The sequence below is a fragment of the Streptomyces sp. NPDC005302 genome, from assembly GCF_040607345.1.
GTDB lineage: Bacteria > Actinomycetota > Actinomycetes > Streptomycetales > Streptomycetaceae > Streptomyces.
In genome coordinates, this window is sequence record NZ_JBEXGN010000007.1 from 1 (window position 1) to 115,343 (window position 115,343).

Consider the following 115,343-nt stretch of genomic DNA (forward strand, 5'->3'; position numbering starts at 1 on the left):
CTTTGTACTTACCCTCTCGGGCTTTCCTCCGGGCGCTTCCCTTCGGTCTTGCGTTTCCGACTCTATCAGACCGTTTCCGTATCCGATTTCCTCGGCGCTTTCCAGGTTTTCGCTTTCGCGTTTCCCTTTCCGGCGAGTCCGACTCTATCAGCGATTTCCTGTCTCTCTGACCACCGTCCCGCAAGCATGCGGAACGGGACCCCGAGATAGGATCTGACAAGTTGGGTGCTGCCAGGCAACGACGCTTGGTGACGCCGCTCAGCCTCAAGCAGGGGTACGACAGTACACGGGGGCCGGGAGCGGGCGCAAATCGTTTCGCCTGTGCCCTACGGCCGCCAACCGGGACCTCTCGTGCGGAACCGGCACTTCATATGACATACCCTGCTGAAACAGTGCGCCGTCCGGGACAGGCAGTGACGGCCCATATACATCTCCACCCCTGGGAGGCTTCCCATGACCACCGTGACGTCCCCTCTTGCAGGACGCGCCATCGGACTCGCAGCAGTACCGGACCCCGTGTTCTCCGGGGCGATGGTCGGCCCCGGCACGGCGATCGACCCCGTGCGTGAGCCCTCGGAGGCTGTCGCCCCCGTGGACGGGGTCATCGTCTCTCTCCACCCGCACGCCTTCGTCGTCGTCGACGGCGAGGGCCACGGAGTCCTTACCCACCTGGGCATCGACACCGTGCAGCTCAATGGCGAGGGCTTCGAGCTGCTCGTCAACAAAGGGGACACCGTGACGCGCGGCCAGTCCGTCGTCCGCTGGAACCCGGCCGCCGTAGAGGCTGCCGGAAAGTCCCCGGTGTGCCCGGTCGTGGCTCTCGAGGCCACGGCGGATTCCCTCTCCGACGTCCGCGAGGACGGCGATGTGAAGTCCGGCGACGAGCTCTTCGGCTGGCAGTGACATCAGCGCTGTCCTGGACGGCACGTTCGACAACCATCGCGGCGGCGGGACCCGCCGCACTATTGGAGACGGGTGAGATGGAGACAACGCTGCGAGGCGTCGGCGTGAGCCACGGTGTGGCGATCGGCGAGGTTCGGCACATGGGAACGGCGGTTCTCGAACCGCCGGCCAAGCAGATCCCTGCGGAGGACGCGGAGCGCGAACAGGGGCGTGCCCGCAAGGCCGTGGAGGCTGTGGCAGCCGACCTGATTGCCCGCGGCAATCTGGCGGGGGGCGAAGCCCAGGCAGTACTCGAGGCCCAGGCCATGATGGCCCAGGACCCCGAGCTGATGGCCGATGTGGAACGGCGCATCGCCGTCGGCAGCACGGCCGAGCGAGCGGTCTACGACGCGTTCGCCGCCTACCGGGCGCTGCTCGCGGGAGCCGGCGAGTACCTCGCCGGACGCGTGGCGGACCTCGATGACGTACGGAACCGCATCGTCGCGCGCCTGCTCGGCGTGCCGATGCCGGGTGTCCCGGACAGCGACGAGCCCTATGTCCTCATCGCGCGTGACCTCGCGCCCGCCGACACGGCGCTGCTGGACCCGACTCTCGTCCTCGGATTCGTCACCGAGGAGGGCGGGCCGACCAGTCACAGCGCGATCCTCGCTCGGGCGCTGGGTGTGCCGGCCGTCGTCGCTCTTCCCGGGGCCGGTGAGCTCGCCGAAGGCACCGTGGTGGCCGTCGACGGCAGCACCGGCGAGATCTTCGTGGAGCCGACCGCCGAGAAGAAGGCGCAACTGGAGTCCTCGGCGGCCGAGCGCAAGGCGGCGCTGTCCGCTTCGACCGGTCCGGGTGCCACCTCGGACGGGCACAAGGTGCCGCTGCTGGCCAACATCGGCGGCCCCGCGGACCTGCCGGCGGCGCTGGAGGCCGGCGCCGAGGGCGTGGGTCTGTTCCGCACCGAGTTCCTCTTCCTCGACGACAGCACGAACGCGCCGTCCGAGGAGAAGCAGGTCGAGGCGTACCGGCAGGTCCTCGAGGCCTTCCCGGAGGGCCGGGTCGTGGTGCGCGTGCTCGACGCCGGTGCGGACAAGCCGCTGGAGTTCCTGACCCCGGCCGACGAGCCGAACCCCGCCCTTGGTGTGCGGGGTCTTCGTTCGCTGCTGGACCACCCCGATGTGCTGCGTACGCAGCTCACCGCCCTCGCGAAGGCTGCGGAGGGGCTTCCGGTCTATCTCGAGGTGATGGCCCCCATGGTCGCGGACCGTACGGACGCCAAGGCGTTCGCGGAAGCGTGCCGGGCGGCCGGACTCCGGGCGAAGTTCGGCGCGATGGTGGAGATTCCGTCCGCCGCGCTGCGGGCTCGCTCGGTCCTGCAGGAGGTTGAGTTCCTGTCGCTCGGCACCAATGACCTCGCGCAGTACACGTTCGCCGCCGACCGGCAGGTGGGCGCCGTGTCCCGTCTGCAGGATCCCTGGCAGCCGGCACTGCTCGACCTGGTCGCGCTGTCCGCGGACGCGGCGAAGGCCGAGGGCAAGAGCTGTGGTGTCTGCGGTGAGGCGGCGTCGGATCCGCTGCTCGCCTGTGTGCTGACCGGTCTGGGGGTCACCTCCTTGTCGATGGGGGCCGCGTCGATCCCCTACGTGCGGTCGACGCTGGCGAAGTACACGCTGGCCCAGTGCGAGCGCGCGGCCGCGGCCGCGCGTGCCGCGGACACGGCGGAAGAGGCGCGCAGCGCCGCGCAGGCGGTGCTGTCCGGCGAGTAGCCGCGGCGCCGCGGCCGACCGGACGGTATTCGGTCGGCGGAAGAAGCGGGATGAGGGGCGCTCCATCGGCGGATGGGGCGCCCCTTCCCCGTTCAGTGCGTGTGGTGCGTCCCCTTTCCGGTGTCGCCGAGGTCGGGGGGTGTGCCGTAGTCGACGCCCGATTCCGGGGAGACCAGGTCGCCGGACTCGATGTCGGTGCAGTAGGCGTCGAAGACTTCGGAGGCGGTGAGGGGTTCGAGGTTCTCGCCGCGCAGGCGCCATCCGTAGACGAGGTCGGTGGTGTCGGGGGTGGTGGTGCGCATGACGAGTCCGCCTGCGCTCCGGGTGGCGATACCGAGGGCGAGCACGGTGGTGAATTCGAGGGCTTCGGATTCGTCGAGGCGAATCGCGTCGTCGGTGCGCTGGTCCACGCGGAGGACCGCGACGAGTGTGTCGGGTGTGGTCGAGACGCTGCAGACCAGATGGAGGCCGCCGGGGCCGGCGGTGTCGACGACGCGGGTGAGCAGGTGGGCGGCGCGGATGAAGGAGGCGCGGCCGATGTCCTCGCCGCAGGTCGCGCAGGTGCCGATGCGGGTGAGGAGTGTGGTCGCGTACTCCCAGGTGGCCTGGCGGACGGCTTCGTCGACGAGTTCCGGGACGAGTTCGGCCAGGGGCCGTCCGTCGTACGGGACGGTGGGGCCGGTCGCGGCCAGGTGCGCGGTGAAGCGGGTACGGCTGGCCGGGGTGTCGGGTTCCAGCCCGCTCTCCGCGCAGTACTCGGCGTACTCCAATGGGTCGAAGAGCGCCACCGTGGTGTGGCTGCCCTGTGCCGCGAGGCTCCGCAGCAGGGATTCCACCTGTTGGAGATAGGAGGTGTGGTCGTCGAAGGCGAAGCTGCGATAGCTCCGCATCGTGCGGAAGTCCTCTTCGTCGGTCAGCAGGCCGATGGTGCCCGCGATCTCGCGGCGCAGGACTCGTCGCAGGGTCTGGTGCCGGATGTCTGCCATTTCTCCCCCAGTGCACAGTCGATCAATGCTCACTCAAAGTAATCGGCGGCACTGACAACGCGGGCTGGGAGAGTTGCTCGCGCACGATCCCGGTTCTGGAAACTGCAGTTCAGAGGGCCTTCGTCCGCAAGAGCGTCCACTCGGGCCGAACCCTGGCGAAGGGTGCGGTGACGGCCCGTGGTCCGAGGTGGAGGCCGACGCGGCGTGGTCGGCCCCGGGCTTCGGCGCAGTGCTCGACGAAGTCCGGGGCCGCCTGCGGGGGCTGATCAGCCGCGTGCGCGGGCCAGTTCCTCGTAGAAGCGCAGGAGTTCGACGTTGTCCACGGAGCCGAGGTTGACCGCCTTTTCCATGGAGGCGCCCTGGAGCAGACGTTTGACCGGTACCTCGATGCGCTTGCCGGTCAGGGTGTGGGGTACGCCGGGTACCTCGATGACCTCGTCGGGGACGTGGCGCGGAGAGAGCTGTTCGCGGATGGTCCGCTTGATGCGGTCCAGGAGTGCCTCGTCGAGGACGGCTCCCGGGGCGAGGTGGACGAACAGGGGCATCCAGTAGCCGCCGTCGGGCTGTTCGACGCCGATGACGAGAGATTCCCTGATCTCGGGGAGCCGCTCGACGGCTTCGTAGATGTCGGCCGAACCCATGCGGACGCCCTGTCGGTTCAGCGTGGAGTCGGAGCGGCCGTGGATGACGACCGAGCCCCGTGATGTGACGGTGATCCAGTCGCCGTGTCGCCACACTCCGGGATACGTGTCGAAGTAGCTGTCGTGGTAGCGGCTGCCGTCGGGATCGTTCCAGAAGCGGATCGGCATCGAGGGCATCGGGTTGGTGACGACGAGTTCGCCGACCTCGTCGATGAGGGGCTTCCCGCTGGGGTCCCAGGACTGCAGGTCGGTGCCGAGGCCCGGGGCCTGGAGTTCGCCGATGTACACGGGGAGCGTGGGGACGGCTCCCGCGAAGCAGGAACAGACGTCGGTGCCGCCGCTGACGGAGGCGATCCAGAGATAGTCGCGAACCTCGTCGTGCAGCCAGCGGAACCCGTCGGGCGGCAGGGGCGAGCCGGTGGTGGCGACGCACCGCACGCGTGTGAGGTCGAAGTCGCGGGAAGGGTGGACGCCGGCCTTGCGGCACGCCATGACGTAGGCGGCGGACGTGCCGTAGAGGGTCGCTCCGGTGCGTTCCGCGATACGCCACTGGGCGCCCGTGTCGGGGTACCCGGGGCTGCCGTCGTACAGGACGATCGTGGTCCCCGTGAGCAGGCCCGAGACGAGGAAGTTCCACATCATCCAGCCGGTGGACGTGTACCAGAAGAAGCGGTCGTCGGGGCCGAGGTCGCAGTGCAGGCCGAGCTGTTTGAGGTGCTCGACGAGGATGCCGCCCTGGGACTGGACGATGGCCTTGGGCAGGCCGGTCGTGCCGGAGGAGTAGAGCACCCACAGGGGGTGGTCGAAGGGGACCTCTTCGAAGACGGGCTCCACGTCGGCGGAGGTGAGGGAGGACCAGTCCAGGGCGCCCTCGGGAGCGTCGGTGCCCAGCAGGGGGACGTGGACGACGGCGCGCAGCGTGGGCAACTCCCGGCGCAGCTCGGCGACCACGTCGCGGCGGTCGTGTTCCTTGCCGCCGTAGCGGTAGCCGTCGACGGTGAACAGGACGACGGGCTCGATCTGCTGGAACCGGTCGAGGACGCTGCGGGCCCCGAAGTCGGGCGCGCAGGACGTCCAGACGCCACCCACCGCGGCCGTGGCGAGGAGGGCGACGACCGCCTGGGGGATGTTCGGCAGGTAGCCGCTGACGCGGTCTCCCGGTCGTACGCCCAGGGCCCGTAGTTCAGCGGCCAGCGAGCCGACCTGTCGGCGCAGGTCGGACCATGTCACGGGGACGGCCTCGTGCGTCTCGTCCACATACAGGAGGGCTGGTTCGTCCGCACGGGTCTCGGCGGCGCGCAGTGCGTGCTCCGCGTAGTTGACGGTCGCTCCGGGGAACCATTGCGCACCGGGCATGGACCGGTCGCCGAGCACGCGCGTGCAGGGCGTCGGGAACCGTACGTCGAACCATTCCGTGACGGCTTTCCAGAAGGTGTCCAGCTCGTCCACCGACCAGCGGTGGAGGGCCGCGTAGCCGCCGCCTGACGGGGCGCCGTGCTCCTCGGCCGCCCAGGCCTGGAACTTCGTGACCTGTGCCTGGGCCACGACCTCGTCGGTGGGCTGCCAGAGTGGTGAGGGGTTCGCGGTGGTCATGGGGCGGCTCCCGGACTGTGCGCTTCGTGGGCGTCGGTCGCGCACGGCAGGGGTGTGCGCGTCACGCGGCTGACACGGACGATGCCATGTGATCGACTTCTGCACCAGGGCGCGCCACAGATGGTCGGCGACGTGAAGATGTGGCGTCGCCACGGGTGAACGGCAGTTGAACGACTCACTCGCATGGCGCCGGTAGTGGCAGGGTGAGCAGCATGGACGGTCGTGACCTGGTGCGTTCGGTGAAAGCGGTCGGCTCGGGGGGCGCCACCCAGGGGTTGCGCACGGTGCGGGCCGCGTGGCGCAGGAGGCGTGCCGACGCCACCGGTCTGCCGCAGCGGGGCGCGGAGCGGGCCCGGGTGCCCGGGCCGGTACTCGGTGTGGAGCCGGGGCCCGGCGGCGGAGTGGTCCGTTTCACCCGGTCCGAGCTGCGGATCACCGTCGCGGTGAGCGGTGCCGTGTTCTGGGGCTGGGACGGGGCCGCCCCCGAGCCGTCGTACGCGCTCGCGGGCCCCTGTCCCGAGCCTGACCCGCGGGCTGTCCTGGAGCCCGACAAGGACGGGGGGTGGCGGGTCGTCGCCGAGCGCGTCACGGTCGTCGTCTCGCGGCACGGTGCGGTCGAGGTGCGTACTCCTGGCGGGGTGATCCTGCGGCGCGACCTGCCACCTCGCTGGTGGGAACCTGTCGACGGTGGCGCGGCCCGTTGGATGCAACGCTCCGAAGTGGCGGCCGACGCCCGGTTCTTCGGCCTGGGCGGGCGGGCCGGCGGACCGCGGCTGCGCGACGGCAGGTACCGGCTGTGGAACACGGACCCCGGGCGGGCCTTCGGGCCGGGTGACGATCCGCTGTACATCACCATGCCCGTGCAGATGGTCGTCGCGGACGCGGCCACGCACCTGGTGTTCCATGACACCACCTGGGACGGAACGGTGTCCCTGCGCGAGGGCGAGGAGGGCGCCGGCTCCGGGCACGACCGGGCCGGTACGTGCGAGCTGCGGATGGACGGCGGTCCGTTGCGCTGCTGGGTGATGGTGGGCTCCCCCGCGCGTGTGCTGACCGCCTGGGCTTCACTGACCGGGGCCGCCGCGCTGCCGCCGGCGTGGGCGCTGGGGCACCATCACGCGCGGTGGGGTTTCGGCAGCGAGCAGGAGGTACGCCGGATCGTCACGGGATACCAGGAGCGCGGTCTGCCGCTGGACGCCGTCCACCTGGACATCGACCACTACGACGCGCACCGGGTGTTCACCGTCGACCGCGAGCGGTTCCCGAAGCTTCCCGTGCTGGCCGAGGAACTGCGCCGGGACGGGATCCGGCTGGTGTCGATCATCGACGCGGCGGTGAAGGCCGAGGCGGGCGACGCCGTGTTCGACAGTGGTGTCGTGGAGGACGCCTTCGTCCGCGATGCGGCGGGGCACCTCGTGCAAGGGGTCGTGTGGCCCGGCGAGTCCGTCTATCCGGACTTCACGCGCGCGGGCACGCGTGCGTGGTGGGGCGGGCTCTACGAGGAGAGGCTGGAACAGGGGTTCGCCGGCTTCTGGCACGACATGAACGAGCCGACCTCGTTCACGGCCTTCGGGGAGTCGACGCTGCCGCGTTCGGCGCGGCACTCCCTCGAAGGGAGGGGCGGTGACCACCGTGAGGCGCACAACGTGTACGCGCTGGGCATGGCCCGGGCGGGCTACGAGGGGGTTCGTGAACTCGTCCCCCAGGAGAGGCCGTTCCTGTTCTCGCGCTCAGGCTGGGCCGGCATGCAGCGCTACGGAGGGACCTGGTCCGGGGACGTGGCCACCGGCTGGCCGGGGCTGCGGGCGTCGCTGTCCCTGGTGATGGGGCTCGGCTTGTGCGGGGTGCCCTACTCGGGGCCCGACGTGGGCGGATTCGACGGCAGCCCGTCGGCGGAGCTCTACCTGCGGTGGTTCCAGCTCGGCGCCTACCTCCCGCTGTTCCGCACGCACGCGAGTCTGCGCGCGGGGCGCAGGGAGCCCTGGGAGTTCGGTGACGAGGTGCTGGAGCACGCGCGCGTGGCGCTCGTCGAGCGGCATCGCCTGCTCCCGTACTTCGTGACGCTGGCGCACCTGGCACGCCGCACGGGAGCGCCGTACGTCCGACCGCTCTGGTGGGACGCGCCGGAGGACCGGGCTCTGCGCGACTGCGAGGACGCCTTCCTGCTCGGCGACTGCCTCCTGGTGGCCCCGGTCCTGGACCCTGGGGCGGACCGGCGGGCGGTGCAGCTGCCGCGTGGGCGCTGGTACGACACGGTGACCGGGGAGGCGTACGAGGGGCCTGGGCAGGTATTGATCGACGCTCCCCTGTCACGGATTCCGGTGCTGGCGCGAGCCGGCTCCGTCGTGCCCGTGCGGGGTGCCGACGGTGGCCTGGAGCTGGAGGCGTGGGCTCCCGCACGCGGGCGTGGCGGCAGCGGGCTCCTCGTGCCGGACGGGGGAGACGGGTGGGAGGAGCCGGAGATCGAGCGCTTCGTGACCCGCTGGGACGGAGGCGAGGTGGTGGTGCGCGCGGCCGACGGCACGGGGGGTGGCGGCGAGCCCTCGTATCCGGTGCGGATACGAGGGCTCGGGGCGGGCTGACCGTCAGATGTACCGTCCCTCGAACCAGGCCCGGGCCGCCAAGGTGTGCAGGGGGAAGGCCAGTTCGGTCGGTCGGCGCAGCAGGTGCCAGCCCTCGGTCTCGTCCGTGGCGGCGGACGGCGGCAGTTCGGCGGCGGGGCGTTCGGGGAGGAGCCCGAAGAGCAGTAGATGGCCTGCCGGTGAGCTCATGGCGTCGGCGAGCCGGACGTCTCTGGCCGCGGCGTCGATGCCCGTCTCCTCCTTGAGTTCGCGCACGACGGCGTGCCGCCAGTCCTCTCGGTGGTCGATGAACCCTCCGGGCAGGGCGATGCCGCCGCGCGCGGGAGTGATGGTCCGGGTGATGACGACCAGTGCGGCGCCCTTGTCGTCGTAGGCGGGTTGCAGCGCAACGGCGACGGGCAGCGGATTGCGGTAGGCCACCGTGCCGCAGGAGGGGCAGGTGCGGGGCCAGTCGGAGACGCCGTCTCCGTAGGGGGCACCACAGCTCGAACAGTGCGAGCCGGGCGCGAAATCGGCGGGCGGGTGCGGGGTCTCGGACACGACGCGGACTGTAGCGGATCACCGAACACACGTCTGCGGAGTGGTCCGGGTAGGGGCGGCCGGATCCACCCCCGTGGGCCCCGGCCGCCCCCACAGGTACTCCGACGCCCGAGGCGCCCCCATGGTTCACCCGGCGCCCTGCCCAATTCCCGCCGCCCGTGCCACACTTCTGACGTTCCGTCAGATTCGATGTCGGGGAGGAACTTTGACGCGCACACGCACACCCGTGGTCGCCGGGTGGTTCACCGGCGAGGGGAGCGACTTCCGCCTCCTGGGCACACGCTGCTCGGCGTGCACCTCGGTGTTCTTCCCCCGCGAGGACGCTTTCTGCCGCAACCCGGGCTGCCCGGGCGGCGAGCTCGCCGAGGTGCCCCTGTCTCCCCGTGGCCGCGTCTGGTCGTACACCGACAGCCGATACCGGCCCCCGTCACCCTATGTGACCGACCCGGAACTCCCGTGGACCCCCTACGCGTTGATCGCTGTGGAGCTGGAATCCGAGCGCCTCGTGGTCCTCGGTCAGGCGGCTCCCTGGATCAGCGTCGCCGACCTGACGGTGGGCATGGAGGTGGAGGTCGTTCCCGGCGTTCTGAACGAGGACGCGGAGACGACCTGGACGACGTGGCACTGGCGGCCGACGGGGGCGACGCTGTGAGGAACTCGGGGCGATCGGGGGTGGCGGCGTGACGGACGAGGTGGCGGTGCTGGGCGTCGGAATGCACCCGTGGGGCAAATGGGGCCGCGGGTTCGTCGAGTACGGGGTCGCGGCGGCGCGGGCGGCGTTGGCGGACGCGGCGATCGACTGGCGTGACGTCGGCTCGATCGTGGGTGCCGACACCGTCCGCGGCGGCTATCCGGGGTATGTGGCGGGCGCGACGTTCGCGAAGGCTCTGGGATGGCAGGGAGCCCGTGTGGCGAGCGTGTACGCGGCGTGCGCGTCCGGCGCCCAGGCTCTCGGCACGGCACGGGCCCAGATCCTCGCGGGTCTGGCGGACGTGGTGCTGGTGGTGGGTGCGGACGCTGCGCCCAAGGGGTTCTTCCGCCCCGCGGGCGGGGACCGGCCCGATGATCCGGACTGGCTGCGGTTCCGTGCCCTCGGAGCGACCAACCCGACGTACTTCGGGCTGTACGCGAGGCGCCGGATGTTCCTGCACGGCGACACGCTGGACGACTTCGCCCAGGTCAAGGTGAAGAACGCGGCTGTGGGGGCTCTGAACCCCAACGCGCGCTACCGCAAACGCGTCACCGCCGAGGAGGTAGCCGGGTCCGCCGTGGTGGCCGATCCGCTGCGGCTCCTCGACATCTGCGCGACCTCGGACGGCGGTGCGGCCGTGGTGCTGTCCAGCATGGAGTTCGCACGCCTGCACGGCGCGTCGACGCCGGTGCGTATCCGCGCGGTGTCCACCGTCACGCCCCGCTATCCCAACACCGTCCTGGATCTGCCGGACATCGCCACGGACTCCGCCGCCGCCGTGGAGCCCCCGGCCGACACCTTCCGCGCGTCGATCGCGCGCGCGGCCTACGAGGAAGCGGGCATCGGCCCCGAGGATCTCTCCCTCGCCGAGGTCTACGACCTGTCGACCGCCCTGGAGTTGCAGTGGTACGAGGACCTCGGGCTCTGCGCCGAGGGCGAGGGAGCCAAGCTGCTGAGGGAAGGCGCCACGGCACTCGGCGGACGCATACCCGTGAACGTGAGCGGCGGCCTCGCCTCCTTCGGTGAGGCCGTTCCGGCTCAGGCCATCGCTCAGGTGTGTGAACTGACATGGCAGTTGCGCGGCAGCGCGGGTGACCGGCAGGTCGCCGGGGCGCGGGTCGGGATCACCGCGAACCAGGGGCTGTTCGGCCACGGCTCGTCGGTGGTGGCGATCCGATAGGCCCGGCACTCGTGTACGGGACTCGCCGGCAAGAGCCCGGACCGCGGCGCCCTGACGCCTGCCGACGGGTGTTCGGGGCGCCTCGCGTACGCACTGTGACGAGCCCGGAATCCTGCGTGAACACCTCATGAATCGCCCACCGGCGAGCGCCGGCGGCGCCATCATGCTGCTGTGCCCTCCTGGACGGACACTGTCCGCTTCGCCTTCCAGCCGGTCGTCAACCTGACGACCGGAGGGGTAGCGGCGCTGGAGATCCTCGCCCGCCCGGAGTCCGGCGACATCCTGGCGCAGGCCCGTCGCGATCCCGAACTCGACGGACGGCTGGCCGCGTTGGCGATCCGGGCCGCGGCGCGCAGAGAGACTCTGCTCCCCCTGCACGTCAACGTGTTCGCCGGGACCCTGGCGGATCTCGGACGGCTCTCGGCGCTGCTGCACGAGGTGCGCACGGCCGGACGACTCCCCTGGGAGGTCACGGTCGACGTCGGCCCGCCGTACACGCACGTGCCGCAGCGCGCTCTGTTGGACGCGGTGGCCGCGGTGCGCGCCGAGGGCTTCCGTATCTGCGCGGACGGTGTCGGCGACGGTGACGTACCGCTGCGGCTGCTGACGGACCTGGCGCCGGAACTGATGAAGCTCGACGTGTCCCTGCTGTCGCGGCCCGCCGCGGTGCGCGCGATGCGGACCCTCTGCGAGCAACTGGGCGCCCTCCTGTCCGTCGAGGGCGTGGAGACGGAACTCCAGTGCGCCGCCGCGGTGTCGGCGGGCGCGCAGCTCGCGCAGGGCGAGCTGTTCGCACCGCCCTCCCGGCTACCGTCGGCGGACGTATACGTTCCGGAGCTTTCCCAGGGTGCCGGCGCGGCACCACGGACCGGGCCGTCCGTACAGCAGTTCGTCCGGCCGGCCGCGCTGCTCCCCGCCACCGCATCCGCGAGTCAGGTACGGGCGCTGCTCACCGGGTCGCCCGAGGTGTCCGGGGTACTGCTGGTGGACCCGTCCGGGATTCCGCTCCGGTCGGTGCACCGGTCACGGTTCCTTCTGTCGATGTCCGGGCGCTACGGGCACGCGCTGTACGCCGACCGGCCGGCCGCTCGGCTCGGTGATCCCCCGCGTACGGTCGGCGTGGACGCCACGGCCTGGGAGGTGCTCGACGTCGTCGCGGACGGAGACCGGGACCGTACGTCCGACGATGTCGCGGTCGTCGACCGGTACGGGCGGTGCGTGGGTGTCGTACGCCTCGCGGACCTCGTACGCGCGCTGTCCGAGAGCCGGGTCGAGGAGGCGGCGGGGCTCAACCCGCTGACCAGGCTGCCCGGTTCGGACGCGATCACCGGTGAGGTGGACCGTCGGATAGCGGCCGGCCGGATGTTCGCGCTGAGCTGGCTGGACATCGATCACTTCAAGCAGGTCAACGACGGTGCCGGCTTCGCGGCGGGCGACGAGCTGATCCGGGCGGTGGGGCGGGCGCTGCAGGTCGTGGCGTCCGAGGCCACACGCGTCGGACACATCGGTGGCGACGACTTCCTGGTCCTCACCGATCCGGACAGGCTCGACCCACTGGCGAACTCGGTGCTCGACACACCCTGGTCGGCCGGCGGCCGTGTCGTCACCCTGTCGCTGGCGACAGTGCTGTGCGTCCCCGGCAGCGTGAGCGACCACCGGCAGGCCGCCGCCTGTCTGGCGCCCCTCAAGGAGGCCGCGAAGGCGCTGAGCGGGGCGAGCTGGGTCGTGGGGCGGGCCGGGCGCCCGGGCCATCAGGTCCGCCGTGGCACGGGAGCGACGCCGAGGGAACCGTACGGGCAGACCCTGACCGGCTGACCGGCTGACCGGCTGACCGGCTGACCGGCTGACCGGCTGACCGGCTGACCGGCTGACCGATGGTCCACGCGCGCGTGGCCGTGTCATATCGTTGGTCGATCCACGGGCGCGCGAACTCGGCTGTGTTCGGCGCGCAGGTCGGTGGACGGAGCGTGGACAAGGCGCCGTTCGACGGCAGGGGGGCAGCACCGTCTTGGCGATTGCTTCGCCGCCGGTCCGACGCCACGTCCCCTTTGCGCCCGGGGAACCGGTGCCGTCCACGACCTTGACGCCCCCTGGGCACCGGTGAACACTTCCGGGTGTGAGTCGGCATCGCCGCATTCGAGCGTCTTCGGGAACCGCCTCGCTCGAGTCTCCGACCTGTACCCAGGGCCGTCCCCCACGGGCGATTCCGCCACGACGGCACGCTCGTCACGGACGCCGGGCGGGGCTCGGGACCTCCCTGCCTTCGGCTGAAGTAGCCATGGGAAACGCACCCTGATCGGTGGCCCGGAGCGGTTCGCCCCGGGCGAGGGCCTAGGAGCCGCCATGACCAACGGGGACATCTTTGTCGGCGAGTTGATCGGCACCGCCATTCTGATTCTGTTCGGCGCGGGTGTGTGCGCCGCTGTCACCCTCAACAAGTCCAAGGCCCAGGGGGCGGGCTGGATCGTCATCGCCTTCGGATGGGGCTTCGGCGTCCTCGCCGGGGCGTACACCGCAGCACCGCTGTCCGGCGGCCAGATCAACCCTGCGGTCACGATCGGATTCGCGATCGAGGGTTCCACGAAGTGGGAGGACGTGCCCTTCTACATCCTCGGGCAGTTCGCCGGAGCGATCATCGGGGCGATCCTGTGCTGGCTTCTCTACCTCGGACAGTTCAACCTGAACGCCGAGGAGGACACGGCCATCGAGACGCTGGGGATCTTCTCGACGCGCCCCGAGATCAACAACCCGGTGCAGAACCTGATCACCGAGATCATCGGCACCGCCGCGCTGATGCTGCCCATCCTCGCGCTGGCCGGCGGAGGCAAGCACGTCGCGGGCATCGGTGACGCGGGTCTGCCCGTCCTGCTCATCTCGTTCCTCGTCGTGGGTATCGGCCTCTCGCTCGGCGGGCCCACCGGATACGCCATCAACCCGGCCCGCGACCTGGGGCCGCGCCTCACGCACGCTCTGCTGCCGATACCCAACAAGGGCACATCGGAGTGGAGTTACTCCTGGATTCCGGTCGTGGGCCCGATAGCGGGTGCCGCCATCGGTGCCGTGATCTACAACGCGGCCTTCTGACCCGCACGCAGCTCCTGACGAAGCACACGTAAGGGGACGCCATGACGGACAACGCCGAGAAATACGTCGCCGCGATCGACCAGGGCACCACGTCGAGCCGCTGCATCATCTTCGACCGGGGCGGCGCGATCGTCGCCGTCGACCAGCGCGAACACCGCCAGATCTTCCCGAAGCCGGGCTGGGTGGAGCACGACGCCACCGAGATCTGGTCCAAGGTCCAGGCGGTGGTGGCGGGCGCGATCGCCAAGGCGGGTCTGCGCGCCGACCAGTTGAGCGCTCTCGGGATCACCAACCAGCGCGAGACGACCGTCCTGTGGGACCGCGCCACCGGAAAGCCCGTCCACAACGCGATCGTCTGGCAGGACACGCGTACGTCGGCGCTCTGCACGGAACTGGGCGGCACGGACGGCCAGGACCGCTTCCGCGAGCAGACCGGGCTGCCGCTGGCCAGCTACTTCTCCGGCCCCAAGGCGGCCTGGCTGCTGGACAACGTCCCGGGCCTGCGCACGCGGGCCGAGCGCGGAGAGATCGCCTTCGGCACGATCGACTCGTGGCTCATCTGGAACCTGACGGGTGGCACGGACGGCGGGCAGCACGTCACCGACGTGACCAACGCGGGCCGGACCATGCTGATGAACCTGGAGACCCTCCAGTGGGATCCGTCGATCCTCTCCGCGATGAACATCCCCGAAGCGGTGCTTCCGGAGATCAGGTCCTCCGCCGAGGTGTACGGGACCGCCGTGGGCCAGCTCTCCGGTGTCCCCGTGGCGTCGGCACTCGGCGACCAGCAGGCCGCGATCTTCGGTCAGGCCTGCTATGACGTCGGTACCGCCAAGAACACCTACGGCACGGGCAGCTTCCTGCTGCTCAACACCGGCAACCGGCCCGTTCCCTCGAAGAACGGGCTGCTGACGACCATGGGGTACAAGATCGGGTCCGAGGCACCGGTCTACTGCCTGGAAGGGTCGATCGCGATCACGGGCGCACTGGTCCAGTGGTTCCGCGATCAGCTCGGCATCATCCGCAACGCTGACGAGATCGAGACTTTGGCGGCGAGTGTCGAGGACAACGGCGGCGCGTACATCGTGCCGGCCTTCTCGGGCCTGTTCGCGCCCTACTGGCGCTCGGACGCGCGGGGTGTGGTCACCGGGCTCACGCGGTACGTCACGAAGGCCCACCTCGCGCGCGCGGTTCTGGAGGCCACCAGCTGGCAGACGCGCGAGGTCGTGGACGCCATGTACCAGGACTCCGGTGTGCAGATCACCACCCTGAAGGTGGACGGAGGCATGACGAAGAACAATCTGCTGATGCAGCATCAGGCCGATGTTCTCGGGGTGCCGGTGATCCGCCCGCGGGTCTCCGAGACGACCTGTCTGGGAGCCGCGTACGCGGCCGGCCTCGCCACCGGTGTGTGGGGCGACCTCGACGAGCTGAAGTCGCACTGGCGGAAGGACGTCGAGTGGACCCCCTCCATGGAGGCGTCGGTGCGTGACCGGGAGTACCAGAACTGGCGCAAGGCGGTGGAGAAGAGCTTCGGCTGGCACGACGACGCGATCGACTGAGCACGACGTATCCGGCTCCGGAGGTCGGGCGCGAAACAGGGCTCCACGCGTGCGTGCCGCTCGGTGAGCCACGCGCGCGTGCACGACTGCGGCCCGTACCCCTGTCGGCGGGGGTACGGGCCGCATCTGTGCGGAGTGACGTCGCCGTGCGTGTGTCAGGTGGTCAGGGCCTCGCGGCGGTCGGCGGCGCGGGCCATCGCGTGCTGGACGACGCGGATGAGGACCTCCTTGACGGTCTCCCGGTCCCTCGCGTCGCACAGGACGACGGGGACGCCGGGGTCGAGGTCGAGGGCCTGCCGGACGGCGTCAGTGGGGTAACGGGCCGCTTCGTCGAAGCAGTTGACCCCCACCACGAAGGGTATGGAGCGCCGCTCGAAGTAGTCGACGGCGGCGAAGCAGTCCTCCAGACGGCGGGTGTCCGCCAGGACGACGGCTCCCAGGGCCCCGGTGGCGAGTTCGTCCCAGAGGAACCAGAAGCGGTCCTGGCCCGGGGTTCCGAACAGATAGAGGACCAGGTCCTCGCGGAGGGTGATGCGGCCGAAGTCCATGGCCACGGTCGTGGTGTTCTTGCCCTCCACGCCCCTGATGTCGTCGACGGGCCGGCCCGCCTCGGTGAGGAGTTCCTCCGTGCGCAACGGCTTGATCTCGCTGACCGCGCCGACGAGGGTCGTCTTGCCGACGCCGAAGCCGCCGGCCACCAGGATCTTGAGCGTGACGGGCTCGACCGGGGGCTTGCCGCGCTCAGTGCGCCCGAAGATCATCGTTCTCTTCTCCTGCTTGGTGGTGGTCGTGCGGCGGTGGCCCGTAGCCTCCGCCGCCGGGGGTTTCGATGACGAGCACGTCGTCCGGGCCGACGTGCGCCGATCCGCTTCCGCCGAGGTCGGTGACGGTGCCGTCGGCGTGCTCCACCCGGTTGGTGCCGAGGGCGCCCGGCTCCCCGCCGGCCATGCCGTAGGGCGGAACCCTGCGGTGCTGGGAGAGCGTCGAGACGGTCATCGCCTCGCGGAAGCGGATGCGGCGAACGGCGCCGTCGCCGCCCTGCCACTGTCCGGCTCCGCCGCTGCCGCGCCTGAGGGCGAACTCGTCGAGCCGGACGGGAAGCCGCCACTCCAGGACCTCGGGGTCGGTGAGCCGTGAGTTGGTCATGTGGGTCTGCACGGCGGGGGCTCCGGGGAAGCCGTTCCCCGCGCCCGATCCGGAGGCCACGGTCTCGTAGTACTGGTGCCGCTCGTTGCCGAAGGTGACGTTGTTCATCGTGCCGGATCCCTCGGCCTGCACGCCCAGGGCCGCGTACAGGGCGCCGGTGATCGCCTGGGACGTCTCGACGTTGCCGGCGACGACGGCGGCCGGCGGCTCGGGGGCGAGCATCGAGCCGGAAGGCACCACGATGCGCAGCGGGCGCAGGCATCCTTCGTTGAGCGGGATGTCGTCGTCAACCAGGGTCCGGAAGACGTACAGGACGGCCGCGTTGACCACGGCGGAGGGCGCGTTGAAGTTGGTGTTTAGCTGTGCGGAGGTTCCGGTGAAATCGACGGTGGCGGCCCGCTCCTCGCGGTCCACGGAGACGCGGACGTGGATGACCGCTCCGGAGTCGGTCTCGTAGGCGAACTCGCCGTCCTGGAGGGTGTCGATGACGCGGCGTACCGCTTCCTCGGCGTTGTCCTGGACGTGTTTCATGTACGCCTGCACGACGTCCAGTCCGAAGTCCTCGATCATGCGGCCGACCTCGTCGACGCCCTTACGGTTGGCGGCGATCTGGGCCCGCAGGTCGGCGAGGTTCGTGCCCGGGTTGCGCGAGGGGTGCGGCGGAGCGGTGAGCCGGGCCAGGGTCTCGGCCTCCCGGAAGCGGCCGTTCTCGGCGAGGAGCCAGTTGTCGAAGAGGATCCCCTCCTCGTCGATGGTGCGGCTGTCCGCGGGCATGGAGCCGGGGGCGATGCCCCCGATCTCGGCGTGGTGGCCGCGCGAGGCGACGTAGAAGAGGATGCGGTCACCCTGCGTGTCGAACACCGGGGTGATCACGGTGACGTCGGGGAGATGGGTGCCGCCGTGGTACGGGTCGTTCACGGCGTAGGTGTCGCCGGGGCGCATGCTGTCGCCGCGCCGCCGGACGACCTCCTGCACGCTCGTCCCCATCGAGCCCAGGTGGACGGGGATGTGGGGGGCGTTGGCGACCAGGTTGCCGTCGGGGTCGAAGAGGGCGCAGGAGAAGTCCAGGCGCTCCTTGATGTTGACGGACTGGGCGGTCGACTCCAGCCGGGCGCCCATCTGCTCCGCGATGGACATGAAGAGGTTGTTGAAGACCTCGAGGAGGACGGGGTCCGCTTCCGTGCCCACGTCGGAACTCTCCGTGACCGCCGCGCGTTCCATGATCAGATGCCCGTCGTCGGTCGTCACGGCCCGCCAGCCGTCGTCGACGACGGTTGTCGCGCCGGCTTCGGTGATGATCGCGGGTCCGGTCACGCCCTCGCCGGGCGGAAGGTGCTCGCGGCGGTGCAGCGGCACGTCACGCCAGGCACCGTCCGCGTGAAGGCTGACGGTGCCCGGTCCGGCCGAGCCGGACGCGAGCGCGCCCTCGTGGAGAGCGAGGGCGGAGAGATCGGGAGCTTCGGTGAGACCGGTGGCTTCCACGGAGAGGGCTTCGACGACGACCGGACGGTCGAGGGTGAAGGAATAGGTGGCGCGATGACGTTCCTCGAAGGCGCGGGTCATGGTGTCGGGCTCGGTGAGCTCGACGGTCAGTGCCGTATCGGTGCCGTCGTAGCGGAGCTGCGCCCTGCGGGTGATCCGGATGCGGTCCTCGGGGATGTCCTCGTCGAGGAGCTCGGTGCGGGCGGCGCTCTCCAGATCGTCGGCCGTCTTGAGGACTCCGGGCATGGAGGCCGCTTCCAGGGGTGCCTCGACGGACTGTTCCCGCATGGCGGTCGTGTCGGCGAGTCCGATGCCGAGTGCGGAGAGGACGCCGGCCATCGGCGGGACGAGGACGGTGCGGATGCCGAGGGAGTCGGCCACCCGGCACGCGTGCTGGCCACCGGCGCCGCCGAAGGTGGTCAGTGTGTAGCGGGTGACGTCGTGGCCCTTCTGTACGGAGATCCGCTTGACGGCGTTGGCGATGTTGGCGACGGCGATCTGCAGGAAGCCCTCGGCCACCTGCTCCGGGGTGCGTTCGTCTCCGGTCGCCTCGCGGATCTCCCGTGCGAGCGTGGTGAAGCGGTCGCGGACGACGGCGTCGTCCAGGGGCTGGTCCCCCTCGGGGCCGAACACGCCGGGGAAATGGCCGGGTTGGATGCGGCCGAGTGCGACGTTGGCGTCGGTGACGGTCAGCGGGCCGCCGTTCCGGTAGCAGGCGGGTCCCGGGTCGGCGCCCGCCGAGTCCGGACCCACGCGGTAGCGGGAGCCGTCGAAGTGGAGCACGGAGCCCCCGCCGGCCGCCACCGTATGGATGTCGAGCATGGGGGCGCGCAGCCGGACCCCGGCGATCAGGGTGGTGAAGACCCGCTCGTACTCACCGGCGAAGTGGGAGACGTCCGTGGAGGTGCCGCCCATGTCGAATCCGATCACACGGTCGAAACCGGCGAGCTGCGACATCCGTGCCATGCCGACGATTCCGCCGGCGGGCCCGGACAGGATGGCGTCCTTGCCGCGGAACTGGCGGGCCTCGGTGAGGCCGCCGTTGGACTGCATGAACATCAGCCGCACGTCGCGCAGTTCGTCGGCGACCTGCTGGACGTAGCGACGCAGCACGGGCGAGAGGTAGGCGTCGACGACCGCCGTGTCACCGCGCGGCACCAGCTTCATCAGGGGGCTGACCTCGCTGGAGAGCGAGATCTGCGGGAAGCCGATCGTGGCCGCCAGCGCTCCCACGGCCTCTTCGTGGGCCGGGTGCAGATGGCTGTGCATGCAGACGACGGCGACGGCGCGGATCCCGTCGTCGTAGGCCTCTTGGAGTGGACCGGCGAGTGCGTCCAGGTCGGGGGTGCGCAGGACGGTGCCGTCGGCGGCGATCCGCTCGTCGACCTCGACCACGCGCTCGTGGAGGAGTTCGGGAAGCTCGATGGCCCGCGCGAAGATGCGGGGGCGATTCTGGCAGGCGATGCGCAGGGCGTCGCGGAATCCCTTGGTCGTGACGAGGAGCGTGCGCTCGCCCTTGCGTTCGAGCAGGGCGTTGGTGGCGACGGTGGTGCCCATGCGGACGGCGTCGACCGAGGCGCCCGCTCCCTCCGCGTCACCGTCGGCGCCGAGGAATTCGCGGACTCCCGCCACGGCGGCGTCGGCGTACCGGGCGGGATGGTCCGACAGGAGTTTGTGCGTGAGCAGTCGACCGTCGGGGCGCCGCGCGACGATGTCGGTGAAGGTGCCTCCACGGTCGACCCAGAACTGCCAACCTGTCACGTCTGTTCCCCGCTTCCGCCCAGCTCAGAGCGCCCGGAGGCCGCTGATCACGTCGCGCAGAATACTCTCGTCGGGCAGCTCGGCAGGGGGTACGGGACGTGTCACATGCACCATTTCGTCGGCGACGAGGTCCCCGATGAGCACCCTCACCACGCCGATCGGCAGATCGAGCTCGGCGGCCAGTTCGGCGACGGACTGGGGCGCGTCGCGGCAGAGTTCGACGATGTCCACGTGTTCCGGGGACAGCGAGTGGTCCGCCTCGGGGTCGTCGGCGTGCTGTTCCGTGACCACCACGGCGATCAGGTCGAGGCGGTGCTGGCCCGCACTGGTGGTGCGGCCGCGTGTCATGGCGTACGGACGGACCACCGGTCCGGCGTCGTCGTCGAACCAGTGGCGTGCGTCCTGGCCGTTTCCCTGACCGTCTCCGCTCATGTCATCCCACTACCCACCGGCGGACAGATCGGTGCGCGGAGCGGCGGCCAGATGTGCGCCGACCCGCTTGACGAGAAGCGTCATCTCGTACGCGACCTGGCCCACGTCCGAGTCGGCGTCGGCGAGGACGGCGAGGCAACTTCCGTCACCCGCGGCCGTGACGAAGAGGAACGCCTCGTCGAGTTCCACCACAGTCTGCCGGACGCTGCCCGCCTCGAAGTGCCGGCCGACGCCCTTGGCGAGGCTGTGGAAGCCGGACGCGACGGCGGCGAGATGTTCGCTGTCCTCCCGGGTGAGGTCCTTGGAGGCCCCGGTGGGAAGGCCGTCGCCGGACAGCACGATCGCCTTGCGGATGCTGGCGACGCGGTCGACGAGTTCGTCGAGCAGCCAGTTCAGATCACCGGTCCGGCTGCCCGTATCGGTGGGTCCTGCGGCCTTCGGTGCGGTCATCGACCGTCCCCCTTTGTCGTTCGTCGTGCTGAGCCGTCCTGGGCCTGGTCGCCCACGGCGTTCTCCTCGCGGCCGCGCTGCCAGCCGCGCTGGAGCGAGGCCATCCTGCTGCGTACTTCGTCGGCGTCCCGCTCGGCGGGGTCCGGGCCCGCGCCGTCCCGGGTCGCGTCCCGTTCGGCGAGGCGCGCCGGTCCGTCCTTCAACTGCGGTGCCAGGCTGGCCTGTCGAACCCGTCGGGGCAGCGGGGTCGTGCTCGTACCCGACTCCTGCGTGTCCCTGTCGGAGCGCGGGACGGTGTCGTCCGGGCCTGTCGGCGCGGCGGCGCCGCGGGTGCGCTGGGGCAGTGCCGGGGCGTCGCGGAAAGCGGCCGCATCGCGTCCGGCGGACTCACGCGGGTCGGGGGCCGTGCGCAGAGCGGGGGCGCCGGGGCGGTCGTCGCCTCGCCGGGTCGGCCCCGAGGAACGCTCACCGCGCCGCTGGGGCAGCGGCTTGGCGCCCTCGAACTGCGCCGGACGGCGCTCCGGACGATCCGTGCTCTCCACGGTTCCCTGGCCGGAAGGGGTGCCGCGACCTCGTACGGGCTCCAGGTTCTGCGCCGACTCGACGTCGTCGGACACGTCGTCCCGCGCCTCGTCTCGTCGCGATCGCGTCGGGGAGACGGGACGGCCGTGGGAGCTGACGAGCTTGGGCGTCCGCCGCCGTGGCAGGGGGACCGGTCCGGCGCCCGGGCGGTCGGCGTCCTCGGACCGTGCGGGCTCGTCGCTGCCTTCCCTCGCCTGCTGGTGGGGCTCCGCGGGGAGTCCGGCCAGGGACGTGCGCGAGCGGAAGAGGCCGCCGCGTTCGCTGTCGTCGTCGCCGAGCGCGCCCGGGAACCCGGTGATCGCGTCGAGTTCGACGGGCGCCTCCAACTCGACGGGACCGTCCAGGATCGAGGCGGGCAGCCCCGGCAGGCGCACCGACGTCTGGGTGAGTGCCGCGGTGCGGCTCTCCTCGGTCCCACCCTCCTTGGTCGGCAGAGTGCGGTCGAGCCGGAAGCCGATGCCATTGGTGTCCGGAACGTCGTCGGTGAGCAGGGCGTCCGCGATGAAGACGACCGCGGTGGTCCCGCCGTACGGGGACGGCTGGAGCGAGACACGGACGTTCTGCCGCTGGGCGAGTCGGCTCACCACGAAGAGTCCGAGCCGGTCGGTGTCGGAGAGCTCGAACTCGGGGGTTTCCGCGAGACGGAGGTTCGCGTCGAGCAGCGCCTCGGCGGCCATGCCGAGGCCGCGGTCGTGGATCTCCAGGGTGAAGCCGTTGGCGACGCGCTCGCCGACGACGTGGACGGCCGTGTGCGGGGGCGAGAACACCGTGGCGTTCTCCAGCAGCTCGGCGACGAGATGGGTGAGGTCCGCGACAGCGGGTCCCGTGACGGCGACGCGCGGCAGACGGCGCACCTCGATGCGCTCGTAGTCCTCCACCTCGGCGACGGCCGCACGGACGATGTCCATGAGCTGGACCGGCTTGCGCCACTGCCGGGACGGCGCGGCGCCGGACAGGATGACCAGGCCCTCGGCGTGCCGGCGCATGCGGGTGGTCAGGTGGTCGAGCCGGAACAGGTCGGCCAGTTCGTCGGTGTCCTCGGTCCTGCGCTCCATCGTGTCGAGCAGGGTGAGCTGCTTGTGGAGGAGTACCTGGCTGCGGCGCGCGAGGTTGACGAAGACCTCGGAGACGCCCTCGCGCAGTTCGGACTGTTTGACGGCCGCTTCGACGGCGGCGCGCTGAAGGGTGTTGAGGGCCTGGCCGACGTCACCGATCTCGTTGCGGTCGTACTCGAGCCGGGGCACCTCGGTCTCGACGTCGACCTTTTCGCCTGCGGAGAGACGGCGCATGACGCTGGGCAGCCGGACACCGGACGCCTCATGGGCCTCCAGGCGCAGCCGTCGCAGGTCGCGGATGAGGCTGCGGCCGATGCGTACGGACATCACCAGGGAGACGAGCAGGGCGATGAGGCCGATCACGCCGGCGATGACCGCCTTGAGGATGACGGCCATGGCCACGGGCCTGACGCGGTCCTGGTAGCGGTCGCCGGCCTGGTCGTCAAGGGTGCCCAGGTCGTCGAGCACGTGGCCGGCGGCGTTGTCCCAGCTCTTGGCGGTGACGCCGCGCGGTGAGCCCACAGGGGAGGTGACGACGGCCTGTTCCGCAACGCGCAGGGGTGCCGTGTCGGCGTTCTTCCAGTAGCGCTCGTAGCGTTCGCGCTCCGAGGAGGGAAGGAGCGGCAGGCTGATGTCGTAGAGGAGGGTGCGCTGGGCGATGAGGTCGGAGATGTCGCGCAACTCGTCGCGGGTGGTGCGGCCGGCGACCAGCGCGGAGCCGAGGAGCGCGTCCTCGCGGGAGAGCAGTTCGCGTGCACGGGCCACATTGACCAGGGCACGGCCCTCCTTGTCCACCTCCACGTCGTCCACCACGTGAAGGTTGGCCATCAGGACGTAGCAGGGGTCGATCAGCCGGTTGTACAGGTCGAGGGCCTGGGACCGGTTGACGGTGCCCTCCTCGACGCTGCGGCGCAGCGAGGCGATCCCGTCGACGGCGTCGAGGATGGACGAGAGGCGCTCGGTGGTGCCCTCGTTCATCTCCTCGCGCACGTCCTTGTCGCGGGAGTTCTTGCGGACCTCGGCCACGCTCCGGTCCGTGGCGGCGCGGCTCCGCTTGAGCGCGGCGAGGCCGTCGGAGGCCCGCGGGTCGGCGAGGTAGACGAGGGTCTGGCGGCGTTCCTGCTGGAGGACCCTGGCGGTGTCCTCGGTCGGGTATCCGATCTTCTCCACGATGTCGGACACGCTGAACAGCCGACTTGCCTCGCGCCCCGTGAGCACGGTGGCGAAGGCCCAGATCGCGGTCAAGGACACCAGAGGCACGAGGAGCAGCGCCACGATCTTCCGGCGGATGGACTTCCCGCGAAAGCGCATGGCCTCCCCCAGCTCGACCCCTCCGGTTCGGGGGGTACACCTGTGCGTCAACAAACGGCGTGAGCCTACTACTGACACACAGGTAACTCGAAGACCTGTCTGCACCCACTCCGGCCCCGACGGGGAACAAGACATGGGGAGTTGTCCGTTCATTGGGGGAGATTGCCTCCCCGAATCCGGCTCGTGGGGCCGGATCTCATCGAAGGAATAAACTTGGTCAGTTGGCCGGAATTCTTCGCACGTCGGGAATCTTCGACGCAGGTCGTTCGTCTTTCTGTACGGGAGTTGAGGGCGGAATCGGCCACAGGCGCCGCATGACGCACTCAGGCGGCGTAAAAGAGCGCAAGCCGGGCAGCCACTGGGGAGCGGGTGTTGCAAGACACTCGTGCGAGATGGCTGCTGGGCGGTGGGGAGTGACGAGTTGATGGGCACGGCGGAGCGGAGCGGGACACTCGAGGCACGGGTTGCGACGCGCGAGGCGGCGCAACCGGCCCCGCAGGCACCGGATCGCGACACACCGGCAGTCGGGCGCGATCAGCGGGACCGGCCGCGAGCGGCGACGGACGAGCGTGACCGGGCGGAAGCCCGGCAGTCGGCTCGGGACAGGCACGGCCGGTCCGACGAGAAGGGCGCCGTCACGGACGCGTACGCAAACGAAGAGGACGAGGCGCGGGCGTACTACCGGCCGCTGTGGATCGAGGAACCCGCGCGCAAGCGGCGGTTGCCCGATCCGGTGCGTACGTCGGCGGTGCGGGCGGTGGTCATCATCTCGGTGACGCTGACTCAGGCGGTCGTGGCCTTCCTGTGCACGGTGACGGGGTCGTGGCTGGCCTTCCCGATGGTCCTGAGCAGCGTGGCCAGCACGGTCGTGGCCACCTGGGCGGCCCTGGACGTCTGGGTGACCCGGCAGGTGTGGAACCAGCGGCACGGCGTGGTGTCGGAACCGAGCAGCACCGCGCGGGCGCTGCGGCGCGAGCGTCGCAAGGCCCGGCGTCACGCCCGGGCCTCGGCGCGGGTGCAGGAGCGGATACGCAGGCGGGGCGGGGCCGGCCAGCTGTCGCACTCGTAGAGGGCGGCAGGCCGGCTCTCACAGGGAGGCCGGCTCCACCGGCCCGGCGGTGCGGGCCAGTTCACGACGGACGCGCGTGAAGGGGCGGGGCCGGTCCACGGAGAGCACTGCCGTCGTGCGGTTTTCTCGCTCGTACAGGGCGAGCAAGCCGCCCGCAGCGGGTGCGCCGTCGTCGAGGTCGCCCTCGACGATCCGGACCGTGTCCGCCGGATGACGGCGTCCGGCGAACTGGATGCGCGCCCCGTACTGGTCGGACCAGAAGTAGGGCAGCGGCCGTGCCTTCTCGATCGTGCGGCCGGCGAGCAAGTTGGCCACGGCGACACGGGGTTGCTCGGTGGCGGAGGTCCAGTGCTCGGCACGGCTGCCGCCCACCTGGGCGACGTCGCCGACGGCGACCACGTTCGCGAGGGCGGTCACGCAGCCGTCGTCGCAGACCACTCCGTCCTGGAGTCGGAGCCCCGAGTCCGCCAGCCAGCCGGTGTTCGGGACAGCCCCGATCCCGACGATCACGACCTCTGCGGGCAGCACGCGCCCGTCGCCCAGTTCCACTCCGGTGACGGCGCCGGGAGCGGGTCCGCCCAGCCGGAACCGGGCGACTGCCCCTCCGGTCACGAGCCGGGTGCCTGCGCGACGATGGAGTGCAGCGCACACGGCGGCCATTTCCGGGCCGAGTTGAGGCACGAGGGGTAGCGAGGCGGCCTCGACAACGGTGACGGCGTGGCCCAGAGCCGTGCAGGAGGACGCGGTCTCGGCGCCGACGAAACCGCCGCCGATGACCACCACACGGCGCGGCCCCGCGGTGAGTTCGGCACGCAGGGCGCGGGCGTCATCGAGGGTCCGCAGCGTGTGCACACCGGGCAGGTGGTCACCTGGCAGGCGTCGGGCGGAGGCACCGGTCGCGATGATCACGCCGTCCGTGGGGACGGTTCGGCCGTCGCAGAGGACGACGGCGCGGCTCCGGGGGGCGAGGCCCCGGGCGCGGACGCCGAGAAGCCAAGTAGCGTCGAGTTCGGCGCTCTCCTCGGCGTCGGTGAGGGCGAGTTGGTCCTCGTCGGCGCGACCGGTGAGGAAGTCCTTGGAGAGGGGCGGTCTGTCATAGGGGAGGTGGGGTTCTTCGCCAACGATCACGAGTCGTCCGTCGAAGCCCTGGGCGCGCAGCTCGCGGGCGGCGTACAGGCCGGAGAGGGAAGCACCCACGACGGTCACGGTCCTCATCCCGGCCGCCTGTCCTCAGGGAGGTCACGCCCGGGCAGTTGGTGCCTGGGCAGTTGATACCCGGGGAGTTCATGCCCGGGGAGTTCACCAGCGAGGCTGTCGGCTTCGACGCCGCTCCCCGGCCGGGCGGGACCTGTGCGGTTGGGAGGTGGGGCCTTCATGCGGCGGTGCCCTCCTCCGCGGCGAGGTGCACATGGATGATCCCGTCGTCGATGGTGACGCGGTGGGTACGGACGGGGCGGCGCGCGGGGAGGCACGTCGGCAGACCGGTGCGGAGGTCGAACGAGGCCGCGTGCAGCGGGCATTCGATCAGACAGCCCTCCAGCCAGCCCTCGGAGAGGGAGGCGTCCTGGTGGGTGCAGGTGTCGTCGATGGCGTACAGCTCACCGTCGGCGTTGAACACGGCGACAGGTGGCGAGGTCCCGACACGGGCGGATTCGCCGACGGGGAGGTCTTCAAGGCGGCAGACGGGAATCATGGGCCCCCCTCTCGGTCCGGACGGTTCGTCCGCGACCTCTCAGGTCCAGGGGCGTCGGGAACCTTCCCGGTTCCGGACGCTTCGGTAACATGATGTTTCACATGGCGCACGAGGGAGCGCTATGCGCAACAGAATCCGCGCGGGGATCCCGTCACGTCAAGGGCTTCCCGCAGATGCGGCCCAAACCGGCCGTCAGGTGGTGAGAGTTGACCTATGACCCGCACGCAGAAGCAGGCTGAACGGACCGAGGACACACCCGAGAAGCAGAGCGGCCGGGGCGCGGGCAGCGCCGTCCAGTCGGTGGACCGCGCCGTGAGCGTGCTGGAGATCCTCGCCCGGCTCGGCGAGGCGGGCGTCACCGAGATCGCCGAGGAACTGGACGTGCACAAGTCCACGGCCTTCCGTCTGCTCGGGGTCCTGGAGAACCGCGGCCTGGTCGCGCAGGCCAAGGACCGGGGGAAGTACTACCTGGGAGCCGCCATGCTGCGGCTCGCGGGGGCGGCGGCGGTGCGCCTCGACATCTCCCAGGAGGGAGTGCCGGTCTGCCGCGAACTCGCCGACGAGCTGGGCGAGACCGCCAACATCGCGGTGCTCGACGACGACGCGGCGGTCAACATCATGCAGGCTCGCGGCACCGCGTCGGTCACCGCGCAGAACTGGCTGGGCAGACGCACCCCGCTGCATGCGACGTCCAGCGGAAAGGTGCTGCTCGCGCACATGTCTCCCACCCTGCGGGAAGGCCTGCTGGCGCGGACACTGCCACGCTTCACGGAACGCACGATCACCGGGCCGTCAACGCTGCGCGGCGAGTTGGAGGCCGTCATCGAGCAGGGGTACGGGCTCACGCTGGAAGAGCTCGAGTTGGGGCTCGCCGCCGTCGCGGCTCCGGTGCGGGCGCACGACGGCAAGGTGATCGCCGCCATCAGCGTGTCCGGGCCCGTCTACCGGATGAACGCGGACCGACTGCCGGAGCTGTCGAAGCGGACGGTGGCGGCGGGGGCCGAGCTGTCCCGTCGGATGGGCTACGGCTTCTGAGGCGCTCGGGACGATCCGGTACCCGCGGGCGATCCGGTGCCCCCGGGCGGTCCGGTGCTCCCGGGCGGGGTGATGTCCGTCGGGCGGTGTGGTGGCCGTCGGCCGGCTGGTAGGCGAGGCGTCCAAGGGAGTTGAGGGGCCGGGCCCGAGCGCGAGCAGGCCCGTGGATCGGTGACGCGGGGCCGGGAATTCCGGCCCCGCGTCGTTGTGTGTCCGCCGCGTTTCGGGGCTCCCGTTCCTTTTGCCAAGGGTTAACTCCCACCTCTTGACGGCTCCCTGACGGCGTTCTCAAGATGTTCCTCATCACGCAACCCATCGTGCAATGCGCAACAGCAGAGGAGCTTGTCGTGCCTCACGAGGTCCGTGCCGTAGTCGCTGTGAAGAAGGGCGCACCCGTCGAGGTGCGGACGATCGTCGTCCCGGACCCGGGGCCGGGCGAGGTGCTCGTCGACGTCCAGGCGTGCGGGGTCTGCCACACGGATCTGCACTACCGGGAGGGCGCGATCAACGACGAGTTCCCCTTCCTCCTGGGCCACGAGGCCGCGGGGACCGTCGCGGCCGTCGGCCCGGGCGTCGTCGAGCCGGCACCCGGCGACTATGTGGTCCTCGCCTGGCGCGCGCCCTGCGGCACCTGTCGCTCCTGCCGTCGCGGCCGCCCCTGGTACTGCTTCGACTCGCGCAACGCCACCCAGACGATGACCCTCCTCGACGGCACGCCGCTGAGCGGCGCCCTGGGGATCGGGGCCTTCGCCGAGAAGACCCTGGTCGCCGCCGGACAGGCGGTGAAGGTGGATCCCGCGGCACGGCCGGAGGCCGCGGGCCTGATCGGCTGCGGGGTGATGGCCGGTTACGGCGCCGCCGTCAACACCGGCAACGTCGGGCGCGGTGACGCCGTCGCCGTCATCGGATGCGGCGGCGTGGGCAACGCGGCCATCGCGGGCGCCTGTCTGAACGGCGCGATGAAGGTCATCGCGGTGGACATCGACGACAGGAAGCTCGACCTGGCGGAGAGGTTCGGCGCCACCCACACGGTCAACTCGCGCAAAACCGACCCGGTCGAGGCGGTCCGGGCGCTGACCGACGGCTTCGGGGTCGACGTCGCCATCGACGCGGTGGGCCGACCGGAGACATACAAACAGGCCTTCTACATGCGTGACCACGCCGGTGTACTCGTCCAGGTCGGCGTCCCCGATCCCGGGATGACGGTCGACCTTCCGCTGATCGATCTGTTCTCGCGCGGCGGCGCCCTGAAGTCCTCCTGGTACGGGGACTGCCTGCCCAGCCGGGACTTCCCCTTCCTCATCGACCAGTACCTGTACGGGTTGCTCGACCTGAACGCGTTCGTGAGCGAGACGATCGCGCTCGACCAGGTCGAGGAGGCGTTCACGAAGATGCGGCGGGGTGAGGTCCTCCGGTCCGTGGTGGTCCTGTGAGGGGACCGGAGAACTCGCCCCCGACGCCCGCACACGGCCGACCCGTCCCCCGTCCCGAGCGGTTCGACTCCCCCGCCGACTGAGCGCTTCCACTCCCCCACCCGGCAAGGAGGGGCATGTCCAGCACTCCCGCACCCCGTCCCCGCGTCGTCGTCATCGGCGCCGGCATCGTCGGCTGTTCCCTGGCCGACGAGCTGACCGCCCGTGGCTGGACCGACGTCACCGTTCTCGAACAGGGCCCGCTGCCCGCCCCGGGCGGCTCCACCTCGCACGCGCCGGGGCTGGTGTTCCAGACCAGTCCCTCCAGGACGCTCGCCGCGTTCGCGCGGTACACGGTCGAGAAGTTCTCCTCGCTCCAGGTCGACGGCGTCTCCTGTTTCGACCGGGTGGGCGGCCTCGAACTCGCCACCACCCCCGAGCGTCTGGCCGAACTGCATCGCAGGGCCGGTTACGCCACCGCCTGGGGCATCCGCGGCGAGATCGTCGGCGCCGACCGGTGCAAGGAACTGTGGCCTCTGATCGACCGGTCGGTCGTCCTCGGCGGCTTCCACACCCCGGACGACGGACTCGCCCGCGCCGTCCTCGCGGCGCGCGCCCAACTGGACCGCGCCACCAAAAGAGGAGCCCGCTTCCTCGACCGCCACACGGTCACCGGGATCGAGCAGGCGGACGGCAGGGTCACCGGGGTCGTCACCGACCGGGGCACGTTCCCCGCCGACCACGTCGTGTCCGCGGCCGGTTTCTGGGGTCCCGTCATCGGCCGCCTGGCCGGCGTCGACGTACCCCTGCAGCCGCTCGCCCACCAGTACGCGAGGACGCGGCCGCTCCCCGACCTGGCCGGAGCCTCGGCGGAGGCCTCGAAGCCCATCCTCCGGTTCCAGGACCGCGACCTCTACTTCCGCGAGCACCACGACCGCATCGGCATCGGCAGCTATGCCCACCAACCCCTGCCCGTCGACCCGTTCGCGGTGCTTCCGTACGACGCTGCACGCGCGCGTGGCCTGCGGATGCCGTCCTCGTACCCGTTCACCGAAGAGGACTGGGCACCGAGCTGGGAGGACTGCCGCCGCCTGCTGCCCGCGCTGTGCGGGACGGAGATCGAGGAGGGGTTCAACGGCGTCTTCTCCTTCACTCCGGACGGCATGCCCGTCCTCGGAGAGGCCCGGCAACTCCGCGGGTTCTGGCTGGCGGAGGCCGTGTGGGTCACCCACTCGGCCGGGGTGGCGAAGGCTGTCGCCGAATGGATGGTCGACGGGCGGGCCTCCGTCGACCTGCACGAGTGCGACCTCACGCGATTCGAGGACGCGCAGCGTTCACCGGCGTACGTCCGTGACCGCGGTTCACAGCAGTTCGTCGAGGTGTACGACATCCTGCATCCCCTTCAGCCGATGGAGCACCCGCGCCCGCTGCGCGTCAGTCCGTTCCACGCCCGGCAGGAGCAGCTCGGCGCGTACCTCCTGGAGGGCGGCGGCTGGGAACGCCCGCACTGGTACGCGGCGAACGCCCCGCTCGTCGAATCCCTCGGTCCGTTGCCCGAGCGCGACGCCTGGTCGGCCCGCCACTGGTCGCCCGTCGCCGCGGCGGAGGCGAGGGCGACCCGCGAGAAGGTCGCCCTCTACGACATGACCCCGCTGCGCCGTCTCGAGGTCACCGGACCCGGTGCCCTCGCCTTCCTCCAGCGCATGACCTCCAACAACCTCCGCAAGAAGCCCGGCGCGGTCACCTACACCCTGCTCCTCGACGAGTCGGGCGGTGTGTGCTCCGACCTCACCGTCGCCCGGCTGGCCGCCGACCGGTTCCAGGTGGGCGCCAACTCCCCCGCCGACCTCGACCGGTTCCTGCGCCACGCCCCGCGGGACGTGCACATCAGGGACATCACGTCCGGCACCTGTTGCGTCGGGGTGTGGGGGCCGCTCGCCCGTGACCTCGTCCAGCCGCTGACCCGCGACGACTTCTCGCACGACGGCTTCGGCTACTTCCGTGCGAAGGAGACGTACATCGGCCATGTCCCCGTCACCGCGATGCGGTTGAGCTATGTCGGAGAGCTGGGATGGGAGCTGTACACGACCGCCGACCTGGGACTCCGGCTCTGGGACACCCTCTGGGAGGCCGGCCGGCCCCACGGCCTGATCGCCGCCGGACGCTCCGCCTTCAACTCGCTGCGTCTGGAGAAGGGGTACCGGGCCTGGGGCACCGACATGACCGACGAGCACAACCCCTACGAGGCGGGTCTCGGCTTCGCCGTCCGCATGGACAAGGACGGCTTCGTCGGCCAGGAGGCCCTCCAGGGACCGGCCGCGCGGACACCGGCGCGCCGGCTCACCGCGCTGCTCCTCGACGACCCGGCCGCCGTCGTCCTCGGCAAGGAGCCCGTCCACGTCGACGGCGCCCCCGCCGGCTACGTCACCAGCGCCGCGTACGGCTACACGCTGGGCCGGTGCGTGGCCTACGCCTGGCTGCCCGTGCTCCCCGCCGGAACGGGCGTCCACATCGACTACTTCGGCGAGAAGATCCCCGCCACCGTCCACGACGAACCGCTCTTCGATCCGGAGATGAACCGAATCCGCCGTTGAATCCGATGAAGAGGCAAGAGCCGGACAAAAGGATCGAGGAGGCCCCATGTCCCCCACGTACGACGTGATCGTGATCGGTCTCGGCGGTATGGGCAGCGCCGCCGCCCACCACCTGTCCGCCCGCGGCGCCCGCGTGCTCGGGCTGGAGAAGTTCGGCCCCGTGCACAACCGGGGCTCCAGCCACGGCGGTTCACGCGTCACCCGCCAGTCCTACTTCGAGGACCCCGCGTACGTCCCGCTGCTGCTGCGCGCCTACGAACTGTACGACGACCTGGAGCGGGCCACCGGCCGGGACATCGCGACCCTCTGCGGCGGCGTGATGGTGGGGCCGCCCGAGTCGCGGACCGTCGCGGGTTCCGTCCTGTCGGCGCGGCAGTGGGACCTGCCCCACGAGATGCTGGACGCTGCGGAGATCAGGCGCCGCTTCCCCACGCTGAACCCGCGCGACGACGAGGTGGCGCTGTTCGAGACCCGGGCCGGACTGATCCGCCCGGAGAACACGGTCGCCGCGCACCTCCAGCTCGCCACCCGGCAAGGCGCCGACCTGCACTTCGACGAGCCGATGACGCGCTGGGAGCCGTACCGGGACGGCGTACGCGTGCACACGGCCGAGAACACCTACACCGCCGGTCAACTCGTCGTCTGCCCGGGCGCGTGGGCCCCTCGGCTGCTCACCGATCTCGGAGTGCCGTTCCGGATCGAGCGGCAGATCATGTACTGGTTCCAGCCCCGGGGCGGGACCGGTCCTTTCGTGCCCGAGAGGCACCCGGTCTACATCTGGGAGGACGCGGCCGGCGTCCAGGTGTACGGCTTCCCCGCCATCGACGGACCGGAGTCGGGCGCCAAGGTCGCGTTCTTCCGCAGAGGTGTCGAATGCACCCCCGAGGACATCGACCGGACGGTGCACGAGGACGAGATCCGGGCCATGGCCGACCGGATGTCGCTCTGCATCCCCGATCTGCCCGGCACCTTCCTGAAGGCCGCCACCTGCATGTACTCCAACACCCCCGACGAGCACTTCGTCATCGCGCGTCATCCCGCGCATCCGGAGTCCGTCACCGTGGCCTGCGGTTTCTCCGGGCACGGCTTCAAGTTCGTGCCCGTCGTCGGCGAGATCCTCGCCGACCTCGCCCTGGACGGCTCGACCGAGCACCCCATCGGCCTGTTCGACCCCCACCGCCTCGCCGCCGCGCCCGCCTGAGGAGCACTCCCGTGACGACGATTCCCGCCTCCCCGTCCCCGCTCTCCCCCAGCCTCATCGCCACCCTCCCCGGGCGCTACTACACGGACCCGGAGATCTTCCGCCAGGAACAGGAGCGGCTCTTCGAGTCGATGTGGTTCTGTGCGGTCCGCTCCGGGGACCTCGTGAGGCCCGGAGCCTTCCGCACCGTGCAGGTCGGCCGCGAGAGCGTGCTCGTGACCCGCTCCCGCACGGGCGGACTGCGCGCGTTCTTCAACATCTGCCGGCACCGGGGCGCCCGGTTGTGCACCGAGGAGTCGGGTGAAGTGCGGCGCAATCTCCAATGCCCGTACCACGCCTGGACGTACGACCTCGACGGCCGGCTGGTGGCCGCCCCGAACCTGGTGAGGATGCCGGACGTCGACCGCGTCGCGTACGGACTGGTCGAGGTCGCGCTGCGCGAGTGGCTGGGCTACGCCTGGGTGTGTCTGGCCGATGATCCGCCCTCCTTCGAGGAGTCGGTGATGGGCGCGGCCGTGGAGCGGCTCGGCACCGCCGCGGCCATCGAGCACTACGGCACCGAGCACCTCGCGCTCGGCCGGCGCGTCCGCTACGACGTGCGGGCGAACTGGAAGCTGATCGTCGAGAACTTCATGGAGTGCTATCACTGCGCGACGATCCATCCGGAACTGACCGAGGTGCTGCCGGAGTTCGCCGAGGGGTACGCCGCCCAGTACTACGTGGGGCACGGCGCCGCGTTCGGAGAGGAGGTCAGGGGGTTCACGGTCGACGGCAGCGAGGGGTTCGCCAGACTGCCCGCGGTCGCCGACGAGCAGGACCGCCGCTACTACGCGATCACGGTGAAACCGACGGTCTTCGTCAATCTGGTCCCGGACCATGTCATCCTGCACCGCATGTTCCCGCTCGCCGAGGACCGTACGGTCGTCGAGTGCGACTGGCTCTACGCCCCCGAGGTCGTCGAGTCCGGCGCGGACCTGTCCAAGTCGGTGGAGTTGTTCCACCGGGTGAACGAGCAGGATTTCGAGGCGTGCGAGCGGACCCAGCCGGCGATGGCGTCGCGGGCCTATCGCAACGGTGGTGTGCTGGTCCCGACCGAGCATCACATCGGGATCTTCCACGAGTGGTTGATCGCGCGACTGGGAGGCCCACGTGCCTGACCTGTACATCGACGGAAGCTGGCGCGGGGCACTCGACGAGCGCACCCGGGAGATCCGCTGTCCCGCCGACGGCTCGCCGGTCGGCGTCGTCGACGAGGCGGGCGGCAAGGACACGGTGGAGGCGATCGCCGCCGCACGCCGCGCCTTCGACGAAGGGCCCTGGCCGACGACCCCGGCCGCCGACCGCGGAGATCTGCTGCTGCGTGTCGCCGACCTCCTCGTCCGCGACAAGGACGCCCTCGCGCGGGCCGAGTCGCTGGACACCGGCAAGCGGCTCGTCGAGAGCGAGTACGACATCGACGACATCGCGAACTGCTTCCGCTACTTCGGACGGCAGGCCACCGCCGAGGCCGGCCGGGTCGTCGAGACGGGCACGCCGAGTGTCGACAGCCGTGTCGTGTACGAACCCGTCGGGGTCTGCGCGCTGATCACCCCCTGGAACTACCCGCTCCTGCAGACGGCCTGGAAGGTCGCTCCGGCGCTCGCCGCGGGCAACACCTTCGTCCTCAAGCCGAGCGAGCTGACGCCGCACACGGCGATCCATCTGATGCGTCTCCTGGAGGAGGCGGGTGTGCCGCCGGGCGTCGCCAATCTGGTGCTGGGCGCCGGCCCCGAGGCGGGCGCCCCGCTCGCCGACCACCCGGACGTCGACCTCGTCTCCTTCACCGGAGGCCTGGCGACCGGGCGCGCGCTGATGGCCGCGGCCGCCGGGACGGTCAAGAAGGTCGCACTCGAACTCGGCGGCAAGAACCCCAACATCGTTTTCGCCGACGCCGACTTCGAGACGGCCGTCGACATGGCGCTGACGGCGGTCTTCCTGCACTCGGGACAGGTGTGCTCGGCCGGCGCGCGGCTGCTGGTCGAGGACGGGCTGCACGACCGGTTCGTCGACGAGGTCGTCCGGCGCGCCTCCCGGATCAGACTGGGCGGCCCCTTCGACGAACGGGCGCAGACCGGGCCGCTGATCTCCGCGGCGCACCGCGAGAAGGTCGAGGCGTACGTCGCCCGGGGGCTGGCCGAGGGAGCCGTGCTGCGCTGCGGAGGCGAGCGTCCGACCGGTCCCGGGTTCGACGAGGGCTTCTACTATCCGCCGACGGTGCTGGACGAGTGCAGCGGCGACATGTCCGTGGTGCGGGAGGAGTCGTTCGGGCCCGTGCTCACGGTGGAGCGGTTCAGCGGCGAGGCCGAGGCGGTGCGGCTCGCCAACGACACGGTCTACGGTCTCGCCGGCGCGGTGTTCAGCACCGACGGGGCGAAGGCGCAGCGGGTCGCGGCCCGGCTGCGCGTGGGCACGGTGTGGATCAACGACTTCCATCCCTATGTCCCGCAGGCCGAGTGGGGAGGATTCAAGCAGTCCGGATCCGGGCGCGAACTCGGCCCGTCGGGTCTGGCCGAGTACCGCGAGACCAAGCACATCTGGCGCAACACCGATCCCTCCCCGCAAGGCTGGTTCGGCTGACCCGACCGCCGGGGGCGGCCCGCCCGGCCCCGGCATACGCGGACATGGCGACCGCGAACCAGCCCCGCAAGGAACCCGGCACCCGCTCACGCCGCTCCCTCACCCCGCCCCCAGGACCACCTGGAGTCCGCTCATGTCCACCACCGAGCAACCGACAGGACCGCAGCACGACGACGCCGAGCTCGCCGAGTTCGGCTACAGACCCGAACTGAAGCGCACCCTCGGCAGCTTCCACACCTTCGCCGCCGGCATCAGCTACATCTCCATCCTCACCGGCACCTTCCAGCTCTTCTACTTCGGCTACGGCAGCGGGGGCCCCGCCTACTGGTGGTCCTGGCCGATGGTCTTCGTCGGCCAGTTCATGGTCGCGCTCTGCTTCGCGGAGCTGGCCGCGCGCTATCCCGTCGCCGGCTCCGTCTACAACTGGTCGAAGAAGATAGGCAATCCGCATCTCGGCTGGCTGGCCGGCTGGATGATGCTCATCGCCTCCATCGTGTCGATCTCGGCGGTGGCGCTGGCCTACCAGCTGACGCTCCCGCAGATCTCGGACACCTTCCAGTTCGTCGGGGACGGAACCGGGAAGTACGACGTCGCGACCAACGCGGTGGTGCTGGCCACGGTGCTCATCCTGTTCACGACCCTGGTGAACGCCTTCGGCGTGAAGCTGATGGCCACCATCAACAGCGCGGGCGTGTTCATCGAGCTGATCGCCACCGTCGTCCTCATCGTGCTGTTCGCCGTCCACATCACCCGGGGCCCGCAGGTGGTGACGGAGACGGCGGGCACGGGCGCGGGTCACACGACGGGGTACCTGGGCGCCTTCCTGGTGGCCTCGCTGGCATCGGCGTACGTCATGTACGGGTTCGACACGGCGGCCTCGCTCGGCGAGGAGTCGCTGGATCCCTCGCGCAACGCGCCGCGGGCCATCATCCGCGCCATCGTGGCCTCGTTCGTCCTCGGCGGTCTGGTCCTGCTGCTCGCGCTGATGAGCGTGTCCAGCCTGAAGGGCGAGAAGCTGTCCACGGACGGGCTGCAGTTCGTGGTGCTCGACGTGCTCGGTCCGACGGCCGGCAAGGCGATGCTGTGGTGCGTGCTGATCGCGGTCACGGTGTGCGCGCTCGCGGTGCACACGGCGGCGATCCGGCTGGCCTTCGCGATGTCCCGGGACAACAACCTGCCCGCGTCGTCCCTGATGGCCCGGGTCAGTCCGCGCTTCAGGACACCGGTGCTGCCGGCCGTGGTCATCGGGGTCCTGGCGGTGGCGATCCTCGTCGTGAACATCCGCCAGCCGCAGATCTTCACCGTGGTCACCAGCATCGGCATCATCATGATCTACCTCGCGTATCTCGGGGTGACCGCGCCGATGCTGGTGGCCCGGCTGCGCGGCCGGTGGCAGCCCGCGGGCGAGGGCAGGTTCTCGCTGGGCCGGTGGGGTCTGCTCGTGAACATCGTTGCCGTGGTGTGGGGCGCGGCGATGACGGTCAACCTGATCTGGCCGCGGGCCGAGGTGTACAACGCGGCGGCGCCGTTCCACTGGTACCTGCGCTGGGGCGCGGTGCTGTTCGTGGCGGTCATCGCCGGCGGGGGCTTCGCCTACTACTGGTTCGTCCAGCGGCACCGCACCGGTGTGCTCGACTCGCACCGGCCGGATCCCGCCCCGACGGCCCCGCTCACCGCCCCGGCAGCCGACTGAAGGAGGACAACAGCGCATGAGCATCGATGAGTTCGACTATGTCGTGGTCGGTGGCGGCACCGCGGGCAACGTGGTCGCGGCCCGGCTGTCCGAGGATCCGTCCGTCACCGTGTGCGTGCTGGAGGCCGGACCCAGCGACGTCGGTGACGACGCCATCCTCAGACTGGACCGCTGGATGGGTCTGCTGGATTCCGGCTACGACTGGGACTACCCGGTCGAACCGCAGGCCAGCGGCAACAGCTTCATGCGGCACGCCCGGGCCAAGGTGCTCGGCGGCTGTTCGTCGCACAACTCGTGCATCGCCTTCTGGGCTCCGGCGGAGGACCTGGACGACTGGGCCGCCGCGGGCTGTACGGGCTGGGGTTCCGCCGATCTCTTCCCGCTGTACCGGCGGCTGGAGTCGAACGACGCCCCCGGCGACCACCACGGCCGCACCGGGCCGGTGAAGTTGCGCACGCTCAAGGGCGAGGACCCGTGCGGCGCGGCCCTGTTGGAGGCGTGCGCCCAGGAGGGCATCCCGACGACCCCGTTCAACAGCGGGACGACGGTGGTCCGGGGAGCCAACTGGTTCCAGATCAACTCCGACGAGAACAACATCCGGCAGTCCTCGTCGGTGGCGTACCTCCACCCGGTCATGGGCAGGCGGCCCAACCTCTCGGTGCGGACGGGCGTGCGGGCGAAGAAGCTGGTCCTGGAAGGGCGGAGGTGTGTGGGAGCGGAGTATCTCGACCCGGATCTCGTCCATACCCGGACGGTGAGAGCCCGTCGCGAGGTGATCGTGTCCTGCGGTTCCGTCGACACCCCGAAGCTGTTGATGCTGTCGGGGATCGGGCCCGCGACGCATCTGCGCGAGGTCGGCGTGGACGTGGTCGTCGACGCGGCGGGGGTCGGCGAGAACCTCCAGGACCATCCCGAGGGCGTCATCATGTGGGAAGCCCGCCGGCCCATGCCCACCACGTCGAGCCAGTGGTGGGAGGCGGGGATCTTCTACGACACCGAACCGGGCCTGGACCGGCCCGACCTGATGTTCCACTACGGCTCGGTGCCGTTCGACATGAACACCGCCCGGCACGGTTTCCCCACCTCGGAGAACGCGTTCTGCCTCACGCCGAACGTGACCCGCGCGAAGTCGCGCGGCACCGTGCGGCTGCGCACCCGCGACTACCGGGACAAGCCCATGGTCGACCCGCGCTACTTCACGCACGAACACGACGTGCGCGTCATGACGTACGGGCTGAAGCTGGCCCGGCGGATCGCCGCGCGGCCCGCGCTGGGCGGCTGGGCGGGCGCCGAGCTGGCCCCGGGACCCGACGTCCGCTCCGACGACGAACTGCTGGACTACATCCACAAGACCCACAACACCGTCTACCACCCGTCCTGCACCGTGAAGATGGGCGCCGACGACGACCCGTCGGCGCCGCTCGACGCCCGGCTGCGGGTCAAGGGGGTCGCGGGTCTGCGGGTCGCGGACGGGTCGGCCATGCCGGATCTGATCTCCGTGAACCCGTGCATCACCACGATGGTGATCGGCGAGAAGTGCGCCGACCTGGTGAAGGAGGACGCGCGGACGGGCCCCTGAGGACGCGGCGGGCGCCCGGGGAGCCGTGCGACCGGCCGTTGCCGGTGCGCAGCTCCCCGAACCGGATCCCTACGGGGTGACCGGCGCCGGGCGCTTGTACATCCGCGTCGCGGTGATCTCGGTGTGCGTGGCCTCGTCGGCCGGGGCCTCCTTCGGGAGTCCCGGCCGGAGATGTTCCTCCACGCTGATGTACTTCAGGCCGGCACGCAGGTCCGCGTCGTTGCGCAGGCGGATCACGAGCGGGAACTCGGCGAGCGCGGTCGTGTCGAACAGTCCGGTGGTGTAAAGGAGTTGGACGCCGAGCGCGTCCGAGACGGCCCGCTGGAGCTCCAGCAGGTAGGTCGCGTTGGCGCGGCCGATGGGGTTGTCGAGGAAGAGCGTTCCCGCGTGCCGGTGCTTGTCCCGGCCCCGGTCGTTGCTCCGCAGGGCCGCCATCGTGCAGTACAGCGCGATGGCGGCGGTGAGCAGCTGACCTCCCGAGAAGACGTCGCCCATCTGCCCGACGGGGACGCGTTCGGCGCGCAGGACGGCGTCCGGCTTGAGGATCTCGACGGCGACGCCCCGGGGCTGAAGTGCGGCGCCGACTCCGCGCAGCAGCAGGGACATGCCGTCGCGCCGCATGTCGGAGTTCTTCCTGACCGCGGCGCGGGTGGCCTCGTCGACGACCTCGCCGAGCCGCTCGGCCAGGGTGGCCTGGTCGGGCTCCTCGAACCGGATGCGCAGGAACTCCTGCCCGGACCACTCGCCGAGACCTTCGGGGAGCCGGGACAGCCGCTGAGCGGACCGCAGGGTGGCGAGGGAGGACTCCACAAGGCCCCGCAGCCGGTCCACGATCGAGTCCCGGTTGCGCTCCAGCTGCTCCAACTCGTCGGTCAGCACGCGCAGTCGGGGCGCGAACGCTTCCGCCCACCGGTGCGCGTGCTCGGGCAGCGAGGAGGCGGGAAGCTCACGGATCTGCTGCCGCGCGGGGGTCCGCACCTGCTCGTAACGGGTGGAGTTGGCGTGCCGGACGAGGATGTCGCAGGCTTCGCGGACGGCGGCCTCGGCGGCGCTGAGGTCGGCGGCGCAGCCGCGCAGCGAGCGCCGGCTCTCGGCGGCGGAGTGGCGTGCCTCCTCGAGGCTTCCGGGGTAGGGCTCGGACTCCTCCTGCTCGTCGTCGGAGTGCTCCCGGAGCAGGTCCCTGAGCAGGGCGGACGTCTCGTCGAAGCCGCCTGCCGCTTCCTCGGCCGACCGATGGGCGCCGAGGAACTCGCCGTGCGCGTCCCGCGCCCGCTCCAACGCCTCGGCGCGGGTGGCGAGTTCGGTCGTCGCGGTGCGGAGCAGGGCCTGTGCGTGCTCGGCGTCGCGGGGTACGAGGTCCTCGGCCAGCTCGGTGTGCGCGTCGCCCTCCTCGGGGGCGTGCCGCTCCGCCTCGCCGCGCAGCCGCCCGAGCTGCTCGCTCGCGGTGGACATCCGGGTCTCCAGCAGCTGCACCAGCTCGTCCGCGCGCGCGACGGCGGCCTGCCGGGAGGGTCCGTCGGATCCGTCGGGCGATTCCAGGAGCTGGGCCGCGCGGGTGCGGACCTTGTTGCTGAGGCGGTCCAGGTCGGCGAGGGCCGCGCTCTCGTCGCTCTCGGCGCGGGCCTGCTCGGCCCGCAGGTCGGCGCCCACGCCGACCTTCTCGTAGAGCTGTGACGCGGCCCGGTAGGCCTCCCGCAGGGCCGGGAGCGAGGACCGCGCGGCCGTGTCGTCCTGCGACACGTCGTCCGGTGCGCCCGCGATCTCCGCCCGCTCGGCCCGCAGGGTGCGGGCCGTGCGGCGGGCGTCGTCGGCGGCGCGCTGGGTGGCACGTCGGTCCTCGTCGGCTGCGCGGGCGCGCTCCAGGCACTCCTGGGCGCGGGCCTCGGACTCGGCCGCCTCGTCGGCGAGTTCGCGGACCCGGACCTGCCAGCCGGCGCGTTCGCGCAGCCGGAAGGCGAGTCCGGCGAGGGCGTCGGCGGCGCGCCGGGCCTTCTGCGCGGCCTCCTGCCGCTCGTCGCGTACGTGGGCGGCGTCGGCCGCGGTCTCGTCGGCCTCCGCCCGGACGGTGCGTGCCTCGGTCAGCTCGGCCTCGGCCTCCTCGGCGAAGGCCCGCGCCTCCCCGGCGGTCGAGGCCAGTTCGACGAGTCGTCCGGCCGGGCAGCCGGTGCGCCAGGACGCGAGCCGTGCCGCCAGTTCCCGGTCCTTGCCGAGGCGGGCGGCGAGCGTACGGATCTCCTCGTCCCGCTGACCCGCGCGGGTCCGCAGCGCCTGGCGCTCCTCGTCGGCCGCGTGCTCGTCGTGCATGGCCGGGTTCGGCGGTACGAGGAAGACGGCGCCGTCTCCCGCGTCGTCGGCCGGGGTGGGGGCGAGCAGGGCGGCGGCCGTACCGACGGCGACCGCCGAGCGCGGCAGCAGGGCGGCGTCACCGAGCGTCTCGCGGGCCCGGGCGTGGGTGTCCGGGTCGGTGATGATCACGCCGTCGACGAGTTCGGGGCGGGCGGCGAGCACGCGCGCGTGGTCGACGGGGTCGACGGCCTGGGCGAGGTAGCGCCAGCCGGGAAGGGCGGGGATGCCGTGTTCGCCGAGGTACTCGACGGTGGCGAGCACGTCCGGGCCGGGGGGCAGCAGGCCGCCGTCGCCGAGCGCTCCGAGGATGCGCGCGTCGTCGGCGGCGGCGGTGCGCAGTTCGAAGAGGTGGCGCTCGGCGGAGGCGACGCCGTCGTCGAGGAGGGCGCGCAGGTCGTCGGCGTACTGGTCGAGTTGTTCGGGCGTCAGCGGTGCGCCGTCGGCGAGGCCGGTGGCGCCGTCGACTTCCTCGTCGCGTCGGGGCTGGGGCACGGCGGGGCGGGTGCCGGCGCGCGGCAGGCCGAGCAGCTCCGTGAGCCGCTCCTCCTCCGCGAGGGCCTCGGCCGTGCGGCGCTCCACCGCGTACGCGCTCTCGGCGGCCGTCGCCGCGTCCGCCGCGCGGGCGGCCGTCAGTTCGGCACGGGACTCGGCGGACGCGGCCTCGCGCGCGTGGTCGGCGGCACGCCGCGAGGCCTCGCGGGCGGTGTCCCAGCCGGCGACGGCGGTCTTCTCGGCGTCGCTGGCGGCGAGGGCGGCGCGGGCCGGGTCGGCGTCGGGGGCGCTGTCGTCGAGCCAGCCGGCGCGGACGGCCTCGGCGGTCTCCTGTTCGACCTCGGCCAGGCGTTGCTTCAGGTGGCCGACCTCGCTGCGGGCGCGCTGGGCCGCGGTGGCGGCCGCCGTCGCGTCGGCGTGCGAGCGCTCACCGATCTCCTGGAGGCCCGCGGACCGCTCCTCCTCCTCGTTGGCGAGCGACTCGGCGCCGTCGGCGGCCCGGTGCAGGGCGCGTACGAGGTCGACGGCGGCGCGGGCGCGGGCGGCGAGGGCGGGTGCGGCGTCCCGCTCGGCCTCACGGATCGCGGCGGCCACCCGCGTGGAGCGGTCGGCGGCGGCGCGGTGCCGCAGCACGGCCTCGGCCGCCTGCCAGGCGGCGTGGAGGGTGCGCGCGTCGGCCAGTTCCCGCTTCTGCGCCGCGGCCGACTTCTCCGCTCCGGCGAGGGCCAGGGAGGCGTGCCGGTAGGCGAGTTCGGCGGCGATCAGCGCGCTGCGGCCGCGGGCGCCCTCGGCATGGGTGACGGCGTACGCGGCGGCGGTGACCCGCTGGGCGAGCTCTCCCGCGCGCACGCGCTCCCGCACGGCGCGTGCCGACAGCCGGCGGGCGAGGTTCCGGGTGCGCCGCTCGGCACCGGAGTGGACGTCCCGCGCGCGTGCCCGTGCCTCGGTGGCGTCGACGATGCGTCCCAGCAGGTCGACGGATCCGGCGGTGAACTCGCGCTCGGCGATGAGTTCGGCGCGCCGTCCGAGCTTGTTGCCGAAGCCGCCGACCAGGTCGGCCAGTCCGTCGGTGTCGCGGGTGTCGGTGACCGCGCGCAGCAGCAGATCCGTGAAGTCGGAGTCCTTCTTGACCGCGAAGAGACCGGCGGCCTCACCCTCGTCGGCGTTCATCTCCCGCTGGTAGCGGAAGAGTTCGGGGTCCAGGCCGAGGTCGCCGAGGTGTTCGTTCCAGCGGTCGTGGATCTCCTCCCAGTGGACCTCCAGGTGGGGGTACGCCTTGCCCGCCTCGGTGATCGCGTCCCGGAAGCCCTTCATGGTGCGGCGCCTGCCCTGCGCGCCCGAGGCTCCTTCGGCGGAACGCCGTACGGCGGTGGCCTCGGCCACGGGCAGGTTGTCGAGGCTGAGTCCGGGGCCGGGACGGAAGGAGTACCAGGCCTCGGCGAACTTCCGCGGGTCGTTGGAGACCTGCCGTCCGCGCCATTCGCTCGCCTTGCCGACGACCACGCACTCACCGGTGATCGTGTGCTGCCACTCCAGGGCGACGTGTCCGCAGTCGTCGGCGAGGAGGAACTTGCGGAGCACGCCGGAGCTGGCGCCGCCCAGGGTGTTGCGGTGGCCCGGGAGCATCACCGAGAAGATCAGCTTGAGCAGGACCGACTTGCCGCCGCCGTTCTCCAGGAAGAGCACGCCGGCGGGCGCGGGGCGGCGCGGCGGGCCGACCGGCTCGTCCTCGAAGAACTCCGCCTGGGTGGGCGCGGGGTCGGGCACGGGCTCGCCGACTCCGCGCAGGTCCAGCACGGTGTCGGCGTAGCGCGCACCGGCAGGCCCGATGGAGTAGAGGCGGACCCGGGACAGCTCGTACATGGCGGCGGACTCTCGTCGTGGTGAGGGGAGGTGGGGCGTGGGCGGGGGCCGGGGCGGGCCGCGTCAGGAGTGGAAGGGCAGTCCGGCTCCGGCCGCCAGCTCCAGGTCGTCGGTGTCCTCGGCGGGCAGCAGGGTCGCGGTGCCGTCGGTCACCGGGACGACGCCCAGCTCCAGCAGTTCGCCCATCGCGGCGGTGCCCGCCATGTCGCGGACCTGGAGCTGATAACGCGCGGTCGTCCGGTAGGTGCCACCGGCGTCGTCCCCGGTGCGCTGGAGGAAGCCGGAGTCGGTGAGGAACGCGACGGCCTTCGCGATGATGCCGGTCGTCGAGCCGGCCAGTCTTCGGGCGTCCTTGGTGGCGCCGGTGGAACTGCGCCGCGCCCAGATCCGCCAGGCCGCTTCCAGGCCCGGCGCGTCCGTCGCGGGGTCGGTGTTCTCGCCCGTCTCCTCGGCCCGCTCCTCCAGTCGTCGGCAGGCCTGCCGTACGAACGCGTCGACGCCGTTGACCGAGACGCGTCCGATGTAGCCGTCGTCCGCGAGGTCCTCGGGGCGCGGGAAGGCCATGGCGGCGACGGCGAGGTGGGCGAGGCCGTGCAGGAAGCGGTCTCCGGAGTCGGCCGAGGCACGGCGGGCGTAGTCGCCCATGCGGACGGCGAAGACCGAGTCCTCGGCTGCGGTCACCGCCATCCCCGCGCGCGGGGACACCTCCAGCACGATGAGCCCGAGGCCGGCCGCGACCGCGTCGGCGAGCCGCGCGAACGGCGGGTCCTCGCGGTAGCGGCGCAGCAGTTCGGCGTATTCCTGGTCGCGCGCGGGCTGCAGTTTGGGCTGGAGTCCGAAGGCGACGAGCCGCGCCGCGTCGGCGGCGTCGGCAGGGGTGACGGGGGCGGTCGCCGGAGCGGCGACGGCCTCCGGTTCACTCCACTCGACGTGCTCGGTCACGGCTGGGACTCCTTGTTCGGACGTACGGGTTCGGGGCGCGGGCGGGGAGGTACAGGGTTCGGGCGCGTACCGGCAGGTGGGGGGACGTGAGCCGTGGCGGCCCGTCGGGCTTGCCCGCCGGGCGGGGGCCGGTGTTCCGGCGGGGCGTTCACGCGCGGTCCGCCTTCATTCCGGCCGCGTCGAGGAGTGCCATGCCCACGATCAGGTCGGCGCCGCCGAACTCCGGGTCGTCCAGCTCGGTGCCGTCGTCCACGGCGAACAGCAGGCGCTCCTCGCCCTGGCGGTAGGCGGTGCCGACCGGCGGGCTCGCGGCGTGCACGGCCAACAGCGCCACCAGATAGGGCAGTTCGGGGTCGCGGCGACGGGCGTCGGCCAGCAGACCGGACAGCCGGCGCGGGGCGTCGGCGGGAAGGTTCAGCAGGTCCATGGCGGAGGCCAGCTGCTCCTCGCTGAAACGGCTGTCGTCCGGGGTGGCGATCAGGTCGGGCTCGGGCATCTCCGCGCCGAGGTGCTCCCGCTCCTGCGGCGGGGTGAGCAGGATGTCGACGAGATCGCCGACGCGGACGGCGACGGGGGTGCGCAGGCCCGTACCACGCGCGAAGAAGGCGTCGGTGACGCGCAGCGCGCTCTCGACCGGGAGCGGCAGCACGGGCGCGACGAGGTGTCCGTACAGGTCGATGCCCGAGGTCGTCATGGGCGTACCGAAGGCCTGCCGGTCCTGCTCGGCGCGGAACAGCGGTCCCGCCTCCAGGAGGCGGGACTGGAGCTGGGTGTGCCGGCGGATGCAGTCCTTGACGATGTCCACCAGTTCGGCGGCACGGCGCTTCTGCTCCGCGTCCTCGGACTCGTCACGGGCCTTGCGGATGTTGGTGAGGATCGCGTTCTCGTGGCGGTACCGGTCGGCGACATGGTCCAGGGCCTCGGCGATCATGTCGGGGACGGCCTGGAGCCAGTCGACGGCCCGCACGTTGCGCCGCGTCGCGTCGAGGGCCCTGCGGAGCGTCTCCGCGTACTGCACGGTGCGGTAGCGGGCCTGTTCGGCGGCGAGCTGCGCGTCGGCCAGCCGGCCGCGGCTGATGAGGACCTCCAGCTTGACCTCGGCGGCGATCTGCGCGCTGGTGACGTCCGTGTCGAGGGCGCCGACCAGGACGTTGACCGCTTCGTCGGTCGTCCGGAGGTAGACGCTGCCCCCGTAGCCGGGGACCTCCTCGATCAGCTTGAAGTCGTAGTCACGGCGGACGTACGAGCCGTCCGGGGCGAAGGTGCCGTACACGGCGCGGAAGCCCCGGTCGACGCTGCCGACGTTGATCAGGTTCTCCAGGACCCAGCGGGCCACGCGCTCGTGCTCGGCGACGGGGCGGCGGGGGGCCTGGGCGGCGATACGGGGGATGAGCCTGGCCACTATCTGGTCGTGGTCGGCACCCGTGTCGAAGTCCATGTTCAGTGTGACGAGATCGATGGCGGCGAGGGCGACCTCGGCCATGCCGTACACCGTGTACTCGCCCGCCAGGTTCGCCTTGCGCACGTCCAGGTCGTGCAGCGGCGCCGTGCAGGCGAGCGCGCGCAGCCGCCGCGCCAGACCCTCGTCGGCGGCCGGACCCGGAGCCGGGCGCGGCCCCGCGCTGAGCTGGGGCGGAACGCTGTCCGTCGATGCAGGCGAAGTCACGGTGCACAGACTAGGTCCTCGGTCCGACAACGGTCGAAACGACGCAGTAGCGACCGGCGCCCCCGGCCTGCCCATGTCCCCGCCCTCCCCTCCGACCCAGTGCCATCCCGGACCGGGCTCCGGGTTTCGCGCTCCGGGCCCCGGGCTTCGGGTTTCGGGTCCCGGTCCCCGTTCGGATCCGGGTCCGGTCCGGGTCTGGCTCCAGGTCCAGGAACAGGTCCAGGAACAGGTCCAGGTCCAGGTCCAGGAACAGGTCCGGGGCCAAGTCCGAGTTCGGGGCCAGTTCCGGGGCCAGGTCCGGGGCCGGTCCAGTTCCGGGTTGGGTCCAGGTACGGGTTGGGGCCGGGTCCAGGTCCGGGGTCCGGGTCCAGGTACAGGTCCCGGTCCAGGAACAGGTCCGGGTTCGGGTACAGGTACAGGTACAGGTACAGGTACAGGTACAGGTACAGGTACAGGTACAGGTACAGGTACAGGTACAGGTACAGGTACAGGTACAGGTACGGGGCCAGGTCCGGGTCCGGACCCGACCCATTCCGAGGCGGGGGTCGAGCAGGAGCCCGAGCCAGGCCGATCCGGACCGGTCGGACCGGGCCGGGCCCGGGCGGGGCGGGCCGGCAGGCTCGGATCGGGCCGGGCCGGGCCGGGCCGATGGACCGGAGCGACGGTGCAGCTCGCGTGCGCCGTAAGCGCGGTAGCCCCTTTGCACGGCGCACCCCCGCCCAATCCGGCGACTGGCCGCGCCCTCGCCTTGATCGGTCGGCGCACCAGCCCTGAGCGGACGTCAGGGCGGACCGATGGGCAGAACATCGGAGCAGCGGCGCAGCCCGCGTGCGGGGTAAGCGCGGCAGCCCTCGCTCGGCACCTCCGCCCAACTCGGCTCCGGCCGCGCCCTCGCCTCGATCGGCCCGCGCACCCACCATGAGCAGGGGCCTGGCCGGACTAATACGGACGGGCCAGCTCGGCAGCCCTCGGGCAGGCGCCCAACGGCACTCCCCCACCCAACACGGTCCGAGCCCCGCGCGCGCACCCACCATGAGGCAGAGGCCGGACCAGCCCCGGAGCGGCGCCGACGGCTACCCCCACCCGGACACCGGGCACCGGCACCCGCACCCGCACCCGCCGAAGCCCGTCCGGCTCGGGCCGCGCCCGGTGAGTGCTCGGCACGTCACCGCGCGACGCCGGTGCTGTCGCACTGGACCGCTCCCGGTCCCGGATCGGCCGACGCGCGGGTACTGCCCCGCCCTCAGCCGACCCCCTGTCCCCCGTCGGCCACCCGGCGGGCGTACACCTCCACGAGGCCCTTCAGGGAGTCGGTGAGGTAGGCCGCCAGGAGGTGTTCGGCGGTGTCGCGGGCGCCCTCCTGGAGGGTCTGCAGGATCTGGAGGTTGCGGGCCAGGTAGGGCTCGTGGAGCCGGCGCGGGTCGTCCACGACGTGGAAGGCGAGGCGGAGTTCGGCGAAGACGCTGCGCATCACCTCGTCGGTGCGGGCGCTGCCGGCCAGGGCGACCAGTTCGCGGTGGAAGTGGATGTTGGCGGTGGACACCCCTTTCCAGTCACTTTCGCCGGCCGCCCGCCGCCCCTCCGCGACCGCCGCGGCGAGCCCCTCCACGGCGTACGGGGGGTCGCCGAGCCCGCGGACGACGGCGCACTCGACGAGGGCCCGGGTGCGGTAGATGTCCTCGACGTCCTCGACGGTGAGCACCCGCACGAAGACCCCGCGATTGAGCTCGTGCACCAGCAGCCGTTCGTGCGTGAGCAGCCGGAACGCCTCGCGCAGCGTGTTCCGCGAGACCCCGAGCGCGCCGCCGATGCTGTCCTCGGACAGCCGGGTCCCCGGTGGGAAGAAGCCCTCGGCGATACGGGTCCTGAGGATGTCCGAGACCCGCTCGGCGGTGCTGGTGCGCCCCAACAGGGCTCGGTCGTCGGCCAGTTCCGTCAGCTCTGCCATGCCCGGAATTCAACCGCAGACGCAGGAACGAAACAACAGGGGTATTGAGGGATCGTTCAACGATCCTCTACCTTGTCGAACAGGCGCCGACCGGCACGGCCCACGGACCCTCCCCTGCGCACCGCCGGGGCGCCCACCGCTTCCGCACGGCACGGCTCAGTCCTCAAGCACCCTCCGTCCCTCATTGCGAGGTGCCCATGAGCACGACCCCTCCGTCACGGTCCCTGACCGTCGACACTTCATCCGTCGCGGGTGAACCCCTCGTCCAGGAAGGCGCGTTCGGCTGGCTGCGCGCACTCGGCCCGCGCGGCCGGCGTGCCTTCGGCGGCGCGTTCGGCGGCTACGGCCTCGACTCCTACGACTACTTCACCCTGCCGCTCAGCATGGTCGCCCTGGCCGCGTACTTCGGCCTCGACAGCGGCCAGACCGGCCTGTTCACCACCGTCACCCTGGTCGTCTCGGCGATCGGCGGCGCGGTCGCCGGCGTGGTCGCCGACCGGATCGGCCGCGTCAGAGCCCTGATGATCACCGTCGTCACCTACGCGGTGTTCACCGTCGCCTGCGGCTTCGCGCCCAACTACGAGACGCTGCTGGTGTTCCGCGCCCTCCAGGGCCTCGGTTTCGGCGGCGAGTGGGCGGTAGGCGCCATCCTCGTCGCGGAGTACGCGAGCCCCAGGCACCGCGGACGGACGCTCGGCGCGGTCCAGAGCGCCTGGGCCGTCGGGTGGGGCCTCGCCGTGGTGGTCTACACGCTGGTCTTCCAGTTCCTCGGCGACGACCTCGCCTGGCGCGTGATGTTCTGGACCGGGGCGCTCCCCGCGCTGCTCGTGGTGTGGGTGCGGCGGCGGGTGCAGGACGCGCCCGGGGCGACCGCGGTCCGCGAGAAGAGCGCGGACAAGGGGTCGTTCACCGCGATCTTCAAGCCCGGCAGCGCCGAGGCACCGGGTCTGCTGCGCACCACCTTCTTCGCGGTCCTGCTGTCCACCGGTGTCCAGGGCGGCTACTACACACTGGCCACCTGGGTGCCCACCTATCTGAAGTCGGAGCGCGGGCTGTCCGTGGTCGGCACGGGCGGATACCTGACGTTTCTGATCTCGGGAGCCTTCCTCGGCTACCTCACCGGCGGATATCTCACCGACCGGCTGGGCCGCAAGCGCAACATCCTGCTCTTCGCGGTCCTCTCCGCGGCCTGCATCCTCACGTACGCGAACATCCCGAGCGGGGCCAACACCCTTCTCCTGGTGCTCGGTTTCCCGCTCGGCTTCTGCATGTCGGCGATCTTCAGCGGCTTCGGCTCGTTCCTCAGCGAGCTGTACCCGGCGGCGGTGCGCGGCACCGGACAGGGCTTCACGTACAACACGGGGCGGGCCGTCGGCGCCGTCTTCCCCACCACGGTCGGCTTCCTGGCCGACAGCTGGGGTGTGGGCGGCGCGCTGGTCTTCGGCGCGATCGGCTACGCCCTCGCCGCCGTGGCCCTGCTCGGACTCCCCGAGACGCGTGGCAAGGAGCTGCTGTGAACGACACCGTCCGGGTCCTCCCACGGGCCCTCGCACAGAGCCCCGGCCGAGCCCAGGCCCCCTTCCCCGGAGCGCGGGAAACCGATCCCCACGCGCACGCGTGGACCCCCGGCGAGGCACGCCGGCGTTTTCGCGCGGGCCTGTCGCTGCCCACCGCCGGGATCGCCGCGGGCCACACGCAGGCGAACCTCGTCTCGGTCCCCGCCGACTGGGCGTACGAGATGCTGCTGTTCTGCCAGCGCAATCCGAAGCCGTGCCCCGTCCTGGACGTCACCGACGCCGGTTCCTGGAGCACGCCGCTCGCCGCGGGCGCGGACCTGCGCACCGATCTGCCGGGCTACCGGGTCTGGGAGCACGGCGAGTTGGTGGCAGAACCCACGGACGTGGTGGAGCGCTGGCGCCCCGATCTGGTGTCCTTCCTGATCGGCTGCAGCTTCACCTTCGAGTGGGCGCTGGGCGCGGCGGGCGTGCCGATGCGCCACATCGAGCAGGGCCGGAACGTCTCCATGTACGTGACGGCGCGGCAGTGCCGTCCGGCCGGGCGCCTGCGCGGGCCGATGGTGGTGTCCATGCGCCCGGTGCCGCCCGAACACCTGGCGGCGGCGATCCGGGAGAGCAGTCTGCTGCCGGCCGTGCACGGCAGTCCGGTGCACTGCGGTGAACCGTCGGGGCTGGGGATCGAGGATCTCTCGCGCCCCGACTTCGGCGACGCGGTGGTCGCGGCACCGGACGACATCCCGGTGTTCTGGGCCTGCGGGGTGACGCCCCAGGCGGTCGTGATGGCGTCCCGGCCGCCGTTCGCGATCACCCACGCGCCGGGGCGGATGTTCCTCACGGACGCCCGCGACGAGCAGTACCGAGTGGCCTGAAGAGGCCGGAAGAGGAGACACGGCGTCCCATGACCCGGATCGATCTCAACGCCGATCTCGGCGAGGGCTTCGGCCGCTGGCGGCTGACGGACGACGAACAGTTGCTGTCCGTCGTCACCAGCGCCAACGTGGCCTGCGGTTTCCACGCCGGGGACGCGGCCACCATGCGGCGGGTGTGCGAACTGGCCGCGGAGCGAGGGGTACGGATCGGCGCCCAGGTCTCGTACCGGGACCTGGCGGGGTTCGGGCGGCGCGCGATGGACGTGCCGTCCGACGAGCTGGCGGCCGAAGTCGCCTACCAGATAGGCGCCTTGGAGGTCTTCGCGCGCGCGGCCGGCTCCCGGGTCGCGTACGTGAAGCCGCACGGCGCGCTCTACAACCGGATCGTGCACGACGAGGAGCAGGCCGCGGCGGTCGTGGAGGGTGTCGCGCTCGCCGGTGTCGGTCTGCCCGTCCTCGGGCTGCCGTCCTCGCGGTTCCTGAAGGTGGCGGAGCGGGCCGGACTGCCGGTCGTCACCGAGGCGTTCGCGGACCGCGCCTACACGCCGGAGGGCACGCTCGTGCCACGCGCCGAGGAGGGTGCGGTGATCACGGACGCCGAGGAGGTCGTCGAGCGCTCACTGGGCCTGGCCCGCTCCGGAGTGGTCACGGCCCGGTCCGGAGAACGCGTCCCGGTCCGCGCCCGCTCCCTGTGCCTGCACGGGGACACTCCGGGCGCGGTCGGCCTGGCGCGCCGGGTGCGCGAGCGGCTGGAGTCCTCGGGCGTGCGCGTGGAGGCGTTCGTATGACGGCTCGCGCGACGGGTCACGCGACACCGCCGGAATCCCCCCGTACCGGCGCCCGGGCCGACCACGGGGCGGCCCGGGCGCCCTCGGGGGACGACGCCGCTCCGGGCCGCCGCACACCGGCGGCGGCCGTGCCGGCCGGTACGAGGGTCCTTCCCGTCGGGGACCGTGCGCTGCTCGTCGAGGTCTCCTCGGGCGAGGCGGCACAGGCGCTGCACGCCGAGTTGCTGCGGCGCCGTGCGGAGGGCTCCCTGACGGTGCGGGAGATCGTGCCGGCGGCGCGCACGGTGCTCCTGGACGGACTGGACGACCCCGCACGGGTGGCGGAGCGGCTGCCCGGCTGGGAGATCCCCCCGCTGGGCACACGCGCGGACGAGGCCGTCGAGATCCCCGTACGCTACGACGGTCCCGATCTGACGGACGTGGCGGCCCTGTGGGGGGTGCGGGTGCACGAGGTGCCGACGATCCACGCGGCGGCCGGGTTCCGGGTCGCCTTCTGCGGGTTCGCGCCCGGCTTCGGATATCTGACCGGACTGCCGGAGCGGTACGACGTGCCGCGCCGGGCCACTCCGAGGACCGCGGTTCCGGCGGGCTCCGTGGCGCTCGCCGGCCCGTACACGGGGGTGTATCCGCGCAGTTCGCCGGGCGGCTGGCAGTTGATCGGCACGACGGACGCGGTCCTGTGGGACCACACGCGTGTGCCGGCGGCGCTGTTGGCGCCGGGCACACGGGTCCGCTTCGTCCCGGTGGACGGCTCGTGAGCGACCGGGCCCTGTCGGTGGTGCGGGCGGGAGCCCTGACCACCGTCCAAGACCAGGGGCGTCCCGGCCACGCGCACCTCGGCGTACCCCGCTCCGGGGCGCTCGACGCCCCGGCGGCGGCGCTGGGCAATCGGCTCGTCGGCAACGCCACCGGGGCGGCCGTGCTGGAGACGACGCTCAACGGCTGCTCCCTGCGCCCCCGTTCGACGGTGGTCGTCGCGGTGACGGGTGCGCCCTGTCCGGTCACGGTGGACGGACGTCCGGCCGGCTGGGGAGCGGCCGTCCGGGTGCCGGCCGGCGCCCTCCTGGACATCGGCCCCGCGCGCGCGGGAGTGCGCTCCTATGTGGCCGTTTCCGGTGGAGTGGCGGTCGATCCGGTGCTCGGCAGCCGGTCCACCGACCTCCTTTCCGGGCTGGGCCCCGCGCCTCTGGCGGACGGAACGGTGCTTCCGCTGGGGTGCCCGGGCGCCCCGTACGCGCGCGTGGACGTCGTTCCGCACCCCGCCCCGCCCGCCGAACTGGTCCTGCGGGTGACGCCGGGCCCGCGCGAGGACTGGTTCACCGGCTCGGCGGTACGGACGCTGACGACCCGCTCCTACCGGATGTCGTCGGCGAGCAACCGGATCGGGCTGCGCACCGACGGCCCCTCTCTGGAGAGGGCCGTTTCCGGTGAACTGCCCAGTGAGGGAATGGTGCTGGGAGCGGTGCAGGTGCCGCCCGACGGGCGGCCGGTGGTGTTCCTCGCCGACCACCCGACGACCGGGGGCTACCCGGTGATCGCTGTCGTCCGTGAGACGGACCTCCCCGCTGCCGCTCAGGCGGTCCCGGGCACCCCGGTCCGTTTCGTGGCGGTACGCCGTCGCTGAGCCCCGCCCGGCGCCCGTAAGCCCTGGAGCGGGACACGGAGACCGCGCCGGCGGGCGGGTCCGGCGCACGGCCGCCCGGCCGTCATGCCGCGTCGGGCTGGTCGGCCACCGACAGGGCGGCCAGCGCGGCGGAGACGGCGTGCGCCGCGCTGAGGTCGAGGCGGGAGCTGGTGCCCCGGGCCCGGTGGCGCACCTCCGACGCGGCGAGGGTGAGCAGTTGGGGCAACAGGTCCGTGCACCGGCGGGCCACCCAGCCCGTTCCGGCGGTGGCGAGCCACCACAGGCTCTCCGAGCGGGTGGGGGCGGCGAACTCGGGCTCCGCCGTCGGCGCGGCCCCGGTGGCGATGCCCCGTGCGGCGAGCAGGGCGTGGAAACGCAGGGCGAGTTGGCGGTGCCCCCGCTCCCCCGGATGCAGCCGGTCGGCGCTCCACATCGCCCGATCGGTCAGCCACTCCTCCTCGGCGGCGTGCAGATGCAGCGCCCCGTGCCGTTCTGACAGCGCGTGCACGACGGTGTTGACCGCGCGCTGCCGCCGGGCCAGCGGACGGGCGAGCGCCCCCGGGAGTCCGAGCATCGAGCCCGGATCCGGCAGGCAGGCCGTCATCACGAGCGTGTCCCGCGCGCGGAACGCCGCGTAGACGGTGTCGAGGCGTTCGGCGACGGAGTGGATGTCGAAGGTGCACCGCAGGGTGTCGTTGACGCCGATGACGACGGAGACGATGTCGGGCCGCAGCGCGAGCGCCTCCGGTGTCTGCCGTTCCAGGACGTCCCGGCTCTGCGCGCCGCTGAGCGCGAGGTTGGTGAACTCCACGGCCGCGTCCACCGGGGCGAGCCCGCGGGCGAGCAGTGCCGCCCACCCCCGCCACCGGTCCCCCACGGGGTCGCCCACGCCTTCCGTGAGCGAGTCCCCGAGGGCCACGAAGCGAAGCGGTCTCATGCCACGCCCTCCTGGAGTTCGTGGAGTTCCTCAGGCCGGGGCGGAGTCTGGACCGGGACGTCGTGCGCGGCGAGGAAGCCCGCGACGGCCGCGTCCCAGCCGAAGCACTCGGCACGCGCGCGTGCCGCCTGGCGGCGCTCGCCCTCGGGCCGGCCGAGCAACAGTCCGACCGCGTCCGCGAAGGAGTCCCCGCTGTCCGCCGCGGTGGCTCCGGCGGAGCCCACCACCTCCGGCAGGGCGGAGAGCGAGCTGGCGACGACGGGGGTGCCGCAGGCCATGGCCTCCAGCGCGGCGAGTCCGAACGTCTCGGCGGGCCCCGGTGCCAGGCACACGTCGGCCGAGGCCTGGAGCGAGCCGAGCAGGGTGCGGTCGGCGACGTGCCCGAGGAAGGTGGCGGGCAGCCTCCGTTCCCGCGCCCGCTGTTCGAGCCGGGCCCTGAGCGGTCCGTCCCCCGCGACGACGAGCACGGCGCGCTGTCCGCGCCGCAGCAGCGCTTCCAGGGCGTCGAGCGCCGTGCCGGGCCGCTTCTCCACCGAGAGCCGGGAGCACATGACGAGCAGGATCTGGTCCGCGCGCGCGTGGCGGGCCCGCGTCGCCGGGTCGCGCAGGGTGGGGTGGCGGCCCTCCAGGTCGACGCCCAGGGGGGCGCGTACGACGTTGCGGGCGCCGATGCGGACGAACTCGCGCTCGGCGAACTCGGTGGTGCACACCACGCGCGCGTAGGTGTGCGCGGTACGGACGTTGAGGGCGTCGGCGGTCCGCCGGGCGATCCCCTCCGGCAGTCCCCAGGTCCGCAGGACACCGTCGGCGGTCTCGTGGGAGACCATGACGGCGGGCACCCGGGCGCGCCGGGCCCAGACTCCGGTCCAGCGCAGGGTGGTGCGGTCCGAGACCTCCAGGCGGTCGGGGGCGAGCGACTCCAGGAGCCTCGCCACTCTCCGCCGGTCGGTCAGCACGCGGTAGCCGCCGGTCCCGGGCAGCAGCGGCCCGGGCAGGGTGATCACGCGCCCCTGTTCGGTCTCGCGGTCGCTCGTGCGCTCGCCGGGAACGATCAGTACCGGGTCGTGGCCCGCCGCCAGATAGCCGGCGCCCAGTTCCCGCAGGGCGGTGCGCAGGCCGCCTGAGGCGGGGGCGACGAAGTTGGCGAGTCGTACGATCCTGAGGCTCATGCCGCCACCAGCTTCCGTGCGGACAGGACGTTCTCGTAGTGGCCGATGAGCTGGTCGCCCACCGCGGCCCAGGTGCGGCCCTCGACCATGGCGTGACCGGCGGCTCCGTAGGCCGCCCGCAGCGCGGGGTCGGCGGCCAGGGTCAGCACGGCGTCCCGCACGGCGTCCGGGTCGCGGGGCGGGACGAGCAGCCCGGTGCGTCCGTGGTCCACCAGATCGAGCGGTCCGCCGGCGGCGGGCGCGACGACGGGCACCCCGCTGGCCATGGCCTCCTGCACGGTCTGGCAGAAGGTCTCGAAGGGACCGGTGTGCGCGAAGACGTCCAGAGAGGCGAAGATCCGCGCTAGTTCGTCACCCGTACGCCGGCCCAGGAAGGCCGCGCCGGGGAGGGCGGCCCGCAGGGTGGTCTCGCTGGGCCCGTCGCCGACCACGACGACGCGGACGCCGTCGAGTTCACAGACCCCGGCGAGCAGCTCGACCTGCTTCTCCGGGGCGAGCCGGCCGACGTAGCCGACGATCAGCTCGCCGTTCGGCGCCAGTTCACGGCGCAGCGCCTCGTCCCGGAGGGCGGGCCGGAAGCGGGCCGTGTCGACGCCGCGCGCCCAGAGCCGCACGCGGGGCACACCGTGCGTCTCGAGGTCGTACAGGGCGGCGCTGGAGGGGGCGAGGGTCAGGTCGGCCGCGGCGTGCACGGAGCGGATGCGCCGCCACGCGGTGGCCTCGCCCGCGCTGATGTACGTACGGGCGTATCCGGCGAGATCGGTCTGGTAGACGGCGACGGCGGGGATGCCGAGCCGGGAGGCGGCCGCCATGCCGCGGACGCCGAGGATGAAGGGGCTGGCCAGGTGGACGATGTCCGCGCGGTGGTCGGTGATGGCGGCGGCGACGCGTCGGCTGGGGAGGGCGACGCGGACCTGGGGGTAGCCCGGGAGCGGGAGGGAGGGGACACGGATGACGGGACACGGCGCGAAGGCGTCGGGTCCGTTCCCGGCGGAGGTGGCCGGGGCGACGACGAGGGGAGCGTGACCGCGATCGACGAGGTGCCGGGCGGTCTGGAGCGCGCAGTGGGCCACGCCGTTCACATCGGGGGGAAAGGATTCGGTCACGATGACGACACGCATACGGGTGTTCTCGCCGTACCGGACGTGGCCGCGTCAACGTCGATCTTTGCGAACGGTGAACGTCCCGTGAGCGTTGCCCTCCGCACCCGTCCAGGTCAGCCCCTGTCCACGCGACTCCGGCTCACGGGCCACCGAACGTTCATACGGCGGGCATGTCGGGCCCGATCCGGCTCCTGACGGCTGTCTGGACCTCGGCCTCCTCGGCCGGATCCGCCGCCAGCCGGCGCAGCTGGTCCACCACGCGCGCGTCGCCGGTCTCGGCGTGCCGTGCGGCGGTCTCCCGGGTGGTCTCCTCGCAGTCCCACAGGCACTCGACGGCGAAGCCCGCGGGGAAGGAGGGATCGGTGACGGCCAGGGCCCGGGCGGCCCGCTGGCGCAGGTGCGAGGAGGCGGTCTCCCGGTAGACGTGGCGCAGGACGGGGGCGGCGCAGGCGATGCCGAGCCGTCCGGTGCCGTCGACGAGGGTCCACAGGGTCGGCGCGTCGGGCCCTTCGCCCCGTACGGCCTCGCGCAGGGCGGCCAGCACCAGGTCGCGGTCCTGCGCTCCGCCGCGGCAGGCGAGGACGCGTCCGGCGGCGGCGCCGAGGGCGTCGGGCCGGTGTGCCCAGCCGCGGGCCCGGTCGACGGCGGCGACGCCGCTCATCCGCTCGAAGGCGTCGACGGCGGCCTCGGTGACGCCCGTCGAGCCGTTCGCCACGGCTGCCTCGATCAGGTCGAGGGCGTCCGGGTCGTTGCCGTCGGCGAGGTAGCGCAGGGCGGTGCAGCGCGCCCCCTCCGCGCCGTGGCGCGCCGCCTCGACGATCTCGGGCCGGTCCTCGGGACCGGCGACGGCGGTCAGGCAGCGGGCGGCCGGCACGTGCAGCGCGGCCCCGCGGTCGATGCCCTGCTGGGCCCAGTCGAAGACGGCCTGCACGCTCCAGCCGGGGCGGGGCCCGGACGGTCGCATCTGGCGCTGCCAGCGGTCGAAGGACCCGGCTTCCTGGGCGGCACGCACGCGGGCCGCGACCAAGGGGCGCGGGTCGTCGGCCCACAGCCGCCAGGGCCGTGGTTCGAACGCGTCGCGCACGGCGGTGGTGAGCGCGGCCTCGCCCTCGGGGTCGGCCGGGAACCGCGCGAGGGTCGGGGCGGCGAGCGCCCGCAGACCGGCGTCGTCGTCCCGCAGGGCGAGTTCGTCGAGGGCCCACGCCCAGTTGGTGCCGGTGGCGGCGTACCTGCGCAGCAGCACGAGCGCGTCCGGCCTGCCGTAGGAGGCGAGGTGTCCGAGGACCGCGAGGGAGAGCCCCGTGCGGGACTCGCAGTCGTCGAGGACGTCCTCGGCGTCGAAGAGGTGCCGCTCGATCTCGTCCAGCTCACCGGCCAGATCGAGGTAGAGACGGGCGTAGTACAGGGAGCGGTTCTCCACCTGCCAGTCGTGGCGGGGATCCCGCAGCACACAGTGGTTCAGCGCGGCGAGCGCCTCGGCCCGCGGTGCGGTGAGCGCGTGCAGCGTGCCGTCGCCGCGGCCCCTCTGGAGCAGGCCGAGCAGCGTACCGCTGGGCGCTATGACCGGATCGAACATGGGAAACAGCCTCACATCAAGCGTCGACGCAACCGGGATTCCTGCATTACCTGGCCGCGTGACAACACGTCGGGGCGCCCGCCGTCTCTTGCTTGCTGAAGACCATCTTCCTCTGCCTCTCGTCGGTGGCCCATGCGGGCCGCGTCACGGTCCGCGCGGTGCGGCAACATCTGCCCGGCCATCACGTCCGTGAATCACGTCGTCATGATGACTCGGCAGTTCTTCCTGCCGCGACCGTATTTCCGGCGGCCCCGTTCCGCCTCCCCTTTTTCTTGCGTTACGCCTGGTCAGGGCGTCGGCGTCAGTGCGCGCCGAACAGTTCGAGCAGGTCGGCCTTGGCGAACATGCGGGCCGTGTCGACCGCCGAGGGCGTGCCCGCGGCCGGATCGGCGCCGGCGGCCAGGAGCACCCGGATCACCGCTTCCTCGCCCTTGAAGACGGCCCCCGCGAGCGGGGTCTGGCCGCGGTCGTTGACGCGGTCGGCCTCGGCGCCGCGGTCCAGCAGGGCACGGACCGCCTCCGCGTGGCCGTGGTACGCCGCGAGCATCACGAGCGAGTCGCCGCGGTCGTTGGTGAGGTTCGCCGGAACGCCCGCGTCCACGTACGCCACGAGCGGGTCCGTCTCACCGCGCCGCGCCAGATCGAAGATCTTGGTCGCGAGCTCCACGACCTCGGGGTCGGGGACTTCACTCATCGGGGCGGACCGCCTCTCACTGCAACCGTTCGGGTGAATCGACAGGGTACTGGCTCCACGGGTACATGACCGGCACCGCCTGCGGCAAAGATCACAAAGCGCGCGCAAGGCGCAACAGACCAGCTCAGGCGGCCCAAGCGAGCTCCACCGCGAGGGTGAAAACAGCAGGAATTCACCCAGTTGCACCTTTTATCGTATGGATACATGCTGTGATCCTGGAACAACTCATGGTGACTGTCCCCACGAACCAGGAGAGCTCAAATGATTCTGTCCATGTCAGGCGTCGTCCTTCTCGGCATCATCGTCTTCCTGTTCTTCAAGAAGGACGGGCTGAAGGCGTCGCACGCTCTGGTGGCCGCACTCTTCGGCTTCTATCTCGCGAGCACGGCGATCGCGCCGAGTATCAAGGCCGGCGGGGAGAGCCTGGCGGGCCTCCTCGGCGGGATCAAGTTCTGACGACGTCCTCCCCCCTCGTACGCACCTCCAGGAGACAGCAGTGGCTCGGCGCCCTCTCCCCCGCATCCTCGTCAACGGCAACGCACAGATCGCCAAGAGCCGGGAGCTGGCCCGGACGGCAGCCGACAGCGCCACCGATGTCCTCCATCCACTGATCACGGTCACTCGTGGACTGCGCCGGCTGGCAGCCGCCGGACGGCGCAAGTGGGCCGCCACGCCCAAGGACCGGCGCGGACCACTGCTGTTCCTGGTGGCCTCGGTGATCCTGGTGGTGGCTCTGGTGCCGTACGGACCGCTGCTCGCCGTCATCAGCCTGATGGCGGCGGCAGCCTGGACCGGCCGGGAACGCACCCCGCCGCCCCCGACCGGTCCCGACGAGGCGCAGACCGGACGCCTCCAGTCGCTCTACGAGGCCCTCGTGCCGTACTTCTCCGCGGCCGAGGACCCCGCTCCCCTCTACGCCCACGGCGGCGACTGGGAGAAGGCCTTCAGCTCGTACGAGTTCGACGACGACGGCCGGGTCTCCCGTCTCCTCATCCGTTATCCGGCGTACTTCACCGACGGCGAGCCGGACGCCCGCGCGCGGATCGAACAGCTCCTGCACGCCAAGTCGGGCCGCGGCCGCGAGTACCACTTCGAGTGGGACGAGGAGGGCAACGACCTCACGGTCACCGTCCTGCCACCGCTGCCCACCGACATCGCCGCCCAGCGCTTCGTCACCGCGCCCGGCGAGACGGTCCTCGGCTTCACCGATCCGGCCGACGTCCAGCGCACGCTCCCCCTCACCTACGGCGAGGAACAGCGGGACGTCCCGCCGGTCGTCTGGCGCACCGGCGTCCGCTCGACAGAACCCCACCTGCTGATCGCGGGCGAACCGGGCACCGGCACGACCACGCTCATGCGCTCCATCGCTCTCCAGGCCCTCCAGTACGGCGATGTCGTCATCGTCGACGGCGGAGGCACCGGCGAGTACGCGTGCCTGACCGGGCGGGACGGCGTCCTGGCCGTCGAATGCGGAACGGCCGGAGCGCTCGAGAGCCTGGAGTGGGCGGCGCACGAGACGGAGCGGCGGCTGATCGCCGCGAACCGCGCCCTCCAGTCGGGACACCCCGCTCCCGACGACATCAAGAACCCCCTGTGGATCCTGGTCGACCGGCCCACCGCACTGGCCCACCTGGCCACCGCCGACGGCCGCACGGACCCGCAGTCGCTGCTCCAGGTGCCGCTGCGGCACGGCCGCGCGGCCGGTGTCACGGTCGTGGTGGCCGAGCACTTCGAGCACCTCGACTTCCTCAGCGACGCGGTGCGGCAGCACACCCGCGCGCGCGTGGTGCTCGGGGCGGCCTCGGCGGGCCAGCTGGCGATGATCCTGGGGGCACCGCCGCACACCACCCCGACCCGCGACGTACCGCCCGGTCGCGGGTACGCCCGGCTGGGCACGGGCCCCGTCCTGCGCCTCCAGGTGCCGGCCACACCCGACCCGTACGACGACGCGACGAGCGAGACGCACCGTCGAGCGGTGCTCGACCTCCTCCCGGAGCGGACCACTCCGTTGGACGCGGAGCCGGTGCCCTCGGAGGTCGCCGGGGTGGCGGTGGCGGAGGGTTAGATCCTCGACGGACGGTCCGGCCGCCGCGTCCCACGGCGCACGACCGTCCGAGAGCCTCGCCCTGCGACGGAGGGGCCGCAGACCCGAGCCGGGGTCTGCGGCCCCTCCGTCATGTCGTCGAACGGAACGGACGGGGCCGCGGGCCGGCCCCCACACCTCTAGGCCACGAACGTCCGCGGACCGTCGTCGCCCCCTCTGACGCCCGTCTCCACGAGGCGGGCCGCCGCGGCGAGCCGCACCGCCGCCTCGTCCGCGACCGCGCCGCCCACGGTGAACGGCAGCCGCACGTATCCCTCGAAGGCGCCGTCCACCCCGAACCGGGGCCCGGACGGGACCCGTACACCCACTCGCTCTCCGACCTCGGCGAGCCGCGAGCCGGACAGCCCGCCCGTCCGCACCCACAGCGTCAGACCGCCGCGCGGAACCGAGAACTCCCACTCGGGCAGTTCCCTGCGGACGGCGGTGACGAGGGCGTCGCGGTTCTCGCGGGCCTGGGTCCGGCGGATGCCCACCGCCTCCTCCCAGCCCCCGGTGCTGAGCAGCCAGTTCACGGCCAGTTGCTCCAGCACGGGTGTGCCGAGGTCGGCGTAGGCGCGCGCGGCGACCAGGGAGCGGATGACGTCCGGAGCGGCCCGCACCCAGCCGATCCGCATGCCCGCCCAGAAGGCCTTGCTCGCGGAACCGACGGTGATCACGGTCGACCCGGCCGGATCGAACCCGCACACCGGCCGGGGCATCTCGACTCCGTCGTCCAGGTGGAGTTCGCTCATCGTCTCGTCGACGACCAGGACGGTCCCCGCCGAACGGGCCGCGTCCACCAGCCCGCGCCGCTGCTCCTCGCTCGCGAGCGCCCCGGTCGGGTTGTGGAAGTCGGCCACCACATAGGCGAGCCGCGGGGCCGCGTCGCGCAGGACCTGACGCCAGCGGTCCATGTCCCAGCCGGAGAGCCCCTCGGCCATCGCGACGGGCACCAGGCGGGCCCCGGCCTCGCGCATCAGCTGAAGGATGTTGGCGTACGAGGGCGACTCGACGGCGATGCGCTCGCCGCGCCCCCCGAACAGATGACAGATCGCGTCGATCGCGCCCATCGCGCCGGTGGTCACCATGATCTGCTCGGGCATCGTCGGGATCCCGCGCGCGGTGTACCGCTCGGCGAGCATGGCGCGCAGCGCGGGCAGCCCGGCGGGATAGTCGCCGTGGGTGTGCGCGTACGGCGGCAACTCCTCCAGCGCGCCCTGAACGGCCCGCGTCAGCCACGGCTCGGGAGCGGGCAGCGCGGCGCAGCCGAGGTCGATCATCGACCCGAGGGTCTCGGGCGGCAGCGGCTCCAGCCCGCGCGCGGGCAGCGGGTTCCCGGCGGGCACGGCGGTCCAGCTGCCGGCTCCGCGACGCGACTCCAGGAAGCCCTCCGCCCGCAGCGCCTCGTAGGCGGCCGCGACGGTCGTACGGCTGACGGACAGGGCCAGCGCCAGCTCACGCTCGGCGGGCAGCCTCGCGGCCACCGGCACCCGGCCTTCGAGCACGAGCAGGCGGACGCCGTCGGCGAGCGCGCGGTAGGCGGGCGGGCGCCGGGTACCGGGGCCCGCGGGGCGCTCCTGCTGGGAGTTGAGGAGCCGGGCGAGTTGCGCGGCCCCCACCGCCGAAGTCCACTGCGCCATGATTCCAGTCCACCTTCCCCGAATTGGCCATGGATGCGGCCACTTCCCACGCCACAGAGTGACATGAGTCAGGCCACTATCACCACCGGGGGGCAACCCATGACCGCACGTTCCGAGTCCGCACCCGTCCCGGACTCGGCGCCCGGCCCCGCTGCGCCCTCCGGATCCCGGCGGCTCCCCCGCCGCCTCGTCCAGCTCTACGCGGGCCTGGCCCTCTACGGCGCGAGTTCGGCGCTGCTCGTGGAGGCGGGGCTGGGCCTGGAGCCGTGGAACGTGCTGCACCAGGGGCTGGCCGAGCTGACCGGTCTGACGATCGGTGTGGTGTCGATCATCGTGGGCGCGGCCGTGCTGCTGCTGTGGATCCCACTGCGCCAACGCCCCGGGCTCGGCACGGTGTCCAACGTCTTCGTGGTCGGCATCGCCATGGACGGCGCCCTCGCCGTCGTCCCGGACGCGCACTCCCTGGCCGTACGCGTTCCGCTGATGCTGGCGGGCGTGGTGCTGAACGGCATGGCGACGGGCCTCTACATCACGGCGGCCTTCGGCCCGGGACCGCGGGACGGTCTGATGACGGGACTGCACCGGCGCACCGGCCGCTCGGTGCGCCTCGTCCGCACGGTCCTCGAAGTGGCCGTCGTCGCGACCGGCTTCGCGCTGGGCGGTTCGGTGGGCGTCGGCACGGTCCTGTACGCCGTGGCCATCGGGCCCCTCGCCCAGCTCTTCCTGCGGGTGTTCGCCGCCCGTCCGGCACCGGCCGGCAGTGCCTCCGTCGCCTCCGGTCGACCGGAGGGCGCCATACTGCCCGGGTGAGCACGCGTATACGGCACCCGTACCTCGACCACCCCGGCCCGATCCCGTTCGCCCACCGGGGCGGTTCGGCGGACGGTCTGGAGAACACGCTGACCCAGTTCCGGCGGGCGGTGGACGCCGGGTACCGCTACATCGAGACCGACGTGCACGCGACGGCGGACGGCAGGCTGGTCGCCTTCCACGACGTGACCCTCGACCGGGTGACGGACGGCGCGGGCCGGATCTCCGAGCTTCCCTGGGAGGACGTGCGGCACGCGCGCGTGGCGGGCAGCGAGCCGGTGCCCCTCTTCGAGGAACTGCTCGAGACGTTCCCCGAGGTGCGCTGGAACGTCGACGTGAAGGCCGAACCGGCCCTCCTGCCACTACTGGACCTGATCGGCCGCACGGACGCCTGGGACCGGGTCTGCGTCGGCTCGTTCTCCGAGGCGCGCGTCGTCCGGGCCCAGCACCTGGCCGGACCGCGGCTCGCGACGTCCTTCGGCACCCGCGGGGTGCTGAATCTGCGGCTGCGCTCGTGGGGCGTCCCTGCCGCGGTGCGCCGCTCGGCGATCGCGGCCCAGGTCCCCGAGACGCAGTCCGGCGTGCCGGTCGTCGACCGTCGCTTCGTCCGCGCCGCCCACGCGCGCGGGCTCCAGGTCCACGTCTGGACCGTGAACGAACCGCAACGCATGCACCGGCTCCTGGACCTGGGAGTCGATGGCATCATGACCGATCACATCGACACGCTGCGCAAGGTCCTGGAAGACCGGGGCACCTGGTTCTGAGCCTGCTCGCGCGGTCCGTCCAGGGGAAACGAGGCCACGGGTGAGCACGGAGACCGTGCGGGCGGGGGCGGCCGACGAGGCCGTGGGGCGCCGACGCGAACAACGCGGCTGGTACTTCTACGACTGGGCGTGCTCCGTCTACTCGACGAGTGTGCTGACCGTGTTCCTCGGCCCCTATCTGACGGCCGTGGCCAAGCACGCGGCGGACGCGGACGGATTCGTCCACCCGTTGGGCGTCCCGGTCCGCGCCGGTTCCTTCTTCGCCTACGCGGTCTCGGCGTCCGTCATCGTGTCGATCTTCGTGATGCCGCTCGCGGGAGCGGCCGCCGACCGCGGCGGCCGCAAGAAGCCACTGCTCGCGGCGGCGGCCTACCTCGGCGCCGCGGCCACCACGGGCATGTTCTTCCTGCACGGCGACCGCTACCTGCTGGGCGGCCTGCTCCTGATCGTCGCGAACGCCTCGCTGGCGGTGTCGATGGTCGTCTACAACTCCTACCTGCCCCAGATCGCCGCACCTGAGGAGCGCGACGCCGTCTCGTCCCGCGGCTGGGCCTTCGGGTACGCGGCCGGCTCCCTGGTCCTGATCGCGAACCTGATCCTGTTCACGGCCCACGACAGCTTCGGCCTCTCCGAGTCGGCGGCCGTCCGCATCTGCCTGGCCTCGGCCGGCGTCTGGTGGGGCGCCTTCACCCTCGTCCCGCTGAAACGGCTGCGGGACCGCCGCGCGCCGTCCACCGGACAGCCGTCCGCGCACGGATGGCGGCAGCTGGCGGCCACGGTGCGCGACATGCGCGGCAAGCCGCTGACCCTGTCGTTCCTGCTCGCCTATCTCATCTACAACGACGGCATCCAAACGGTCATCTCCCAGGCCTCGGTCTACGGCTCCGAGGAACTGGGCCTCAGCCAGTCGACCCTGATCGTGGCCGTCCTGCTGGTCCAGGTGCTCGCGGTGGGAGGGGCACTGGGCATGGGCCGGCTCGCCCGCACGTACGGCGCGAAGCGCACCATCCTCGGTTCGCTCGTCGCCTGGACGCTCACACTCGGTGCCGGCTACTTCCTGCCCGCCGGCGCGCCCGTGTGGTTCTTCGTCCTCGCGTCCGCCATCGGTCTCGTCCTGGGCGGCAGCCAGGCCCTGTCCCGCTCCCTGTTCTCGCACCTGGTGCCGCAGGGCAAGGAGGCCGAGTACTTCTCCGCGTACGAGATGAGCGACCGTGGAATGAGCTGGCTCGGCCCGCTGCTGTTCGGGTTGACCTACCAGCTGACGGGCAGCTACCGGGACGCGATCATCTCGCTCGTGGCCTTCTTCGTCATCGGTTTCGTGCTGCTCGCGAGGGTGCAGGTGCGGCAGGCGGTCCGCGACGCGGGCAATCCCGTACCCGAGAGGATTTAGCGTCCGGGCCCAAAGAGCGGTAGTGTACGCGTTTGGCCTGCCTGGCGTACCGTTACTGCGCGTCAATGATACTGAAGCGTTGGGTGACATCTGATGCCAGATGTGACAAACCGGGCGACGGTGGGTACAACAAGGGGCGGCTACGACGGCGACGCATGACCCGTAACGGGAATCTTTACCGCCGACCGGACGTTGACCGGATGACGACGACAGCGACACCTGTCCTGTGGGCGACAAGCCCGGGAGGCACGATTCATGAGTGAGCGAGCTCTTCGCGGCACACGCCTCGTAGTGACCAGCTATGAGACGGACCGCGGCATCGACTTGGCTCCGCGCCAGGCCGTGGAGTACGCATGCGAGAAGGGACATCGTTTTGAGATGCCCTTCTCGGTGGAGGCCGAAATTCCGGCGGAGTGGGAGTGCAAGGTCTGCGGGGCCCAGGCACTCCTGGTCGACGGCGACGGCCCTGAGGAAAAGAAGGCCAAGCCCGCGCGTACGCACTGGGACATGCTGATGGAGCGACGCACTCGCGAGGAGCTCGAAGAGGTCCTCGAGGAGCGTCTGGCCGTTCTGCGTTCCGGCGCGATGAACATCGCGGTGCATCCGCGCGACAGCCGCAAGTCCGCCTGACCCCCCGGGGTCGAGCGGCATACCACGCACACCGAGACCGCGGGCACCGTACGTCATGTACGGGGCCCGCGGTCTCGTGCGTCGTGGGGCTTCCCCCGTTGTGCGGGCTCCGCGGTCCCCGCTGCCGCGTTCCGGGGGTACCTCGCGCCTCCGCCAGGAAGCCGCGGCTTCCCGGCGCTCAGCGGCGGCGCTAGCGGTTCAGCGGCGGGTACTGCTCGCCGGGTTCGCGCGGCTCGTCGTGGTGGATGACCTCGCCCTGGACCACCTTGCCGTCGGGGCGGTGCATCCGGGCCTGCTGGAAGGCGCCGCCGACGGTGCCGGCCGAGGCCGCGCCCATGGTGCGGTCGAGGGCGCGCTGCGCGTACCGGCTGAGGAGCTTCTGGACGGGCGGGATCAGCAGGAGCAGGCCGAACGCGTCGGAGATCAGCCCCGGGATCATCAGGAGCAGGCCGCCGAGCATCATCATGCCGTTGCCCCCGCCTCCCTCGGCCGGGGGCGCGACGCCGCTCTGCTGCTGCAGTGTCTGGCTGAGGTTCCTGAAGGCGCGGCGGCCGGCCCGCTTGACCACCACGGCTCCGAGCACGATCCCGCCGACGAGCAGCAGGAACACGAGGAAGCCGCTGGTGGCCCGGGCGACCATCACCAGCAGCCAGATCTCCAGCACCAGCCACACCGCGACGCCGAGCGGCAGGAACGTACGCAGCCGTGAGCGGCGCGGCCGTGCGGAGCGGGTGGGGGTCGGAGCGCCAGTCGTCATGCTCCCAGTGTGCCTGGGCCGGGCTCAGTACGGGATAAGCGCATGATCAATCCCCGCTGTGCGACCCGTTCGGAGCTCTCAGGGCTGCTTGCGGCCCGTGATCCGTCCGACGCGCTCCCCCACACCCCAGGTGGTGACGCGCCACAGCGCCTCCACGAGGATGTCGCGGCTCATCTTGGAGTCGCCCAGCTCGCGCTCGACAAAGGTGATCGGGACCTCGACGACGTGATAGCCGGCCCTCACCGCGCGACGGGCGAGGTCGACCTGGAAGCAGTAGCCCTGGGAGGCGACCTCTCCGAGGCCGAGGCCTTCGAGGGTCTCCCGGCGGAAGGCGCGGTAGCCGCCCGTCACGTCGCGGATCGGTACGTCGAGCAGGACGCGGGAGTAGAGGCTGCCGCCGCGCGAGATGAACTCGCGGGACTTCGGCCAGTTGACCACCCGGCCGCCCGGCACCCAGCGCGAACCGAGCACCAGGTCGGCACCCTTGAGGGCGGTCAGCAGGCGGGGAAGCTCCTCGGGCTGGTGGGAGCCGTCGGCGTCCATCTCGATGAGCACGCCGTACCCGTGCTCGATGCCCCACCGGAAGCCCGCGAGGTAGGCGGCGCCGAGGCCTTCCTTGCCCTTGCGGTGCAGCACCTGGACGTTTTCGTCACCGGCGGCGACCTCGTCGGCCAGCTTGCCGGTGCCGTCGGGGCTGTTGTCGTCCGCCACCAGCACGTGCGCCTCGGGCACGGCCGCTCGCACCCGGCTGACGATCTTCTTGATGTTCTCCGCCTCGTTGTAGGTCGGAATGATCACCAAGGCCGTGCCGAGCGGGCCGAACCGCCTCCCCTGGGCTTCCGCCGCGAGGGTCCCGTCGCCGTCGTTCACTGCTGCCCCTTCGTCCGTACGCAGGGGACCACCATAATGCGCCCGGCCTGCACTGCTGTGACGCAGCGTTCGTCCGGGGGTGTCGAATGCGGGTGAGCCGGAGGGCAGGGGCCGCGCGGACGCGCCGTCGCGTCTGCGGATCGGGGCCCGGCGCCCTTCGGGCCGACCAGGGACCCGCTGGCTGCGGGTCGACCGAAAGCCGTTGTCTACTGAACGTCCGGGCCCCACCCGGGTCGCACCTGCCGACTTGTCGGAACGTTCCCTCGCCTCGCTGCGCGGGCGCTGGGCCTGGCTGCCAGTGGTCGTGCGCCGGTGCGGCGCACCACCCCTGACCCAGCGGCACTGCGAGGCAGCGCGGAAGCTCCCCGGTCGGACGTCCGGTGGTGGACGCGGCCGAACCTACCGGCACGCTGCGCCCGGCTGTCAACCGTCCCGTGAGCTGCGCGTTCTCCGTCGCACCCCTGGGCGGTGCCGAGGATGCGCAGGTCGAGCTACGGGGTGGCGGGCGGTGATCGCGGCCGCGGGACCCCGGGACATCACTCGTTAGGCCGTACGAATACCGTCCGTCCGCCGACCACGGTGCGCAGGCAGACGGGCAGGTCCTTCCCGGGCGTCAGATCGGGCAGTCCCGGGGTGCCCGAACGCGGGTCGGTGGACCAGCGCGCGACCCGGTCGTCGGGGGCCTGCACGACCAGCTCGGCGGTGCGCCACACGGCGTAGTCGGCGGGCGCGCCGGGCACCAGCACACCGGCGTCGTCCCGTCCGACGGCCCGCCAGCCGCCCCGGGTGTGGGCCGTGAAGGCGGCGCGGACCGACACCCGGTGCTCGGGGGTGCGGTGGAAGGCCGCGGCGCGGACGGTGCCCCACGGGTCGAGCGGGGTGACGGGGCTGTCGGAGCCGAAGGCCAGCGGCACGCCGGTGCGGAGCAGGGCGGCGAACGGGTTGAGCGTGCGGGCGCGCTCGACGCCCAGTCGCTGGGCGTACATGCCGTCCTCGCCGCCCCAGAGCGCGTCGAAGGCGGGCTGTACGGAGGCGGTGAGGCCCAGCTCGGCGAAGCCCGCGATCGTCTCCGGGGTGAGCATCTCGGCGTGCTCGACGCGATGCCGGGCGGCGCGGACGCGGGCCAGGCCGACCTTCTCCGCGGCGGCGCGGACGCCGTCGACCACGGAGGCCACCGCGGCGTCCCCGATGGCGTGGAAGCCCGCCTGGAGGCCCGCCTCGGTGCAGGCCACGACGTGCGCGGCCACGGCGTCCGTGTCGAGGTGGGAGACGCCGGTGTGGTGCGCGTCGACGTAGGGCTGGTGCAGACAGGCGGTGTGCGATCCGAGGGAGCCGTCGACGAAGAGGTCGCCTGCCGCGCCGACCGCGCCGAGGGCCCGCACCTTGTCGACGTCGCGCTCGGCCCAGTAGCCGACGACACGCGGGCCGGGCTCCCCGGCGGCGAGCCGCAGCAGGCCCGTGAAGTCGTCCTCGGAGGAGATCTCGGGGCCTCCGCACTCGTGCACGGAACCGATGCCGAGCGAGGCGGCGTGGGCGAGGGCGGCGCGCTGGGCCTCGGTGCGCTGGGTCCCGCCGACCGCGGCGAGGGCAGCGGCACGCACCCCGTGGTGGGCGTCGCCGGTCAGCGGGCCGTCCGGCAGGTAGCCGGTGCGCGCGGTGACGCCGGGCACCAGGTCCAGGAGCGCGGTGGTGGCGACGGCGGAGTGCACGTCGATGCGGGACAGGTAGAGCGGGCGTCCGCCGGTGGCCTCGTCGAGTTCGGTGCGGGTCGGGGGCCGCCCACCGGGCCAGCGGGCGGCGTCCCAGCCGTGCCCGAGCAGCACCTGGTCGGCGGGGCGCGCGGCGGCGAAGTCACGGACGAGGGCGAGCGCGGCGTCCAGGGAGGGCGCGTCGGACAGGTCGAGGCCGGTCAGCGCCAGGCCGGTGGCGGTGGTGTGCACGTGGGCGTCGGTGAATGCCGGGGTCACCAGGGCGCCTTCCAGGTCCACGACCTCGTCGACGCCGGTGGCGAAGGCGTCGGCGGCTCCCTCCGAGCCGACCCAGGCGACGTGGCCGCGCTCGACGACCATGGCGGTGGCGAAGGGGTCTGCGGGGCTGTGGACTTCTCCACCGCGCAGCAGCACGGTGACCGACGGGGCGGTGCTCTCACTCATGGGACCAGTCTCCCGCGTCGCCGGCACCGGCCGTCGCCCGGGTGGCCGACCGCACGCTGTCCGGCCCCGTCACGGCGTCCGGGCACCGCGTCGGCGTCACGCGGCCCTCGTGCGCCCGGCGGGGCCCCCTGGCGGCCCCGGAGCGGCCCGGCGGCACCCTGGCGCTCCGCGGCACTCCCGCACGCGCACGCGCGCGTACAGGCGCGTGCGGGCGCTGGGCGCGGGCAGGCGCGGGGACATAAGGACACGGGGACCACGGCCGGCCGATTCCGGCGGACACGCCCGGTCCGGCGTGAGCGGTCAGATGCGCGGGGGCCGCGCTTCGTAGGGGGTCGACAGAACGACCGTCGTGCGGGTCGACACGCCCGCGAGGCTGCGCAGGCGCGCCAGGAGTTCCTCGAGTTCGTGCGGGGTGGAGACGCGCACCTTGAGGATGTAGTTCTCGTCGCCCGCGACGCTGTGGCAGGCCTCGATCTCCGGTACGCCCGCGAGGCGTTCGGCGATGTCGTCCGGGGCGCTCGGGTCGAACGGTTTCGCCGAGATGAAGGCGGTCAGGGGCAGCCCGACCGACTCCGGGTCGACGACCGCGGCGTAGCCGCGGATGACGCCGCGCTGCTCCAGCCGGCGCACCCGCTGGTGCACGGCGGACGTGGACAGGCCCGTGGACTTGCCCAAGTCGGTGTAACTCATCCGCCCGTCTGCGACGAGCAGCTGCACGATCTGTCGGTCCAGCTCCTCCATGGCGCAAGAACCTACAGGGCCCTTGATCCCCGGGGTACTCGGCGGCGCAGGTCATAGCCGGTTTGTGATGTGGCTTAGAGTCACGTGTACGCCACCGGGCGGACAGATCCGCCGGGCCAGGCACCTGCGGGCGGCATGTGACGAACGCCACATGGCCGCAACCGGGTCCGTGATGTTCTCGTGATTACCGCAGAGACGGGGCGGGAAGTGCTTGCTGTGGTCGAGGTCGCAGCGCCTTGTCGGCCCACCCGAGGGGGAGAATCCCATGCAGAGTCTTAAGCGCCCTGGTCGTACCGCGCCCAAGCGGCAGCAGCCCGCATTCGAACCCGAGCCGGAGGGTGTCGAACACGACGCCCTGGACGGCGACGAGTTCGACGCGTACGACACCTTCGAGATGTACCGGGTGATCTGCCCGGACTGCGCGCAGCCGATCGCGCTCCTGGCGGACGAGGAGATCCTGCCGGAGCACGCGCTGTGCGCCTCCCCGTGGAACCCGTTCGGGCTCACGGTGTGCTCGGGCACGGGCCGTGCGGCCGACGACGCGAGGCCGGCCGACGAGTCCGTGGAACCTCAGGAGCAGGACACCGCGCTGCTGTTGACGCTCCCTCAGGGACTCGACTGGCGGACACAGCCGTTCTCCCACGTGGGCGGACCGGCCTCGCGCCCGGTGCGTGTCGTTCCTCTGACGGGGGATCAGGCCGCCTGAACGGCACGCTCGTTCACCGGGCGACGCCCGGCCCGTCCCAGTAGCTGCCCTGCACCATGGCCCGCAGGCTGTCGTGGTGCAGGATCAGCGTGTCCGGGTCCGGGGGAACGGCAACCTCGCCGAAGTGCGCCTGGCGGTAGGCGATGCGCAGCATGACGATCGCGTGCCGCAGCGCGGCGTACAGCGTGTAGAAGTCCATGTCGCGTGGTGTGTGTCCGGTGAGCCGGGCGTAGCGGGCCTCGACGCGGTCGCGGCGCAGGAATGCCGGGAGCCCCGGCTGCCCGAAGCTCACGGTCAGGTCCTGGAAGAAGCGGTGCAGGTAGACGGTCCAGCCGAGGTCCACCTCGCGCGGGGCGGGCGCCGCCATCTCCCAGTCCAGCACCGCGACGGGGTCGAACCCGTCGTAGACGACGTTCCCGATGCGCGCGTCACCCCAGTTGAGCACCGCCTCGCCCTCGTCGCGCGGCCATAGCGCCTCGAGCCGGTCGAAGGCGCTCTCGATGAGCGGTGAGGGCGACAGTCCGTCGATCACCCAGGCGTAGTAGGCGCGTTGGGATGCCACATGGCGCCGCAGTGGGCTTCCGTCGCCCGGCAGGCGCAGGAAGTCGGCCTGCACGAGGGGTACTTGGTCGTGCAGTCGGGCGATCAGCGCGACGGACGCCGCTTCCAGGTGTTCGCGTTCGGCCCCGCTCGCCGCGTGCAGCCAGTTGCCTTCGTACGTGTAGGGCATGACGTCCGGAGGGACGCGTCCGGCGATCCGCTCCATCACGAAGAAGGGCACCCCGAGCGGGCCCGGGTCCTCCTCCAGCCAGCGCACCCGGGGGACCGGCAGATCGCTGTGTTCTCCGACCAGGCGCATCGTGCGGTACTGCCGGGCCATGTCGTACACGGGGAACACGCTGTAGGCGGCGGGGTCCGCGGCGGCTCTCAACGCGCAGGCTCGCAGCGGTGGTTCGGGGTGGTCGACGTCGAAGAGCAGGGTCTCGCTGGACGTGCCGTTGGACTCGGGGACCCGCACGTCCACCGCCCTGGCGCCCGGGAGGCGGGCGTCGAGCCAGGTCGTCAGGCGCCGGGCGAGTTCTCCGGGGTCGCGGGTGGTCGTACGCGGGCGGGGTGCCGTGGCCATCTCGCCACTCCTCTCAGGGCGCGACCGAGTCGAACCCGGTGAAGCCGCTCGGGTCGTGGCGGCCGAACGAGCCGTGCTCGAAGATCCCGTGTCCGACCTGCCCGTCGAGGGTGAACCGGGCGGCGTGGTCGGTCACCCCGTAGCCGGCGAGGGGGTGGGCCGCCGGGTCGGCGAGGTCGTACACGCGCCGGTCGGTCCATCCGCGGCCGCGCCAGGTGCCGTGCTGCCAGTCGTCGGCGGGCGGATACCCGGCCCCGACCGCGAGCGGCGAGGAGCAGAGCACCTCGACGCCCAGCTCCAGCGGCTTGCGGTCCCGCGGGTGGGTGAGGTGCAGGACGGCGGAGGTGGGCCGGCGGGTGCCGGAGCGGTAGGTGATGTCGGCCTGGGGCCAGCCGAGTTGGAGGTCCCGGTGGCCGTCTCGCACCACGGTCGCGTCGCTCAGGGTGCGGTACCCGTCGGCGTCCTCCTGGACGACGACCATCAGGAAGCGGTCCTCGAAGCGCACCGGGCACCAGATCCAGTGGAACCCCTCGGCCGGGTTCTCGGCGGCGAGACGGCCGCCTTCCTCGCCCGGGATGGGGCGCACCCCCCAGCTGCGGTCCCGGGTGCCGGTCCACTCTCCCGCGCCGACCGGGATCTCGTCGCCGTCGACCCGGATGACACCCTCGACACCGCCGGCCTGGACGAAGCGGCGGCCCTCCAGGGTGAGCCGGCCGCCCCGGCGCTGGACGTGGTGCGGCTCCCACAGGGCGGGGAAGTCCGCGGTCCAGGTGAGGTCGTACGCGAGGGAGTCGTCGTCGGACCGCAGCCGGAACCGGCGCAGCGGCTCCTCGACGGTGATCCGGAAGGGGCCGACGGCGAGGTCCGTGCGGTCGTCGCCGAGCGCGTCCGAGGCGCGAACGGCGTGCAGGCGGTCGCCGAGCCGCAGGGTGGCGTAGGCGTCGATCACCCCGACGTTCGGGTAGACGCCGAGGCCGAGGATCAGCAGGGCGCGGCCAGTGTGGTCCAGAACATGGAAGATGCAGCGGTCGTAGGCGTTCCGGTCACCGCCGGCCACGTGCTTCATGGACAGCGGGACCTGGTGCACGGGGTATTCGTCGAGGGGGACGGGGCGGTCGTCGGTCACGGCAGGCCTCCCTGGGCGCGCGGCAGTTGACGTCGCCCGGAGGGGTACGGCCCCCGGCGGCAGAGTTGACGGTACGTCAGATGACGGTCGGGGACCAGACACACGTTCACCGAGGGAGCCCCGCACGGGGTCCGTCGCGAACGCACGGCCGAATCCGTGGGCGGGTGACCTGTCCGCCCGCCCCGGCGTTGCCCCGGTATGAACCCCACCTATGCTGCGACCGGGCGTCGGCGCCGGATCCTCGTCCCGGTTCCGGCAGAATCGGTTCACCGTGCGCCGCCCCCGCCTGCTCCGCCGGTTCAGGATCCGCCCATCTACCTCGCCCTGATGCGGGCGTGGGCCGATCACGGCCGCACGCTCCCGGGGCGCCACGACCCGGAGTGGGTGCGCCTTTCGGCGCCATCGGCGATGTACGGGTACAGCACCTTCGGCGCGAGCCGGGATCCGCGCGGGGAGCCGCGTTTCGTACCGGTCCGCGACCCGCGGAACGAGGGGCAGTTCAACGCCTCCAGGGATCCGCGCAACGAGTTCGGCGTGACCCCGGACCGGCGCGGCGAGTTGGGTGCGGGGCCGGACCCGCAGGGCGGGTTCGGGGCGCACCGTGGCCCGCGCGGGGATCTCGGCGCGGGCCGGGACCCGCAGGGCGTCGCGCGCTGACCGAGCCCCGGGGCCGCCGGCCGCACGGCGGCGGCATCGCCCCCGAGCCAGGGCCGCGCGCTCGCCGGAGCCGACAGGCGCGCTCGACTCGGACCGCAACCCTGCCCGTCCACGCGCCGGGGAGATCTCCGGTCGGGCGACGTCGCCTCCAATCCACAGCATCGAAGGGGTAGTTGACGGCCGCGGACCGCGCGGCGGGGAATTGGTCCGAACCATTGACGCAGTGGTCTAGTCCTCCTAGGGTTCCCCCAACGCCTCAGCGCGTTCATGCCAAGCGGCATGCGGCGGTCCCTCACGGCCGCCGACAGGTCCCGGCACGAACGCCCCACGCTCCCCTCCCCCACGAGGAGAACCGATGCTCCGACCGCACCTCCCCCGCGCGCTCTCCCCCGTCAGGCGCTCCCCCGGCGCCAGAAGCACGTCCGTCCGCGCGCTCGTCTCCGCCGCGTGTTGCGCCGTCCTCGGCGCGGGACTGCTGGCCGGCGCCGGCACGGCGACGGCCGACGCGAACGCAGCAGGCAGGACCACCACGAGCACCGTGGGGTCCGCGAGCGCCGCGGCAGCGGGCTCCAAGGTCGTCGGCTACTTCACCGAATGGGGTGTCTACGACCGGAACTACCACGTCAAGAACGTCGAGACGTCCGGTTCGGCCGCCAAACTGACCCACATCAACTACGCGTTCGGCAACGTCACCGGCGGCAAGTGCGCCATGGGCGACTCCTACGCGGCGACCGACAAGGCGTACACCGCCGACCAGTCCGTCGACGGCACCGCCGACACCTGGGACCAGCCGCTGCGCGGCAACTTCAACCAGCTGCGCGAGCTGAAGAAGAAGCACCCGAACCTCAAGGTGCTCTGGTCCTTCGGCGGCTGGACCTGGTCGGGCGGCTTCACCGAGGCCGCCAAGAACCCCGCCGCCTTCGCCCAGTCCTGCTACGACCTGGTCGAGAACTCCAAGTGGGCGGACGTCTTCGACGGCATCGACATCGACTGGGAGTACCCCAACTCCTGCGGCCTGTCCTGCGACACCAGCGGCAAGGCGGCGTTCAAGAACGTCGTGGCCGCACTGCGCGCGAAGTTCGGCAGCGGCAACCTGGTCACCGCGGCGATCACGGCCGACGCCACCACCGGCGGGAAGATCGACGCCACGGACTACGCGGGCGCTGCCCAGTACGTCGACTGGTACAACCCGATGACGTACGACTTCTTCGGCGCCTGGGACGCGACCGGTCCGACGGCCCCGCACTCGCCGCTGAACTCGTACACCGGCATCCCGAAGGCGAACTACTACACCTCGGCGACCATCGCGAAGCTCAAGGGCCTCGGCATCCCGGCCTCGAAGCTGCTGCTCGGCATCGGCTTCTACGGCCGCGGCTGGACCGGCGTCACCCAGGCGGCACCCGGCGGCACGGCGACCGGCCCGGCGGCGGGCACGTACGAGCAGGGCATCGACGACTACAAGGTGCTCAAGACGAAGTGCCCGGCGACCGGCACGGTGGCGGGTACCGCGTACGCCAAGTGCGGTACCAACTGGTGGAGCTACGACACCCCGTCGACCATCGCGGGCAAGATGAGCTACAAGAACGCGCAGGGCCTGGGCGGCACCTTCCTCTGGGAGCTGAGCGGCGACACCTCGAACGGTGAGCTGATCAAGTCGGTCAACTAGCCTTCACGGCAGGCAGGTCGGGGCGGACGCCGGTCACGGCGTCCGCCCCTTCCACGTCAGCCCTGACGGGCGCCGAGTGCCCTTCAGCCGTCCCTGCGGGCGTCCGGCGGCGCGACGTACGAGGGGTCGATCTCCTCGATCGCGCGCATCGTGCCGCCGAGCATCTTGACCAGCAGCTCGCGCATGACGTCGCGCGACACCGTCTGGTGGCCGATCCAGTCGAGGGTGGCCCCCTCGACACCGTGCAGCCAGCCGAGCAGGGCGATGCGGGGCAACGGCCCGATCCCGCCCCGGCCGTACGCCCCTTCGGCGATCGTCTCCACGATCACCTCGCGCACACCCTCCCGGATCGCCTGCACCTCGGCGTCGAATCCCACGCCGCCGGCGATGATGGTGCGATAGGCGGCCTGGTTGTGCTCGGCGTAGCGGAGGTAGCCGTCGATGGTGCGGTGGACCCGCTCCACCGGGGGCAGTTCGAGCCCGCCCGCCGCGCGCGAGACGAGGTCCGCGACGGAGTCCTCGACGATGGCGAGGTAGTAGCCGCGCTTGGACGTGAAGTAGTAGTAGATCAGCCCCTTGGCGACATGCGCCTGCCGCGCGATGTCGTCCATGGAGAGTGCGTCGTAGGACGTGTCGGCGAACAATCTCCGCCCGATGGCGATGAGTTCGGCGCGACGCGCCAGTGAGCGGTCGGTGCCGCGCGCCCGTGGACGCTCGGCATCGCGCTGTTGACTATTATTCAATTCCGGCCCTGGTCTCCGACTGCCGACGGAACATCCGCAGTATGGCAGAAGCGTGGCGACCGTTCAGGCGCACGCGATCAACGATGCCCGAGGTACCGCGGCCCGGCCGAGGCTGCGGTCGCGGTCGCGTCGGGCATCGACGATCCCCGCCGTCGGCTCAGAACAGGCCGAGCTGTGTCGCCAGCATCGCCACGACCACCACGAGGGTCCAGCCCAGCACGTGCTCGAGGATCTTCGGGCCGTCGTCCCGGGGGCCGCCGGTGCGGGCGCGGAGACGGGAGGCGGTGGCGGAGCTCGTGGTCATGGCATCTCGCTGACGTAGTGGTGCGGTCGAATCGCCCGCCCCCGCCGGCTCCCCACCGGCCCGACCACCTTGCCACCGGAGCCGGCCGCTGCGGTAGAGAGCTTGCTCACGCCGGCGCTTCGACCGGCGTCGGACGCCCGGGAATGCCGCGGCGGCGCGCGAAGGGTGTGGGTCTCGTCACACACCCCGCCCGGACGAGGGAAAGGCCTCGATGGGCACCGGTCCAGGGCTGAGCCCCGAGGGGCGGCCCCCGGCGTGCGGGGGCCGCCCGTCGGCTCAGCGGATGCCCACCGCCGCGAGCGCCTTGAGCTGGCGCGGGGAGGGATGGGCCGGGAAGTACAGGTAGCAGACACCGCCGGTCCCGGAGGACACCCCGCCGGAGGCGTTGTAGCGCTTGGTCCGGAGCCAGATGTTCTCCCACTCGGAGCGCTTGTAGATCCTGCGCACCGCGTCGTCGCCCGGAGACGCCGGGTCGTTGGCGATCACGTCGCCCTCGGCGGTGAACCCGATGACCGTCATGAGGTGACCCGAGGTGCCGTACCCCGCGCCCGTCAGCTCCGTCTTGAGGAACGACTGGGACGTTATGGCCGGGATGCCGGCGGCGATCAGCGTCTCCAGGTCGGTGAGCGAACCGAGCCGGGTCACCACACCCTGGAGGTCCTTGTACGTCGCCGCGTAGGCCGCGTTGAACGGCCAGTTGCCGCATCCGTCGTACTGGTAGTCGAAGGTGGAGCGGGCCGCGAGGCAGACCTGCGGGTCGGCGTACGCCGGGTCGACCCAGGCGAGCTGCTCCGCGGTGGGCTTGCGGCCCCAGTACTCGATGATCATCTGCGAGGAGGTCGGGCTGCACCAGGCCTCGCCGCCGTTGTCGTACTCGGGGTACTGGCCGGCGTGGATCTCCTGCGAGAAGCGCGGGACCCGCAGCTCCTGGGAGAGCCCCGGGGTGGAGGCCGGGACGGTGAAACGGTCCGGGATGTCGGAGCCCATCGCGCCGAGCCGCCACACGGTCGGCGTGAGCCGCGAGCCGGGGGTGCGGTAGAGGGTCAGGCGCAGCCGGTAGGAGACGAGGCGCAGCCCGGAGGCCGCGTCGTCGATGGCGAACGTGTCCGTCCAGATGCTGCTGCGGCCGTCGCTCTGGTCGTCGACGGAGGTCCGCCGGATGTCCTGCTCGCCGGAGGCCCAGCGGCCCATCACGTACCAGGGGGTGGCCGTGCCGTCGGAGTACGTGCCGGTCAGTTCCACCTGGAGCCAGGTGCCGGCCGGGGTGCTCGCGTTCCAGGAGGCGATGACCTCCGTCGCGGGCACGCCGAGCCGGTGGACCGGGCTGGTCCAGGTCGCGTACTCCCAGGTGGCCGTCCTGCCGGTGTGCGGGTCGGTGTAGTCCGTGGTGCCGGCCCGGGCGACGATCACCAGACCGGGACGCACGCCCGGCACGGCACGCGTGCCCCGTGCGGCACCACTGCGCCAGTCGGTGTACGAGGTCCAGGCGTGGTTGTCCACGAGTCCGCCGTGGGCCCTGGCCGGGCGGCCCGGGACGGCGGCGGCCGCGGGGCCGGTGGCCCCCACGGCCGCCGCCGCGGCTACCGCGGCGGCGAGGACTGTTCTGCGGGACGGCTGTTCGGCTCTGCTCATGGGTGGTTGACCCCCAGGTGTCCGGAACGGGCGGGCCCAAGCTCGGTCGTGGGCCAACTATGGACGCCGGGGGCCGACTTCTGCCAGCACTTTCGGCCATGCCACGCCCACCAATATTGGTAGGGACCACTGGCATGACCTGCGGCGGCCCCGGACCCGTCGAGTGCCCGCGTCCCGGCCCCGGGTGCCGGGTCCGGGACGCGGGCCGGTCAGACGAGGTCCATGGCGGCGACCTCGTCGGGGCGGCCGTAGCTCACGGGCCCCTGGAAGCGGCGCCGTGCGGTGGCGAACCACCACACCGTGGCCACGATCAGGACCACGGCGAGGGCGATCGAGGCGTAGTTGAAGGTGTCGCCGGTGATGGGCGAGCCCTGCGGCAGCATGAAGAGCACGCTGCTGGCGAGGATCCAGATCACGGCCACCCAGCCGACCGGCCTGCTCCATCGGCCGAGGTTCCAGGGGCCCGGCTGGAACCCGTCCCCCAGCCGCAGCCGCAGGAAGATCGGCACGGCGTAGGCGAGGAAGAGGCCGACGACGTTGACGCTGACGATCGCGGTGAAGGCGGTGTGCGACCACCAGCCGGGCAGGACGAGGACCAGCGAGCAGCCGACGGCCAGCCACACGGCCTTGACGGGGGTACGGGTGCGGGGCGAGACGGAGTGCCACCAGCGGGAGCCCGGCATCGCGCCGTCCCGGGAGAAGGCGAAGATCTGGCGGGTGTTGCTGGTCAGGTTGGCCAGCCCGCAGAACAGCATGGACCCGATCACGATGAGCAGGATGACCTTAGCCATGCCCATGCCAAGCCCGTCGATGAGAATCTGGACGGGCGGCGCCGAGGAGGCGGCCACCTTGTCGTAGTCGTGAATGCTGTAGACGAGGGCGAGCATCAGGACGAGACCGGTGATCGCCGAATAGCCGATGGCACGCGTGATCCCCTTGGGTGCGTTGACCGTCGCCCGCACCGTTTCCTCGGACATGTGGAAGCTGCCGTCGAAGCCCGTGAAGGTCCAGCTGGTGACGAGCAGGCCGAGCATCCCGCCGTAAAGCCCGTTCGTGAAACCGGTGTTGTTCGCGAAATGCGTGACGAACGACGGCGACTGGTGGTCGTCGGGCATGACGACGAGGGTGCTCACGATCACGACGAGCCCGATCAGCAGCCACCAGACGGAGATCCGGTTGAGCAGGGCGACCAGCTGGACCGTGTAGGTATTGGCCAGACCCTGGAGCACGATGATCAGTCCCGTGATCAGGACGGTCTGCTGCGCGGTCGGCTCGTAGGTGTGCCACTGCAGGGCGACGAAGGCCTGGATGAAGGTGGCGGCCGCGTATCCGGTCGCGGCCGTGCCGCCCACCTGACCCACGAAATTCAGCCAGCCCGTGTACCAGGACCATGCGCCCTTGTGCCGTTTGGCGAGCTTTCCTGCGGAGAAATAGAGGGCCCCGCTGGTCGGATAGGCGGAGGCCACCTCGGCCATCGCCGCGCCGATGAAGAGGACCATCACGGAGACGCCGATCCAGCCGAACACGAGAATGCGGGGGCCGCCGGCGTTCATCCCGAATCCGAAGGACGAGAAAATACCCGAGACGATGTTGATGATCGTGAAGGAGATCGCGAAATTGTCGAACGCCTTGAATCGGCGGGTGAGTTTTCGCGGATATCCCATCGCGTGCAGTGTCGCGTCGTCATCGAGCGTGGCGGAATCCTGTCCGGCACGGGCTCGGGCGTGGGGGGCCGATATCCGTTCTGACACAACTGACCTTTCTCTTTGGGGTGTCGTGAGGTCTCTCGGGGTGTTCAGGGCGCGCCGGGTACGGCCAGGCCGCAGGCACGGCGGGCCCGGGAGAGCTGCTCCTCGGGTGCGCCGAACACGCTCCACGGCATGCGGCTGGCGTACGGCCCCATGGCCGTGAGGACCGCGCGCGCCTCGAACTCGCACTGCGCCATGAAGAGCGCGTGCGCCAGGTACGCCAGGTCGAGCACCGGCGTGAAGCGGTATCCGGACGCCTCCGGCAGCCAGTGCCGGTAGATCGCGAGCGCCGTCGAACGCCACTGCGGCTGCTCCCAGGTGCGGTCGACCAGCAGTTGCGAGGGGTCGTAACTCTCCACCAGGGCGACCAGCGGCAGCAGCCGCAGCGGGGAGGTGGCGGGGGCGCGCTGGCTCAGGAAGGCGGCGACGTCCCAGGCCGCGTTCACTGAGCCGCCGTACCGCGTGAAGAAGAAGGCCAGAAACCGGTGGTGCCCCTCACGGTTCCAGGGGTCGAGGCGCAGGATGTGCGAGAAGAGCTGCCAGGGGCCGGGTGGCTGGGTGAGCAGTCCGTGCGGCGCCGCGTCACGCAGGTCGTGCAGCCGGGCCATGGACAGCCGGGCCACCCAGGGCGTCGGATCGGCGCGGTCCATGACGGCGGCCCGGTCGCAGGCGGTCAGCGCTATCCGCTCCAGCGCCTCGGCCCGGTCGTCCTTCGCGTCGGCCGCGCGCAGCGCCCGCAGGACGGCCACGCGCGCCCACAGGAGCGCGGACTCGGGCGACGATCCCTCCTCGGCCAGCCAGCGCTCGGCGAGGTCGGAGTCGGCCGCCTCGGAAGCGAGAACCAGGGAGCGGTGGGCCCGGAGCGGGAAGTCCGCGCGGGTCTCCGTCAGAGCTTCGTGGGCGCTCAGAAAACGGCCGGCCCGGACATCCGTGCAGACGCTCGCGAGTCTGCGGTCGTCGGCCGCCGGATGCCACACGTACTGCCCCTCGAATAACCCCGCGGCCATCTTCCCCTGTCCATCCCCGTGCGACGTCCCGCCGTTGCGCACCAGGCACCCTACTCAGCTTCCCGGAGAACCGGAACGCCGTATCCGAAATACCTGCTTCCGCCGGGACCTGGAACTTCGGAGGCACCGAGGGCATTTCTTGAGGAATGTTCAATCGATAGTTCAACGCAACACCATTCAGCACCCATGGATCCGCCGCTCACGGCCCCTCGATAGAATGTTCCCCAGGAATATGCTCACCTCCGATCTCACCCCGGGACACCCCATCGACGTCCTCGCCGCCCGGCTGCGCCGGCTGCCGCCCTCCTGCGGGCCCGTCCGCCTCGTCGGCGTCGACGGCCACGCGGGCTCCGGAAAGACCACGTTCGCCGGGGAGTTGGCGGCGGCCCTGGGCGGCGCGCCTGTCCTCCACCTCGACGACGTCGCCACCCACGAGGAGCTCTTCGCGTGGACCGGGCGTCTGCTGAGCCAGGTGATCGAGCCGCTGCGGCGGGGTGAGAGCGCGCGGTACGCCCCCTACGACTGGACCTCCCGGGAGTTCGGGCCGGTCCATGAGCTGCCCGCCGCGCCCGTGGTGGTGCTGGAGGGCGTCGGAGCGGGCCGTCGCGTGTTGCGGCCGTGGCTCGCGCGGCTGTTGTGGATGGAGTTGCCGCACGACGAGGCCTGGGCGCGCGGGATGCGACGGGACGGTGCGGCGCAGAGCGACTTCTGGGCGGGCTGGGTCCGCGCCGAGCGCCGGCACTTCGCGGAGGACCCCTCGCGGCCCTTCGCGCATCATGTGGTGCGGCAGAGTTCCGAGGGGTACGAGGTGCTCCCGGGGCCCGCCGGGACGCCAGGAGAGGACCGTTTCATCACGCACCGTGACGGACCATCCGCAGTGTGCTGAACTTGTGAAGAGCGGCGCAGGAGAAGTTCTCCCAGTGCCTCAACTCTCCTTGACCGGGGGGCCGTACAGGTCTTACGTTCTGAATGAGCGGCCTTCGGGAGTCGCCCCGCAGTCGCGAAGCCCCCGGTTGTTCCCCCGTGATCGGGGGCTTCGTTCTGCCCACACCCCCCTTTTCCGGACGCCCTGCGACGCGGTTCGCTCACCCAGGGTCACCGCCCACTGTGCGCCCCGTCTGCTCCCACCTCGTGGAACGGGGTGTGCGGCACCCTTCGGCACGCCCATGAACCGCAGGTACGATGCCTCTCGGTGCGACCTTCGGACGGCTAGCCGCAACTCCCGTCCGCGGCACAGTCGTTCGACCAGAGATGCCGACGGGCACCTGCCCGGCGGCAAGGGAGGTGTCCTGATCCACGAGACACTTCCCGACCATCGGGGGCACGGTTTGTGGGGGACGTGATGGACTTCGGCACGCAGGGTCCCGAGGCCCCGGCCGACCTCGCCTGGCTGCGAGGTGTGGACGCCTACACGATGGGCGCCTACCCGCAGGCGGAGGAGGAGTTCCGCGCCGCGGTCCGGATGGACCCCGGTATGGCGGACGGCTGGCTCGGACTGCACGCGCTACGGGTGGACACGACGACCGCGCTGCTGCGGATGTTCCGGCACCGGGACCGCTTCGGCGAACAACGCGCCCGCCACCGGCGCACCATCAACTCCTGGTACTGGCTGGGCTGGTGGGTGCAGCCGGTGCTGGAGAGCCCGCGGGACCTGCTGCTCGCGCACGCCTCGCACTGGCTCGACGGACGTCATGTCCCGGAACTGGACCGGGCGTTGGCCGGTCTGCCACCGGTGGACGCGGACCACCAGGTGCGGTTCCTGCACGCGTGCCGCGCCTATCTGGTCAAGGACTGGGAGCAGTTGGTCCGGCACACCGACCCGCTGATCGACGATCCGATGCTCGGCATAGAGGCCGGCCTGTTCGGCGGCATGGCGCGGGTCAGGCTGGAGATGTTCGGGCACGCCGAGCCCCTGCTGTCGTCCGCGCTGATGCGCTGCCGCAGCGAGCAGCCGCAGCGCAAGGAACTGCGCTACTGGCTGGCCCGCGCCCACGAGGGCACCGGACGGTCCGCGGCCGCCCTCCCCCTGTACCGGGCCGTCCACCGGGTCGACCCGTCGTTCATGGACACCTCGGCTCGCCTCGCCGCCATCTCCGAGGGGGACGGCTACGACGACGCGGCGGCCGACCTCGCGGCGATCACCCTCGCCGGAGTGGGCCAGGACGTCCTGGAAGGCCCGGACGGAGTGGATCCGCTCTTCGGCTCCGAGGGACGGGACCTGAAGCTCTCGGAGCCCGATCCGCCGTCGGGCGGACTCCAGCCGGAGACCGACGTCTTCCGGGAGAAGGCGATGGTGCCGGTGCAGCCGCTCCCCACCGGCCCGACCGACCCCGCGTTATTGGAGGAGGCGCTCGCCGAACTGGAGTGCATGGTCGGCCTGGAACCGGTGAAACGCCAGGTGAAAGCGCTGTCGGCGCAGTTGAACATGGCTCGGCTGCGCGCCGGGCAGGGCCTGCCGGTGCAGCCGCCCAAACGTCACTTCGTCTTCTCCGGTCCCTCCGGCACCGGAAAGACCACCGTGGCCCGCATCCTCGGCCGGGTCTTCTACGCGCTCGGGCTGCTCGGCGGCGACCATCTGGTGGAAGCCCAGCGGGCCGACCTGGTCGGCGAGTACCTCGGCCAGACCGCCGTGAAGGCCAACGAACTGATCGACTCGGCGATCGGCGGAGTCCTCTTCGTCGACGAGGCGTACTCGCTGTCCAACTCCGGCTACGGCAAGGGCGACGCGTACGGCGACGAGGCCCTCCAGGTCCTGCTGAAGCGGGCCGAGGACAACCGCGACCACCTCGTCGTCATCCTGGCCGGCTACCCCGAGGGCATGGACCGCCTGCTGGCCGCCAACCCCGGTCTCTCCTCCCGCTTCACCAGCCGGGTGGACTTCCCCTCCTACCGCCCCCTCGAACTGACCTCGATAGGCGAGGTGCTGGCCGCCGAGAACGGCGACGTCTGGGACGAGGAGGCGCTCGACGAACTGCGCTCCATCGCCGGCCACGTCGTCGACCAGGGCTGGATCGACGAACTGGGCAACGGCCGCTTCCTACGCACCCTGTACGAGAAGAGCTGCGCCTACCGCGATCTGCGGCTGACCGGATACACCTCCACCCCCTCCCGCGACGACCTGTCGACGCTGCGGCTGCCGGACCTCATGCAGGCCTACGGGGAAGTCCTGTCGGGACGGGGGCCGCACGACCCGTCGGGGATGTGAGAAGGCCCCGGCCTCCACGGGCCGTGCGACCACCGGAGCGGTCGCACGGCCCGCGGAGAACCGGGGCCCACGCGCACGGTCAGCCGGCCAGCGCCTCCTCCGGAGCGGCCGGGGCCGGGCTCGGAGCGGCCGTGGCCGGACTCGGGCGGGCCTCCGCGACCCGCACCGGCGCGACGTCCCGGTGCGCCGGGTCGCGTACCTCGCCGACGAGCAGCTCCAGTACGTCCTCCAGCGCCACCAGGCCGAGGACCTTGCCGGCGGCGTCGGCGACCTGGGCGAGGTGGGTGGCGGCCCGCCGCATCACCGTGAGGGCGTCGTCCAGCGGGAGTTCGGCCCGCAGCGTGGTCATCGGGCGCCACATCTGCTGCGGGACCGCGCGGTCGGACTCCTCCAGGTCGAGGACGTCCTTCACATGCAGATAGCAGCCCATGAAGGCGCCGTTCTCCGCGACCACCGGGAACCGGGAGAAGCCCGTGCGCGCGGTGAGCGCGACGACCTGGCCCGGGGTGACCGAGGGGTCCACGGTGATCAGCGAGTCGCTGTCGAGCAGGACGTCGGTGACGGGGCGCGAGCCCAGTTCCAGGGCGTCCTCCAGCCGCTCCTGCTCCTCGGGGTCGAGCAGGCCGGCCTGCCCCGAGTCCTCCACCAGACGGTTGAGCTGCTCGCTGGTGAAGACCGCCTCGACCTCGTCCCGGGGCTCGACGCGGAACAGCTTGAGGATGAGCCGGGCGCAGGCGCCGAGGCCGAGGGTGACCGGCCGGGCCAGCCGGGCGAAGGCGACGAGTCCGGGGCTGAGCCACAGAGCCGTCTTCTCCGGCGCCGCCATCGCGAGGTTCTTCGGGACCATCTCGCCGATCACGAGGTGGAAGAAGACGACGAGGGCCAGCGCGATCACGTAGCCGAGGGGGTGGATCACCCCGTCGGGCAGGTGGACCGCCTCGAAGAGGGGTTCCAGCAGATGGGCGACCGTCGGCTCGGCGACCGCGCCGAGCGTCAGCGAACAGACGGTGATGCCGAACTGGGCCGCCGCCATCATCTGCGGAAGCCGCTCCAGGCCGTACAGGACCTGACGGGAGCGCGTGGTGCCCAGCGGCTCGATCTGGCTGCGCCGCACCGAGACGAGGGCGAACTCGGCGCCGACGAAGAAGCCGTTGGCGAGGACCAGCAGACCGGCGAGAAGGAGTTGGAGAACGCTCATCGGACGGCCTCCGGGGCGAGCGCGGTCCGCACCAGGCGGACGCGTTCGGCGCGGTAGTGGCCGACCTGCCGGACCGACAGACGCCAGCCGGGGAGTTCGGCCTTGTCACCGGGGGCCGGGATCCTGCCGAGCAGATCGGCGACGAGTCCCGCCACGGTCTCGTACGGCCCCTCGGGCACGTCCAGGCCTATGCGCTGCAGGACGTCCACCCGGCAGCTGCCGTCGGCGTCCCAGGCGGGCCTGCCGTCCTCCGGCGGGGCCGCGGCGAGCTCGGGCGGTTCGCCGAGCACGTCGTCGTGCTCGTCACGGACCTCACCGACGAGCTCCTCGACGATGTCCTCCAGGGTGACCACCCCGGCCGTACCGCCGTACTCGTCGACGACGACGGCGATCGGCTGCTCGCTGCGCAACTGCTCCAGGAGCGGCTGCACGGGCAGCGTCTCCGGGACGAGCAGCGGAGCCTGCGCGATCCGGCCGACGGGGGTGCGCAGCCGGTCGTGCGAGGGGATCGCGAGGGCGTCCTTGAGGTGCACCATGCCGACGATCTCGTCGATCCGCTCCCGGTAGACCGGGAAACGGGACAGGCCGGTGGCACGGGTGAGGTTGACCACGTCCTCGGCGGTCGCCGAGGACTGGAGGGCGCTGACCTTCACGCGCGGTGTCATCACGTGCTGCGCGGTGAGATCGGCGAGGGACATGGTGCGGACGAAGAGGTCCGCGGTGTCCTGCTCCAGGGCGCCGGCCAGGGCCGAGTGACGAGCCAGGGAGACGAGTTCGCCGGGGGTGCGGGCGGAGGCCAGCTCCTCGGCGGGTTCGACGCCGAGGGCGCGGACGAGCCGGTTGGCGACCGTGTTGAGCGCGGCGATCACCGGCCGGAACAGGCGGGAGAAGACGTGCTGCGGGCCGGCCACGAACCGGGCGACCTGGAGCGGCTTGGACACGGCCCAGTTCTTGGGCACGAGTTCACCGATCACCATCTGCACGGCGGAGGCCAGCAGCATGCCGGCCACGACGGCGATGCCGGCCACCGCCCCTTCGGGCAGGCCGATCGCGGTGAACGGGCCGTGGAGCAATTGGGCGAGCGCCGGTTCGGCGAGCATGCCGACGACGAGGGAGGTGATGGTGATGCCGAGCTGTGTTCCGGAGAGCTGGAACGAGAGCTCCTTGAGCGACTCGACGACCGTGGCGGCGCGCTTGTCGCCTTCGGCCGCGGCCTTCTCGGCTTCGGGGCGCTCGACCGTCACGAGACCGAACTCGGCGGCCACGAAGAAGCCGTTGGCGAGAATCAGCAGGAACGCTGCGCCAAGGAGCAACAGGGGGATGGTCATGCCGCCGCCTCGCTATGTCGACAGGGGGCGGCGCAGGTACTACAGGACGATCCGTCCATCGCTGGAGGGAGTCACTCCTCGGGTAGCAGGGAGCCTCTGAGGGCGGGGGCCACGTCGGAGGCGGAGGCGCGGTGAAACGTCTCCGCCACCAGATTAATCAAGACATGGGCCCTCAGGGCAGGGTGGAAGGGCGAGAGTCAGCCCGGATGTTCGTCACGCCGCCCACCGGGCTCGCGGACGGAGCGGGCCTCGACGAGAGCGCGCAGGGTCCGCGCGTCCTCGATCGCACGCCGTTTGGCGATGCCCGGCTGGATGCCCAGCACCGGCAGGCTGGTGCCGTCGCTGAGGTCGAGGAACACCCACGGGTCGCCGGGGCGCAGGTTGACCCGCAGGATCTCCGCCCAGTCCAGACGGCGACGGCCCGCGATGTTGACCACGGTGACCCCGGTCTCGTCGGCGACGACCTTGGGCCGCGAGAGCAGCAGGAGCACGCCGAAGAGCAGGGCGGCGGTGAGGATGAAGCTGAGCCGCTCTCCCGGGCTGAGCTGCTCCAGGAGCATCGCGACCGTGGTGATGACCACCAGGATCGCGGCGCCCGCGCCGAGCAGCACGGCCCGGGTACGGGACGGCCGGAAGGTGACGGGAAGACGGGGAAGGTCCGACATGTCCAGATGTCCTGTCAGAGCCGGCAGGCGTGGATGGCCGTGGTCAGAATGGCCCGCGCGCCGACCGCGTACAGGTCGTCCATGATCCGCTGGGCCTCCTTGGAGGGGACCATGGCGCGGACCGCGACCCAGCCCTCGTTGTGCAGCGGAGAGATGGTCGGCGACTCCAGGCCCGGGGTGAGGGCGATCGCCTTCTCCAGGTGCTCGGCGCGGCAGTCGTAGTCCATCATCACGTACGTCCGTGCGACGAGGACGCCCTGGAGCCGGCGCAGGAACTGCTGGACCTTGGGCTCGGCGTCCTCGGTGAGGTCGGCTCCGACGCGGCGGATGACGACGGCCTCGGACTTCATGATGGGGTCGCCGAAGACCTCCAGGCCGGCGTTGCGCAGCGAGGTGCCGGTCTCGACGACGTCCGCGATGACCTCGGCGACGCCGAGTTCGATGGCGGTCTCGACGGCGCCGTCGAGGTGCACAACGGAGGCGTCGATGCCGCTGTCGGCGAGGTACTTGCCGACGATGCCCTCGTAGGACGTGGCGACCGTCTTGCCGTTCAGGTCGGCGACGCCGCTCGCGGTGCCGGGCTTGGAGGCGAAGCGGAAGGTGGAGCGGGCGAAGCCGAGCGGGAGGATCTCCTCCGCGCTGGCTCCGGAGTCGATCAGCAGGTCGCGGCCGGTGACGCCGATGTCGAGGCGGCCGGAGGAGACGTAGATCGCGATGTCGCGGGGGCGGAGGTAGAAGAACTCGACCTCGTTGACCGGGTCGACGATCCGCAGTTCCTTGGACTCGCGACGCTGCTGGTAGCCGGCCTCATGCAGCATGTCCGCCGCAGGTCCTGAGAGGGAACCCTTGTTGGGGACGGCGATGCGCAGCATGAGGTCGGCTTCCTTTGCGTGAGGTGGTGCGGGGCTGGGGGCGGGACGGGCGGACGGGCACTGCGGGGCGATACGGGGGGCGGCCCCTACAGATGCGCGTACACGTCGTCGAGGGAGATCCCGCGCGCGACCATCATCACCTGGACGTGGTAGAGCAGCTGCGAGATCTCCTCGGCGGCGGCGTCCTTGCCCTCGTACTCGGCGGCCATCCAGACCTCTGCGGCCTCTTCGACGACCTTCTTGCCGATGGCATGGACGCCCTTGCCGACCAGCTCGGCGGTGCGCGAAGTGGCGGGGTCGCCGGTGGCGGCCTTCTGCTGGAGCTCGGTGAACAGCTCCTCGAACGTCTTCTTGGACATGGTGGTCCTCAGCCTACGCGCTCGGTGCCGTGCCTCAGCGCCAGGGTTCGGATACTGAGCGCAGGGTGGCCGCGGTCGCGACGGCGGCCGTGACCGCCTCGTGCCCCTTGTCCTCGTTGGAGCCCTCCAGACCGGCGCGGTCCAGGGCCTGCTCCTCGGTGTCGCAGGTCAGCACCCCGAAGCCGATGGGGACTCCGGTGTCGATGGAGACCTGGGTGAGGCCCTGGGTGACGCCCTGGCACACGTACTCGAAGTGGGGCGTTCCACCGCGGATGACGACGCCGAGCGCGACGATGGCGTCGTAGCCGCGGCCCGCGAGGACCTTGGCCACGACCGGCAGCTCGAAGCTGCCCGGGACCCTCAGCAGGGTCGGCTCGTCGATCCCCAACTCGTGCAGGGCGCGCAGGGCGCCGTCGACGAGTCCGTCCATCACCTTGTCGTGCCACTGGGCCGCGATGACCGCGACCCGCAGGTCGCCGCAGTTGCGTACGGACAGTTCAGGTGCACCCTTGCCGCTCACGTCTCTCCTCAGTCCCGCTGTGCTGTGTTGCCGTCAGTGCTGGTGTGTTGCCGGTGGTGCTGTCGTGCCCGGTCGGGCGGTGTCACTGGCTCCCGCAGGCGGACACGGTCGTCGCGTCCAGCCAGGGCAGGTCGTGTCCCATCCGGTCCCGCTTGGTGCGCAGGTAGCGCAGGTTGTGCTCGCCGGCCTGGACGGGCATCGGCTCGCGGCCGGAGACCCGCAGGCCGTGTCCGACGAGCGCCTCGGTCTTGTCGGGGTTGTTGGTCATCAGGCGCAGGCTGCGCACGCCGAGGTCCTCCAGGATCTGCGCGCTCGCCCCGTAGTCCCGGGCGTCGGCGGGCAGGCCCAGTTCCAGGTTGGCGTCCAGGGTGTCCCGGCCGCGCTCCTGGAGTTCGTAGGCGCGGAGCTTGGAGAGCAGTCCGATGCCGCGCCCCTCGTGGCCGCGCAGGTAGACGACGATGCCGCGGCCCTCGGTCTGGATGCGTTCCATGGACGTCTCGAGCTGGGGTCCGCAGTCGCAGCGCTGCGAGTGGAAGACGTCACCGGTGAGGCACTCGGAGTGGACGCGGACCAGGACGTCCTCGCCGTCACCGATCTCGCCGTGGACGAGGGCGACGTGTTCGACGCCGTCCGCGGTCGAGCGGTAGCCGTACGCGGTGAACTCGCCGAAGGCGGTGGGCAGGTGGACCTCGGCCTCGCGGCGGACGGAGGGTGCGGCGAGCGGCGCCCCGTGGGCGGCGGACGGCGCGCTCTCGGCGGCGCGGCGGTAGGCGATCAGGTCCTCGATGGAGATGATCGTCAGGCCGTGCTTGCGGGCGAAGGGGATCAGTTCGGGCAGCCGGAGCATCCGGCCGTCCTCGCCGGCGATCTCGACGATCGCCCCCGCCGGGCGCAGGCCGGCGAGCCGGGCCAGGTCGACGGCCGCTTCGGTGTGGCCGTTGCGGGCGAGGACGCCGCCGGGCCGTGCGCGGAGCGGGAAGATGTGGCCGGGGCGCACGAAGTCGTCGGCTCCCGACGTGCCGTCCGCGAGGAGCCGCAGGGTGGCGGCGCGGTCGGACGCGGAGATGCCGGTGGTCACGCCGTGCGCGGCGGACGCGTCCACCGACACCGTGAACGCCGTCTTCATCGACTCGGTGTTGTCGTCGACCATCTGCGGCAGCCGCAGCCGGTCGAGTTCGTCGCCCTCCATGGGGGCGCAGATCAGCCCGCGGCACTCGCTCATCATGAAGGCGACGATCTCTGGGGTGGCCTTCTCGGCGGCGATGACGAGGTCGCCCTCGTTCTCCCGGTCCTCGTCGTCGACGACCACGACGGGGCGGCCCGCGGCGATGTCCGCGACGGCCTGCTCGACGGGGTCGAGCGCGAAGTCCGAGGCGTCTTGATCGTGCCCGGTGCTGTACCAAACCGGCGTCGTTGTCATGCCGGGGCTCCTTCCAGGACGGGCTGCCCGGCCTTGCGGGAACGCAGCCACCAGTCGCGCAGGCCCCACAGGACGAGCGCGCCGTACAGGACGTAGACGAAACCGGAGAAGGCGTAGCCGTTGGCGAAGTTCAGGGGGACTCCCACCAGGTCGACCAGCAGCCAGGCGAACCAGAACTCGACCATGCCGCGGGCCTGCGCGTACATGGCGACGATCGTGCCGACGAAGATGTAGGCGTCCGGCCAGGGGTCCCAGGACAGCGTCGGGTACGCGTGGAACAGGGCGCCGACCGCGAGCGTGCCGACCGCCGCGGCGCCCACCATGTACCCGCGCTCGCGCCAGGTGGCGAACCGTACGGAGACGCGTCCGTCCTTGCCCTCGTCGCGGTTCCACCGCCACCAGCCCCACAGGGCGACGACCATGACCACGACCTGCTTGCCGGCGCTGCCGGTGAGGTGGCCGAAGAAGGCCGCGAAGAGGACGACGCCGGAAAGGAACTGGACCGGCCAGCTCCAGATGGAGCGCCGCCAGCCGAGCGCGAGGGCGAGCAGGCCGATCACGTTGCCGATCATGTCCGACCACTTGATGTGCTGGTCGAACAGGACGAAGGCCTCGGAGTTGAGCCAGTTCACTGTCCGGCCCCCTGGACGCCGGGCAGACCGGCCGGCTGCTCGCCACGGGCGCCGAGCAGCCGCTCGACGTACTTGGCGATGACGTCGACCTCGAGGTTGACCGGGTCGCCGGGCTGCTTGTGGCCGAGCGTGGTCAGGTCGAGGGTGGTGGGGATGAGGCTGACGGTGAAGAAGTCGGGGCCCGCGTCGACGACGGTCAGGCTGATGCCGTCGACCGTGACGGAGCCCTTCTCGACCACGTAGCGGGAGAGGTCCGCGGGCAGCGAGACCTTCACGATCTCCCAGTTCTCGGACGGCTTGCGCTCGAGGACGGTGCCGGTGCCGTCGACGTGTCCCTGCACGATGTGGCCGCCGAGGCGGTCGCCCACGGCCATGGGCCGTTCGAGGTTGACGCGCGAGCCGACGGCGAGTGCGCCGAGGCTGGAACGGCTGAGGGTCTCCGCCATGACGTCGGCGGTGAACTCGTCGCCCTCGTGCTCGACGACGGTGAGACAGACGCCGTTGACGGCGATGGAGTCCCCGTGCTGTGCGCCCTGCGTGACGACGGGGCCACGCAGACGGAAACGTGAGGCGTCGTCGAGGGTCTCGACGGCGGTGACTTCACCCAGCTCTTCGACGATTCCGGTGAACACTTCCCGGGTCCTCCTGCCTCATGGGGCACGGACTCCGGGGCCTGTCGATGACGACAGAACGAACGGACGACGGCACATCGGAAGCGACGCCGAAAGGGACACTCGTCCCGAAGGACGAGCAGCTACAAACGGCAGCGCGCACGAAGGCCCGCCCGCCGCGCACTGCCTCCCATCCGGACTTTAACCGTCGGTCCAGGAATTTCACCTGGTCAACCGGCCGCTGGAAGCGACCGGGTCGCGGACTGTAACCGCCGGTTCGGAATTACACCGACCCCGGAGTGCGCTGCTTCTGGTACACGGCCAGTGTGCCACGCCCGCTCGGCGACCATGCGGGCGATCCTCTGTGGGGTGGCTCACAGGAGGCCGCCATGGACTTCTGCGCGACCGCTTCTCCAGCCGGTCTCCGGTCAACCTCCGCCAGGGCGGCGGCCCTTGGGCGCGTGGCACACACACGCCGTATTGGTCCATACCTATTGACGCTATGGTCTAGTCCTCTTAGTGTCCTCGACGAAGACTGCGTGATCAACCAGCGCCGGTCCCCCCACGATCGACCCGGCGGCGGTGACGAAGGCCCTTGCCCCGCCGCCGGGTCTCCTCAACCGGCACCGGTGGACGCGGGCATCCCCGCCCCTCTCCCCCGCCCCCTCCGCCGCGGCCCGGCCTCTGCGAGGCTGACGGCGTGACCACGAGCCCCGCCGACGAGTTCGAGACCCACCGCCCCCGGCTTTTCGGGCTCGCCTACCGTCTGCTCGGGTCCGCCGCCGACGCGGAGGACGCCGTGCAGGACGCCTATCTGCGCTTCAGCGGGGCCGACCGGCCGGAAATCGGCCGGCCGGGCGCCTGGCTCGCCAAGGTCGTCACCAACCTCTGCCTCAACGGGCTCACCTCCGCCCGCGCACGCCGTGAGCGGTACCCGGGCCCCTGGCTGCCGGAGCCGGTCGTCACCACGGACGGCACGCTCGGCCCGCTGGAGTCGGCGGAGCAGCGGGACGCCGTGTCGCTGGCCCTGCTGGTCCTGCTGGAACGGCTCACCCCGGCCGAACGGGCGGTCTACGTGCTCCGCGAGGCGTTCGCGTACGGCCACCGGGACATCGCCGGGGTCCTGGAGCTGAGCGAGGCCAACTGCCGTCAGCTGTACGGGCGGGCGGTCCGGCGGATCGCCGCGCCACAGGCCCGCTTCGAGGCCTCTCCGGAGCGGCAGGCCGAACTGGTCGCCTCCTTCCTCACCGCCGCCCGGGAGGGCGACCTCGCGGGCCTGGAACGGCTGTTCGCCGCCGATGTCACCTGGTGGTCCGACGGCGGAGGCAAGGTCTCCGCCGCGCGGCGGCCCGTCGAGGGGCGCGACAAGGTGCTGCGCCTCCTGGCGGGCGTTCTCGGCCGGTCCGCGGCGGACGGCATCCGCCTGTCGGTCGCCGAGGTCAACGGCCGCGCGGGCCTGATCGCGTGCGGGCCCGAGGGCGCGGACGAGGGCTCCGCGGCCGGCGCTGTCATCGGTGTGGTCGCGTTCGAGGTACGCGACGGGGTGTTCACGGGGGTGCGGACCGTTCTGAACCCCGACAAACTGGAGTTCGTGGGCCGCCAGTCGGCGCGCATTCCGGACGGCTCCTGACCCTTCTCGCTGCCGCCTTCCCGTCGGCCCGGGCCGGTCGGGCGGCGCCACGAGCCGGCCCCGCGGCCCTGCGCGGCGAGGCCGGGGACGGTTCGGTGTCACATTCGGGGCGGGCTGTCCGGTCTCAGCTGCCGAGGAGGCTCCGCACGGGAGCGTCCCACGCCGAAAGGGGCTGAACTGCATGACGACGATCCTGGTGACCGGCGGGACCGGAACCCTCGGCCGGCTCGTCTGCGAGCGGCTGCGGGCGAACGGCCACGAGGTACGGGTGCTCAGCCGGCACTCGGAGCCGTACGCCGTCGATCTGCGCGAGGGAGGCGCCGAGCTGGACGCGGCGGTCTCCGGGGTGGACGCGATCGTGCACTGCGCGTCGAGCCCCAAGGGCGGCGACGAACAGGCGGCCGGGCATCTCGTCGCGGCGGCGCGGCGGGCCGCCGTCCCCCATCTGCTCTACATCTCGATCGTCGGCGTCGACGCCGTACCGATGGGCTACTACAAGACCAAGTTCGCGGTCGAGCGGCTGATCGAGGGGTCGGGGCTCGGGTGGACCGTCCTGCGGACCACGCAGTTCCACGAACTGGTCGACCAGGTCCTCACCGGACTCGCCAAGCCGCCGCTGCTGTTCCTCCCGGCCGGCGCGTCCGACCAGCCGATCGAGGTCGCCGAGGTCGCCGACCGGCTGGCGGAGCTGGCTGCCGGGGCGCCCGCGGGCCGGGTCGCGGACATGGGCGGGCCCGAGGTGCGGACGTTCCGGTCGCTGGCCGCCGCCCACCTGCGCGCCACCGGGAAACGGCGCCCCGTCATCGACGTACGGCTCTGGGGCGGCACCTACCGCGCCTTCCGGGACGGCCACCACCTCACCCCGGAACTCGCCGTGGGCAAGGGGACGTTCGAGGACTTCCTGAGGGTGCGGTACCCGGCGCCCCGGTGATCCCGGGCCGCCCTACCGCCCCGGAGGCGGTGCGAACAGCTCGTCCTGGGCACCGTCGCGGGCGGTCAGCAGGGCGCCGCGCAGCACCGCGCGGCCGCCCAGGGTGCTCGCGCGCACCTCGGTCGGCAGCGGCGACATCCGGACGAGCCGCCGCTCGACGCGCTCGGCGAGAACGGACCCGCCGGCCTGGCCGACCTCGCCGCCGAGGACCACGCAGCCGGGGTCCAGGACGGCGATGACGGAGGCGGCGCCGATGGCGAGGCGGTCGGCGAGCGCGTCGAGGAAGGCCGTCGCCGCCGGGGAGTCGGGACCGGCGGCCACGGCCCGGCGTACGAGCGCGGCGGCGTGCGGTTCGTGTCCTGCGGGCTCCGCCGCGACACCGAGTCGCGCCGCGAGGGCGGCGACCGCGGCGGCCCCGGCGAGGGAGTGGAAGCCGCCCTCGCAGTCGATCGCCGAGGGGAGGGTCGTGGTGCCCGGGACGGGCAGGAAGCCGATCTCGCCGGTGCCTCCGGAGGCGCCGCGGCGCAGGGCGCCGTCGAGGACGACGGCGGCGCCGGTGCCGTGGCCGAGCCACAGGAGGACGAAGGTGGCGCGGTCGCGTGCGACGCCGTCGCGCTGCTCGGCCAGGGCGGCGAGGTTGGTCTCGTTCTCGACGAGGAGACGGGCCTCGGGCAGCCGTTCCTGGAGGGCGGCGACCAGGCTGCGATGCCATGCGGGCAGGCCCGAGGAGTCGCGGAGTTCGCCGGTGGCGGGGTCGATCAGTCCTGGCGCGCCGATGCCGACGGTGTGCAGCCGGCCCCACCCCCTGACGAGTCCGGGCGGGGGTGCGGCGCCCAGGGCTCCCGCCTCCTTCGCCGCCCGTTCGACCAGCGCGACGGCCTGTTCCACCGCCGGGCCGGTCCCCGTGTCGCCGCCGATCGGCACGGACGCCTCGGCCAGGACCTCGCCGAGGAGGTCGGCGACGACCACGGAGACACCCTCGGTGCGGATGTCCAGCGCGGCCAGGTGCGCGCGGTCCGCGACGATCCCGTAGACCCGGGCGTTCGGACCGCGCCGCTGCTCCCCCGACTCCCCGACGACCGTGATGAGCCCGGAGTCCGTGAGGCGTTCGACGAGGTCGGCGACGGTGGGCCGGGACAGTCCGGTCAACTGTTTCAACCGGCTTGCCGTCAAAGGGCCTTCCTGCTGCAACAGCCGCAGGGCGAGCCGGTCGTTGATGGCCCGGGCGGTGCTCGGGGATGCGGGCATGCCGGGAATCCTCCCAGATCGGCGGGACCGCCCCGTCCGGGGCGGCGAACAATCGTCTATCTATCAGGCAGGGTTCCTGATAGTTTACGGCGGCAGAGCGGGGAAGCGTGACCCGGGGAGGGGCCCGAGCATGAGTGAAGTGCTGTACGACCGGCGCACGGTGAAGCGCGCGCGGTACGCCGTCGCGGCCGTGTTCGCCGTACACGGAGCCGTCACCGGATCGTTCGCGACCCGCGTGCCGTGGATCCAGGACCATGCCTCCGTCAGTGCGGGACAGCTGGGGTTCGCCCTCGCGTTCACGGCACTCGGCGCCTCCTGCTCGATGCCGCTGGCCGGACGGATCACCCATCGCTTCGGCAGCCGTACGGCGCTGCGCGGTCTGCTGGCCCTGTGGACGCTGGCGCTCATCCTCCCGTCCGTCGCGCCGAGCCTGCTCACCCTGTGTCTCGCGATGTTCGTGTACGGGGCGACGGCGGGCATGGCGGACGTCGCCATGAACGCGCTGGGGGTCGAGGTCGAACAACGGCTCGACAAGTCGATCATGTCGGGGCTGCACGGGATGTGGAGCGCCGGCGCCCTGATCGGCTCGGCGGCCGGCACGCTCGCCGCCCATCTGGGCTCGGACGCGCGGGTGCACCACGCGCTGGCCGCGGCGACCCTCACGGTCCTCGGTCTGGTCGCCTGCCGCTGGGTGCTCGACCTGCAGCCCACCGAGGACGAGGAGCCGCCCCCACGGTTCGCGCTGCCGCCGCGGTCGGCGCTGCTGATCGGCGCGGTCGGCTTCTGCGCGGTGTTCGCGGAGGGCGCGAGCCTCGACTGGTCGGCGGTCTATCTGCGCGACCGGATGGACAGTTCGGCCGGACTCGCTGCCGCGACGACGACCGGCTTCATGCTGACCATGGCGGTGGCCCGGCTGGTCGGCGACACCGTGGTGAACCGCTTCGGGGCCGTGCGCACCGTGCGGGCGGGCGGGGTCCTCGCCGCACTGGGCGGCGTACTGATCGTCGTCGCGGACAGTCCGGCGCCGGCGATGGGCGGCTTCGCGCTGCTCGGCCTCGGCATCGCGGTCGTCGTCCCGCTCTGCTTCGCGGCGGCCGGACACAGCGGCCCCAACCCGAGTCAGGCCATCGCGGGCGTCGCGACCATCACGTACACCTCGGGCCTCGTCGCGCCGAGCCTGATCGGCTCGGTGGCGCAGGCGACGAGCCTGGTCGTGTCGTTCACCCTGGTCACCGTGCTGGTGTGCGGGCTCACCGTGCTCGCCGGGGTGCTGCGCGCGGGCGAGCGCGACCGACCGAAGGTCAGTCCGCCGACCGCAGCAGTTCCCGGCCCGCGCTCCTGAAGGACGCGCTCCACGGCGTGGGGCGCAGCGTCGTCGCGTCCAGCCGGACGAGGACGCGGGTGCCGTGGGCGTAGGTCACCGCGCCGTCGGCGGAGCAGAAGCGGAAGCCGTACGTGAGTCCGGTGGTACCGAGGCGTTCCAGCCACAGGTGGACGGCGTACCCGCCGGGGCGGCTGACCGGGGCCTCGTAGGTGATCCGCAGTTCCTTGACCGCGTTGCAGGCGTCGCCCGCCGCTTCCCAGTCGCCGTCGAAGCCGAAGCCACGCTCGCTCCAGAGCACGGTCCAGGCACGCTCGACCATGACCGGGTAGCGGGCGTTGTGCAGCAGGCCGAGCGCATCGAGATCGTCGAAGTGCACGGTGACGGGCAGCAGCCGGCCATGGGTGAGGACGGGTGCGGCGGGGGCTTCGGCGGTCACGGGCGGGACTCTCCTGGATGTGCTGCGCGCTGCGTGCGGACGGGGCGGCCCGAGGGGGTGCCGTACGGAGCGGCCCTGGTCCGGTCCGTACGACATCCTCCGGCGGGAAACATGCCCTCATCCTAAGCAAACGCTCAGGGGTGCCGTCCGGGCGGGATCAGCCCGCGATCGAGTCGAGCTGCTCGGCGGCCGGGCGCAGGGCCCACAGGTCGCCGCCCGGCGGGGTTTCGAGCCGCGGGACGGCCGCCCGGGCCGCCCGGTCCCCCGCGTCGGCGGCCGCGTGCACCACGTCGCTCGCCGCGAACCGGTGGAACTCCAGCTCGGGATGCGGCCACGGCTCGGTGCCGGTCGCGGCGGGCAGCAGGTAGTCCACGGCCTTGAACAGGCTCTGCCCGTCCGGTCCCCGGTACGACCAGAGGTCCACGCCGACGTGCCGGCCGATGGCCGCGAGCCGGGTGTATGCCACCAGGTCGAACGTCGAGTAGTGCCAGCTGCGGGTGCGGGCGAGCTCCTGGGGCTGGCTGCCGTCGGCGGCGATCTGCGGGGCGATCCGCAGGGTGCGCGCGGCGAGCACGGTCCGCCGCGCGAGGTCCGTGTCGCCGGTGGCGTACGCGAGGGCGGCGAGCTGCATGTCGTAGAAGGTGCCGTGGTTGTTCTGGGCGGCGCCCTCCTCCTTGCCGAAGGCGCCGTCCGCCAGCCAGTCGCGGAAGGCGGTGTTCCAGTCGAGCATCGCCGCGCGGTCGCGCCGGGACCAGCCCGGGGCGCCGGTGTCCAGCAGGGCGATCGCGTCGAGGACGCTGGTGTAGGACTGCGAGAAGTCGATGATGCCGATCGCGCGGCCGTCGTACTTGCAGGGGATGAACTGGCCGTGGTCCAGGTTCGGGTTCATCCGGGTCGCCGGGTCGAGGAACCAGGTGCGCAGGACCTGGGACGCCTTCTCCGCGTACTGCCGCCGTCCCGTGTAGTACCAGGCGAGCGCGAGGTCGTACGTGGAGTCGAAGACCTTCTCGACGTCCTGGCGGTCGGTGCCGGTGTCGACCTCGGGGTTGCGCTGCCCGTCGCGCTGGACGTACGGGCAGCCCCACGGGTTGTCGGCGGTGGCCGGCTGCGAGGGCCACCAGTACGGGGCCTGGCTCAGGTAGTCGTGGGGGTCGCCGCCGGGCGCGGGCTTCGGCTTGTCGACGACCGTCCAGGGCCCCTGGTCCAACCAGGTGTCGGCGCGCGCGGTCAAGTCCCGCAGCGAGCGGCCGAGTTGCCGGTCGCCGTGGTCGAGGCGGATGCGGGTCTCCTGGAGCCGGTGACCGTCGAGGACGGCGGTTCTCGGTACGGCGGGCACGGCGCGGGCCGGCACGGCGTGCGCGGGCGGCGAGGGAGCGGCGGACGCCGAGGGGACGACGACGGAGGCGAACGCGACGGCGGCGGCCGCGACCAGGCCCAGCCGGGAACGTGCACTCACGGAACACTCCGATCAGACATATGAACGACGTTCATGAGTAGGACCGTGCGAGCGTAGGGCCGCTGGTTACCCCTGACAATGGTCCGGACAGATTCACGTACAGAGAAAGCGAACCCTCACCATGGACCTCGGCGTGCGCTGGAAACTGCACGGCGACGGGCGGACCCCCGCCCCCGGAGCGGTCGTCCGCCCCGATGAACGCCTCTCCTGGCCCCGGACGTTGGGGCTCGGCGCCCAGCACGTGGTGGCCATGTTCGGGGCGTCGTTCGTGGCACCCGTCCTGATGGGACTCGACCCGAACCTCGCGATCATGATGTCCGGCGTGGCGACGGTCATCTTCCTGCTCGCCACCCGCGGCCGGGTGCCCAGCTACCTGGGCTGCTCGCTCTCCTTCGTGGGAGTCGCCGCCGTGATCCGCGCGCAGGGCGGCACCAGCGCGACGGTGACCGGCGCGGTCTTCGTGGTCGGGGTCGCCCTGTTCCTGGTGGGACTCGCGGTGCAGCGCTTCGGAGCGCGGATCATCCACGCCGCGATGCCGCCGATCGTGACCGGCGCGGTCGTCATGCTGATCGGCTTCAACCTGGCACCCGTGACCGCGTCCACCTACTGGCCGCAGGACCAGTGGACGGCCCTGCTCACCATGCTGCTCACCGGCGCGGCCGTCGTGTGCCTGCGCGGCTTCTGGTCACGCATCGCCATCTTCCTCGGCCTCGTCTTCGGCTACGTGATCTCCTGGGTCTTCGACCGGATCTTCGGCCGCATCCACTCGGTGGACGCGAGCGGCAAGGTCACCGACCACTGGCGCCTCGACCTCTCCGCCGTCGGCAACGCCGACTGGATCGGGCTCCCGACGTTCCACGGGCCGTCGTTCCAGTGGTCGGCGATCCTGGTGGCCCTCCCGGTCGTCATCGCGCTCGTCGCGGAGAACGCCGGGCACGTCAAGGCGGTCGGCGAGATGACCGGCGACCCGCTGGACGACAAGCTGGGCACCGCGATCTCCGCGGACGGCGTCGCCTCGATGCTGTCCACCGCGGTCGGCGGCCCGCCCAACACCACGTACTCCGAGAACATCGGCGTGATGGCGGCGACCCGCGTCTACTCCACGGCCGCCTACTGGGCCGCCGCCGGTTTCGCGCTGCTCTTCGGTCTGTGCCCCAAGTTCGGCGCGGTGGTCGCGGCGATCCCGGGCGGTGTCCTCGGCGGCATCACCGTCATCCTGTACGGCATGATCGGGCTGCTCGGCGCCCAGATCTGGCTCAACGCCCGGGTGGACCTGCGCAATCCGCTGAACCTGGTGCCGGCCGCGGCGGGCATCATCATCGGGATCGGCGGGGTGAGCCTGAAGTTCACCGACAACTTCTCGCTGAACGGCATCGCCCTCGGCACCATCGTCGTCATCACCGGCTACCACGCGCTGCGGGCGATGGCACCGGCCCACCTCAAGGGGCAGCAGCCGCTGCTCGACTCGGGCACGTCCTCGTACGACGAGCCGGGCGATCAGCGCGCCAACTCGTAGGCGTACTCGGGCGAGAAGGTCCCGGGGGATCCCTTGCAGCCGTCCGACTCGCCGGGCAGCTTCACCCACAGATAGGCGTCGATCCCGGCCACCCCGGTGGCGAGGGTCGGCGCCTGTCCGATCCTGCGGCCCGACGGATCGCACCACTCTCCGTCGGCCGGGGCGCCGTTGCCGTTGCGGCTGGTGTCGATGACGGCGCCGAGCCCGGGCGGCCCGCCGAGCGCGGACAGCACGCTGCGGGCGTAGGCGGTCTCGTCGCTGGTCCGGTTGAAGTTGGACACGTTGGTGAAGACGCCGTCGGAGGAGGCGGCCGAGGCGGCGCCCGCGAGCGCGAGCAGTTCGGCCTGCCGGGCGGCGGGATTCCAGTCGGAGTGACCGGCGTCGTAGTAGACCCGGGCCCGGGGGTCCGCCGCCTTCAGGACCCGGCCCGCGCGGGCGAGCGAGGCGAAACGGCCGGCCCGCTGGTCCGCGGTGAGGCAGTCGGTCTGGGCGATCGAGTCGGGCTCCAGGACCACGACGACCTCGCCGGAGCCGAGCCCCGCCGCGAAGTCGTCGATCCAGGCGTCGTACGCGGCGAGGTCGGGCGCCCCGCCCTCCGAGGCGCCGCCGCAGTCGCGCTGCGGCACGGCGTACGGCACGACGACGGGGACCCGGCCGTCCGCGACGGCCGCCGACGTCACCGCCCTGACCCGCGCGGTGACGGTGGACGGTGTGAAGTCCGCGAACCACACCGCGGCCGGCCGGTCCGCGATCCTGGACTCGATCACCGCGCGCCGCGCGTCGCCCGGATGGGCGTCGACCCACTCCTGGACCTGCGAGTCGGGATGGCTGTAGAGGCGGGCCGGAGCGGCCACGGTCCGGGGCCCGCTCGCACTCGCCGAGGGGCGCGCCACGTGCTTCTTCACGGAGGGCGAGGGGGACGGAGTCGGCCGGCCCGGGGAGGACGTCGGCACGCCGGGCAGCGGACGGAGACTCGGCGCCCCGGTCGGCGGCGGCTTCGCCTCGTCGGAGGCGCGGCCGTCGCCCAGCGCGGACACCATCGCCGTCACCGTCGCGATCGCCACCACGGCCGAGGCCGCGGCGACCATGAAACCCCGTCCGGCGGACCGCCTGCGCTCCGCCCGGCGCTCGGACAGCCGCTGGGCACGTAAGCCTGGCACGTGCTGTTCCCCCCACTGCGCCCCGGACGCGTTCCCCCGTTCTGGGGAAGCCTCCGGCCCGGTGGCACCGCGGCCACCCTAGGACTGGGACGCTGCCCCCATGGCCCAGTCGGCACACCTCACCACTCCCGTAGACGCGGTCGTCGCGCGGATGCGGCTCCTGGACGCGACGCTGCCGGAGCGGGACGGTGTCGCGGTCTTCAACCGTGTCTACCTCACCGTCACCGAGGAGTTCGACCGGCGCCTGGACTCCGGGTTCTTCCCGGACCGCCGGGCCGCGACCGCCTTGGACGTGCGGTTCGCGGAGCGCTATCTGGCGGTGGCCGAGGAGGGCCGGGCACCCGCCTGCTGGCGCCCGTTGCTCCAGTTCCGCCGCCACCCGGGAGTACGTCCGCTGCAGTTCGCGGTGGCGGGCATCAACGCGCACATCGGGCACGACCTCGCGCTCGCCCTCGTGGACACCTGCCGTACGCTCGGCTGCGAACCGGCCGATCTGGAGGACGAGTTCGACCGCGTGGGCGACCTCCTCGTCTCACTGGAGGAGCACATCCGCGAGGATCTGATGCCGGGCCCGGACCTGCTCCAGATCGCCGATCCGCTCACCCATCTGCTCGGCTCCTGGAGCCTGGAGCGGGCCCGCGAGGCGACCTGGTCCGCGGCCCGGGCCCTGTGGGCGCTGCGCGGACTGCCCGATCTGGCCGAGGAGTTCGCCGAACGCCTCGACGCCCTGGTCGGCCTGGCCGGCCGGATGCTGCTCACTCCCCTGCCGGACTGATCCGGCCACGCCCCGCGGCCCGCACCGAAACTCACGGGCACCCGCTGTACGTTGACCGGTCGGCACCCCCGGCACGAAGGAGCGAACAGGCATGGCGACGCGACTCGGTCTGGCCCTCCCCCAGATGAGGCAGTACGACATCGGACGGGACGTGCCCGACGTGGCGCGCGCCGCCGAGACGATCGGCTACGACAGTCTGTGGGTCTTCGAGCGTGCCCTGTTCCCGGAACCCGCCACCCAGGGCCTCTACGGCATCGAGGGGCTGCCCTGGCCGGACACCTACCGCGGGGTCGCCGACCCGCTGGTGACCCTGGCGCTCGCGGCCGCGGTCACCGGGCGCGCCCGGCTCGGCACCAGCGTTCTGGTCGCCCCGCTGCACCTGCCCTTCCAGCTCGCCAAGTCCCTCGCGACGCTCGACGCGGCGAGCGGCGGCCGGGTCGTCGCGGGACTGGGCACGGGCTGGTCGCACGACGAGTACGCGGCGGCGTCCCCGCGGCCCTTCGAGGAGCGCGGCCGGGTCCTCGACGAGGTGATCGAGGTGTGCCGTGCCGTCTGGGGCCCCGACCCGGTGGTCTACGACGGCGACCTCACCCGGATCGCGTCGGCCGTGGTCGGGCCCAAGCCCGTCCGGCCGATCCCCGTCCTGCTGGCCGCCGGCACCGCCAGGGCGCGGCGCCGGCTCGTGGACCACGCCGACGGATGGATGCCGATCGGCATGGGCGTGGACCAACTGGCGGCGCAGTGGCGTGCGTTGCGGGATCTGGCCGATGAGCGTGGCCGCACCGAGCCGATCCGGACGGTCCTGCGGACGAACGTGCGCTACACGGCGAAGGGGTACGAGGGCGAGGACCGGCGGCCCTTCCACGGCGGGGTGGACCAGATCGTGGAGGATCTCGTCGCACACGCCGCGATCGGCCTGGACGAGATCTTCCTCGACCTGCAGAGCACGGTCCGGGACGCCGAGGAACTCAAGGACGTGGCCGCCGCGATGTACGAGGCGGCGCGGGCGGCCGGCGTCTGAGCCGCCCGTCCCCGGGCCTCGGTCCCCTGCTCTCCTCAGTCCTCGGGGAGTTCGACCGGCGCGATCTCGTCGTAGACGTCGCCGGGCCCGGGGTTGGTCGGGTCGGTCGTGCCGCCGAGCTGGTGCATGACGCCCCAGACCGCGTTCAGCGCGGTCTGGACGGCGCCCTCGGCCCAGCCGGCCGTCCAGGAGATGTCGTCGCCGGCGAGGAAGATGCCCCGCTTGTCCTCGGGCAGGCCGTCCTGCATGAAGTGCGTGAACAGGCGGCGCTGGTAGCGGTAGTGGCCCGGCAGGTTGGCCTTGAACGCGCCCATGAAGTAGGGCTCGTTCTCCCAGGACACGGTCACCGGGTTGCCGATGATGTGCTTGCGGATGTCGACCTTCGGATAGATCTCGCCGAGCGACTTCAGCATGACCTCCATGCGCTCGCTCGCGGACAGCGGCAGCCACTTCAGGCTGTCGTCGCACCACGTGTACGAGAGGCAGATGACGGCGGGCTTGTCCGGGCCCTCGTCCAGGAGGTAGGTCCCGCGCGTCATACGGTCGGTGAGCGTCATCGACATGACGTCACGGCCGGTCTCCTCGTCCTTGTCCAGCCAGAACGGCCGGTCGACGGGGACGAAGAGCTTGCTGGACTCCATGTAGTGGGTGCGCTCCATCGCCGTCCAGTGGTCGATGGGGAAGAGCGCGTCGTCGCAGTCGATCTTCGACAGCAGCAGCCAGGACTGCGCGGTGAAGATCGCCGCCTTGAAGGTGCGGATGTCGCCGTTCGCGTCCGTCACGGTGATCCGGTTGCCGGACGTCCGGTTCAGCCGGGTCACGGCCGGGCGCGGGGTGCCGTCGTGCAGCGACGACAGCGAGGTGCCGTAACCCCAGTGCACGATCTTCTGCGGCTCGCGCTCCCACAGCCGCAGCGGGAGCTGCTGGGAGCCGCCGACGATGCCGCGGTGGTGGTCGTCGGCCTCGGTGTAGACGACGCGCAGGATCTCCAGGATGGAGTTCGGGAAGTCGGTGTCCCAGCCGCCGGTGCCGAAGCCGACCTGCCCGAAGATCTCCCGGTGCCGGAAGGACTTGAAGGACTCCGAGTCGCAGAGGAAGCCGTAGAAGGTCTGGTTGTCGAGCTTCTCGACGAGCTTCGCCCAGATCTCCCGGATGCGCGGCACGTCGCGCTCCCGCATGGCCTGGTTCATGTCGGAGAAGTCGGCGCCGTCCTCGAGGCACGCGTTCCAGGCGTTCATCACGTCGCGGTAGACCTGCGGCAGGTCGTCGACCGAGGTCGCGTAGTGGGACTCGCCCTTGAGGTCGACGACCGTCGAGGGCGTGGACTCCGCGAGCGGGTTGGGGAACGGCCGGGTCTTGAGGTCCACCAGGTCGATGTAGTGCTGCAGCGCGGTGGACGAGGGCGGGAAGCGCATCGCGCCCATCTCGGCGGTCAGCGACGGGTCGCAGCCCTCGAAACCGACGGTGCGCAGCCGCCCGCCGATCTCGTCGGCCTCGTACACGACGGGCTTGAGGCCCATCTTCATCAGCTCGTACGCGGCCACGATGCCGGAGAGTCCGCCGCCGATGACGGCGACCTCGGTGCCGTGCTCGGTCGCGGGTATCTGGCCGAGGCCCGCGGGGTGCTCGAGGAAGTCGTCGTAGGCGTAGGGGAAGTCCGGGCCGAACATGGTGATCGGCGGCTGCTGCACGTCGGCGTGCTGGACGGCGTTGGGCACGGTGGACGTCATGGGGTACGGACTCCTTGCGCGAAAACTGGTGAGGGGAGGGCTGGTTCGGCCGGGCCGGATCGGGGGGTCCGGGCGGGCGGGGTCAGACGAGGGACCCGTAGAGGCCGGGGCGGCGGTCCTGCAGGTACGGGTTCGTCTCGCGTGAGGCCGCGAGCAGGACGGGGTCGGCGTCGGCCAGGACCAGTTCCTCGCCGCGGCCGGCGCGGGCCCGGGCGACTCCGTCGGGGCCTGCCAGCGTGGAGAGCCCGACGAACTCGAACTCCCCTTCCGCGCCGGTGCGGTTGACGTACGCGACGTACATCTGGTTCTCGAAGGCGCGCACCGGGACGACGGACTCGGCGACGAACTGGAAGGGGTGCATCTGCGCGGTCGGGACGAGCAGCAGGTCGGTGCCGGCGAGGGCGTGCGCGCGCACGTTCTCCGGGAACTCGACGTCGTAGCAGATCATGAGGCCGACCCGGAGGCCGTTCAGCTCCGCCTGCACGACGGGCCGGTCGCCGGGGGTGAAGTGGTCGCGCTCGAAGCAGCCGAAGAGGTGGGTCTTGCGGTAGTTCGCGAGCCGGTTCCCGTCGGCGGAGATCAGCTGGACGGAGTTGTACACGTCCGCCGTGCCGCCGTCGGCCGGGGCGTCCTCGCCGTGCCCCCGCTCGGGGTAGCCGTAGGCGACGGCCACGCCGTGCCGGCCGGCGATCTCGGCGACCGCGTCGGCCGAGTCGCCGTCGGCGGGCTCGGCGAGGCGGCCGATGTCGTCCCCGATGGCGTAGCCGGTGAGGAACATCTCGGCGGTCACGAGGAGCCCTGCGCCCGCTGCGGCGGCGCGGCCCGCGGCGTCATCGAGCACCTTGAGGTTCTCGGCGATCGAGCCGGGGCGGCCGGAGCTCTGGAGCAGGGCTGTGCGCATGCGTGATCTCCACCGGTACGGAGGGTTTGGGGGGCCTGTTAGACGGTACGGTCGGCGGCCTCGACCGGACAAGAAGGACCCGTTGCGCGCCACCGAACGAATCGTTGCGTGCGCCGGGCCCCCGGCGGCGATTCGTTGCGCGCCCGCCCCGGGGCCCCGATTCCCCTGGAGAACACGGGGAGACGCAGGTCACAGGCGGGTCCCCGCGTCGCGGAACGATGACGGGCGGCCCCCTTCGCACGACGCGTGGGCCGCCGGACGGCGCCGGGGCCCGCCGCGCCACTACCGGCCGGGCGCCGCGCGGGCCGCTCGGACCTTCGCGCGTCCTCTCCCGTCACTCCGCGCGGGGCACCTCGAAGACGGTGAGGACCGCCGCGTGGTCGGAGGGCCAGTCGTTGTCCGCCACGTCGGGCCAGGAGCGCGGGGTGCCGGTGACGACGGTGCGGGAGTCGAGGGCGGTCAGCCCGCGGTGCAGGACGAAGTCGATGCGGTCCTGGGGTTCGGGGCGCCCGCTGCCGTCCTCGTGGTCGGCATGGACCGGCGACCAGGTGTGTCCCGGGTCCCGCACCGGGTCGGGGTGGATCTCGCGGTAGGAGTCGCGCAGGCCCGCCTCCTCGGCCGCCTTCGTCACCGGCCATTCGACGTCCGGCCGGTCCAGGTGCGAGGGCGCGTTGAAGTCCCCGACGAGGACGACCGGCGTGGCCGCCTCGGCGGAGTCGGCGATCATCCGCAGGATCTCCCGCATCTGGGCGAGCCGGCCGCTCTCGTGCGCGACCAGGTCGGCCGCCGGGAGTCCGTCGAAGAGGGCCTCGTAGGGGCCGTACGGCGTGTAGTCGAGGTGGGCGCTCCAGACGTCCACCCGTCGGCCGCCGGCCAGCTCGACACGGACGCCGGTGCCGCCGTAGAAGCCGACGTCGGGGTCGCCGAGCCGGGCGGTGATCGGGTGACGGCTGATGACGCCGAGGTTGTCGCCCGCCCGGTGGTGGTGCCAGCCGAGGGCCTCGGCGAGTTCCCGTGCCGCGTCCCCGTAGGTCTCCTGGAGGCCGACCACGTCCGCGCCCGTCTCGGCGATGACCTTGAGCTGCTTCTCGCGGTGGTCGTCGACCTTGGTGCCGCCGCACCAGAGGTTCCAGCTCAGCACCCGCAGTTCGGCCGGGGCGACCATGGCGCGCAGCAGGGCGGGGGACACCTCCTCCAGGCTGCCGAGCACGGTGCGTCCGGCGGCGGGACCGATCGGCGCGAGCGAGGGCACCGCGAGGACGGCGCAGCCCGCGGACTCGGCGGAGGTGACGCCGGTCTGGGTGTCCTCGACGGCGACGCAGGCGGCGGGTTCGACGCCGAGGGCACGGCAGGCGGCGAGGTAGGGGTCGGGGGCCGGCTTGGTGCGTTCGGTGTCGTCGGCGGTGACGGAGACGGCGAAGCGCTCGGCGCCCAGCGCCGCCAGCACGGTGTCGGCGACCGCGCGCGGGGAGGCGGTGACGAGAGCGGTGGGGACGCCTTCGCGGGCGAGCGCGTCGAGCAGCTCGGTCGCCCCGGGGCGGGGCACGATGCCGGTACGGACCCGGTCCGCGAACTCGCGGTGCAGTTCGGCGGCGATCGTCTCCGCCGGGGAGGCGGTGATGCCGGCCAGCCAGGAGGCGGTGTGCTCGACGGGCCGTCCGAGCACCTCGGGCTGGTCGGCCCCCGTGAGCGCGTGTCCGAGCCCGTCGGCCACCTGTTCCACCGCCTCCCACCACAGTCGCTCGGTGTCCACGAGCGTGCCGTCCATGTCGAACAGGACGGCCTGGAGCGGGAGTCGGTCGGTGGTGCGGTGGCTCACGGTGGTCTCTTTCGTCGGTGCGGATGTGGGGGGGGACGAGCGGGGTCGGGGAGGGCATCCCCTACCGCCCGGTGGGGAAGCCGCCCGGCAGGAGGCAGCCCGGTCGGACGACCGCGTGTCGGACGACCGCCCGATCAGGAGCTGTCGGGCCAGGTGGCCGCCCGGTCAGGAGCCGTCCGGCCAGGTGGCCGCCCGGTCGGAAGACCGCCCTGCCACGTGGCCGCCCGGTCAGGAGCGGTCGGGCCAGGTGGCCGACCTGCCAAGTGGCCGTCCGGTCAGGAGCCGTCGGGCCAGATGGCCGCCCGGCGGGAAGCCGCCCGGTCGGACGGCCGCCCGGTCGGACGGCCGCCTGATCAGATAGCCGCCCGGCCGGAAGGCCGCCCTGCCAAGTGGCCGCCCGGTCAGGAGCCGTCCGGCCAGGTGGCCGCCCGGTCAGACGACCGTCTGTCGGACGACCGCCTGATCAGCTAGCCCCCGGCCGGAAGGCCGCCCCGCCAAGTGGCCGCCCGGCCAGGAGCCGTCCTGCCAAGTGGCCGCCCGGCAGAAGGCTGCCCGGTCGGGCACCCGCCCTGTCGGCGACCGCCCGGTCAGGCGGCTGCCCGGCCGGAGGGCCGCCCACGGCACGGCTGGGGCGAGGGCCGCTGCCGCGCCGCGGCCCTCGCCCGGCCACGGAGGCCGGGCAGGTCCGCCGGAGAGTCGGCGGACGCGCGCCCGGCGCGGTCTCGGGGCGGGACGCCCCGCCGGGTGCCGGGCGGCACCCGGCAGGCACGGGTTCGGAGCCTCCGCTCAGCTCGTGCGTGCGGCGACGAGGACCGGGCGCTCCGGCAGCGTGACCGTGACGGGCGCGCCCGGTGCGAGGGCCGCGGCCTCGTGCGTGGGCAGGTCGGCCTTGACCTCGGTGCCGTCGCCGAGGCGCACGGTGACCCGGGTGGCCGCGCCCAGGAACGCCGTGGCCACGAGGCGCGCGTCACCCGAATCGTCGGCGCTCACCCGCACGGCCTCCGGCCGGACCAGCACATCCACCTCCCGTACGGCGGGCGCCTCACCGTCCACCGGCAGGCGCCGGCCGAGGACCTCGACGGACTCGCCGTCGAGCGTCCCGGGTATCCGGCTCATCGTGCCGACGAACTCGGCGACGAAGGCGGTGGCGGGACGCCCGTACAACTCGGCGGGCGCCGCGCACTGTTCGAGCTTCCCGGACCGCATCACCGCGACCCGGTCCGCCATGGACAACGCCTCTTCCTGGTCGTGCGTCACGAACAGGGTGGTGATGCCGAGCTCCTGCTGGAGGCGGCGGATCTCCTCACGCAGGGACAGGCGCACCTTGGCGTCCAGCGCCGAGAGCGGCTCGTCGAGCAGCAGGACGCGGGGCCGCAGGGCGAGCGCGCGGGCCAGCGCGACGCGCTGCTGCTGGCCGCCGGAGAGCTGGTGCGGATACTGCTCCCCCTTGTCCGCGAGGCCCACCAGGTCGAGCAACTCGGCTGCCCGGGAGCGCCGTTCGGCCGTGCGCACCTTGCGCATCCGCAGACCGAAGGCGACGTTGTCGACGGCGCTGAGGTGCGGGAAGAGGCTGTACGACTGGAACACCATCCCGGCGTCGCGGCGGTGCGCCGGGACCCGGGTGACGTCCTCGCCGTCGACCAGCACCTCGCCGGAGTCGGGGTGTTCGAAGCCGGCGAGCATGCGCAGCGCGGTGGTCTTGCCGCAGCCCGAGGGGCCGAGCAGGGCGAGGAGTTCACCGGGCCGGACGGTGAGGTCCAGACCGTCGAGGGCGACGGTCGGTCCGAACTCCCGCCTCAGTCCGCGGAATTCGACGGTGGCGGCCTTTTCGAGCGTGGCGAGGGTCATGGTCATCCCCGGGAGGCGGAAGCGGTACGGGAGCGGCCGCCGAATCCGGCGAGCGCGAGGAGCAGGGCCCAGGTGACGAACAGGCTGAGCACGGAGACGGCGACGGACATCTGGGCCTGCGAGCCGCCGACGTTGTAGATCCACACGGCGAACGGCTGGTAGCCGAGGAGCCGGGCGACCGTGAACTCGCCGAGCACCAGGGCGAGGGTGAGGAAGGAGGAGTTGAGCAGTGCGCCGCGCAGGTTGGGCAGCACCGCCCGGACGAGCGCCTGCGGCCAGTTCGCGCCACAGCTGCGGGCGGCCTCGACGAGGGTGCGTACGTCGACGGCGCGCAGTCCGGCGTCCAGGGCCCGGTAGACGAACGGCAGCGCCATCACGACGTACGCGAGGACGAGCACCACGGGGAAGTCCGGGTTCTGGATGGCCACGAAGGTCTGGAACAGCGGGGTGCGCGAGAGGTGTTCGGGTCCCCACTTGAGGACGGTCGCCATGCCGGCGACGAAGGCGATCGGCGGGACGACCAGGGGCAGCGAGCACACCACCTCGACGACCGGCCGCAGCCGGGGCGCGCCGAGCCGCAGCGCGACGGTGGCCGGCACCATCAGGAGCAGCACCACGACGATGGTGACGACGGCGAGTTCCAGCGAGAGCAGCAGGCTGGAGACGAATCCGTCGGCGGAGACGATCTGGGTGTAGGCGTCGAAGGTGACGCCCTGCCCGGGCACGTCGACCGTGAAGACCACGGACGCGGCCATGGGCACCAGGAAGTACAGCGCGGCGAGGGCGAGGACCACCCAGCGCCACAGGTTCAGGCGAGCCATCGCGCGCTCCGTCGTTGCAGGGGCAGGTACACGGCCATGACCAGGCCCGCGATGAGGACCATGTCGAGGCTGAGGGCGAGCGCCACGTTCTCCTGGCCGACCAGCACGTTGCCGGAGATGGCGTCGGCGATCTGGAGGGTGACCAGCGGGACGGCGCTGCCGACCATGGCGGCGGCGGTGGCGTACGCGGCGAAGGCGCTGCCGAACAGGAGCACCAGGCCGCCGAGCAGCGAGGGCGCGAGCACGGGCAGGGCCACGTGCCGCCAGTACTGGACGGAGGTCGCGCCGTTGTTCTGCGCCGCCTCGCGCCACTGCGAGCGCAGTCCGTCGAGGGCGGGGGTGATGGTGAGGACCATGAGCGGGATCAGGAAGTACAGGTAGACGATGACCAGGCCCCAGAAGCTGTAGAGGCTCCAGCCCTTGTCGGCCAGGCCGAAATGCCGGGTCAGGACGCCGGAGTTGCCGAGGGTGGCGACGAACGCGAAGGCCAGCGGGACGCCGCCGAAGTTGGCGAGGACGCCGGAGGCGGTGAGCACGGCCTCGCGCAGCGCGCGGAAGCGGGAGGTCACCACGGCCTGGGCGAGCGGCAGTCCGAGGACGGTCGCGATGCCGGCGGAGACCGCGGACAGCTTGACGCTGCCGATCAGGGCGGTCAGGTAGGCGCCCTGGAACGAGCCGGTCAGGTTGTCCGTGGTGTACGAACTGGCGCCGGTCGTCTGGTCCTTGACGGTGAAGGCGCCGTTGAGCATGGCGAGGGCGGGGATGCCGAAGGCGATCGCCACGAAGACGAGCAGGGGTGCGACGGCGAGCCAGCCGGGGGCGCGGCGGCGCCGCCGCTGCCGGTGGGCAGCGGCGGGCGCCACGTCGGCCGGGGCCTCGGTGAGAGCGGTGGTCATCCGGAGACGGCCTTGCCCCAGCCCTGACCGAGCACGGTCTTGGCCTTGCTCTGCTGGTCCTCGGTCGGGAAGCTCGGCGTACCGGTGACCGCGGGGAGCTTCGCGGCGGCCGTCTTGTCGAGCGTGCCGGCCTTCTCCATCGCGGGCATCAGGACCGGGCGGGCGTAGCCCTTGAGCCAGAGGTTCTGGCCCTCGGCGCTGTAGAGGTACTCCTGCCACAGGCGGGCGGCCGCGGGGTGCGGGGCGTCCTTGTTGACGGCCTGGGAGTAGTACTGGGCGTACTGGCCGTCGGAGGGGATGGCGACCTTCCAGTCGACGCCCTTGGACTTGAACTCGTCGGCGTAACCGGCGTTCAGGTAGTCCCAGTCGATGCTGATGGGCGTCTCGCCCTTCTCGACGGTGGCCGGGGTCGACTCGACGGGCGTGTAGTTGCCGTTCTTCTTCAGCTTGGCGAAGAAGTCGAGGCCGGGCTGGATGTCGTCGAAGGAGCCGCCGCTCGCGAGGGCGGCCGCGTACACGCCGCCGAAGGCCGAACCGGACTTGGTGGGGTTGCCGTTGAGGGCGACCTGGCCCTTGTACTGCGGCTTGAGCAGGTCCTTGAAGGTCGTCGGGCACACCTTGACCTTCTTGGCGTCGCAGCCGATGGAGATGTAGCCGCCGTAGTCGTTGAACCAGCGGCCGGTGGCGTCCTTCTGTCCCTCGGGGATGTCACCGAAGGCGGCCACCTTGTACGGGGCGAGCAGCCCCTGCTGGGCGGCGCTCAGGGCGAAGGAGCTGCCGAGGTCGAGGACGTCCGGGGCACGGTCCTGGCCCTTGCGCGAGGTGACGGCGGTGATCTCGTCCTGGCTGGAGCCGTCCGGGCTCTCGACGTCGATCTTGATGCCGTACTTCTTGGTGAAGCCGTCGATCAGGGCGCCGTAGTTGGCCCAGTCGCGGGGCAGGGCGATCGCGTGCAGCGTGCCCTCCTTCTTGGCGGCCTTGACCAGGGCGTCGACGCCGCCGAGGTCCGCGGCGGAGGTCGCGGTGGCCGCGCTCTTGCCGTCGGCGGTGGTCGCCTTGTCGTCGGGGGCGGCGCCGCAGGCGCTCAGGGCGAGGGCTGCGGCGACGGCGAGGCCGCCGGTGAGGAGGGCGGTCCTCGGCAGGAACACGGTCACGGTCTCTCCAGGATGACGCACGAGGGTGTGGTGGAACGGAGAACTTGTCTGAACAAGTTGGCCCAAGTAGGCCCGGCGTTGGTGTCCTGTCCGTAAACTTTGGCCAAACCGTGACCCCTGATTCCCTGCACAATCCCGGCAGATGCGGATCCCACCGCGCGGTCGATTAGGCTGATCACGCTGTGCACAGTGGTCCAGCCAGAGGGGAAGCATGCCGGCGCGACACGAGGAGATCGCCGAGGAGCTGCGGCGGGCGATCGACCGCGAGGAGTACACCGTGGGCAGCCTGTTGCCCGCGGAGACCGACCTCGCCGCCCACTACGGCGTCTCGCGCGGCACGGTCCGCCAGGCCGTCGCGGCCCTGACCGCCGAGGGGCTGATCGGTTCCCGCCAGGGTGCCCGCCGCGTGGTCCTGGCCAGCCGCCGCAGCCAGAGCTTCGCCGAGCTGCGCAGTTTCGCCCAGTGGGCGCGCGCGATGGGCCGCGCGGCGACCGGGCACGTGGTCTCGCAGGGCTATCTGCCGGCGACGGCGGCGGACGCCGTCCGGCTGCAACTGCGGGAAGCGACGCCGGTGTTGCACGTGCTGCGGGTCCGCGGCCTGGACGGCGAGCCGGTCCTGCTGGAGCGCACGGTGTACGCGGACTGGATCTCGCCCGCGGTGGCGGCCATCGAGCCCGAGTGCCCGTCGGTCACCCAGCGCCTCTTCGAGGACACCGGTCTGGTCTTCGCGTACGGCGAGCACGTGATCGATGCCGTCGCCGCGGGCGCGCGGGACGCGGATCTCCTCGGCGTCCGCCGCACCAGCCCCCTGCTGCGGGTCCGCCGCGTCACCACGACCCGCGAGGGCCGCCCGGTCGAGTGGTCCGACGACCGCTACCGCTCCGACGCGGTGAGCTTCAGCGTGCACAACTCGATGGACAACAACGCCCTGGCGAGGAAGACGGCCGAGTAGCGCCCCTCAGGGGCGCGGGGGTACCGCGCGACCGGCCACGACGCACCCGCAGCCGCGCAGCGAGGCACCCACCACCCCCGTGGGCGCCACGTCTTCGCGGGGACGCCGGCTACGTGGGTGACCCCGAGGAGAACCTTCGCAGGAGCGGCGACAGGACCAGCACGGACTTCGTCCGTTCCACGAACGACTCCCCCGCGATCCGCTCCAGCACCCGCTCGAAGTGACGCATGTCCGAGGCGAAGACCTGCACGACCGCGTCCGCCTCCCCGGTGACGGTGGAGGCGGCCACGACTTCCTGGTACCGCTCGAGACCGCGCTGGATGGTCTCCGGCGAGGTGTTGCGGCGGCAGTAGATCTCGACGAACCCCTCGGTCTCCCAGCCGAGCGCCGCCGGGTCCACCCGGACGGTGAACCCGGTGATGGCGCCGGTGGCCCGCAGCCGGTCCACCCGCCGTTTCACGGCGGGCGCGGACAGGCCGACCTGTTGCCCGATGTCGGCGTAGGAGCGGCGGGCGTCCTCGGCGAGGGCGTGCACGATGCGTTCGTCGAGATCGTTCAGCACTGCGGGTGGTTCACTTTTCTGCGAGGTTTCTGCGGGGGTTCTACGGTTGCCCGGCGACGGGTTCCGCGGTCGCCATCCGGGACCGGCGATAGCCGTAACTGAAGTAGAACACGAGCCCGACAGCCATCCAGACACCGAAGACCACCCAGGTGACGGCGGAGAGACTGGCCATCATCCACAGGCACAGCAGGAAGCCGATCGCGGGCAGCACCGGCGCGAGCGGGACACGGAAAGTGCGGCGCATGCCCGGGCGCGTCCGGCGCAGCACCACGACGGCGATGTTGACCAGCGCGAAGGCGAAGAGCGTGCCGATGCTGGTGGCGTCGGCGAGCTGGCCGAGGGGGATCGCGGCGGCGAGGACACCGCAGAACAGCGAGACGATCACCGTGTTGGCGCGGGGCGTGCCGGTCTTCGGGTGCACGCGGGCGAAGACCTTGGGGACGAGGCCGTCCCGGGACATGGCGAACAGGATGCGGGTCTGGCCGTACAGCACGGTGAGCACGACGCTCGCGATGGCGATGACGGCGCAGGCGGCCAGCAGCGTGCCCCAGAAGGTCTGCCCGGTGACGTCCTTCATGATCCCGGCGAGCGCGGCCTCGGAGTCGTTGAAGCGCCGCCAGGGCTTCGCGCCGACGGCGACGGCCGCGACGAGGACGTACAGGGCGGTCACGATGACCAGCGAGAGCATGATCGCGCGCGGCAGGTCGCGCTGGGCGTCCTTCGCCTCCTCGCCCGCCGTGGAGGCGGCGTCGAAGCCGATGTAGGAGAAGAACAGCGTGGCACCGGCGGCGCTGACGCCCGCCATGCCGAGCGGCATGAAGTGCTCGTAGTTGCCCGAGCGGAAGCCCTGGATGCCGATCGCGCAGAACATCACCAGCGCGGCGATCTTCACGGTCACCATGACGGTGTTGGCGCGCGCCGACTCCTTGGCTCCGCCGAGCAGGAACGCCATGGCGAGCAGGACGACGATGAGGGCCGGCAGGTTGAAGACGCCTCCGTCACCGGGCGGCGCGGACAGGGCGTCCGGGATGGTGACGCCGATGGTGCCGTCGAGCAGTTCGTTCAGGTACTCGCCCCAGCCGACCGCGACGGCCGCGACCGAGACGCCGTACTCCAGGACGAGACACCAGCCGCAGATCCAGGCGATCAGTTCGCCCATCGTCGCGTACGCGTACGAGTACGACGATCCGGCGACCGGGATGGTGCCCGCCAGTTCGGCGTAGGAGAGGGCGGAGAAGAGCGCGGTGAGACCGGCGATCACGAAGGACAGGGTGACCGCGGGACCGGCCTTGGGGACGGCCTCGCCGAGGACGACGAAGATGCCGGTGCCGAGCGTGGCACCGATGCTGATCATCGTGAGCTGCCACAGTCCGAGGGAGCGGCGCAGGGAGCCTCCCTCGCCCTGGCCGCCCTCGGCGACCAGGCGTTCCACGGGCTTGCGGCGCATCAGGCGCGCGCCGAACCCCGGGGACGGTGGGGAGGGGGCGGTTCGGGACTGCGGGGGTGCGCCGTGGTCGAGCACGCGGGTGGCTCCTTCATCGCTGGCGGTCGACGAGGGCGGGGACCGGCGGCATCCCTGACAGGGGGGACCCACCGAGCGGGGTCCCCGCCACGCCTGTGTACAGCGCTTGACCCTATGAGCCCG

The 115,343-nt window shown here is 72.0% G+C and carries 93 protein-coding genes, 1 pseudogene and 1 riboswitch; of the genes and pseudogenes, 41 read left to right on the top strand and 53 right to left on the bottom strand.

Annotated features, from left to right (window positions below):
* Positions 1–453 precede the first annotated feature (453 nt).
* On the top strand, positions 454–903 hold the full coding sequence (locus tag ABZT74_RS12475; protein ID WP_356434478.1) for a PTS glucose transporter subunit IIA: 450 nt from the start codon (positions 454–456) through the stop codon (positions 901–903).
* A 77-nt stretch (positions 904–980) separates the two neighbouring features.
* Positions 981–2,651, top strand: a complete 1,671-nt coding sequence (gene ptsP / locus ABZT74_RS12480; RefSeq protein WP_356434481.1) for a phosphoenolpyruvate--protein phosphotransferase — start codon at positions 981–983, stop codon at positions 2,649–2,651.
* A gap of 92 nt (positions 2,652–2,743) precedes the next feature.
* Here ptsP and ABZT74_RS12485 read toward each other — a convergent pair whose 3' ends face one another.
* Complete coding sequence (locus ABZT74_RS12485; RefSeq protein ID WP_356173296.1) at positions 2,744–3,637, bottom strand: hypothetical protein; 894 nt, start codon at positions 3,635–3,637, stop codon at positions 2,744–2,746.
* Positions 3,638–3,903: 266 nt separating this feature from the next.
* Positions 3,904–5,871 (bottom strand): acetoacetate--CoA ligase, encoded by a 1,968-nt coding sequence (locus tag ABZT74_RS12490; RefSeq protein ID WP_356434484.1) that lies wholly within the window; start codon positions 5,869–5,871, stop codon positions 3,904–3,906.
* A 212-nt stretch (positions 5,872–6,083) separates the two neighbouring features.
* Here ABZT74_RS12490 and ABZT74_RS12495 point away from each other — a divergent pair, with 212 nt between their 5' ends.
* The gene (locus tag ABZT74_RS12495) at positions 6,084–8,453 is read left to right on the top strand and encodes a TIM-barrel domain-containing protein (protein ID WP_356434487.1); all 2,370 of its coding nucleotides are present in this window, start codon (positions 6,084–6,086) and stop codon (positions 8,451–8,453) included.
* Positions 8,454–8,456: 3 nt separating this feature from the next.
* On the opposite strand, the gene ABZT74_RS12500 is transcribed toward ABZT74_RS12495, so the two are convergent.
* Positions 8,457–8,993, bottom strand: a complete 537-nt coding sequence (locus ABZT74_RS12500; RefSeq protein ID WP_355866428.1) for an NUDIX domain-containing protein — start codon at positions 8,991–8,993, stop codon at positions 8,457–8,459.
* Between the two features lie 226 nt (positions 8,994–9,219).
* On the opposite strand from ABZT74_RS12500, the gene ABZT74_RS12505 reads away from it, so the two are divergent.
* From ABZT74_RS12505 to glpK, 5 genes are all read left to right on the top strand, one after another.
* On the top strand, positions 9,220–9,645 hold the full coding sequence (locus tag ABZT74_RS12505) for a zinc ribbon domain-containing protein (protein WP_356173314.1): 426 nt from the start codon (positions 9,220–9,222) through the stop codon (positions 9,643–9,645).
* A gap of 28 nt (positions 9,646–9,673) precedes the next feature.
* A complete protein-coding gene (locus ABZT74_RS12510) occupies positions 9,674–10,864 on the top strand; it encodes a lipid-transfer protein (protein WP_356173288.1) in 1,191 nt (396 codons plus the stop codon).
* A gap of 171 nt (positions 10,865–11,035) precedes the next feature.
* A complete protein-coding gene (locus ABZT74_RS12515) occupies positions 11,036–12,679 on the top strand; it encodes a GGDEF domain-containing protein (protein WP_356173285.1) in 1,644 nt (547 codons plus the stop codon).
* Between the two features lie 528 nt (positions 12,680–13,207).
* Positions 13,208–13,948, top strand: coding sequence for an MIP/aquaporin family protein (locus ABZT74_RS12520; protein WP_356173282.1), 741 nt, complete (start codon positions 13,208–13,210; stop codon positions 13,946–13,948).
* Positions 13,949–13,989: 41 nt separating this feature from the next.
* The gene (gene glpK, locus ABZT74_RS12525) at positions 13,990–15,510 is read left to right on the top strand and encodes a glycerol kinase GlpK (RefSeq protein ID WP_355866416.1); all 1,521 of its coding nucleotides are present in this window, start codon (positions 13,990–13,992) and stop codon (positions 15,508–15,510) included.
* Between the two features lie 155 nt (positions 15,511–15,665).
* Here glpK and ABZT74_RS12530 read toward each other — a convergent pair whose 3' ends face one another.
* Genes ABZT74_RS12530 through ABZT74_RS12550 form a run of 5 tightly spaced genes read right to left on the bottom strand, consistent with a single transcriptional unit; the run spans position 15,666 to position 23,729 of the window.
* Entirely contained in the window at positions 15,666–16,271 is a 606-nt protein-coding gene (locus tag ABZT74_RS12530; RefSeq protein WP_356173280.1) for an ATP/GTP-binding protein, read from the bottom strand.
* On the bottom strand, positions 16,252–19,899 hold the full coding sequence (locus ABZT74_RS12535; RefSeq protein ID WP_356434490.1) for a hydantoinase B/oxoprolinase family protein: 3,648 nt from the start codon (positions 19,897–19,899) through the stop codon (positions 16,252–16,254). The genes ABZT74_RS12530 and ABZT74_RS12535 overlap by 20 nt, the downstream gene beginning before the upstream one ends.
* A 24-nt stretch (positions 19,900–19,923) precedes the next feature.
* Positions 19,924–20,331: a DUF742 domain-containing protein gene (locus ABZT74_RS12540; RefSeq protein WP_355866407.1), complete on the bottom strand. Its 408-nt coding sequence runs from the start codon at positions 20,329–20,331 to the stop codon at positions 19,924–19,926.
* A gap of 9 nt (positions 20,332–20,340) precedes the next feature.
* A complete protein-coding gene (locus ABZT74_RS12545; RefSeq protein WP_355866405.1) occupies positions 20,341–20,781 on the bottom strand; it encodes a roadblock/LC7 domain-containing protein in 441 nt (146 codons plus the stop codon).
* Positions 20,778–23,729 carry a nitrate- and nitrite sensing domain-containing protein gene (locus ABZT74_RS12550; RefSeq protein WP_356434493.1) on the bottom strand — a complete coding sequence of 984 codons (2,952 nt, stop codon included), beginning with the start codon at positions 23,727–23,729 and terminating at the stop codon, positions 20,778–20,780. Before ABZT74_RS12550 ends, ABZT74_RS12545 begins: the two co-directional genes overlap by 4 nt.
* Positions 23,730–24,153: 424 nt before the next feature.
* Here ABZT74_RS12550 and ABZT74_RS12555 point away from each other — a divergent pair, with 424 nt between their 5' ends.
* Positions 24,154–24,798 carry a hypothetical protein gene (locus ABZT74_RS12555; RefSeq protein WP_356434496.1) on the top strand — a complete coding sequence of 215 codons (645 nt, stop codon included), beginning with the start codon at positions 24,154–24,156 and terminating at the stop codon, positions 24,796–24,798.
* Between the two features lie 18 nt (positions 24,799–24,816).
* Here ABZT74_RS12555 and ABZT74_RS12560 read toward each other — a convergent pair whose 3' ends face one another.
* Positions 24,817–26,013, bottom strand: a complete 1,197-nt coding sequence (locus ABZT74_RS12560) for an FAD-dependent oxidoreductase (protein WP_356434499.1) — start codon at positions 26,011–26,013, stop codon at positions 24,817–24,819.
* Between the two features lie 157 nt (positions 26,014–26,170).
* On the bottom strand, positions 26,171–26,491 hold the full coding sequence (locus ABZT74_RS12565) for a bifunctional 3-phenylpropionate/cinnamic acid dioxygenase ferredoxin subunit (protein ID WP_356173268.1): 321 nt from the start codon (positions 26,489–26,491) through the stop codon (positions 26,171–26,173).
* A 213-nt stretch (positions 26,492–26,704) separates the two neighbouring features.
* Between ABZT74_RS12565 and ABZT74_RS12570 the strand changes: the two genes are divergently transcribed.
* The 8 genes from ABZT74_RS12570 to ABZT74_RS12605 all read left to right on the top strand — a co-directional run bounded on the left by ABZT74_RS12570 (position 26,705) and on the right by ABZT74_RS12605 (position 38,621).
* Positions 26,705–27,526, top strand: coding sequence for an IclR family transcriptional regulator (locus tag ABZT74_RS12570; RefSeq protein WP_355866390.1), 822 nt, complete (start codon positions 26,705–26,707; stop codon positions 27,524–27,526).
* Positions 27,527–27,873: 347 nt separating this feature from the next.
* Positions 27,874–28,959 carry an S-(hydroxymethyl)mycothiol dehydrogenase gene (locus tag ABZT74_RS12575; RefSeq protein WP_356434502.1) on the top strand — a complete coding sequence of 362 codons (1,086 nt, stop codon included), beginning with the start codon at positions 27,874–27,876 and terminating at the stop codon, positions 28,957–28,959.
* Between the two features lie 116 nt (positions 28,960–29,075).
* On the top strand, positions 29,076–31,532 hold the full coding sequence (locus ABZT74_RS12580; RefSeq protein WP_356434505.1) for an FAD-dependent oxidoreductase: 2,457 nt from the start codon (positions 29,076–29,078) through the stop codon (positions 31,530–31,532).
* Positions 31,533–31,578: 46 nt separating this feature from the next.
* A complete protein-coding gene (solA, locus tag ABZT74_RS12585; RefSeq protein ID WP_356173263.1) occupies positions 31,579–32,733 on the top strand; it encodes an N-methyl-L-tryptophan oxidase in 1,155 nt (384 codons plus the stop codon).
* A gap of 11 nt (positions 32,734–32,744) precedes the next feature.
* Positions 32,745–33,890, top strand: a complete 1,146-nt coding sequence (locus tag ABZT74_RS12590) for an aromatic ring-hydroxylating dioxygenase subunit alpha (protein ID WP_356434508.1) — start codon at positions 32,745–32,747, stop codon at positions 33,888–33,890.
* Entirely contained in the window at positions 33,883–35,349 is a 1,467-nt protein-coding gene (locus tag ABZT74_RS12595; protein WP_356434512.1) for an aldehyde dehydrogenase family protein, read from the top strand. The genes ABZT74_RS12590 and ABZT74_RS12595 overlap by 8 nt, the downstream gene beginning before the upstream one ends.
* Positions 35,350–35,482: 133 nt before the next feature.
* Positions 35,483–37,042 carry an amino acid permease gene (locus tag ABZT74_RS12600; protein ID WP_356173256.1) on the top strand — a complete coding sequence of 520 codons (1,560 nt, stop codon included), beginning with the start codon at positions 35,483–35,485 and terminating at the stop codon, positions 37,040–37,042.
* A gap of 16 nt (positions 37,043–37,058) precedes the next feature.
* On the top strand, positions 37,059–38,621 hold the full coding sequence (locus tag ABZT74_RS12605) for a GMC family oxidoreductase N-terminal domain-containing protein (RefSeq protein WP_355866370.1): 1,563 nt from the start codon (positions 37,059–37,061) through the stop codon (positions 38,619–38,621).
* A 69-nt stretch (positions 38,622–38,690) separates the two neighbouring features.
* On the opposite strand, the gene ABZT74_RS12610 is transcribed toward ABZT74_RS12605, so the two are convergent.
* The 4 genes from ABZT74_RS12610 to ABZT74_RS12625 form a co-directional block, all read right to left on the bottom strand.
* The gene (locus ABZT74_RS12610; RefSeq protein ID WP_356434515.1) at positions 38,691–43,322 is read right to left on the bottom strand and encodes a hypothetical protein; all 4,632 of its coding nucleotides are present in this window, start codon (positions 43,320–43,322) and stop codon (positions 38,691–38,693) included.
* A gap of 63 nt (positions 43,323–43,385) precedes the next feature.
* Positions 43,386–44,264 (bottom strand): hypothetical protein, encoded by an 879-nt coding sequence (locus ABZT74_RS12615; protein ID WP_356434518.1) that lies wholly within the window; start codon positions 44,262–44,264, stop codon positions 43,386–43,388.
* 148 nt (positions 44,265–44,412) lie between these two features.
* Positions 44,413–45,930, bottom strand: coding sequence for a hypothetical protein (locus tag ABZT74_RS12620; protein ID WP_356173244.1), 1,518 nt, complete (start codon positions 45,928–45,930; stop codon positions 44,413–44,415).
* 1,243 nt (positions 45,931–47,173) lie between these two features.
* A complete protein-coding gene (locus tag ABZT74_RS12625) occupies positions 47,174–47,878 on the bottom strand; it encodes a GntR family transcriptional regulator (protein ID WP_356434521.1) in 705 nt (234 codons plus the stop codon).
* Between the two features lie 197 nt (positions 47,879–48,075).
* Between ABZT74_RS12625 and ABZT74_RS12630 the strand changes: the two genes are divergently transcribed.
* From ABZT74_RS12630 to ABZT74_RS12650, 5 genes are read left to right on the top strand one after another with little or no spacing between them, the layout of a single operon-like run.
* Positions 48,076–49,395 (top strand): MFS transporter, encoded by a 1,320-nt coding sequence (locus tag ABZT74_RS12630; protein WP_356434524.1) that lies wholly within the window; start codon positions 48,076–48,078, stop codon positions 49,393–49,395.
* Positions 49,392–50,264 (top strand): putative hydro-lyase, encoded by an 873-nt coding sequence (locus ABZT74_RS12635; RefSeq protein WP_356434527.1) that lies wholly within the window; start codon positions 49,392–49,394, stop codon positions 50,262–50,264. The genes ABZT74_RS12630 and ABZT74_RS12635 overlap by 4 nt, the downstream gene beginning before the upstream one ends.
* 29 nt (positions 50,265–50,293) lie before the next feature.
* Positions 50,294–51,052, top strand: a complete 759-nt coding sequence (locus tag ABZT74_RS12640; RefSeq protein ID WP_356434530.1) for a 5-oxoprolinase subunit PxpA — start codon at positions 50,294–50,296, stop codon at positions 51,050–51,052.
* Positions 51,049–51,810, top strand: a complete 762-nt coding sequence (locus tag ABZT74_RS12645; RefSeq protein ID WP_356434533.1) for an allophanate hydrolase subunit 1 — start codon at positions 51,049–51,051, stop codon at positions 51,808–51,810. The genes ABZT74_RS12640 and ABZT74_RS12645 overlap by 4 nt, the downstream gene beginning before the upstream one ends.
* Positions 51,807–52,676 (top strand): biotin-dependent carboxyltransferase family protein, encoded by an 870-nt coding sequence (locus tag ABZT74_RS12650; RefSeq protein ID WP_356434536.1) that lies wholly within the window; start codon positions 51,807–51,809, stop codon positions 52,674–52,676. The genes ABZT74_RS12645 and ABZT74_RS12650 overlap by 4 nt, the downstream gene beginning before the upstream one ends.
* Positions 52,677–52,758: 82 nt before the next feature.
* Here ABZT74_RS12650 and ABZT74_RS12655 read toward each other — a convergent pair whose 3' ends face one another.
* From ABZT74_RS12655 to ABZT74_RS12675, 5 genes are all read right to left on the bottom strand, one after another.
* The gene (locus ABZT74_RS12655) at positions 52,759–53,613 is read right to left on the bottom strand and encodes an SGNH/GDSL hydrolase family protein (protein WP_356434539.1); all 855 of its coding nucleotides are present in this window, start codon (positions 53,611–53,613) and stop codon (positions 52,759–52,761) included.
* Positions 53,610–54,782 (bottom strand): glycosyltransferase, encoded by a 1,173-nt coding sequence (locus ABZT74_RS12660; RefSeq protein ID WP_356434542.1) that lies wholly within the window; start codon positions 54,780–54,782, stop codon positions 53,610–53,612. Before ABZT74_RS12660 ends, ABZT74_RS12655 begins: the two co-directional genes overlap by 4 nt.
* The gene (locus ABZT74_RS12665; protein WP_356434545.1) at positions 54,779–55,903 is read right to left on the bottom strand and encodes a glycosyltransferase family 1 protein; all 1,125 of its coding nucleotides are present in this window, start codon (positions 55,901–55,903) and stop codon (positions 54,779–54,781) included. The genes ABZT74_RS12660 and ABZT74_RS12665 overlap by 4 nt, the downstream gene beginning before the upstream one ends.
* Before the next feature lie 139 nt (positions 55,904–56,042).
* Positions 56,043–57,461 (bottom strand): HEAT repeat domain-containing protein, encoded by a 1,419-nt coding sequence (locus ABZT74_RS12670; RefSeq protein WP_356434548.1) that lies wholly within the window; start codon positions 57,459–57,461, stop codon positions 56,043–56,045.
* Between the two features lie 301 nt (positions 57,462–57,762).
* Positions 57,763–58,155 (bottom strand): ankyrin repeat domain-containing protein, encoded by a 393-nt coding sequence (locus ABZT74_RS12675; protein WP_355866331.1) that lies wholly within the window; start codon positions 58,153–58,155, stop codon positions 57,763–57,765.
* A gap of 261 nt (positions 58,156–58,416) precedes the next feature.
* Between ABZT74_RS12675 and ABZT74_RS12680 the strand changes: the two genes are divergently transcribed.
* Both ABZT74_RS12680 and ABZT74_RS12685 read left to right on the top strand, forming a co-directional pair.
* Complete coding sequence (locus tag ABZT74_RS12680; RefSeq protein ID WP_037621052.1) at positions 58,417–58,611, top strand: hypothetical protein; 195 nt, start codon at positions 58,417–58,419, stop codon at positions 58,609–58,611.
* A 40-nt stretch (positions 58,612–58,651) separates the two neighbouring features.
* Positions 58,652–60,220, top strand: coding sequence for an ATP-binding protein (locus ABZT74_RS12685; RefSeq protein WP_356434551.1), 1,569 nt, complete (start codon positions 58,652–58,654; stop codon positions 60,218–60,220).
* Positions 60,221–60,378: 158 nt separating this feature from the next.
* On the opposite strand, the gene ABZT74_RS12690 is transcribed toward ABZT74_RS12685, so the two are convergent.
* On the bottom strand, positions 60,379–61,878 hold the full coding sequence (locus ABZT74_RS12690) for a PLP-dependent aminotransferase family protein (RefSeq protein ID WP_355866324.1): 1,500 nt from the start codon (positions 61,876–61,878) through the stop codon (positions 60,379–60,381).
* A 63-nt stretch (positions 61,879–61,941) separates the two neighbouring features.
* On the opposite strand from ABZT74_RS12690, the gene ABZT74_RS12695 reads away from it, so the two are divergent.
* The 4 genes from ABZT74_RS12695 (at position 61,942) to ABZT74_RS12710 (ending at position 65,472) form a co-directional block, all read left to right on the top strand.
* The gene (locus ABZT74_RS12695; RefSeq protein WP_356434555.1) at positions 61,942–62,688 is read left to right on the top strand and encodes a hypothetical protein; all 747 of its coding nucleotides are present in this window, start codon (positions 61,942–61,944) and stop codon (positions 62,686–62,688) included.
* Positions 62,685–63,452 carry a glycerophosphodiester phosphodiesterase gene (locus ABZT74_RS12700; protein ID WP_355866318.1) on the top strand — a complete coding sequence of 256 codons (768 nt, stop codon included), beginning with the start codon at positions 62,685–62,687 and terminating at the stop codon, positions 63,450–63,452. The genes ABZT74_RS12695 and ABZT74_RS12700 overlap by 4 nt, the downstream gene beginning before the upstream one ends.
* Positions 63,453–63,492: 40 nt before the next feature.
* The gene (locus tag ABZT74_RS12705) at positions 63,493–64,842 is read left to right on the top strand and encodes an MFS transporter (protein WP_356434558.1); all 1,350 of its coding nucleotides are present in this window, start codon (positions 63,493–63,495) and stop codon (positions 64,840–64,842) included.
* Between the two features lie 255 nt (positions 64,843–65,097).
* Positions 65,098–65,472, top strand: a complete 375-nt coding sequence (locus tag ABZT74_RS12710; RefSeq protein ID WP_081223278.1) for an RNA polymerase-binding protein RbpA — start codon at positions 65,098–65,100, stop codon at positions 65,470–65,472.
* 190 nt (positions 65,473–65,662) lie between these two features.
* Here the strand turns inward: ABZT74_RS12710 and fxsA are convergent, their stop codons facing one another.
* The 4 genes from fxsA to ABZT74_RS12730 form a co-directional block, all read right to left on the bottom strand.
* A complete protein-coding gene (fxsA, locus tag ABZT74_RS12715) occupies positions 65,663–66,229 on the bottom strand; it encodes an FxsA family membrane protein (RefSeq protein ID WP_356434561.1) in 567 nt (188 codons plus the stop codon).
* Positions 66,230–66,307: 78 nt separating this feature from the next.
* Positions 66,308–67,099: a polyprenol monophosphomannose synthase gene (locus tag ABZT74_RS12720; RefSeq protein ID WP_355866308.1), complete on the bottom strand. Its 792-nt coding sequence runs from the start codon at positions 67,097–67,099 to the stop codon at positions 66,308–66,310.
* Between the two features lie 536 nt (positions 67,100–67,635).
* Positions 67,636–69,252, bottom strand: a complete 1,617-nt coding sequence (locus ABZT74_RS12725) for an amidohydrolase (RefSeq protein ID WP_356434564.1) — start codon at positions 69,250–69,252, stop codon at positions 67,636–67,638.
* A gap of 300 nt (positions 69,253–69,552) precedes the next feature.
* On the bottom strand, positions 69,553–69,993 hold the full coding sequence (locus ABZT74_RS12730; protein ID WP_356173202.1) for an Lrp/AsnC family transcriptional regulator: 441 nt from the start codon (positions 69,991–69,993) through the stop codon (positions 69,553–69,555).
* Between the two features lie 265 nt (positions 69,994–70,258).
* On the opposite strand from ABZT74_RS12730, the gene ABZT74_RS12735 reads away from it, so the two are divergent.
* Positions 70,259–70,699 (top strand): hypothetical protein, encoded by a 441-nt coding sequence (locus tag ABZT74_RS12735; RefSeq protein WP_356434567.1) that lies wholly within the window; start codon positions 70,259–70,261, stop codon positions 70,697–70,699.
* Positions 70,700–70,712: 13 nt separating this feature from the next.
* Here the strand turns inward: ABZT74_RS12735 and ABZT74_RS12740 are convergent, their stop codons facing one another.
* Positions 70,713–71,825: a phosphotransferase family protein gene (locus tag ABZT74_RS12740; protein ID WP_356434570.1), complete on the bottom strand. Its 1,113-nt coding sequence runs from the start codon at positions 71,823–71,825 to the stop codon at positions 70,713–70,715.
* A gap of 13 nt (positions 71,826–71,838) precedes the next feature.
* The gene (locus tag ABZT74_RS12745) at positions 71,839–72,951 is read right to left on the bottom strand and encodes a hypothetical protein (RefSeq protein ID WP_356434573.1); all 1,113 of its coding nucleotides are present in this window, start codon (positions 72,949–72,951) and stop codon (positions 71,839–71,841) included.
* 198 nt (positions 72,952–73,149) lie between these two features.
* Here ABZT74_RS12745 and ABZT74_RS12750 point away from each other — a divergent pair.
* From ABZT74_RS12750 to ABZT74_RS12760, 3 genes and pseudogenes are all read left to right on the top strand, one after another.
* Positions 73,150–73,353 (top strand): annotated as a pseudogene (locus ABZT74_RS12750) (hypothetical protein); the annotation flags it as partial.
* A 6-nt stretch (positions 73,354–73,359) separates the two neighbouring features.
* Positions 73,360–73,608, top strand: coding sequence for a hypothetical protein (locus ABZT74_RS12755; RefSeq protein WP_356434876.1), 249 nt, complete (start codon positions 73,360–73,362; stop codon positions 73,606–73,608).
* A 355-nt stretch (positions 73,609–73,963) separates the two neighbouring features.
* Complete coding sequence (locus tag ABZT74_RS12760) at positions 73,964–75,274, top strand: glycoside hydrolase family 18 protein (RefSeq protein WP_356173191.1); 1,311 nt, start codon at positions 73,964–73,966, stop codon at positions 75,272–75,274.
* Positions 75,275–75,357: 83 nt separating this feature from the next.
* Here the strand turns inward: ABZT74_RS12760 and ABZT74_RS12765 are convergent, their stop codons facing one another.
* The 5 genes from ABZT74_RS12765 to ABZT74_RS12785 all read right to left on the bottom strand — a co-directional run bounded on the left by ABZT74_RS12765 (position 75,358) and on the right by ABZT74_RS12785 (position 80,708).
* Positions 75,358–76,017, bottom strand: coding sequence for a TetR/AcrR family transcriptional regulator (locus tag ABZT74_RS12765; RefSeq protein WP_355866287.1), 660 nt, complete (start codon positions 76,015–76,017; stop codon positions 75,358–75,360).
* A 157-nt stretch (positions 76,018–76,174) separates the two neighbouring features.
* Positions 76,175–76,321, bottom strand: a complete 147-nt coding sequence (locus tag ABZT74_RS12770) for an SCO1431 family membrane protein (protein WP_355866284.1) — start codon at positions 76,319–76,321, stop codon at positions 76,175–76,177.
* Between the two features lie 276 nt (positions 76,322–76,597).
* Positions 76,598–77,953: a peptidase C39 family protein gene (locus tag ABZT74_RS12775; RefSeq protein WP_356434576.1), complete on the bottom strand. Its 1,356-nt coding sequence runs from the start codon at positions 77,951–77,953 to the stop codon at positions 76,598–76,600.
* 209 nt (positions 77,954–78,162) lie between these two features.
* Positions 78,163–79,704 carry an amino acid permease gene (locus tag ABZT74_RS12780; protein WP_356434580.1) on the bottom strand — a complete coding sequence of 514 codons (1,542 nt, stop codon included), beginning with the start codon at positions 79,702–79,704 and terminating at the stop codon, positions 78,163–78,165.
* Positions 79,705–79,748: 44 nt separating this feature from the next.
* Positions 79,749–80,708, bottom strand: a complete 960-nt coding sequence (locus ABZT74_RS12785; protein ID WP_356434582.1) for a hypothetical protein — start codon at positions 80,706–80,708, stop codon at positions 79,749–79,751.
* A 232-nt stretch (positions 80,709–80,940) separates the two neighbouring features.
* Here ABZT74_RS12785 and ABZT74_RS12790 point away from each other — a divergent pair, with 232 nt between their 5' ends.
* Together ABZT74_RS12790 and ABZT74_RS12795 are read left to right on the top strand one after the other, a co-directional pair.
* Positions 80,941–81,594: a hypothetical protein gene (locus tag ABZT74_RS12790; protein WP_356434585.1), complete on the top strand. Its 654-nt coding sequence runs from the start codon at positions 80,941–80,943 to the stop codon at positions 81,592–81,594.
* A 456-nt stretch (positions 81,595–82,050) separates the two neighbouring features.
* Positions 82,051–83,913 (top strand): AAA family ATPase, encoded by a 1,863-nt coding sequence (locus ABZT74_RS12795; RefSeq protein WP_356173176.1) that lies wholly within the window; start codon positions 82,051–82,053, stop codon positions 83,911–83,913.
* Positions 83,914–83,992: 79 nt separating this feature from the next.
* Here ABZT74_RS12795 and ABZT74_RS12800 read toward each other — a convergent pair whose 3' ends face one another.
* The 9 genes from ABZT74_RS12800 to ABZT74_RS12840 all read right to left on the bottom strand — a co-directional run bounded on the left by ABZT74_RS12800 (position 83,993) and on the right by ABZT74_RS12840 (position 91,539).
* On the bottom strand, positions 83,993–85,111 hold the full coding sequence (locus ABZT74_RS12800; RefSeq protein WP_356434588.1) for a hemolysin family protein: 1,119 nt from the start codon (positions 85,109–85,111) through the stop codon (positions 83,993–83,995).
* Positions 85,108–86,439: a hemolysin family protein gene (locus ABZT74_RS12805; protein WP_355866263.1), complete on the bottom strand. Its 1,332-nt coding sequence runs from the start codon at positions 86,437–86,439 to the stop codon at positions 85,108–85,110. Before ABZT74_RS12805 ends, ABZT74_RS12800 begins: the two co-directional genes overlap by 4 nt.
* A 197-nt stretch (positions 86,440–86,636) precedes the next feature.
* Complete coding sequence (locus ABZT74_RS12810) at positions 86,637–87,104, bottom strand: PH domain-containing protein (protein WP_356434590.1); 468 nt, start codon at positions 87,102–87,104, stop codon at positions 86,637–86,639.
* 14 nt (positions 87,105–87,118) lie between these two features.
* The gene (gene hisG, locus ABZT74_RS12815) at positions 87,119–87,976 is read right to left on the bottom strand and encodes an ATP phosphoribosyltransferase (RefSeq protein ID WP_355866257.1); all 858 of its coding nucleotides are present in this window, start codon (positions 87,974–87,976) and stop codon (positions 87,119–87,121) included.
* Positions 87,977–88,062: 86 nt separating this feature from the next.
* Positions 88,063–88,335, bottom strand: coding sequence for a phosphoribosyl-ATP diphosphatase (locus tag ABZT74_RS12820; RefSeq protein WP_081223298.1), 273 nt, complete (start codon positions 88,333–88,335; stop codon positions 88,063–88,065).
* A 34-nt stretch (positions 88,336–88,369) separates the two neighbouring features.
* Positions 88,370–88,855 carry a 6,7-dimethyl-8-ribityllumazine synthase gene (ribH, locus tag ABZT74_RS12825; RefSeq protein ID WP_081223299.1) on the bottom strand — a complete coding sequence of 162 codons (486 nt, stop codon included), beginning with the start codon at positions 88,853–88,855 and terminating at the stop codon, positions 88,370–88,372.
* An 82-nt stretch (positions 88,856–88,937) separates the two neighbouring features.
* A complete protein-coding gene (locus tag ABZT74_RS12830; protein ID WP_356173166.1) occupies positions 88,938–90,275 on the bottom strand; it encodes a bifunctional 3,4-dihydroxy-2-butanone-4-phosphate synthase/GTP cyclohydrolase II in 1,338 nt (445 codons plus the stop codon).
* Complete coding sequence (locus ABZT74_RS12835; protein WP_355866250.1) at positions 90,272–90,907, bottom strand: nicotinamide mononucleotide transporter family protein; 636 nt, start codon at positions 90,905–90,907, stop codon at positions 90,272–90,274. Before ABZT74_RS12835 ends, ABZT74_RS12830 begins: the two co-directional genes overlap by 4 nt.
* A complete protein-coding gene (locus ABZT74_RS12840) occupies positions 90,904–91,539 on the bottom strand; it encodes a riboflavin synthase (RefSeq protein ID WP_081223302.1) in 636 nt (211 codons plus the stop codon). The genes ABZT74_RS12835 and ABZT74_RS12840 overlap by 4 nt, the downstream gene beginning before the upstream one ends.
* Before the next feature lie 155 nt (positions 91,540–91,694).
* A riboswitch (FMN riboswitch) is annotated at positions 91,695–91,825 on the bottom strand.
* Between the two features lie 393 nt (positions 91,826–92,218).
* Between ABZT74_RS12840 and sigJ the strand changes: the two genes are divergently transcribed.
* Together sigJ and ABZT74_RS12850 are read left to right on the top strand one after the other, a co-directional pair.
* Positions 92,219–93,148, top strand: coding sequence for an RNA polymerase sigma factor SigJ (sigJ, locus tag ABZT74_RS12845; RefSeq protein ID WP_356434593.1), 930 nt, complete (start codon positions 92,219–92,221; stop codon positions 93,146–93,148).
* A 181-nt stretch (positions 93,149–93,329) separates the two neighbouring features.
* The gene (locus tag ABZT74_RS12850) at positions 93,330–94,079 is read left to right on the top strand and encodes an SDR family oxidoreductase (protein ID WP_355866241.1); all 750 of its coding nucleotides are present in this window, start codon (positions 93,330–93,332) and stop codon (positions 94,077–94,079) included.
* A 12-nt stretch (positions 94,080–94,091) separates the two neighbouring features.
* On the opposite strand, the gene ABZT74_RS12855 is transcribed toward ABZT74_RS12850, so the two are convergent.
* Positions 94,092–95,327: an ROK family transcriptional regulator gene (locus ABZT74_RS12855; RefSeq protein WP_356434595.1), complete on the bottom strand. Its 1,236-nt coding sequence runs from the start codon at positions 95,325–95,327 to the stop codon at positions 94,092–94,094.
* A gap of 130 nt (positions 95,328–95,457) precedes the next feature.
* Here ABZT74_RS12855 and ABZT74_RS12860 point away from each other — a divergent pair, with 130 nt between their 5' ends.
* Positions 95,458–96,669, top strand: a complete 1,212-nt coding sequence (locus tag ABZT74_RS12860; protein WP_355866235.1) for an MFS transporter — start codon at positions 95,458–95,460, stop codon at positions 96,667–96,669.
* Here ABZT74_RS12860 and ABZT74_RS12865 read toward each other — a convergent pair.
* Positions 96,629–97,087 carry an acyl-CoA thioesterase gene (locus tag ABZT74_RS12865; protein WP_356434597.1) on the bottom strand — a complete coding sequence of 153 codons (459 nt, stop codon included), beginning with the start codon at positions 97,085–97,087 and terminating at the stop codon, positions 96,629–96,631. The two genes, ABZT74_RS12860 and ABZT74_RS12865, sit on opposite strands and share 41 nt — an antisense overlap.
* Before the next feature lie 157 nt (positions 97,088–97,244).
* Positions 97,245–98,543, bottom strand: coding sequence for an alginate lyase family protein (locus tag ABZT74_RS12870; RefSeq protein ID WP_356434599.1), 1,299 nt, complete (start codon positions 98,541–98,543; stop codon positions 97,245–97,247).
* Positions 98,544–98,664: 121 nt separating this feature from the next.
* Between ABZT74_RS12870 and ABZT74_RS12875 the strand changes: the two genes are divergently transcribed.
* A complete protein-coding gene (locus tag ABZT74_RS12875; RefSeq protein WP_356434602.1) occupies positions 98,665–100,059 on the top strand; it encodes a solute carrier family 23 protein in 1,395 nt (464 codons plus the stop codon).
* Here the strand turns inward: ABZT74_RS12875 and ABZT74_RS12880 are convergent.
* On the bottom strand, positions 100,041–101,147 hold the full coding sequence (locus ABZT74_RS12880; RefSeq protein ID WP_356434863.1) for a glycoside hydrolase family 6 protein: 1,107 nt from the start codon (positions 101,145–101,147) through the stop codon (positions 100,041–100,043). The genes ABZT74_RS12875 and ABZT74_RS12880 overlap by 19 nt on opposite strands.
* Positions 101,148–101,319: 172 nt before the next feature.
* Between ABZT74_RS12880 and ABZT74_RS12885 the strand changes: the two genes are divergently transcribed.
* A complete protein-coding gene (locus tag ABZT74_RS12885) occupies positions 101,320–101,994 on the top strand; it encodes a DUF5995 family protein (protein ID WP_355866223.1) in 675 nt (224 codons plus the stop codon).
* Positions 101,995–102,085: 91 nt separating this feature from the next.
* Complete coding sequence (locus tag ABZT74_RS12890; protein ID WP_356434605.1) at positions 102,086–103,015, top strand: LLM class F420-dependent oxidoreductase; 930 nt, start codon at positions 102,086–102,088, stop codon at positions 103,013–103,015.
* A 35-nt stretch (positions 103,016–103,050) separates the two neighbouring features.
* Here the strand turns inward: ABZT74_RS12890 and ABZT74_RS12895 are convergent, their stop codons facing one another.
* The 7 genes from ABZT74_RS12895 to ABZT74_RS12925 all read right to left on the bottom strand — a co-directional run bounded on the left by ABZT74_RS12895 (position 103,051) and on the right by ABZT74_RS12925 (position 112,184).
* Positions 103,051–104,745, bottom strand: coding sequence for an NAD(P)/FAD-dependent oxidoreductase (locus tag ABZT74_RS12895; protein ID WP_356173143.1), 1,695 nt, complete (start codon positions 104,743–104,745; stop codon positions 103,051–103,053).
* An 82-nt stretch (positions 104,746–104,827) separates the two neighbouring features.
* Positions 104,828–105,646: a carbon-nitrogen hydrolase family protein gene (locus ABZT74_RS12900; protein ID WP_355866214.1), complete on the bottom strand. Its 819-nt coding sequence runs from the start codon at positions 105,644–105,646 to the stop codon at positions 104,828–104,830.
* Between the two features lie 334 nt (positions 105,647–105,980).
* Positions 105,981–107,465, bottom strand: a complete 1,485-nt coding sequence (locus ABZT74_RS12905; RefSeq protein WP_356434608.1) for an HAD-IA family hydrolase — start codon at positions 107,463–107,465, stop codon at positions 105,981–105,983.
* A 786-nt stretch (positions 107,466–108,251) separates the two neighbouring features.
* Entirely contained in the window at positions 108,252–109,319 is a 1,068-nt protein-coding gene (locus tag ABZT74_RS12910) for an ABC transporter ATP-binding protein (protein WP_356434611.1), read from the bottom strand.
* On the bottom strand, positions 109,316–110,134 hold the full coding sequence (locus ABZT74_RS12915; protein WP_356434614.1) for an ABC transporter permease subunit: 819 nt from the start codon (positions 110,132–110,134) through the stop codon (positions 109,316–109,318). The genes ABZT74_RS12910 and ABZT74_RS12915 overlap by 4 nt, the downstream gene beginning before the upstream one ends.
* Complete coding sequence (locus ABZT74_RS12920) at positions 110,122–111,030, bottom strand: ABC transporter permease subunit (protein WP_355866202.1); 909 nt, start codon at positions 111,028–111,030, stop codon at positions 110,122–110,124. Before ABZT74_RS12920 ends, ABZT74_RS12915 begins: the two co-directional genes overlap by 13 nt.
* The gene (locus tag ABZT74_RS12925) at positions 111,027–112,184 is read right to left on the bottom strand and encodes an extracellular solute-binding protein (RefSeq protein ID WP_355866199.1); all 1,158 of its coding nucleotides are present in this window, start codon (positions 112,182–112,184) and stop codon (positions 111,027–111,029) included. Before ABZT74_RS12925 ends, ABZT74_RS12920 begins: the two co-directional genes overlap by 4 nt.
* A 211-nt stretch (positions 112,185–112,395) precedes the next feature.
* Here ABZT74_RS12925 and ABZT74_RS12930 point away from each other — a divergent pair, with 211 nt between their 5' ends.
* Positions 112,396–113,136 (top strand): GntR family transcriptional regulator, encoded by a 741-nt coding sequence (locus ABZT74_RS12930; protein WP_356173131.1) that lies wholly within the window; start codon positions 112,396–112,398, stop codon positions 113,134–113,136.
* 109 nt (positions 113,137–113,245) lie between these two features.
* Here the strand turns inward: ABZT74_RS12930 and ABZT74_RS12935 are convergent, their stop codons facing one another.
* Both ABZT74_RS12935 and ABZT74_RS12940 read right to left on the bottom strand, forming a co-directional pair.
* The gene (locus ABZT74_RS12935; protein ID WP_081223320.1) at positions 113,246–113,698 is read right to left on the bottom strand and encodes an Lrp/AsnC family transcriptional regulator; all 453 of its coding nucleotides are present in this window, start codon (positions 113,696–113,698) and stop codon (positions 113,246–113,248) included.
* A gap of 40 nt (positions 113,699–113,738) precedes the next feature.
* Positions 113,739–115,220 carry an amino acid permease gene (locus ABZT74_RS12940; protein WP_356173128.1) on the bottom strand — a complete coding sequence of 494 codons (1,482 nt, stop codon included), beginning with the start codon at positions 115,218–115,220 and terminating at the stop codon, positions 113,739–113,741.
* Positions 115,221–115,343: the final 123 nt, after the last annotated feature.

Bases quoted from the DNA above. Each gene is read 5' to 3' on its own strand.
- ABZT74_RS12795 (WP_356173176.1), top strand. From the start codon at position 82,051: ATGGACTTCGGCACGCAGGGTCCCGAGGCCCCGGCCGACCTCGCCTGG.
- hisG (WP_355866257.1), bottom strand. From the start codon at position 87,976: ATGCTGCGCATCGCCGTCCCCAACAAGGGTTCCCTCTCAGGACCTGCG.
- ABZT74_RS12725 (WP_356434564.1), bottom strand. From the start codon at position 69,252: ATGAGTGAGAGCACCGCCCCGTCGGTCACCGTGCTGCTGCGCGGTGGA.
- ABZT74_RS12565 (WP_356173268.1), bottom strand. From the start codon at position 26,491: ATGATTCCCGTCTGCCGCCTTGAAGACCTCCCCGTCGGCGAATCCGCC.
- ABZT74_RS12495 (WP_356434487.1), top strand. From the start codon at position 6,084: ATGGACGGTCGTGACCTGGTGCGTTCGGTGAAAGCGGTCGGCTCGGGG.
- ABZT74_RS12735 (WP_356434567.1), top strand. From the start codon at position 70,259: ATGCAGAGTCTTAAGCGCCCTGGTCGTACCGCGCCCAAGCGGCAGCAG.
- ABZT74_RS12915 (WP_356434614.1), bottom strand. From the start codon at position 110,134: ATGGCTCGCCTGAACCTGTGGCGCTGGGTGGTCCTCGCCCTCGCCGCG.
- ABZT74_RS12920 (WP_355866202.1), bottom strand. From the start codon at position 111,030: ATGACCACCGCTCTCACCGAGGCCCCGGCCGACGTGGCGCCCGCCGCT.
- ABZT74_RS12760 (WP_356173191.1), top strand. From the start codon at position 73,964: ATGCTCCGACCGCACCTCCCCCGCGCGCTCTCCCCCGTCAGGCGCTCC.
- ABZT74_RS12665 (WP_356434545.1), bottom strand. From the start codon at position 55,903: ATGCGTGTCGTCATCGTGACCGAATCCTTTCCCCCCGATGTGAACGGC.
- ABZT74_RS12625 (WP_356434521.1), bottom strand. From the start codon at position 47,878: ATGGCAGAGCTGACGGAACTGGCCGACGACCGAGCCCTGTTGGGGCGC.
- ABZT74_RS12930 (WP_356173131.1), top strand. From the start codon at position 112,396: ATGCCGGCGCGACACGAGGAGATCGCCGAGGAGCTGCGGCGGGCGATC.
- ABZT74_RS12610 (WP_356434515.1), bottom strand. From the start codon at position 43,322: ATGTACGAGCTGTCCCGGGTCCGCCTCTACTCCATCGGGCCTGCCGGT.
- ABZT74_RS12850 (WP_355866241.1), top strand. From the start codon at position 93,330: ATGACGACGATCCTGGTGACCGGCGGGACCGGAACCCTCGGCCGGCTC.
- ABZT74_RS12540 (WP_355866407.1), bottom strand. From the start codon at position 20,331: ATGAGCGGAGACGGTCAGGGAAACGGCCAGGACGCACGCCACTGGTTC.
- ABZT74_RS12890 (WP_356434605.1), top strand. From the start codon at position 102,086: ATGGCGACGCGACTCGGTCTGGCCCTCCCCCAGATGAGGCAGTACGAC.
- ABZT74_RS12885 (WP_355866223.1), top strand. From the start codon at position 101,320: ATGGCCCAGTCGGCACACCTCACCACTCCCGTAGACGCGGTCGTCGCG.
- ABZT74_RS12555 (WP_356434496.1), top strand. From the start codon at position 24,154: ATGGGCACGGCGGAGCGGAGCGGGACACTCGAGGCACGGGTTGCGACG.
- ABZT74_RS12570 (WP_355866390.1), top strand. From the start codon at position 26,705: ATGACCCGCACGCAGAAGCAGGCTGAACGGACCGAGGACACACCCGAG.
- ABZT74_RS12560 (WP_356434499.1), bottom strand. From the start codon at position 26,013: ATGAGGACCGTGACCGTCGTGGGTGCTTCCCTCTCCGGCCTGTACGCC.
- ABZT74_RS12805 (WP_355866263.1), bottom strand. From the start codon at position 86,439: ATGACCATCCCCCTGTTGCTCCTTGGCGCAGCGTTCCTGCTGATTCTC.
- ABZT74_RS12580 (WP_356434505.1), top strand. From the start codon at position 29,076: ATGTCCAGCACTCCCGCACCCCGTCCCCGCGTCGTCGTCATCGGCGCC.
- ABZT74_RS12855 (WP_356434595.1), bottom strand. From the start codon at position 95,327: ATGCCCGCATCCCCGAGCACCGCCCGGGCCATCAACGACCGGCTCGCC.
- ABZT74_RS12475 (WP_356434478.1), top strand. From the start codon at position 454: ATGACCACCGTGACGTCCCCTCTTGCAGGACGCGCCATCGGACTCGCA.
- ABZT74_RS12790 (WP_356434585.1), top strand. From the start codon at position 80,941: ATGCTCACCTCCGATCTCACCCCGGGACACCCCATCGACGTCCTCGCC.
- ABZT74_RS12660 (WP_356434542.1), bottom strand. From the start codon at position 54,782: ATGAGCCTCAGGATCGTACGACTCGCCAACTTCGTCGCCCCCGCCTCA.
- ABZT74_RS12530 (WP_356173280.1), bottom strand. From the start codon at position 16,271: ATGATCTTCGGGCGCACTGAGCGCGGCAAGCCCCCGGTCGAGCCCGTC.
- ABZT74_RS12730 (WP_356173202.1), bottom strand. From the start codon at position 69,993: ATGGAGGAGCTGGACCGACAGATCGTGCAGCTGCTCGTCGCAGACGGG.
- fxsA (WP_356434561.1), bottom strand. From the start codon at position 66,229: ATGACGACTGGCGCTCCGACCCCCACCCGCTCCGCACGGCCGCGCCGC.
- ABZT74_RS12605 (WP_355866370.1), top strand. From the start codon at position 37,059: ATGAGCATCGATGAGTTCGACTATGTCGTGGTCGGTGGCGGCACCGCG.
- ABZT74_RS12680 (WP_037621052.1), top strand. From the start codon at position 58,417: ATGATTCTGTCCATGTCAGGCGTCGTCCTTCTCGGCATCATCGTCTTC.
- ABZT74_RS12775 (WP_356434576.1), bottom strand. From the start codon at position 77,953: ATGAGCAGAGCCGAACAGCCGTCCCGCAGAACAGTCCTCGCCGCCGCG.
- ABZT74_RS12690 (WP_355866324.1), bottom strand. From the start codon at position 61,878: ATGGCGCAGTGGACTTCGGCGGTGGGGGCCGCGCAACTCGCCCGGCTC.
- ABZT74_RS12820 (WP_081223298.1), bottom strand. From the start codon at position 88,335: ATGTCCAAGAAGACGTTCGAGGAGCTGTTCACCGAGCTCCAGCAGAAG.
- ABZT74_RS12695 (WP_356434555.1), top strand. From the start codon at position 61,942: ATGAGTCAGGCCACTATCACCACCGGGGGGCAACCCATGACCGCACGT.
- ABZT74_RS12740 (WP_356434570.1), bottom strand. From the start codon at position 71,825: ATGGCCACGGCACCCCGCCCGCGTACGACCACCCGCGACCCCGGAGAA.
- ABZT74_RS12645 (WP_356434533.1), top strand. From the start codon at position 51,049: ATGACGGCTCGCGCGACGGGTCACGCGACACCGCCGGAATCCCCCCGT.
- ABZT74_RS12640 (WP_356434530.1), top strand. From the start codon at position 50,294: ATGACCCGGATCGATCTCAACGCCGATCTCGGCGAGGGCTTCGGCCGC.
- ABZT74_RS12770 (WP_355866284.1), bottom strand. From the start codon at position 76,321: ATGACCACGAGCTCCGCCACCGCCTCCCGTCTCCGCGCCCGCACCGGC.
- ABZT74_RS12875 (WP_356434602.1), top strand. From the start codon at position 98,665: ATGGACCTCGGCGTGCGCTGGAAACTGCACGGCGACGGGCGGACCCCC.
- ABZT74_RS12830 (WP_356173166.1), bottom strand. From the start codon at position 90,275: ATGACAACGACGCCGGTTTGGTACAGCACCGGGCACGATCAAGACGCC.
- glpK (WP_355866416.1), top strand. From the start codon at position 13,990: ATGACGGACAACGCCGAGAAATACGTCGCCGCGATCGACCAGGGCACC.
- ABZT74_RS12600 (WP_356173256.1), top strand. From the start codon at position 35,483: ATGTCCACCACCGAGCAACCGACAGGACCGCAGCACGACGACGCCGAG.
- ABZT74_RS12490 (WP_356434484.1), bottom strand. From the start codon at position 5,871: ATGACCACCGCGAACCCCTCACCACTCTGGCAGCCCACCGACGAGGTC.
- ABZT74_RS12860 (WP_355866235.1), top strand. From the start codon at position 95,458: ATGAGTGAAGTGCTGTACGACCGGCGCACGGTGAAGCGCGCGCGGTAC.
- ABZT74_RS12655 (WP_356434539.1), bottom strand. From the start codon at position 53,613: ATGAGACCGCTTCGCTTCGTGGCCCTCGGGGACTCGCTCACGGAAGGC.
- ABZT74_RS12710 (WP_081223278.1), top strand. From the start codon at position 65,098: ATGAGTGAGCGAGCTCTTCGCGGCACACGCCTCGTAGTGACCAGCTAT.
- solA (WP_356173263.1), top strand. From the start codon at position 31,579: ATGTCCCCCACGTACGACGTGATCGTGATCGGTCTCGGCGGTATGGGC.
- ABZT74_RS12755 (WP_356434876.1), top strand. From the start codon at position 73,360: ATGTACGGGTACAGCACCTTCGGCGCGAGCCGGGATCCGCGCGGGGAG.
- ABZT74_RS12895 (WP_356173143.1), bottom strand. From the start codon at position 104,745: ATGACGTCCACCGTGCCCAACGCCGTCCAGCACGCCGACGTGCAGCAG.
- ABZT74_RS12545 (WP_355866405.1), bottom strand. From the start codon at position 20,781: ATGACCGCACCGAAGGCCGCAGGACCCACCGATACGGGCAGCCGGACC.
- ABZT74_RS12880 (WP_356434863.1), bottom strand. From the start codon at position 101,147: ATGGTCGCCGCGGCCTCGGCCGTGGTGGCGATCGCGACGGTGACGGCG.
- ABZT74_RS12670 (WP_356434548.1), bottom strand. From the start codon at position 57,461: ATGTTCGATCCGGTCATAGCGCCCAGCGGTACGCTGCTCGGCCTGCTC.
- ABZT74_RS12800 (WP_356434588.1), bottom strand. From the start codon at position 85,111: ATGAGCGTTCTCCAACTCCTTCTCGCCGGTCTGCTGGTCCTCGCCAAC.
- ABZT74_RS12550 (WP_356434493.1), bottom strand. From the start codon at position 23,729: ATGCGCTTTCGCGGGAAGTCCATCCGCCGGAAGATCGTGGCGCTGCTC.
- ABZT74_RS12810 (WP_356434590.1), bottom strand. From the start codon at position 87,104: ATGTCGGACCTTCCCCGTCTTCCCGTCACCTTCCGGCCGTCCCGTACC.
- ABZT74_RS12485 (WP_356173296.1), bottom strand. From the start codon at position 3,637: ATGGCAGACATCCGGCACCAGACCCTGCGACGAGTCCTGCGCCGCGAG.
- ABZT74_RS12910 (WP_356434611.1), bottom strand. From the start codon at position 109,319: ATGACCATGACCCTCGCCACGCTCGAAAAGGCCGCCACCGTCGAATTC.
- ABZT74_RS12900 (WP_355866214.1), bottom strand. From the start codon at position 105,646: ATGCGCACAGCCCTGCTCCAGAGCTCCGGCCGCCCCGGCTCGATCGCC.
- ABZT74_RS12675 (WP_355866331.1), bottom strand. From the start codon at position 58,155: ATGAGTGAAGTCCCCGACCCCGAGGTCGTGGAGCTCGCGACCAAGATC.
- ABZT74_RS12785 (WP_356434582.1), bottom strand. From the start codon at position 80,708: ATGGCCGCGGGGTTATTCGAGGGGCAGTACGTGTGGCATCCGGCGGCC.
- ptsP (WP_356434481.1), top strand. From the start codon at position 981: ATGGAGACAACGCTGCGAGGCGTCGGCGTGAGCCACGGTGTGGCGATC.
- ABZT74_RS12520 (WP_356173282.1), top strand. From the start codon at position 13,208: ATGACCAACGGGGACATCTTTGTCGGCGAGTTGATCGGCACCGCCATT.
- ABZT74_RS12630 (WP_356434524.1), top strand. From the start codon at position 48,076: ATGAGCACGACCCCTCCGTCACGGTCCCTGACCGTCGACACTTCATCC.